At 66.8% G+C, this 113,102-nt stretch carries 111 protein-coding genes, 1 tRNA gene and 1 pseudogene (2 of these 113 running past the window's edge); 51 read left to right on the top strand and 62 right to left on the bottom strand.

Going from position 1 to position 113,102, the window contains the following annotated elements:
- The 6 genes from HNP02_RS32180 to HNP02_RS32205 form a co-directional block, all read right to left on the bottom strand.
- Positions 1-184, bottom strand: partial view of an ABC transporter ATP-binding protein gene (locus tag HNP02_RS32180; RefSeq protein ID WP_184444720.1) — the beginning only. The gene continues 899 nt to the left of window position 1, outside the view; only the first 184 of its 1,083 coding nucleotides appear in the window; it begins with the start codon at positions 182-184; its stop codon lies beyond the left edge, outside the window.
- Between the two features lie 34 nt (positions 185-218).
- Positions 219-1,067 (bottom strand): carbohydrate ABC transporter permease, encoded by an 849-nt coding sequence (locus HNP02_RS32185; protein ID WP_184444825.1) that lies wholly within the window; start codon positions 1,065-1,067, stop codon positions 219-221.
- On the bottom strand, positions 1,067-1,915 hold the full coding sequence (locus HNP02_RS32190; protein WP_255507202.1) for a carbohydrate ABC transporter permease: 849 nt from the start codon (positions 1,913-1,915) through the stop codon (positions 1,067-1,069). The genes HNP02_RS32185 and HNP02_RS32190 overlap by 1 nt, the downstream gene beginning before the upstream one ends.
- 89 nt (positions 1,916-2,004) lie before the next feature.
- Positions 2,005-3,348: a sugar ABC transporter substrate-binding protein gene (locus HNP02_RS32195; protein ID WP_184444826.1), complete on the bottom strand. Its 1,344-nt coding sequence runs from the start codon at positions 3,346-3,348 to the stop codon at positions 2,005-2,007.
- Between the two features lie 489 nt (positions 3,349-3,837).
- Positions 3,838-4,029, bottom strand: a complete 192-nt coding sequence (locus HNP02_RS32200) for a hypothetical protein (RefSeq protein ID WP_184444722.1) — start codon at positions 4,027-4,029, stop codon at positions 3,838-3,840.
- A 311-nt stretch (positions 4,030-4,340) separates the two neighbouring features.
- Positions 4,341-4,988: a TetR/AcrR family transcriptional regulator gene (locus HNP02_RS32205; RefSeq protein ID WP_184444723.1), complete on the bottom strand. Its 648-nt coding sequence runs from the start codon at positions 4,986-4,988 to the stop codon at positions 4,341-4,343.
- Positions 4,989-5,064: 76 nt separating this feature from the next.
- Here HNP02_RS32205 and HNP02_RS32210 point away from each other — a divergent pair, with 76 nt between their 5' ends.
- A complete protein-coding gene (locus tag HNP02_RS32210; RefSeq protein WP_184444724.1) occupies positions 5,065-6,534 on the top strand; it encodes an NAD(P)/FAD-dependent oxidoreductase in 1,470 nt (489 codons plus the stop codon).
- 8 nt (positions 6,535-6,542) lie between these two features.
- Here HNP02_RS32210 and rraA read toward each other — a convergent pair whose 3' ends face one another.
- From rraA to HNP02_RS32255, 9 genes are all read right to left on the bottom strand, one after another.
- On the bottom strand, positions 6,543-7,037 hold the full coding sequence (gene rraA, locus HNP02_RS32215; RefSeq protein WP_184444725.1) for a ribonuclease E activity regulator RraA: 495 nt from the start codon (positions 7,035-7,037) through the stop codon (positions 6,543-6,545).
- Between the two features lie 70 nt (positions 7,038-7,107).
- Complete coding sequence (locus HNP02_RS32220; protein ID WP_184444827.1) at positions 7,108-8,547, bottom strand: RNA-guided endonuclease TnpB family protein; 1,440 nt, start codon at positions 8,545-8,547, stop codon at positions 7,108-7,110.
- A gap of 189 nt (positions 8,548-8,736) precedes the next feature.
- Complete coding sequence (locus HNP02_RS32225; protein ID WP_184444726.1) at positions 8,737-9,504, bottom strand: MerR family transcriptional regulator; 768 nt, start codon at positions 9,502-9,504, stop codon at positions 8,737-8,739.
- 48 nt (positions 9,505-9,552) lie between these two features.
- On the bottom strand, positions 9,553-10,056 hold the full coding sequence (locus HNP02_RS32230) for a hypothetical protein (protein WP_184444727.1): 504 nt from the start codon (positions 10,054-10,056) through the stop codon (positions 9,553-9,555).
- A 56-nt stretch (positions 10,057-10,112) separates the two neighbouring features.
- A complete protein-coding gene (locus HNP02_RS32235) occupies positions 10,113-11,066 on the bottom strand; it encodes a copper resistance D family protein (protein ID WP_184444829.1) in 954 nt (317 codons plus the stop codon).
- Positions 11,042-11,548 (bottom strand): copper resistance protein CopC, encoded by a 507-nt coding sequence (locus HNP02_RS32240; RefSeq protein WP_309241772.1) that lies wholly within the window; start codon positions 11,546-11,548, stop codon positions 11,042-11,044. The genes HNP02_RS32235 and HNP02_RS32240 overlap by 25 nt, the downstream gene beginning before the upstream one ends.
- On the bottom strand, positions 11,548-12,180 hold the full coding sequence (locus HNP02_RS32245; protein ID WP_375373729.1) for a YcnI family protein: 633 nt from the start codon (positions 12,178-12,180) through the stop codon (positions 11,548-11,550). Before HNP02_RS32245 ends, HNP02_RS32240 begins: the two co-directional genes overlap by 1 nt.
- Before the next feature lie 100 nt (positions 12,181-12,280).
- Positions 12,281-12,814 (bottom strand): hypothetical protein, encoded by a 534-nt coding sequence (locus tag HNP02_RS32250; protein WP_184444729.1) that lies wholly within the window; start codon positions 12,812-12,814, stop codon positions 12,281-12,283.
- Positions 12,815-12,818: 4 nt separating this feature from the next.
- Positions 12,819-13,475, bottom strand: coding sequence for a DUF6474 family protein (locus HNP02_RS32255; protein ID WP_184444730.1), 657 nt, complete (start codon positions 13,473-13,475; stop codon positions 12,819-12,821).
- Between the two features lie 223 nt (positions 13,476-13,698).
- On the opposite strand from HNP02_RS32255, the gene HNP02_RS32260 reads away from it, so the two are divergent.
- The 3 genes from HNP02_RS32260 to HNP02_RS32270 all read left to right on the top strand — a co-directional run bounded on the left by HNP02_RS32260 (position 13,699) and on the right by HNP02_RS32270 (position 16,646).
- Complete coding sequence (locus HNP02_RS32260; RefSeq protein WP_184444731.1) at positions 13,699-14,973, top strand: hypothetical protein; 1,275 nt, start codon at positions 13,699-13,701, stop codon at positions 14,971-14,973.
- Between the two features lie 63 nt (positions 14,974-15,036).
- On the top strand, positions 15,037-15,528 hold the full coding sequence (locus HNP02_RS32265; RefSeq protein WP_184444732.1) for an ImmA/IrrE family metallo-endopeptidase: 492 nt from the start codon (positions 15,037-15,039) through the stop codon (positions 15,526-15,528).
- Positions 15,525-16,646 (top strand): hypothetical protein, encoded by a 1,122-nt coding sequence (locus HNP02_RS32270; RefSeq protein ID WP_184444733.1) that lies wholly within the window; start codon positions 15,525-15,527, stop codon positions 16,644-16,646. Before HNP02_RS32265 ends, HNP02_RS32270 begins: the two co-directional genes overlap by 4 nt.
- Before the next feature lie 50 nt (positions 16,647-16,696).
- Here HNP02_RS32270 and HNP02_RS32275 read toward each other — a convergent pair whose 3' ends face one another.
- The 4 genes from HNP02_RS32275 to HNP02_RS32290 all read right to left on the bottom strand — a co-directional run bounded on the left by HNP02_RS32275 (position 16,697) and on the right by HNP02_RS32290 (position 19,506).
- Positions 16,697-17,095, bottom strand: coding sequence for a helix-turn-helix transcriptional regulator (locus tag HNP02_RS32275; RefSeq protein WP_149370335.1), 399 nt, complete (start codon positions 17,093-17,095; stop codon positions 16,697-16,699).
- A 436-nt stretch (positions 17,096-17,531) separates the two neighbouring features.
- Positions 17,532-18,230, bottom strand: a complete 699-nt coding sequence (locus HNP02_RS32280) for a TMEM165/GDT1 family protein (RefSeq protein WP_184444734.1) — start codon at positions 18,228-18,230, stop codon at positions 17,532-17,534.
- A gap of 259 nt (positions 18,231-18,489) precedes the next feature.
- Entirely contained in the window at positions 18,490-19,023 is a 534-nt protein-coding gene (locus HNP02_RS32285) for a peptidase (RefSeq protein ID WP_184444735.1), read from the bottom strand.
- Between the two features lie 156 nt (positions 19,024-19,179).
- The gene (locus HNP02_RS32290; protein ID WP_221318289.1) at positions 19,180-19,506 is read right to left on the bottom strand and encodes a S26 family signal peptidase; all 327 of its coding nucleotides are present in this window, start codon (positions 19,504-19,506) and stop codon (positions 19,180-19,182) included.
- 22 nt (positions 19,507-19,528) lie between these two features.
- Here HNP02_RS32290 and sodN point away from each other — a divergent pair, with 22 nt between their 5' ends.
- Positions 19,529-19,951 (top strand): superoxide dismutase, Ni, encoded by a 423-nt coding sequence (gene sodN / locus HNP02_RS32295; RefSeq protein WP_184444736.1) that lies wholly within the window; start codon positions 19,529-19,531, stop codon positions 19,949-19,951.
- Positions 19,952-20,016: 65 nt separating this feature from the next.
- Here sodN and HNP02_RS32300 read toward each other — a convergent pair whose 3' ends face one another.
- Positions 20,017-20,172 (bottom strand): hypothetical protein, encoded by a 156-nt coding sequence (locus tag HNP02_RS32300; protein WP_184444737.1) that lies wholly within the window; start codon positions 20,170-20,172, stop codon positions 20,017-20,019.
- A gap of 432 nt (positions 20,173-20,604) precedes the next feature.
- Between HNP02_RS32300 and HNP02_RS32305 the strand changes: the two genes are divergently transcribed.
- The 3 genes from HNP02_RS32305 to HNP02_RS32315 are packed head-to-tail and all read left to right on the top strand — an operon-like array spanning position 20,605 to position 22,879.
- Positions 20,605-20,946, top strand: coding sequence for a rhodanese-like domain-containing protein (locus HNP02_RS32305; RefSeq protein WP_184444738.1), 342 nt, complete (start codon positions 20,605-20,607; stop codon positions 20,944-20,946).
- An 18-nt stretch (positions 20,947-20,964) separates the two neighbouring features.
- Positions 20,965-22,044 (top strand): DUF4328 domain-containing protein, encoded by a 1,080-nt coding sequence (locus HNP02_RS32310; protein ID WP_184444739.1) that lies wholly within the window; start codon positions 20,965-20,967, stop codon positions 22,042-22,044.
- 4 nt (positions 22,045-22,048) lie between these two features.
- Entirely contained in the window at positions 22,049-22,879 is an 831-nt protein-coding gene (locus HNP02_RS32315; protein ID WP_184444740.1) for a glycerophosphodiester phosphodiesterase, read from the top strand.
- Here HNP02_RS32315 and HNP02_RS32320 read toward each other — a convergent pair.
- The 4 genes from HNP02_RS32320 to HNP02_RS32335 all read right to left on the bottom strand — a co-directional run bounded on the left by HNP02_RS32320 (position 22,876) and on the right by HNP02_RS32335 (position 26,411).
- Complete coding sequence (locus HNP02_RS32320; RefSeq protein WP_184444741.1) at positions 22,876-23,421, bottom strand: ferritin; 546 nt, start codon at positions 23,419-23,421, stop codon at positions 22,876-22,878. The genes HNP02_RS32315 and HNP02_RS32320 overlap by 4 nt on opposite strands.
- Before the next feature lie 148 nt (positions 23,422-23,569).
- Positions 23,570-24,799: an LCP family protein gene (locus HNP02_RS32325; RefSeq protein WP_375373730.1), complete on the bottom strand. Its 1,230-nt coding sequence runs from the start codon at positions 24,797-24,799 to the stop codon at positions 23,570-23,572.
- A 31-nt stretch (positions 24,800-24,830) separates the two neighbouring features.
- Positions 24,831-25,598 (bottom strand): CPBP family intramembrane glutamic endopeptidase, encoded by a 768-nt coding sequence (locus tag HNP02_RS32330; RefSeq protein ID WP_184444742.1) that lies wholly within the window; start codon positions 25,596-25,598, stop codon positions 24,831-24,833.
- Positions 25,599-25,619: 21 nt separating this feature from the next.
- The gene (locus HNP02_RS32335; RefSeq protein ID WP_184444743.1) at positions 25,620-26,411 is read right to left on the bottom strand and encodes a DUF2470 domain-containing protein; all 792 of its coding nucleotides are present in this window, start codon (positions 26,409-26,411) and stop codon (positions 25,620-25,622) included.
- Between the two features lie 114 nt (positions 26,412-26,525).
- Between HNP02_RS32335 and pheA the strand changes: the two genes are divergently transcribed.
- Both pheA and HNP02_RS32345 read left to right on the top strand, forming a co-directional pair.
- On the top strand, positions 26,526-27,431 hold the full coding sequence (gene pheA / locus HNP02_RS32340) for a prephenate dehydratase (protein ID WP_184444744.1): 906 nt from the start codon (positions 26,526-26,528) through the stop codon (positions 27,429-27,431).
- Positions 27,428-28,114 (top strand): histidine phosphatase family protein, encoded by a 687-nt coding sequence (locus HNP02_RS32345; RefSeq protein WP_184444832.1) that lies wholly within the window; start codon positions 27,428-27,430, stop codon positions 28,112-28,114. Before pheA ends, HNP02_RS32345 begins: the two co-directional genes overlap by 4 nt.
- A 255-nt stretch (positions 28,115-28,369) precedes the next feature.
- On the opposite strand, the gene HNP02_RS32350 is transcribed toward HNP02_RS32345, so the two are convergent.
- The gene (locus tag HNP02_RS32350) at positions 28,370-28,720 is read right to left on the bottom strand and encodes a metallopeptidase family protein (protein ID WP_184444745.1); all 351 of its coding nucleotides are present in this window, start codon (positions 28,718-28,720) and stop codon (positions 28,370-28,372) included.
- Between the two features lie 5 nt (positions 28,721-28,725).
- Entirely contained in the window at positions 28,726-30,180 is a 1,455-nt protein-coding gene (locus HNP02_RS32355) for a septum formation family protein (RefSeq protein WP_184444746.1), read from the bottom strand.
- Positions 30,181-30,282: 102 nt separating this feature from the next.
- Here HNP02_RS32355 and serS point away from each other — a divergent pair, with 102 nt between their 5' ends.
- Together serS and HNP02_RS32365 are read left to right on the top strand one after the other, a co-directional pair.
- Positions 30,283-31,536, top strand: coding sequence for a serine--tRNA ligase (gene serS / locus HNP02_RS32360; RefSeq protein ID WP_184444747.1), 1,254 nt, complete (start codon positions 30,283-30,285; stop codon positions 31,534-31,536).
- 19 nt (positions 31,537-31,555) lie between these two features.
- On the top strand, positions 31,556-32,389 hold the full coding sequence (locus HNP02_RS32365) for a DUF5718 family protein (RefSeq protein WP_375373731.1): 834 nt from the start codon (positions 31,556-31,558) through the stop codon (positions 32,387-32,389).
- On the opposite strand, the gene HNP02_RS32370 is transcribed toward HNP02_RS32365, so the two are convergent.
- Genes HNP02_RS32370 through HNP02_RS32385 form a run of 4 tightly spaced genes read right to left on the bottom strand, consistent with a single transcriptional unit; the run spans position 32,386 to position 35,983 of the window.
- The gene (locus HNP02_RS32370) at positions 32,386-33,387 is read right to left on the bottom strand and encodes an NAD(P)-dependent oxidoreductase (protein WP_184444748.1); all 1,002 of its coding nucleotides are present in this window, start codon (positions 33,385-33,387) and stop codon (positions 32,386-32,388) included. The two genes, HNP02_RS32365 and HNP02_RS32370, sit on opposite strands and share 4 nt — an antisense overlap.
- Entirely contained in the window at positions 33,384-33,719 is a 336-nt protein-coding gene (locus HNP02_RS32375) for a hypothetical protein (RefSeq protein WP_184444749.1), read from the bottom strand. The genes HNP02_RS32370 and HNP02_RS32375 overlap by 4 nt, the downstream gene beginning before the upstream one ends.
- Positions 33,716-35,263, bottom strand: a complete 1,548-nt coding sequence (locus HNP02_RS32380; RefSeq protein WP_184444750.1) for a Rieske 2Fe-2S domain-containing protein — start codon at positions 35,261-35,263, stop codon at positions 33,716-33,718. Before HNP02_RS32380 ends, HNP02_RS32375 begins: the two co-directional genes overlap by 4 nt.
- A gap of 54 nt (positions 35,264-35,317) precedes the next feature.
- Positions 35,318-35,983, bottom strand: a complete 666-nt coding sequence (locus tag HNP02_RS32385) for a phosphotransferase (protein ID WP_184444751.1) — start codon at positions 35,981-35,983, stop codon at positions 35,318-35,320.
- Positions 35,984-36,034: 51 nt separating this feature from the next.
- Here HNP02_RS32385 and HNP02_RS32390 point away from each other — a divergent pair, with 51 nt between their 5' ends.
- From HNP02_RS32390 to HNP02_RS32400, 3 genes are read left to right on the top strand one after another with little or no spacing between them, the layout of a single operon-like run.
- On the top strand, positions 36,035-36,823 hold the full coding sequence (locus HNP02_RS32390) for a 1-acyl-sn-glycerol-3-phosphate acyltransferase (RefSeq protein WP_184444752.1): 789 nt from the start codon (positions 36,035-36,037) through the stop codon (positions 36,821-36,823).
- 7 nt (positions 36,824-36,830) lie between these two features.
- Positions 36,831-37,577 carry a 1-acyl-sn-glycerol-3-phosphate acyltransferase gene (locus HNP02_RS32395; protein ID WP_184444753.1) on the top strand — a complete coding sequence of 249 codons (747 nt, stop codon included), beginning with the start codon at positions 36,831-36,833 and terminating at the stop codon, positions 37,575-37,577.
- Positions 37,577-38,389, top strand: coding sequence for an HAD family hydrolase (locus HNP02_RS32400; protein ID WP_184444754.1), 813 nt, complete (start codon positions 37,577-37,579; stop codon positions 38,387-38,389). The genes HNP02_RS32395 and HNP02_RS32400 overlap by 1 nt, the downstream gene beginning before the upstream one ends.
- Here the strand turns inward: HNP02_RS32400 and HNP02_RS32405 are convergent, their stop codons facing one another.
- Positions 38,390-40,000: an N-acetylmuramoyl-L-alanine amidase gene (locus HNP02_RS32405; protein ID WP_184444755.1), complete on the bottom strand. Its 1,611-nt coding sequence runs from the start codon at positions 39,998-40,000 to the stop codon at positions 38,390-38,392.
- Positions 40,001-40,143: 143 nt separating this feature from the next.
- On the bottom strand, positions 40,144-41,070 hold the full coding sequence (locus tag HNP02_RS32410; RefSeq protein WP_184444756.1) for a hypothetical protein: 927 nt from the start codon (positions 41,068-41,070) through the stop codon (positions 40,144-40,146).
- 240 nt (positions 41,071-41,310) lie between these two features.
- Here HNP02_RS32410 and glf point away from each other — a divergent pair, with 240 nt between their 5' ends.
- The 14 genes from glf to HNP02_RS32480 all read left to right on the top strand — a co-directional run bounded on the left by glf (position 41,311) and on the right by HNP02_RS32480 (position 62,796).
- Positions 41,311-42,576: a UDP-galactopyranose mutase gene (gene glf, locus HNP02_RS32415; RefSeq protein ID WP_184444757.1), complete on the top strand. Its 1,266-nt coding sequence runs from the start codon at positions 41,311-41,313 to the stop codon at positions 42,574-42,576.
- Positions 42,573-44,519 (top strand): glycosyltransferase, encoded by a 1,947-nt coding sequence (locus HNP02_RS32420; protein ID WP_184444758.1) that lies wholly within the window; start codon positions 42,573-42,575, stop codon positions 44,517-44,519. Before glf ends, HNP02_RS32420 begins: the two co-directional genes overlap by 4 nt.
- Positions 44,516-45,058 carry a phosphatase PAP2 family protein gene (locus tag HNP02_RS32425; protein WP_184444759.1) on the top strand — a complete coding sequence of 181 codons (543 nt, stop codon included), beginning with the start codon at positions 44,516-44,518 and terminating at the stop codon, positions 45,056-45,058. The genes HNP02_RS32420 and HNP02_RS32425 overlap by 4 nt, the downstream gene beginning before the upstream one ends.
- Positions 45,055-45,972 (top strand): decaprenyl-phosphate phosphoribosyltransferase, encoded by a 918-nt coding sequence (locus tag HNP02_RS32430; protein ID WP_184444760.1) that lies wholly within the window; start codon positions 45,055-45,057, stop codon positions 45,970-45,972. Before HNP02_RS32425 ends, HNP02_RS32430 begins: the two co-directional genes overlap by 4 nt.
- Positions 45,950-47,977, top strand: a complete 2,028-nt coding sequence (zomB, locus tag HNP02_RS32435; protein WP_309241766.1) for a flagellar motor control protein ZomB — start codon at positions 45,950-45,952, stop codon at positions 47,975-47,977. Before HNP02_RS32430 ends, zomB begins: the two co-directional genes overlap by 23 nt.
- A gap of 213 nt (positions 47,978-48,190) precedes the next feature.
- The gene (locus HNP02_RS32440; protein ID WP_255507219.1) at positions 48,191-49,189 is read left to right on the top strand and encodes an alpha/beta hydrolase family protein; all 999 of its coding nucleotides are present in this window, start codon (positions 48,191-48,193) and stop codon (positions 49,187-49,189) included.
- A 129-nt stretch (positions 49,190-49,318) separates the two neighbouring features.
- Complete coding sequence (locus tag HNP02_RS32445; protein WP_184444761.1) at positions 49,319-50,359, top strand: esterase family protein; 1,041 nt, start codon at positions 49,319-49,321, stop codon at positions 50,357-50,359.
- Between the two features lie 149 nt (positions 50,360-50,508).
- Positions 50,509-51,399, top strand: a complete 891-nt coding sequence (locus tag HNP02_RS32450) for an alpha/beta hydrolase-fold protein (protein WP_184444762.1) — start codon at positions 50,509-50,511, stop codon at positions 51,397-51,399.
- 164 nt (positions 51,400-51,563) lie between these two features.
- Positions 51,564-51,953: a DUF732 domain-containing protein gene (locus HNP02_RS32455; RefSeq protein WP_255507206.1), complete on the top strand. Its 390-nt coding sequence runs from the start codon at positions 51,564-51,566 to the stop codon at positions 51,951-51,953.
- A 9-nt stretch (positions 51,954-51,962) separates the two neighbouring features.
- On the top strand, positions 51,963-52,976 hold the full coding sequence (locus HNP02_RS32460) for a cutinase family protein (protein WP_184444763.1): 1,014 nt from the start codon (positions 51,963-51,965) through the stop codon (positions 52,974-52,976).
- Between the two features lie 249 nt (positions 52,977-53,225).
- Entirely contained in the window at positions 53,226-55,115 is a 1,890-nt protein-coding gene (fadD32, locus tag HNP02_RS32465) for a long-chain-fatty-acid--AMP ligase FadD32 (protein ID WP_184444764.1), read from the top strand.
- A gap of 67 nt (positions 55,116-55,182) precedes the next feature.
- Positions 55,183-60,564 (top strand): polyketide synthase Pks13, encoded by a 5,382-nt coding sequence (gene pks13 / locus HNP02_RS32470; RefSeq protein WP_184444765.1) that lies wholly within the window; start codon positions 55,183-55,185, stop codon positions 60,562-60,564.
- Positions 60,561-62,138, top strand: a complete 1,578-nt coding sequence (locus tag HNP02_RS32475) for an acyl-CoA carboxylase subunit beta (protein WP_184444766.1) — start codon at positions 60,561-60,563, stop codon at positions 62,136-62,138. Before pks13 ends, HNP02_RS32475 begins: the two co-directional genes overlap by 4 nt.
- 52 nt (positions 62,139-62,190) lie before the next feature.
- On the top strand, positions 62,191-62,796 hold the full coding sequence (locus HNP02_RS32480; RefSeq protein ID WP_184444767.1) for a dihydrofolate reductase family protein: 606 nt from the start codon (positions 62,191-62,193) through the stop codon (positions 62,794-62,796).
- A gap of 18 nt (positions 62,797-62,814) precedes the next feature.
- Here the strand turns inward: HNP02_RS32480 and HNP02_RS32485 are convergent, their stop codons facing one another.
- Positions 62,815-64,830: a transposase gene (locus tag HNP02_RS32485; RefSeq protein ID WP_255507207.1), complete on the bottom strand. Its 2,016-nt coding sequence runs from the start codon at positions 64,828-64,830 to the stop codon at positions 62,815-62,817.
- 479 nt (positions 64,831-65,309) lie between these two features.
- Here HNP02_RS32485 and HNP02_RS32490 point away from each other — a divergent pair, with 479 nt between their 5' ends.
- The 4 genes and pseudogenes from HNP02_RS32490 (at position 65,310) to HNP02_RS32500 (ending at position 69,887) form a co-directional block, all read left to right on the top strand.
- Positions 65,310-66,314, top strand: coding sequence for a DUF4331 family protein (locus HNP02_RS32490; RefSeq protein WP_184444769.1), 1,005 nt, complete (start codon positions 65,310-65,312; stop codon positions 66,312-66,314).
- A 631-nt stretch (positions 66,315-66,945) separates the two neighbouring features.
- Positions 66,946-68,202 (top strand): transposase, encoded by a 1,257-nt coding sequence (locus tag HNP02_RS32495; protein WP_255507220.1) that lies wholly within the window; start codon positions 66,946-66,948, stop codon positions 68,200-68,202.
- Positions 68,136-68,384 (top strand): annotated as a pseudogene (locus HNP02_RS44160) (hypothetical protein); the annotation flags it as partial. The gene HNP02_RS32495 and the pseudogene HNP02_RS44160, both read left to right, overlap by 67 nt.
- Positions 68,385-68,456: 72 nt before the next feature.
- The gene (locus HNP02_RS32500) at positions 68,457-69,887 is read left to right on the top strand and encodes a serine/threonine-protein kinase (protein ID WP_184444771.1); all 1,431 of its coding nucleotides are present in this window, start codon (positions 68,457-68,459) and stop codon (positions 69,885-69,887) included.
- A gap of 22 nt (positions 69,888-69,909) precedes the next feature.
- On the opposite strand, the gene HNP02_RS32505 is transcribed toward HNP02_RS32500, so the two are convergent.
- The 13 genes from HNP02_RS32505 to HNP02_RS32565 form a co-directional block, all read right to left on the bottom strand.
- Entirely contained in the window at positions 69,910-70,173 is a 264-nt protein-coding gene (locus tag HNP02_RS32505) for a type II toxin-antitoxin system RelE/ParE family toxin (protein ID WP_184444772.1), read from the bottom strand.
- Positions 70,170-70,436: a type II toxin-antitoxin system Phd/YefM family antitoxin gene (locus HNP02_RS32510; protein WP_184444773.1), complete on the bottom strand. Its 267-nt coding sequence runs from the start codon at positions 70,434-70,436 to the stop codon at positions 70,170-70,172. Before HNP02_RS32510 ends, HNP02_RS32505 begins: the two co-directional genes overlap by 4 nt.
- Positions 70,437-70,506: 70 nt before the next feature.
- Entirely contained in the window at positions 70,507-71,385 is an 879-nt protein-coding gene (locus tag HNP02_RS32515) for an MBL fold metallo-hydrolase (RefSeq protein ID WP_309241767.1), read from the bottom strand.
- The gene (locus tag HNP02_RS32520) at positions 71,382-74,606 is read right to left on the bottom strand and encodes an arabinosyltransferase domain-containing protein (RefSeq protein ID WP_184444774.1); all 3,225 of its coding nucleotides are present in this window, start codon (positions 74,604-74,606) and stop codon (positions 71,382-71,384) included. Before HNP02_RS32520 ends, HNP02_RS32515 begins: the two co-directional genes overlap by 4 nt.
- On the bottom strand, positions 74,603-77,854 hold the full coding sequence (locus HNP02_RS32525; protein ID WP_184444775.1) for an arabinosyltransferase domain-containing protein: 3,252 nt from the start codon (positions 77,852-77,854) through the stop codon (positions 74,603-74,605). The genes HNP02_RS32520 and HNP02_RS32525 overlap by 4 nt, the downstream gene beginning before the upstream one ends.
- Before the next feature lie 53 nt (positions 77,855-77,907).
- A complete protein-coding gene (locus HNP02_RS32530; RefSeq protein WP_184444838.1) occupies positions 77,908-81,099 on the bottom strand; it encodes an arabinosyltransferase domain-containing protein in 3,192 nt (1,063 codons plus the stop codon).
- A 54-nt stretch (positions 81,100-81,153) separates the two neighbouring features.
- Entirely contained in the window at positions 81,154-83,025 is a 1,872-nt protein-coding gene (locus tag HNP02_RS32535) for a galactan 5-O-arabinofuranosyltransferase (RefSeq protein ID WP_184444776.1), read from the bottom strand.
- Positions 83,025-83,804, bottom strand: a complete 780-nt coding sequence (locus tag HNP02_RS32540; protein WP_184444777.1) for a decaprenylphospho-beta-D-erythro-pentofuranosid-2-ulose 2-reductase — start codon at positions 83,802-83,804, stop codon at positions 83,025-83,027. The genes HNP02_RS32535 and HNP02_RS32540 overlap by 1 nt, the downstream gene beginning before the upstream one ends.
- A gap of 33 nt (positions 83,805-83,837) precedes the next feature.
- Entirely contained in the window at positions 83,838-85,250 is a 1,413-nt protein-coding gene (locus HNP02_RS32545; RefSeq protein WP_184444839.1) for an FAD-binding oxidoreductase, read from the bottom strand.
- A gap of 39 nt (positions 85,251-85,289) precedes the next feature.
- Entirely contained in the window at positions 85,290-85,685 is a 396-nt protein-coding gene (locus HNP02_RS32550) for a GtrA family protein (protein WP_184444840.1), read from the bottom strand.
- 24 nt (positions 85,686-85,709) lie between these two features.
- Positions 85,710-85,889, bottom strand: coding sequence for a hypothetical protein (locus HNP02_RS32555; RefSeq protein WP_184444778.1), 180 nt, complete (start codon positions 85,887-85,889; stop codon positions 85,710-85,712).
- A gap of 95 nt (positions 85,890-85,984) precedes the next feature.
- On the bottom strand, positions 85,985-86,716 hold the full coding sequence (locus HNP02_RS32560) for a GAF and ANTAR domain-containing protein (protein ID WP_184444779.1): 732 nt from the start codon (positions 86,714-86,716) through the stop codon (positions 85,985-85,987).
- Between the two features lie 34 nt (positions 86,717-86,750).
- The gene (locus HNP02_RS32565; RefSeq protein WP_184444780.1) at positions 86,751-87,476 is read right to left on the bottom strand and encodes a GAF and ANTAR domain-containing protein; all 726 of its coding nucleotides are present in this window, start codon (positions 87,474-87,476) and stop codon (positions 86,751-86,753) included.
- A gap of 186 nt (positions 87,477-87,662) precedes the next feature.
- On the opposite strand from HNP02_RS32565, the gene HNP02_RS42295 reads away from it, so the two are divergent.
- Both HNP02_RS42295 and HNP02_RS42300 read left to right on the top strand, forming a co-directional pair.
- Entirely contained in the window at positions 87,663-88,730 is a 1,068-nt protein-coding gene (locus tag HNP02_RS42295; protein ID WP_221318293.1) for a TauD/TfdA family dioxygenase, read from the top strand.
- Positions 88,727-89,338 carry an HD domain-containing protein gene (locus HNP02_RS42300; protein WP_221318294.1) on the top strand — a complete coding sequence of 204 codons (612 nt, stop codon included), beginning with the start codon at positions 88,727-88,729 and terminating at the stop codon, positions 89,336-89,338. The genes HNP02_RS42295 and HNP02_RS42300 overlap by 4 nt, the downstream gene beginning before the upstream one ends.
- Here HNP02_RS42300 and HNP02_RS32575 read toward each other — a convergent pair.
- Positions 89,313-90,074 carry a GntR family transcriptional regulator gene (locus tag HNP02_RS32575; RefSeq protein ID WP_184444781.1) on the bottom strand — a complete coding sequence of 254 codons (762 nt, stop codon included), beginning with the start codon at positions 90,072-90,074 and terminating at the stop codon, positions 89,313-89,315. The genes HNP02_RS42300 and HNP02_RS32575 overlap by 26 nt on opposite strands.
- A gap of 198 nt (positions 90,075-90,272) precedes the next feature.
- Between HNP02_RS32575 and HNP02_RS32580 the strand changes: the two genes are divergently transcribed.
- The 4 genes from HNP02_RS32580 to HNP02_RS32595 are packed head-to-tail and all read left to right on the top strand — an operon-like array spanning position 90,273 to position 94,239.
- Entirely contained in the window at positions 90,273-91,427 is a 1,155-nt protein-coding gene (locus HNP02_RS32580; protein WP_184444782.1) for an ABC transporter substrate-binding protein, read from the top strand.
- 9 nt (positions 91,428-91,436) lie between these two features.
- Positions 91,437-92,348, top strand: coding sequence for an ABC transporter permease subunit (locus HNP02_RS32585; RefSeq protein ID WP_184444783.1), 912 nt, complete (start codon positions 91,437-91,439; stop codon positions 92,346-92,348).
- Positions 92,336-93,154: an ABC transporter permease gene (locus HNP02_RS32590; protein ID WP_184444784.1), complete on the top strand. Its 819-nt coding sequence runs from the start codon at positions 92,336-92,338 to the stop codon at positions 93,152-93,154. The genes HNP02_RS32585 and HNP02_RS32590 overlap by 13 nt, the downstream gene beginning before the upstream one ends.
- Positions 93,151-94,239 (top strand): ABC transporter ATP-binding protein, encoded by a 1,089-nt coding sequence (locus HNP02_RS32595; protein WP_184444785.1) that lies wholly within the window; start codon positions 93,151-93,153, stop codon positions 94,237-94,239. The genes HNP02_RS32590 and HNP02_RS32595 overlap by 4 nt, the downstream gene beginning before the upstream one ends.
- On the opposite strand, the gene HNP02_RS32600 is transcribed toward HNP02_RS32595, so the two are convergent.
- Complete coding sequence (locus tag HNP02_RS32600; protein WP_375373736.1) at positions 94,220-95,644, bottom strand: PLP-dependent aminotransferase family protein; 1,425 nt, start codon at positions 95,642-95,644, stop codon at positions 94,220-94,222. The two genes, HNP02_RS32595 and HNP02_RS32600, sit on opposite strands and share 20 nt — an antisense overlap.
- Before the next feature lie 49 nt (positions 95,645-95,693).
- Between HNP02_RS32600 and HNP02_RS32605 the strand changes: the two genes are divergently transcribed.
- Together HNP02_RS32605 and HNP02_RS32610 are read left to right on the top strand one after the other, a co-directional pair.
- A complete protein-coding gene (locus HNP02_RS32605; protein ID WP_184444787.1) occupies positions 95,694-96,164 on the top strand; it encodes a carboxymuconolactone decarboxylase family protein in 471 nt (156 codons plus the stop codon).
- Positions 96,116-96,880, top strand: a complete 765-nt coding sequence (locus tag HNP02_RS32610; RefSeq protein WP_309241768.1) for a phosphotransferase — start codon at positions 96,116-96,118, stop codon at positions 96,878-96,880. The genes HNP02_RS32605 and HNP02_RS32610 overlap by 49 nt, the downstream gene beginning before the upstream one ends.
- Here the strand turns inward: HNP02_RS32610 and HNP02_RS32615 are convergent.
- Positions 96,877-97,335 carry a MerR family transcriptional regulator gene (locus HNP02_RS32615; RefSeq protein ID WP_184444788.1) on the bottom strand — a complete coding sequence of 153 codons (459 nt, stop codon included), beginning with the start codon at positions 97,333-97,335 and terminating at the stop codon, positions 96,877-96,879. The two genes, HNP02_RS32610 and HNP02_RS32615, sit on opposite strands and share 4 nt — an antisense overlap.
- A gap of 139 nt (positions 97,336-97,474) precedes the next feature.
- On the opposite strand from HNP02_RS32615, the gene HNP02_RS32620 reads away from it, so the two are divergent.
- Complete coding sequence (locus HNP02_RS32620) at positions 97,475-97,918, top strand: Hsp20/alpha crystallin family protein (protein WP_304611027.1); 444 nt, start codon at positions 97,475-97,477, stop codon at positions 97,916-97,918.
- A gap of 277 nt (positions 97,919-98,195) precedes the next feature.
- Here HNP02_RS32620 and HNP02_RS43105 read toward each other — a convergent pair whose 3' ends face one another.
- Positions 98,196-98,321, bottom strand: coding sequence for a hypothetical protein (locus HNP02_RS43105; protein WP_255507211.1), 126 nt, complete (start codon positions 98,319-98,321; stop codon positions 98,196-98,198).
- Between the two features lie 300 nt (positions 98,322-98,621).
- Between HNP02_RS43105 and HNP02_RS32625 the strand changes: the two genes are divergently transcribed.
- On the top strand, positions 98,622-99,002 hold the full coding sequence (locus tag HNP02_RS32625; RefSeq protein WP_184444789.1) for a DnaJ domain-containing protein: 381 nt from the start codon (positions 98,622-98,624) through the stop codon (positions 99,000-99,002).
- A gap of 27 nt (positions 99,003-99,029) precedes the next feature.
- Here the strand turns inward: HNP02_RS32625 and HNP02_RS32630 are convergent, their stop codons facing one another.
- From HNP02_RS32630 to HNP02_RS32660, 7 genes are all read right to left on the bottom strand, one after another.
- Positions 99,030-99,644, bottom strand: a complete 615-nt coding sequence (locus HNP02_RS32630; protein WP_184444790.1) for a dihydrofolate reductase family protein — start codon at positions 99,642-99,644, stop codon at positions 99,030-99,032.
- 123 nt (positions 99,645-99,767) lie between these two features.
- Positions 99,768-100,022 carry a zf-TFIIB domain-containing protein gene (locus HNP02_RS32635; protein ID WP_375373732.1) on the bottom strand — a complete coding sequence of 85 codons (255 nt, stop codon included), beginning with the start codon at positions 100,020-100,022 and terminating at the stop codon, positions 99,768-99,770.
- A gap of 144 nt (positions 100,023-100,166) precedes the next feature.
- Entirely contained in the window at positions 100,167-100,997 is an 831-nt protein-coding gene (locus HNP02_RS32640) for an ABC transporter permease (protein WP_184444792.1), read from the bottom strand.
- Positions 100,994-101,941 (bottom strand): glycosyltransferase, encoded by a 948-nt coding sequence (locus HNP02_RS32645; protein ID WP_184444793.1) that lies wholly within the window; start codon positions 101,939-101,941, stop codon positions 100,994-100,996. Before HNP02_RS32645 ends, HNP02_RS32640 begins: the two co-directional genes overlap by 4 nt.
- Entirely contained in the window at positions 101,934-102,749 is an 816-nt protein-coding gene (locus tag HNP02_RS32650; RefSeq protein WP_184444794.1) for an ABC transporter ATP-binding protein, read from the bottom strand. Before HNP02_RS32650 ends, HNP02_RS32645 begins: the two co-directional genes overlap by 8 nt.
- A 2-nt stretch (positions 102,750-102,751) precedes the next feature.
- A complete protein-coding gene (locus HNP02_RS32655) occupies positions 102,752-103,291 on the bottom strand; it encodes a bacterial proteasome activator family protein (protein WP_184444795.1) in 540 nt (179 codons plus the stop codon).
- Positions 103,264-105,216, bottom strand: coding sequence for a DUF6541 family protein (locus HNP02_RS32660; RefSeq protein WP_184444796.1), 1,953 nt, complete (start codon positions 105,214-105,216; stop codon positions 103,264-103,266). Before HNP02_RS32660 ends, HNP02_RS32655 begins: the two co-directional genes overlap by 28 nt.
- Positions 105,217-105,338: 122 nt before the next feature.
- On the opposite strand from HNP02_RS32660, the gene HNP02_RS32665 reads away from it, so the two are divergent.
- Positions 105,339-106,535 carry a cysteine desulfurase-like protein gene (locus HNP02_RS32665; RefSeq protein ID WP_184444797.1) on the top strand — a complete coding sequence of 399 codons (1,197 nt, stop codon included), beginning with the start codon at positions 105,339-105,341 and terminating at the stop codon, positions 106,533-106,535.
- On the opposite strand, the gene HNP02_RS32670 is transcribed toward HNP02_RS32665, so the two are convergent.
- Positions 106,532-107,515 carry an NAD(P)H-quinone oxidoreductase gene (locus HNP02_RS32670; protein ID WP_184444798.1) on the bottom strand — a complete coding sequence of 328 codons (984 nt, stop codon included), beginning with the start codon at positions 107,513-107,515 and terminating at the stop codon, positions 106,532-106,534. The genes HNP02_RS32665 and HNP02_RS32670 overlap by 4 nt on opposite strands.
- A gap of 45 nt (positions 107,516-107,560) precedes the next feature.
- On the opposite strand from HNP02_RS32670, the gene HNP02_RS32675 reads away from it, so the two are divergent.
- The 3 genes from HNP02_RS32675 (at position 107,561) to HNP02_RS32685 (ending at position 108,465) form a co-directional block, all read left to right on the top strand.
- Positions 107,561-108,073: a MarR family winged helix-turn-helix transcriptional regulator gene (locus tag HNP02_RS32675; RefSeq protein WP_184444799.1), complete on the top strand. Its 513-nt coding sequence runs from the start codon at positions 107,561-107,563 to the stop codon at positions 108,071-108,073.
- Positions 108,074-108,112: 39 nt separating this feature from the next.
- Positions 108,113-108,199: transfer RNA gene (locus tag HNP02_RS32680), tRNA-Ser, on the top strand.
- Positions 108,200-108,285: 86 nt separating this feature from the next.
- Positions 108,286-108,465 carry a hypothetical protein gene (locus tag HNP02_RS32685; protein ID WP_309241769.1) on the top strand — a complete coding sequence of 60 codons (180 nt, stop codon included), beginning with the start codon at positions 108,286-108,288 and terminating at the stop codon, positions 108,463-108,465.
- A 71-nt stretch (positions 108,466-108,536) separates the two neighbouring features.
- Here HNP02_RS32685 and HNP02_RS32690 read toward each other — a convergent pair whose 3' ends face one another.
- The gene (locus HNP02_RS32690) at positions 108,537-109,145 is read right to left on the bottom strand and encodes a TetR/AcrR family transcriptional regulator (RefSeq protein ID WP_184444801.1); all 609 of its coding nucleotides are present in this window, start codon (positions 109,143-109,145) and stop codon (positions 108,537-108,539) included.
- Between the two features lie 42 nt (positions 109,146-109,187).
- Between HNP02_RS32690 and HNP02_RS32695 the strand changes: the two genes are divergently transcribed.
- The 4 genes from HNP02_RS32695 to HNP02_RS32710 are packed head-to-tail and all read left to right on the top strand — an operon-like array spanning position 109,188 to position 111,453.
- The gene (locus HNP02_RS32695) at positions 109,188-109,673 is read left to right on the top strand and encodes an ester cyclase (RefSeq protein ID WP_184444802.1); all 486 of its coding nucleotides are present in this window, start codon (positions 109,188-109,190) and stop codon (positions 109,671-109,673) included.
- On the top strand, positions 109,670-110,131 hold the full coding sequence (locus HNP02_RS32700; protein ID WP_184444803.1) for a nuclear transport factor 2 family protein: 462 nt from the start codon (positions 109,670-109,672) through the stop codon (positions 110,129-110,131). Before HNP02_RS32695 ends, HNP02_RS32700 begins: the two co-directional genes overlap by 4 nt.
- Positions 110,128-111,018: an alpha/beta fold hydrolase gene (locus HNP02_RS32705; RefSeq protein ID WP_184444804.1), complete on the top strand. Its 891-nt coding sequence runs from the start codon at positions 110,128-110,130 to the stop codon at positions 111,016-111,018. Before HNP02_RS32700 ends, HNP02_RS32705 begins: the two co-directional genes overlap by 4 nt.
- A gap of 36 nt (positions 111,019-111,054) precedes the next feature.
- Positions 111,055-111,453 (top strand): hypothetical protein, encoded by a 399-nt coding sequence (locus tag HNP02_RS32710; RefSeq protein ID WP_184444805.1) that lies wholly within the window; start codon positions 111,055-111,057, stop codon positions 111,451-111,453.
- On the opposite strand, the gene HNP02_RS32715 is transcribed toward HNP02_RS32710, so the two are convergent.
- The 3 genes in view from HNP02_RS32715 to HNP02_RS32725 are tightly spaced (at most 42 nt apart) and all read right to left on the bottom strand, a layout consistent with a single transcriptional unit that may run on beyond the window.
- Entirely contained in the window at positions 111,440-112,273 is an 834-nt protein-coding gene (locus HNP02_RS32715) for a crotonase/enoyl-CoA hydratase family protein (protein WP_184444806.1), read from the bottom strand. The genes HNP02_RS32710 and HNP02_RS32715 overlap by 14 nt on opposite strands.
- Before the next feature lie 18 nt (positions 112,274-112,291).
- Positions 112,292-112,726: a hypothetical protein gene (locus tag HNP02_RS32720; RefSeq protein ID WP_184444807.1), complete on the bottom strand. Its 435-nt coding sequence runs from the start codon at positions 112,724-112,726 to the stop codon at positions 112,292-112,294.
- A gap of 42 nt (positions 112,727-112,768) precedes the next feature.
- A protein-coding gene (locus HNP02_RS32725) for a DUF4334 domain-containing protein (protein ID WP_184444808.1) crosses the window boundary here: on the bottom strand, positions 112,769-113,102 show its 3' portion. The gene runs 128 nt beyond the window's last position; the window shows 334 of its 462 coding nt (coding positions 129-462); its start codon lies off the right edge, out of view — the gene reads right to left on this strand; the stop codon is at positions 112,769-112,771.

A 113,102-nucleotide genomic window follows, 5' to 3' on the forward strand; every position in this document is an offset into this window, starting at 1 on the left:
TGACGCCATCGTCGACGGTCTCGAGGCCTGCCAGCATCCGCAGCGACGTGGATTTCCCGCAGCCGGAAGGTCCGACGAGGACCAGAAATTCGCCGTCGCCAACGCTGAGGTCCAGCCGGTCGAGCGCGAGCCGACCCGAACCCGGGTACCGCTTGCTCACCTGCTCGAAGGCTACCGATGCCATGAACTGCCTCTCGAATCATTGCGCGCTGTCGCGCTTACCGGCCGCCGAAGCCCGACAGGGCGATGCCGCGGATGAAGGCTCGTTGAGCGACGGCGTAAATGATCACCAGTGGCAACAGGATCAGCATGGACGCGGCCATCAGCACCGGCCACCGCGAAACGTACTGCCCCTGTAGATGCACCAGGCCCAGAGTGAGCGGGGAGATGTTGTCGCGCTGGATCATCAACAGTGGCCATAGGAAGTCGTTCCAAACATTCACCCAGGTGAGCACTGCGAGCACCATGACCGCCGGTTTGGTGTGCGGCAACAGCACCCGCCAATACACCTGCCACGGGGAGCAGCCGTCGAGTGTGGCAGCCTCCTCGAGCTCCTTGGGAAGGGTGCGGAAGAACTGCCGCATCAGATACGTGCCGAATGCGCTGCCGAACAGTCCTGGCACGATCATCGACCACGGTGTGTCCGTCCAGCCGAAGGTCCGCATGAGAATGAACTGCGGGATCACGGTGACCGTGAGAGGCACCATCAGGGTGCCCAGATAGGCGAGGAACAACACATCACGGCCCTTGAATGGCAAGCGGGCGAACGCATATCCGGCCAGTGAACAAAAAAACACCTGTCCAGTCGTAACGCATCCGGCGTAGAACACCGTATTGAGGAACATCCGCCAGAACGGCATCAGTGCAAAGACTTCGGCATAGTTGGACCACTGCGGACGGGGTGGTAACAGCACCGGCGCGGTGACGTCGCGCTCCTTCTTCAGCGAGCCCGACACGGCCCACAGGATCGGAAAGAGGGCGCACCATGCCATGACGGTGAGCGCGGTGTAGAGGGCTATGGCGCGAAGGACGTTGAACTTGATCACACGCTCGGTCAGACTCGACATCATTGCTCCAGCGAGCTCCTGCGCGAGAACCGCAGCTGCAGGACCGTGATGACCAGAAGAATCGCGAACATCACCCAGGCAAGCGCAGATGCGTAGCCGACATCGGTGAACGCAAATGCGTTCTGGAACAGCATGATTCCAAAGACGTACGTGGCACTCTCCGGACCGCCGTGGCCGCCGGTAAGCACATAGACAAGGTCGAACGCCTGGAACGACTTGATTATCGAGATGACGACCACGAACGACGACGCGCTCCGGATCAGCGGCAGGGTAATGGCGAAGAATCGTCGCATTTCCCCTGCGCCGTCGATCTTCGCCGCCTCGTAGAGGTCCTCGGGTACGCCTTGCATGGCGGCGAGCAGGATGACGGTGGCGAACGGGACGCTTTGCCAGATGCTGACCAGGCACAGTGAGACCATCGCCCACGTCGGGTCGACCAACCAGGGCACCGGTCCGATCCCGATCCAGCCGAGCATGATGTTGAGCAGGCCGTTGTTGGTGTCGAAGACGAAGCGCCAAACCACGGCCATCACCACAGCCGAAACGGCCAGCGGCAGGAACAGAATGGTCCGAAAGACGCCGATCCCCTTGATTTTCCGGTTCAGCGTGGCGGCGACGATGAGGCTGATGGCGAGCGTTGGCACCACGGTCCCGACGGTGAAGACCGCGGTGTTGCGCAACGCGATGGCGAAGAGCGGGTCCCCGGTGAACAGCCGATGGAAGTTCGCCCACCCAACAAACTTCGCGGGGTTGAACAGATTCCATTTCTGGAATGCCATGTACAGCGAGAATCCCAGGGGGAACAGCATGAAAACGGCCACCGCGAGCAAGTTCGGCGCGATGAACATTCGCCCCGCCGTAGCTTGTCGCCGCGCCAGCACCGAACGATTCCCCGTCCGCGGGGGCACGGCCGGCGCTGGAGGTTTCTCGCTGACAGTCATTGATTGCGTAAGACCTTGTCGACGTCAGCAGCGAGGTCGGTCTTGAACGAGGTCGCCGATTGGACTCCGCGCAGCACGGGGCCGAAGTTGCGATCCATCAGAGCATCGACCCTTTCCCACGCCGGGGTGACCGGCAGGTGCCTCGAGCGCGCCGGACCGCCCGTGAGGACGTTGAGGTTGTGCACCCGGCTATGCGCTTTGGCGAATCCTGCCGAGTTGATCGCAGACTTCAATGCAGGTACGAATAGGCCGGTTTCGGCGATCACGGCCTGCCCGACGGGGCCGGTCAGGAACTTCACGAACTCCCACGCCTGCTGCTTGCGCGGACTGTCGGCTGCGATGGCAAGACCGGTCGTTCCGACGTCCGACCACGAGCCATGCCCCTTCGGGCCGACAGGCAATACCGTGACGTCGAAATCAAGGCCGCCGGCCTCGGAGAATGTGCTGTAACGCCAGTGCCCTCCCATGGCCATCGCGGCCTGACCCCGCGCGAAGAGGTCCATCGTGGACATCGATTGCTGGTCGGCCGCCTTCGGGGCCACTTGATACTTGTTGGCCAGGTTCGCGTAGAACTGGACACCCTCGATGAACGGGTCGTCATCGAAGTTCATGCGCCGCGGGTTGTTCCACGGGCTGGACCAATTGGCGCCATTGTTCATTCCGAACAGACCCGCAGAGTAATAGGGCACCCATGTGTCGACAAGGCCCCATTGCGTGACCTCGCCCGACGCGTCACGCTTGGTGAGCCTCTTGGCGAAATCGAGGAACTCGGCGAAACTCCAGGCATCCTCCCATCGGCCGGGCGGTCTCAAGTTCGCCTCGGCCAACAGCTTCTCATTGAAATACAGATAGTTCCCCGACCACTGTTCCGGGAAGGCATACTGCCCACCCTTGAACCCGAACGTGTCGTACAAGACTGGGACGCTTTCGGATTTCAGCGCCGAGGCGTAGGTCGGGTCCGCAGCCAGGATCGGGTTCAGATCCAGCAGTACACCCCGATCGGCCAGCCCAGCATAAGTCAGCTCCCAGACCATCAACACATCCGGGCATTTCCCGCCTGCGCAATAGGTCAACAACTGCTGCATCGGGTCGCCCCCTGACAACACCGTCCGTACCTTGATGTCGGGATGTCTGCGCTGAAACTCATCGACGACGCGCATGCGTGCGCCAGCCTCTTCCGGGTTGGCCTGGAAGAAGAACGTCAACGCGTCGTCGTGGTCATCACATCCGAACAGTGTGGCGGCGACGATCGCGGCACCCGCAACGCCGGCGCTGCGCAGCAACGTACGTCGCCCGAGCGGCCCACGGCTTGTCGTGGGATGCCGCTCGTATCCGGGAATGCTCGGAACCTCCCTGTCTTCCGTTCGGGCGGATCATCCTGACGAGTGGATATTTGGGTCACTGAATTACCGCGTCAAAGGGTCGTGTGCTCTCCCGTTGGGAGCGTCATTCAACGCAGCGTAGTTGGTGTCTAAGAGGAGATTCCAGTCTTAGTGACCGTAATCGACCTTGTCTCACAAGCGATTCCAGCCACCGTCACCAGTTGATTACCGCCAGCCCTACTCCCGCGTACCCGCTAGCTGCAAACTCCCGGCGCTCGGCGATGGCCTAGCTTGCTCGCTCGCGAGCTACGGACTGACACCCAAGATGCCCACCACGGCAGCAATTGGCGAAGCCTGCCGGCGGGCCAGCTGCCTTCAGCGCGCGTAGCTGGCCACAATCGCCCCGCGAGCGTGATCGACGCTGCGGCCGCATGAATCCGCAGCCTGCGGATGACCTCCGTGGTCCGGCCAGAAGTGAAGAACTGCAGCAAGTGTCGCAGAGCGTCGTCAATAATCGATGCGCTCGGCGTGCACGACGGTGAACGGTAGGTAGACCCAGTCGTCGTCGATGAGGTTCACGATAGTGGCGAACCGGTCGTTTATGCCGCGCATCTGTTCCAGCGTCTCGGGTGAGGTGTTCGCGCGCAATTGTTGGGGTAGATCGTTGAGATCGCGGGTGAACGCGCTGACGTTGGCCATGATCCGGATTCTTCGACGAATGACACGCTGACGGAATCTGCCGGTGTTGCGCTCGCCGCGCGGACACGTTCGCCCAGATCTCTATACACAAGCTTTTCAAACCCCGGCTCCGACCAACTTGTCCAGCCGGGCGGCCAAGACGTTGGTGGCCACACCCAATGTCGCGCAGCAATGTCGAGTACAGCCTTGGCACGTGAATCGGAAACCCATCGCGCACCACGACGAACTGCCAGCGTGTGGGCGCAGGCGACACGAGGACGGTCTTCGCGCTGCTCAGCGTAGGACAGCTGTTCGCACCGAGGTACGACGAATCAGCGGGCGTTGCCGTAAATGCTGCTGACCCAGACGTGGGCGAGGGTGTCGACGATCCGGTCGTACGGAACCGACGACGTTTCGCCGGCGAAGGTGGCGAACATCGTCCGCTCATTCATCAGGTTCAGGGAGATGGCCAGGTCCTGCGCCGGAATGCCGTCCGGTGCGGCACCCTTGTCCCGCTCGCCCTGGATCGACGCGGTCGTGTAGTCGATCCACTTCTGCATGAACGTCGTCCACGCCGAGTGCACTTCGGGATTGCCTGCGCGCGCCGCGGCACCCGCGAGCGTCACGGTGCGATGTGCACCGAAGGTGTCGAACAGCGCGTTGATCGCTCGCCACACCCCGGCGGGGTCGACGCGCGCGCCGGGCATGCCGCCCAGCGCCGCGTCGGCCTTCTGATCAGCCTCGGTGATCACCCGGTCCATCAACGCGAGCAGCACGGCCTCCTTGGACGGGAAGTAGAAGTAGAACGTCGGCCGGGACAGGCCGGCGCCCTTGGCCAGGTCGTCGACGGAGATGTCGGCGAAGTCCTTGTTCTCCAGCAGCCGCTCGGCGGTCGCGAGGATCGCTGCTTCGCGTTCGTCGCCGGACGGTCGCTTCGAACGACGACCGCGGCCGGATCGGGGTGGGCTGGTGGTGGTCACGACGGTTACTTTACTGTATGTCGAATTGTTCAACACGCTGTTGACCTATTCAACACGGTGTTGATAACGTGGCATCATGAGTGAACATCTCGACGTTCTGATCGTCGGCGCCGGCATCTCGGGCATCAGTGCTGCATGGCACCTGCAGGACCGCTCCCCGTCGAAGACCTACGCCATCCTCGAGCGCCGCGAAGGCATGGGCGGCACCTGGGACCTGTTCAAGTACCCCGGCATTCGATCGGACTCGGACATGTTCACGCTCGGCTTCCGGTTCAAGCCGTGGACGTCGGCGAAGGCCATTGCCGACGGGCCGTCGATCCTGTCCTACATCAAGGAAGCCGCCGCCGAGAACGGCATCGACAAGAACATCCGGTACAACCACCAGGTCACCGCCGCGGAGTGGTCGGACGCCGACAACCGCTGGACGGTCACGGTCGACAGCGGCGGCGAAGAGAAGACGCTGACCTGCTCGTTCCTGTTCGCCACCACCGGCTACTACAACTACGACCAGGGCTACTCGCCCACGTTCCCGGGTTCCGAGGACTTCGCGGGCACCATCGTGCACCCGCAGCATTGGCCCGAGGACCTCGACTACGCAGGCAAGAAGGTCGTCGTCATCGGCAGCGGCGCCACCGCGATCACGTTGATCCCGGCCCTCGTCAACAGCGGCGCCGGTCACGTGACGATGCTGCAGCGCTCGCCGTCCTACATCGGCGCGCTGCCCGACGTCGACCCGATCGCCCAGCAGGTCAACAAGGTGCTGCCCGAGAAGGCCGCTCACGTGGTCAACCGGTGGAAGGCCATCGCCTTCGCCACCGCCCAGTACCAGCTGGCCCGCAAGTTCCCGAAGTACATGCGCAAGACCCTGCTGACCATGGCGCAGCGGCGGCTACCCGAGGGGTACGACGTCGAGAAGCACTTCGGCCCGCGCTACAACCCGTGGGACGAGCGGCTCTGCCTCGCGCCGAACGGCGACCTGTTCAAGACCATTCGCAAGGGCAACGCCGACGTCGTCACCGACACGATCGACACCTTCGTGCCCGAGGGCATCAAGCTCAGCTCCGGTGAGGTGCTCGAGGCCGACATCATCGTCACCGCAACGGGTCTCAACCTCAGGCTGTTCGGTGGTGCGGAGATCCGCCGCAACGGCGAGCCCGTCGACCTGACGCAGTCGATGTCCTACAAGGGCATGATGCTGTCGGGTATGCCGAACATGGCCTTCACCATCGGCTACACCAACGCGTCGTGGACGCTGAAGGCCGATCTGGTCTCCGAGTACGTGTGTCGGATCCTGAACTACATGGACGCCAACGGTTTCGACACCGTGGTGCCCGAGCATCCCGGTGACTCCGTCGAGGAACGCCCTCTGATGGACTTCACGCCGGGTTACGTGCTCCGTGCGCTCGACAGCCTGCCCAAGGCCGGCGCGAAGGCGCCGTGGAAGCTCAAGCAGAACTACTTCCTCGACATTCGGATGATCCGTCAGGGCAAGGTCGACGACGAGGCGCTGCACTTCACCAAACAGCGTGCAGCCCTGAAGGTCTAGCCGCTGACTCAGGCTGGATTGTCGTCTCCGACGACGACGACTATCCCGTCCTCGTCGCAGTAGGCGATCTCGCCGGGAACGAACGTCACACCGCCGAAGGTGACCGCCACGTCGCGGTCACCTTCGCCGGTCTTGGTGCCCTTGCGCGGGTTGGTGCCAAGCGCCTTGATGCCGATGCCGATGGTGCGCAGGGTCGACGCGTCCCGCACCGCACCGTTGACGATCAGCCCGGCCCAACCGCTGTCCGCGGCCAGCCCGGCGATGACGTCGCCGACCAGTGCGGTGTGCAGCGACCCGTCGCCGTCGATCACCAGCACGCCACCGTTGCCGGGCTCGCCGAGGATCGACTTCAGCAGGGCGTTGTCCTGGAAGCAGCGCACCGTGGTGATCGGTCCGGCGAACATCGTCGTGGCACCGTAGTTCTGCAGTTGCAGATCGCAGCTGCGGACGTCGGGGTAGATGTCGTCGACGAGATCGGCGGTTGCGCGCGGTTCGATGGTCACATTTCGATGCTAAAGCGTGTCGAGCAACTCGGGTGAGTGCTCGGCACCGCCCTTCTCGGACGTCGTCGGTTCAGGCCGCTGGTGTGGTGTGAACGTCGGTTCCCGCGTCTTTCGGGCTGGTTTCACCGGCACACGTGGGGTGCTGGTCAGAGCCGTCCCGTCGGCGGGCGTTGGTGGCCCGGCCCCGTTGCTTGGGGGTCCGGGGATCTGGTGAGGCTTCGTGGTGGTGGGCTTGACCCCAGCGGGCCAAGTTCACCGACGCATTGAGGTCACGATCAGCGGTGTGCCCACAGCCACAGACGAAGATGCGGTCGGCCAACGTCATATCGGTGTCGACGGCCCAGCAGACTGGGCACAGCCTGGTTGACGGGTACCAACGATCTGCTTCGACCAACTCCCCACCGCGCCAATCCTGCTTGTAACCCAGGATTCTGGCGAACGCAGTCCATGCGGCGTCAGAGATCGCGCGGGCAACGCGGTGATTGCGTAGCATCCCCGCTACGTTCAGGTTCTCGATGACGATCCGGTCGTGGGTCTTGACCAACTCGTTGGACACCTGGTGCAGGAAATGGCGGCGCACATTGGCGACATGACGGTGATGTCGCGCCAACTTGGCGGCGGCATCACGGCGGTTGTGTGATCCTTTCTGCTTGCGTGACAACGATTTCGACAGCCGTCGCTGCCGGCTGAGGCCCTCGGCCAACGCCTTGGGAGCGTCAGTGATCCGCGTGACCTCGACACCGTCGGCCCGCGCGGCCACTAGGAACACCGACAACCCTCTGTCGACACCGATCCAGCCGCCCCGGTCGTCGTCGGATCGGCGCGGGTGTTGCTGTGCGGGATGCAGATCGGCGGCCTCGACGGTCAGTGAAACCCACCAGCGTCCCGCGCGCGACGTGATCGTGGCGAACAGGATCCTGGCTCGGCCCTTTGCGAGCAGGCGCCGCAGCCGGCGTGTGTCATCGAACACCGCAATCCGCCCGATACCGGGCAAGGTCACTGAGCGAGCTCGGCCGTCATCGCCGACACGGATCGCCGCAGTTTTGCCCTTGCGGTGCTTGTTGCGCAGCCGAAACGACGATTCCGCGCTGGTCTTCTTCTTGAACCGGGGAAAGCCCACAGGTGTGCCTTTGCGTTTACCGGAGCGGGAATCCGACCACGCCTGCAATCCTCGATCGAGGTCGACGGCAGCTTCCTCGAACACCTGTTGGCACACCTCTGCGCGCCAGGCTAGACCCGTCACCACCGTGGTAACGGTGCCCTCGGTGTCGACGGCGAAGACGCGGCCAGCGGCCTCAGTTCCCTTCCACGCGTTAAACCAGTTGATCAGATCAAACCCGGTCCACGGGACACCGAGTGTGGGGTCGGACTTGCGGTGGGTGAGCGCAGTCATCACCGTCCGAAGGCATTGGTTGAACGCAAACCGAGATGCCCCGGTATGTCGAGCCAGCACGTTGTGCTGCTCGACCGTCGGGTTGAGGCAGAACTTGAACGTAGTGTGCCGAGACATCTCACTGACGAGGGTCCCACCCGCTACCGACATGTTGTGACCGCGAGCGTGCCGACGGCCGGATCGACCACTGTAGGCGCTCGGCTGTCACGACGAGACTGCCCGGCAGTACATGACGGATTTCCATACGGCTTGGCCAAATCGGTTTACTGCGCCGCAGACTGGACCGATCACTCTGTTCGATACCCGCTAGCGAGAGGGACCGGCAGATCCGCTCTCGAGGACGATGTCGCGGACGAACTGCGCGAGTCCAGGTTCGACGTCGTCGTAGTACTTGGTGAATCGCTCGTCGGCGACGTACATCTCGACCAGGTTGCGGTGCATGTCGCCCCCGAAGTCGTAGAAGCGTTCGATCTGCGCGCGGTGCCGCGCCACCAGGTCCTCGGCGGCCGGCGAGCCGGGTTGGACGCCGTCCCGCTTGGCCTTCGCCAGCGCGGCGAGCAGCGCGTCACCCTCGGCCTTGACGTCGATCCAGTCCTGCTTGGACATTTGCGCAGCGCGTTGTTGGGACTGCTTCCACGCGTCGGTGTCGCCCCAGCGCTGTTCGGCCTCCTCGGCGTACTCGCCGCCGAACGCGTCCGTGCCGAAGATCTCGACCTGCTCCTGCGCGGTCAGCTGGATGCCGTTGCCGTGTGCGTTCATCAATTCCTCCACTGCCTTGATCGTGTGGGCCAGCCGGTCTGCCTGATCGAGGAGCAGACGGTGCTGGCGACGTAAGTGGGCGGACACGTCGACGTCCGGAACGTCGAGCAGGGTGCGGATCTCGTCGAGTGGGAGGCCCACCGCGCGGTACACCAGCACCAGATGCAGTCGTTCGACGTCGGTGTCGGTGTAGCCGCGGTAGCCCGCCGCCGTCCGCACGCTGGGCACCACGAGACCGATGTGGTCGTAGTGGTGCAGCGTGCGGACCGAGATGCCGGTCAACTCGGCGATGAAGCCGACGGTGTTCGCGTCCACGGAGTCGACTATGGACCCTGACGTCGCGTCAGGGTCAAGTCGATTCCGTCAGTCGTCTTCAGAGCTGCGGCGCGCCAGCAGAACCACAAGGATCGCCAGGATCCCTGCCGCGATGGCCGCCGCCACCGGCAGCCGGGAGGGCACGGGCCCCGGCGCAATGACGGGGATGGTTGCGGCGGCCACGGTCGACTTCGCTTGTGCGGCAGTCTCCTTGGCGGGACTGCTGGCCGGCCGCGAGCCGTTGGTCTCCGCAGCTGCAGGCGCGGGTGCCTCCGCAGCGGGCGGGGTTGCGGGCTGGGGCGGTGGGACGGCGGGCGCCTTCTTGGCGGGTGCCTTCTTCGCCGGTGCAGCCTTCGCCGGAGCAGCCTTCTTGACGGCCTTGGCGGGGGCCTTCTTCGCCACCTTGGCCGGGGCCTTCTTCGCCGCTTTTGCGGGCGCCTTCTTGGCGGCTGTCTTCTTCGCGGGCGGCGGCAGTGTCGGATCCAATGTCGGATCCGGAGTCGACGGCTGTTCGGTGGGCTCGTCGTCCGGTCGACCCTGCTGGTCTGCCATCTGGCTGCTCCTTTGCAGTTCTCGTCCCAGCCATCATGCCAGTTGGGTTTTGGTCGCTATCCCGTGACCGCCAGGGCCGCGGCCAGGGTCAGTGCCACGGTCACGCCCGCCAGCTCGATCCTGGACCGCAGCCGCGATACGTCGGCGCTGGCGCGGTGTGACCGGGCCGCGGGTAGCCACCAGCTGCGATTGCGCCAGGCGAGGACCGTCAACGCTGCCGTCAGCAGAATCTTGGCCGACAGCAGCCGGCCGTACCCCGTCGTGACGAACTCGCCAGGGGAGTGCAGCCGCAACGCCGTCGCCGCGACGCCGCACACCACCAGCGTCACCACGCACAGCAGGGAGACCTGCGAGAAGCGCGGCAACACCCTGGCCCACTGCCCGCGATGCTCGATCACCAGGACCAGAGCGGCCAACGTCCCGCACCACAACGCCGCAGCCAATGCGTGCACGGTGACGGCAAGGCCGCCGGCAGGGCTCTCCGCGAGGTGACCGACCAGGCTGCGCCCAGTCAGCCCGACCGCCGCAACGCCTGCCATCACGACGCCGACCGCCGGTCTCCACTGCCCACGGGACGCCACGACGGCCACGACGCCGACCACGACGGCGGCCACCGCGCACATCAGCCCGGAACGCCCCGTGGTGGTGGCCACCGTGAACTCGACCGTCGTACGCACGCCCACTCGAACCGCGGACGTCCCGACCGCCTGCGCCGCGTCGACCACGATCCGAATCACCTCGGCCACCGCCCACACCGCCGACGCGAGGATCAGCGGTCCGGACGCCCGCTCGGCGACCTCGCGGCGATACCGGTCCGTGTCGAACATCGGGACCACCGCGAGGCCGAGCGTGACCACTGCCGAGCAGTCGGCGACCGCTCGAATCAGCGTGGCGCTCAACGAGTTCTGCGGAGACGCCAGTGCCCACGCCGCCACTGCCGATGCCGTGACGACGAAGACGCCGGCCGCCACGATCCGCAGCCGCGTCACGCCCGTCGTCGGACCGCCCACCACGCGCCTGCACCCACGATCGCGACGGCCGCCGCGATGAACGGCCAGACCGGAACGCCCTCGTCCGCCGGCCCGGTCGCCCCCACCGGCGGACCCGGTGTGCCCGACCCGGCCGTCGTCAGCCGGAACGACCACGAACCCGACACCACGTGACCGTCCGCGGAGGTCACGCGGTAGTTCACCGTGTAGGTGCCGACGGGCCCGAGCGGCCGCAGCCCCACGCTGGCCACAGCGCCCTTGACATCGGTGGGGCCGGTGGACCACAGATTGCCGTCGGGGCCGACCACCGTCATGGCCGCAAAGCTGGTCTGCAGTTGCTCGTTGAACGTCCCGCTGACGCGTTCGGGTCCCTTGTCTACTGCGGAATCAGGTGCGGGATCGGCGGAGATGCGGATCGCGTGGGCGGAGGCCGTCCCGGCGCCGGTGAGCGCCAGGACGGCCATCAGGGCGACGACGAACGCCGCTCCGGTGATCTTCCGGATCACGTACGCCGCCGACCGATCACGGCGACCACCACGGCCACCGCGGCGACGATCAGCGCACCTCCGGCCAGCCAGCGGGCCGTGTCGTCGCCAGCCTTCGGGGCCTCGGCGACGGGTTGCTCGGCCGGTGCCGCGACGGTGGGGGCCGGCGACGGCGACATCTGATGCTCGGGCGCGCGGGTTCCCGACAGATCGAGCTCCGGCACGGGGTACTCGGGTTCGCCGCCGCCGGGGAGCGGCGGTTGATCCCAGCGGACCACCTTTCCGTCCGAGTAGGTCTGCGTCGCGGGGAACGTGACCGACGGTTGGTTGGGCAGCGCCACCGAGACCCGGAACAAGGCGAACTGGTCCGACGAGATCCCGACGGACGGCGCGGCCGTCCAGGTCACCGAACTCACGGTGCCCGCAGCGGTATCTCGGTCGAGGTGACTCGTCCAGCCGGGCATGACCTCGGCGCGCGCCGAGGCCACCTTCGGCAGTGCGACGCTGAACTGCGTTGTCAGAGCGCCTGTTTCAGATTCTCCGGGAACCTGGAACGTCAGTATCGCGGAACCGCCTGGCGCGGCGTCGTCGGCATCGACGTGAACATGGGCCCAGGCCGGCGCGGCGCCGGAGAGCAGGGCGATGGACATGGCCGCACCTGTGGTGGCGGTCGTGATGAGGGCGCGCGAAAACGCCCTTCGGATGGATCGCATTTCGAGTGGTTTCCTTTTGTCGGAATGGGGTGGTCGGTCAGCGAACGGCGCCGACCGGCGGCCCCCGATGCGACATCGACGCGGCGAGTTGGAGCGCGGACCGCAGCGGCTGATCCGCGGCAACGAGTGCGGCCCGGGGCGCGGTGGTCACCGGGGTTGGCGTTGGTGCGACGGCGGTCCGCACCGCCCGAGAGATCGCGGCGCACAGGTATCCCGCGGCCGCGATCAGCGCGGCGCCGCATGCGACCGCGACCGCATGGGCGGCGACCATCGCCGCGGCCGACGGGCCCGCGGCGCTCGCATGGTGGTGGCCAACGGTGCCGAGCAGGACATGGCCGAGCACCTGGCCGGCCGCCATCAGGGCGAGCTGTACCCGGAACCGGTCGGCGCAGGAGATCGTCGCGGAGAGCGCTCCGATCACGACGGCCAGCAGGACGAGCTGAGCCGCCGTAGCCCCGGACGGGGTTCCGCCGCCCGCAGCGGCGTGCGCGGTGGTGGCAAGGGCGACGGTCAACGAGCCGGCAGCCAGGCCCCGCAATGGAATCGCAGGTGAGGCAGAGCCGGCGGGCACGTCGCTAGACCACGCCGAGGCGGGCCATCAAGTCGGCGTCGATGCCGTCCAACTGCTGGGTGATGGCTGCGTGGGCCGCCTTGCGGCGGGTGGTCGGCATGTTCTCGGCGGCGGTCACGGCCGCGGAGAGATCCCTCAATCGGTCGTTGATGGCGGTCACGAACTGCTTGGTCTCGGCGTCCTTGGGCTTCGACTCGGCGACCTGCCGCAGCGACTGCTCAGCGCCGGAGATTCGTGCGGACAGCCCGCCACCCGCGCCGGAGAACTGCCCGAGCTGGCTGAGCGGAACGCCGAGCCGGTCCGCCTTGCGTTGGTCGAGAATGCCCCGCGCGGCGATCGAGGCGCGGTAGACGATCGGCACCAGGACGGGGGCCAACAGCCGCGAAACCGTCATGATCCGGCGAATACGCGAAGTGGATAACAGCTTCCCCTCCTTGGCCGCCTTGAGTTGGGCCTCAGCAACCTTGAGTGCGGTCTTGTCGCTGTCCCGTTGTGCCTTCAAGCCCGCCTTGACGGCGGAGGTTTGGCGCCTGCCGTCGGCCTTGATCTTGCGAGCCTCGTTCTTGGCCGCGAGTCTGGCCTCCAGCTTGGCCTTCGCCTTGATCGCACGGGCCTCGGCCCTGCGGGTTGAGCGGCTCTTACGACGCTTGAACACGCCCATCCCGGCTGCCTCCCAGTCAATTCCGTCGAGATCCCGCGATTCTGGCTGCGCTTGGTGACGCCAACCCTATCGTCGGACTGGCCGCGTGCGGGATTCACCCCTTACAGAATGAGGACGTTCTGCACACCAGCAAACAGTTCAGGATGTTTATGCGACAATTGACGGACATCAAGAAGGCCGAACCGACGATGCCGTGAGGGGTTGGTGACGAGTGGTTCCCCGTATGCGCTTGGCTGCGGCGTCGTGCTTGATGGCATCTGGGCTGCTCGTGGCGGGTACGGGCGCGTCACTGGCGCTTGCGGACCCCGATACCGGCAAGCCCGCTGACACCGGCGGTTCGCAGAACAACAGCGCTCCGCCCGCGACCGGTTCCCCCGAGGCGACCGGGACCTCGGGAGCCTCCGCCCCCGGATCGGCGCCGGGAGGTACCGGCAGTCCATCGAAGCCCAGCTCGCAAGTCGGGGACGGACGCAATGGCGTGCCCGCGGGTGGGACCACCGGTACGGCGACGGCGCACGAGACCACGCACGAATCCACCCACGAGAGTGCCTCCCCGACCGAGACGGCGCCGACCACCGTCACCGAGACCTCCAGCAAACCCACTGAATCCGCATCCACGCCCGCTCCGCAAACTGGATCCGCATCCCCCAGCGAACAATCGACGGGTGTGACGACGCACGTTGTGGTTGCCCCGTCGGTCCCCACCTCGGCCCTTCCGCAGGCGCTGGCGGCGGCGTCCGAAAAGCTGGCGGCAGCCGTCCCCCCCACCGAGACGCCGCCCCCTACCGCGGCTCCCGTCGTGTGGTGGCCGTTCAACTGGTGGAACTGGGCGCTGCCACAAGTGGTGACCCCCAACGGGGGTAGTGACGGCGTGCCAGCTCCGGTCACCTGGCAATCTCCGATCCCACCCGGGATGCAGCTGCCGATCCCGCAGTTCCCGACCATTCCGCGCGATCTGCTCGCCCCGATCAATGGGTTCTCCTTCGACCCGTTCGTCGACGCCGTGAACGGGGTCCTCACGGGGGTCAACAACGTCGTCACCGGGTTGGCCACCGCGGCCTCCCAGCTTCCCTTCGCGCAGATCACGCTGCCCGTCGTGGTGTTCCCCGGCGGTCCGGTGGTCGGCGCCCCCAATGTCAACGGCGGATCGGTCGGCGCCGGACCTGGAGTCGTTCCGCGCCCGGGCATTCCGGCCGCGCCGTCGCCTCCGGTGAACCCGGGCGCCAGCTCCGCACCGCCACCGCCGCCTCCGCCTGCGCAAAAGCAGCAGGCACCGCCTGCGTTCAGCGCGGGCAACCAAGCCTCGGTCGCCCCGTCCTACCGGATGGGCTACATGGAGTACCTGCGGGCGGCCGGGTTCGGCGAGGTCGCGGCCGTCGCCGTACCTGGCTTCACCGGAATCCTGATCCTCACCGGTGCAGGAGGATTGATCGGGTATCGCCAAGCCAGGGCCGGCAGCACCATGCGGACCGGGAACACGGCGCGCTTCATGGGTTGACCCGATCGTTGGTCGCCGAGGAGACCAACGATGTCATAGTGGACCCGTCGAGAGGAGGTTCGTATGCCTGCTAGCCGTCGCGTCACACGCGCCGTCAACGACGTGCTCGACCTCGCTCCCAGACGCGGCGAGGTCTCGCTCGCGCGTCTGGTCGAAGCCGTGGCCGCAGACCGCGGTCGGCCCGTCGAACTCAAGATGGCTGATCTGCCGACCGGGGTGTGTGGTCAGTGGCGCCAATACACCGACCGCGACGTCTTCCTGATCCAGAAGGGTCTGCCCGCAGGCGACCGCACCCTGGCCCACGAGCTCGGCCACCTAGTGATGGGCCATGACGGCATCTCGGTCGTGGAGGCCGCCCGTGACACCACCGAACTCGCCAGCTCGGACCTGATCGGGTACATGCTGAACCAGCGGACCGGTTGCATGGGTCCCAGCGGGGAGGAAGCCGAGCAGGAGGCCGAGGACTTCGCCGCGCTGCTCATCTATCGACTTGGCCGCCTGCCATCCGATCGCTCGTCGATCGTGCAGGTGCGGCTCGGAGAGGCGTTTGGTTGATCGTCTGGGTGATCGCCGGTCTTCTCGGATTGGCGACCGGCCTCCGCATCGGCTGGGCTCTGGTCAACAAGCAATCTCTGGTCAGCGCGGCGATGATTCTCGCGCTGGGCAGCCTCGGTCTGGTGGCGGCTCTGAACTGGCAGCCGCTGACCCTCCTGATCGACACCCTGTTGCGGTGGCCAAACGTGTCGACGGTCTTCAGCCAGGTGGCGCTGATCGCTTGCGCCGCAGGCAGTTGCGTGATGATTACGTCGGCCTCGTCCAGCCGAGGGCCCGCCACCATCCGGCGCATCGCGATCGTTCAGTACGTCGTGGCGGCGGTGATCGCCGTGCTGACTCTGGTGGCCTTCTTCATCGCACCCCAGCAGCCCGAGATGGCACCCGAGGAGTATCTGCGGCGCAACCTGGGCTCGGGGGGCACGTCGTTGTCGTGGCTGCTGCCGTTGCTCTACGTGCTGCTTGCGCTGACGCTGGTCGCGTGGGCGGGGGCTCGGCACTCCAACCGCACCCGCAGGGGCAGGGCGCTGTTCCTGTTCACCATCGGCATCGCGCTCATCGTGCTGGCGAGCGCCTTCTTCCTGCTGCGCGCAGTAGGAAGCACCAAGTTCGTCGGAGTCGGCGCGGCGGCGACGCTCTTGGGCTGCGCGATGCTGGTGGTGGCCAGTGGCTCACTGCTACCCAGCGTCGAGGACTGGTTCGGCGCCCGGCGCGAACTCCGGATCATCCGGCCGCTTCTCGAGGAGTTGAACGGCCGCCACCCCAACATCGGGATCGGGGTGCGTCCGAGGGGGCCGTTGTTGTTCCGCGTCGCCGAGCAGATGTCGCTCATCTCCGACGCGCTGTACCTGGAGGCCACCCGAACACTCGAAGGAGAGGACGACTACCTCGACGACTCCTCCGATCCCGCGACGCACGCGGTGTCACCGGAGGATCAGGCGCGGCGTATCGCGGAGTGGATTCTCGCAGGTCGGGGCGCTGACCGAGACGCCGCAAACTCGCTCTTCCCTGGTCCTAATTGGCTACGTCAGCCATCGTCGTACTCCGATCGCGAGTGGATCCTCGCGATCGCGGATCAGTATCGAATGCTGGACCGCCGGGTCGACGTTGCCGCGGCCTGATCTGATCTTGTATCAGATTTCGCCGACCGCCGCGACGTCGCAACGCGGGGCTAATCGTCGAGGTGTTCCCGGCGACGAAGCTCGTCGGCCTTGTAAACCAGGTCCTGCTTGGCCTCGGGGGACAGCCCGACGGTGCGCGCCGCAATACGGCGGATGCCCTCGTCACGCATGTTGGCCAGCCAGGTCAGTTCCTTGTCGAGCTTCTCGTAGTACTCGTCGTCGGTGAAGTAGGCGGGCTTGATGCGGAAGAAGTTGGCAAGTGCGGCCATGGTCGTCACGGACGGATTCGTCCGGTTGCCTGAGCGCAGCTGCGAGAGGTACGGAGCCGACATCGTGACGCCTTCGGCCTTGAGGGCGGCGATCACTTCAGCGGAGGTATGCGGACCACGTCCTGGCGGGTAGACGGTGTCAAACAGGCGGTTGAGCCTGGCGGCGAAGGTCATGCTCATCGATTAATCCTCCACTTGGCGATATGTGCGGTCATCTTTGCAGTGTATTTGCTGATCATCGTAGCGAGTGATATGCCAGCAGCCAAGTGCAAACCACCGAAAACTCGACACTACCCGTTCGCTGCAACCCCTGCCACGCCGTCTAGCAGCGGTTCTCCACAAAAACGGCACGGTTACTGCACGACATCGCCGGGCAAATAATAACGCTGGGGTTGATTTACATAACCTGCAAGCCTCTGAACGCCCGTCACAGGAGGCTCATAGGCCACTCCCGGCAACCGCTCATCCGTACAGAGAGTGCCGACATCGTCATTTGCTCAGGAAACGAATATTGTCAGCGATGAGTAGCTGCGGGGCTCAACTTCGCGCACGTCGTCGGGCGGGGCGCATTGCGCCCCGTTTTTCGGGAGCCCATCGACGGGTAGTAGCCAGCGTGTTACGCGGCGGTTTCCGGCGACGATTCCCGCGCAGGGGCACGCCGGCGGCTCTTCATGTACCGGACCACGGCGATGATTGCGGCCACGGCGGCTACCCCCGCAGTGGACGCCACGGCCACGGTCGGCCAGCCGAGAGCGCTGTCGAAGAGCATCCAGAGTCCGAACAACAGGAACAGGAGCGCAGCCATCCCGTGCAGGAAGCGTTCGGGCAGCCTGCGGTGCAGGAGCCGGCCCACCACGATTGCCACGCCGTCGGCGAGCACCATCCCCACGGTGGCCCCGATCCACACGCCCGCCCAGTTGTGGTCGCTGGCCAACGCGACGGTGGCGAGCATGGTCTTGTCTCCGAGTTCGGCCAATACGAACGACGAGATGACCGCGAAGATCACGTATCGCGGCTCGCGAACCGGTGCCACGTCGTCATCGTCGCTACGGCGACTGTCGCGCCAAGTCCATGCTGCGAACAGCAGGAACGCGATGGCAGCGGCGAACGCGATCGGGCGCGCAGGCAGGGTGAGGCCGACGAAGTGGCCGATCGTGACCGACAGTCCATGAACCAGGAACGCGGCGATGGCCACCCCGGAGAGCACCACCCACCAACGGTGGCGCAGGGCGTACGTCATGGTCATCAGTTGGGACTTGTCGCCGAGCTCGGCGAGGAAGACGACACCGAGACTGACCAGTGCGGCGGTGAGCATGACGAAACCTTTCGACGTTTCGCCCGGCGTGCGGTGAGTTCACGGCACATTCGGGCATTTCGTCGAAGGTCTCGCCCACCGCGCGATGCGGTTCGTCTGCCGGGCTTGACGCCAGTATGTCGACAGGACGATTGGGGGCTACTCCCCTTCGCTGATAACCCGACGATAGCGGCCCCAGAGCGCCTGCGCCACTTTCATACCCAAGTTCGGGTTCCCGTAATCGTCGTTTCGAGTTTCGAATCTCGAGCTTCGAAAACCCTTATGCCGCAAGCAGCATCGCCAAGATGGCGGTATCGGGGTGACTGATCGGGTCGAGGCCGACGCGGCTCACCATCGAGGTGACCGTGCCGTCCAACTCCGCTTCGACCCATGCCGCGCGGTGCTCCAGACCCAGATGTGGGATCCCCGGCAGCAGTACGCAACCCGAGGCGGCCCCCGAGCATTCGGGCAGCGACGGCATGGTCTCCGACGGCGGGTGCAACATCAGAAGCGCTGGTGGCATTCGGTGCGCGAAATAGCCTGGCGGGATGGCGGATTCACCGACGACCGTGCCCTCGGCGAGCACCAGTCCGACGGTGCCGGGCGCGGGTTCGTCGGGCAGTTCCTCGCGGACCCCGAAAATCGTTGTGGTCGCCAGCAATCCGGGCAACGACGCCACCCGCACCGCGACCATGAGGAGTTGTGCCCATTCCTTCGTCGAATCGGGCCATCGGCCCGAAACCACGAATCCCTTCAACGATCCCCCCGAGTGGAAGGGCGCGACTTCGACGGCTCCGCCGGATCCTGTGTCCATCTCGCCTCCGAAACGTGCTCGTGCGACTAGCGCCCGACACGGCTGTGGGTCGATTCCGTCAGCATGCGGCCTGTGAGGGCAACCGGCAAGCGGGACACGCGCCTAGCGAGTTAGCCGTCGCGCAGTTGTCGCCGTCCGGTGACAACTCCCGGGTCGCTACGCTCCTGCCCTCCGAGCCGTCCACACCACCCGGTACGACCCCGCCGCAGGCACGAAGCCGAACTGTCGCGAGTCGACGACCCCTGGTGCGTGTGGATTGTCGGATCGGGCCTCGAACGTCGCCCCGCGGACCTCGCCGACCCGTTTGACGATCCACCGCGAGGGGAGAGTCGGGTCGGGGAACACGCGTATTTGCCCACGGCGCGGGCGGCCGAAGCGCTCCGCGAGGAGGCCGTCGCCGGGGCTCAACGTGGGCCGCATCGAGTCCTCGACCACCGCGAACCGGCGCAACGGCCAGCGTCGTGGTCGATGATTACGGCCCATGCTCAAAGGGTAGGTTAGGGCCATGCTGCATCGACTCTTCTCAAACGCCACCCCCGCCCATGCCCACTGCGATCTGTACTGCGGGGTCTACGATCCCGCGCAGGCCAAGATCGAGGCGCTCTCCTGCCTCAAGACGCTCCAGAAGTACAACGACTCGGACGACGAGCACTTCCGGACCCGCGCCATCCTCATCAAGGAGCAGCGCGCCGAGGAAGTCAAGCATCACCTGATGGTGCTGTGGGCCGACTTCTTCGCCAAGGACCACTTCGAGCAGTTCCCGAATCTGCACCAGCTGTTCTGGGACGGCGTGCACGGCGCGGGTGAAGTCAAGAAGTCGACCGACGTCGCCGTCGCCGAGAAGCTGCTGAAGACGATCGACGAGATCTCCGACATCTTCTGGCAGACCGAGAAGGCCAAGGGAATGGGCGTCTACCCGCCAGCCTGACAACTACGACCACAACGACGGCCGGCCCGGAGCACACGCTCCGGGCCGGCCGTCATCGTTTTAGTTCAGAGCAAGACGATCAGTACGAGCACGCCAAGCAAGATCAGGGCGATCACACCGGCGCGCACGCACGCAATCCCCTGGCCGCGGGTGTAGATGTGCGCGGAGTTCCACTCCGAGGGCGGCATGGCCGACCCTGGACCTAGTGGTTGTGCTGCCATCACGAACTCCTGACCTGCACGATCAACGTTGCCTCCAGTGAAATTTGTCACAAGGATCGGTTGTGACGCCGATCATAGCCCTTGCTACGGTCACGTGAAAATCGGGCGTCGCGCCGCCTGCGATGTGCGCGTTTGGCCGGTTCACAGCCTGGGTACAGCGGGGAAGCCGAGATGGTTAGACCGCCAAACCTGTTCGCTCCCGGCGCTCATCTCCTGTTGATCGATGCCGTGCGGGCGCCCAGGGTTATCCCCAGTCAATTACAGCGGGGACACAGATTCGGCGGTTCAGGGCGCATTTCCACCGCTGGCAGCCTGTGGATAAACCTGTGGAAACTGTGCATAGCCATCAAATTGCTGCAGCGATTGCTGCGGCGACTCGGGTGCATTGCCAAGGGCGGCGTGCCAGCATGGTCCGCGTGAAGGGATCTTTCAGTGTCTGAGGACGAGGTCGGCGTTGCCGAAGTAACCGCCGTGCCGGTGACGTTCGACGAGTCGGTCGTGCTTCTCGACGTCCGTGAGGACGACGAGTGGCAGCGCGGTCACGCCGCGGGTGCCCAGCACATTCCGATGGGCGACGTGCCTGCTCGCATCGGCGAGATCGACGTCGACGCCACGCTGTACGTGGTGTGTCACGCCGGGGGCCGATCGCTGCGGGTGGCGCAGTACCTGGCCCGCAACGGATATGAACCGATCAACGTCGACGGCGGCATGCTGGCGTGGGCCGGAGCCGGTCGATCCGTCGTCACCGACGACGGCGGCGTTGGCACTGTCTGAGGGCCGTAGGCTGGTCGCGTGATTCAGGTCTGTTCACGGTGCGGAACGCGGTGGAACGTCCGCGACCGCCGGCGGGACTGGTGCCCCCGGTGCCAGGGCACTCTGCTGGCGCCGACGGCTGACGCGCCCGATCAGCGATGGGGGCAGCGGCCCAGCGCGCCGGCGGTGCAGTCGGGCCAAGGCACGCCTCCACGCCTGCCTCAGGGCTACCGCTGGATCGCGGTCCGGCCGGGCGCCGCCCCGCCGCCCCGTCCCGTGCGCCGCCCACTGGGGCCCACTCCCCGCTACGCAGTGACCCCGCGCTGGGGTCTGACGGATCAGCTCGACGGTCAGTACGGCGCGGCCACCGCGCAGGCCGTCGAGGTGCGCTCAGGCCCGTCGGTCGCGATGGTGCGCGGCACCCTGGTGGCCACCATGGTGCTTCTTGGCTTCGCCGCCGTGGTGCACATCGTGCGGTACGCGCTGCTGCTGCTCAACCGCAGCACGTTGTTGAATCCGTGGGTGGCCGGGATTGTGACCTGGGGCGGCGTCGCAGCCAGCGTGCTTGCGCTGTTCGCCGTCGTGGCGAGCGTGGTGGTCCTGGCCAACTGGCTGATCGCGCGGCGGGCGAGGGCGTTCGCGCACCGCGACACCACCGATCCGCGCTCGGCCAGGGAGATGCTGGCCGGCTGTCTGGTGCCGCTCGTCAACCTGTTCTGGGCGCCGGTCTACCTCATCGAGTTGGCCGACGCCGAGGGTCGGCTGAGCCGCCTGCGCGCCACCATCGTCACCTGGTGGTGCGTCTGGATCTTCAGCACGCTGGTGTCGGTGTTCTCGATCGCCACCAGCTTCACTAGCGACGCTCAGGGCATCGCCGACAACACCGTGGCGACCATCGTGGCCTATCTGGTTGCCCTTGCCGCGCTGCTGCTGGTCTACCGCGTGTTGCTCGGATTCGAGCGCACCCCCGTCGACCGGCACGTCAAGCGTTGGGTGATGGTCGCCGACGAGTCACCACGCGTGCGCGACGAGCCGGACCCCAGTGGCACCAAGGACGACACCGAGGAAACCGAAGTGCCGGTAGCGGTTGAAGCCGAACAGCGGGAACCGGCAGCATAGCCTCATGAACTCGGGCGACGGCACGCTCGGCGGCCACCCGTTCGTGGTTGCGCACCGCGGAGCGTCGGCCGATCTCCCGGAACACACCGTCGCCGCGTACGACCTCGCGTTGAGGGAAGGCGCGGACGGCGTGGAGTGCGACGTCAGGTTGACGCGCGACGGCCATCTGGTGTGCGTGCACGACCGCAAGGTGGACCGCACGTCGAACGGCACGGGACTGGTCAGCGAGATGACCCTCGCGCAGTTGCGCGAACTGGATTACGGTGCCTGGCATGCGAGTTGGCGGGCGGACGGCAGCCAGGGCGATACCGGACTGCTCACCCTCGACCAGCTCATAACACTGGTGCTCGACTGGAACCGGCCGGTGAAGATCTTCATCGAGACCAAGCACCCGGTGCGCTACGGCGCGCTGGTGGAGAGCAAGGTGCTGGCCCTGCTGCACCGGTACGGCATCGCCGCGCCCGCGTCGGCGGATCTGTCAAGGGCGGTCGTGATGTCCTTCTCCGCGGCAGCCGTCTGGCGCATCCGCCGGGCCGCGCCGATGCTGCCGACGGTGCTACTCGGGGAGACGTCGCGGTATCTGGGCGGCAGCGCCGCCACCACCGTCGGAGCCACCGCGGTGGGTCCGTCGATCGCGACGCTGCGCGAACACCCGGAACTCGTCGACCGCGCCGCCGCCCACGGACGCGCCCTGTACTGCTGGACCGTCGACCACTACGAGGACGTGCGGTACTGCAGGGACGTGGGCGTCGCCTGGGTGGCCACCAACCATCCGGGACGGACCAAGGACTGGTTGCAGAACGGGCTCACCGAGGCGGGCCAGCCAGACGGTTAGAGGCTTCCGCCCGCCGCCTTCGGCGCGGTGGCATCGGCGCCTGCCGCGCTGATCTCGCGGGCCACGAAGTCCTCGAGGTGGAACAGGTCGGCGCCGGCCCGCTCGCTCACCCGGACCAGGGTGGTGATCAAGGCGACCTCCTCCACCTGCTCCTTGAGGAACCACTGCATGAACTGCTCGCCGAGGTAGTCGGCCTCGTCGCGGGCGACGGCGGCAAGCCGGCTGATCTGCTCGGTGACCGCCCGCTCCTGTTGGAGGGCCAGGCGCAGCGCTTCGGCCGGTGAGACGAAGGTGCTGCGCACCGGGTCGGTGCCGGGGATCTCCACGTCGACGTCGCGATCGATCAGGTACTGCACGATCATCATCGCGTGGTTGCGCTCTTCGATGGCCTGCGCGTAGAAGTGCTTGGCCAGTTGCGGAAGATCGGCGCCGTCGAAGTGGACGGCGATCGCGATGTATTGCTGCGCAGCGGTGAACTCGGTGCGGATCTGGTCTTGAAGAAGGTGGTGAAATTTGGTGTCGAGCGTCGTCGCGTCAGTCATGATCATCACGATAGTGCAGGTCAGATGGCATTGTCATCAAAGGTATGCCTTATTGAGGCAAGGTTGACCTAAGTGCTGTGACGCCGGTAACGACAACGGCGTGACGGCTATGGATGTTTGCTGAGCGACGATGGAAGGTGGGGCTTGGCTACGGTTTGCCGGCGTCCAGCACGTCCGGCGGGACCGCTTCGTCGGATGCCAACGCGGCGAACAGCCGGCCCGCGGCGTCGTGGTTCCACACCACGACCGATCCCGAATCACTGCCCGTGAAGTCGCCGATCGGCACCGTGGTCGTCGTGATGGTGCCGTGCAACGACCACGCGAGCCGGACCAGGTCCCATATGTGCGCACCGTCGTCGACCGTCACCGATCCGGAGGCGGCATGCGTCATCGGGTACCAACGGAACGGATTCGCCCACACCGCCGGGCTCGCGGCACGATGCGTCAACGCCGACATGAACTCGCGTTGGTTGATCATCCGGTCGAGGTCGGCCCGCGGGGTGGCGCGGGTGCGGACGAAGCCCAAGGCGGTGCGGCCGTCCAGCTCCTGACAGCCTGCGGGAAGGTCGATGCCCGCCAGCGGGTCGCTGATCGGTTCGGCCGGGCACATCGTGACACCGCCGACGGCATCGACCATCTGGGCGAAGCCGTCGAATCCGACCTCGGCGTAGTGGTCCAACCGCATGCCCGTGGCCTGCTCGACCGTCTGCACCAACAGCGGCGCACCACCGATGGTGAACGCGGCGTTGATCTTGTCCTCGCCGTGCCCGGGGATCTCGACGTAGGAGTCGCGCGGGATCGACACCATCGTGGTCGGGGCGCTCGATCCGAAGCCGGGCACGTGGATCACCAGCAGTGTGTCGGTCCGCCCGGCGCCGAGGTCGCCGCCGGTCGTGAGATCGGCCTGCTGCTCCGGGGTCAGTCCCTCGCGGCTGTCCGAGCCGACCAGCAGCCAGGTCGTGCCGCGACCCGTCGAGGGTCGCTCTGGGTAGTCGGGCAGCGCCGCGATGCGGTGCAGGTGCCCATCGAGCCAGAACCCCGTGCCGACCAGGGCGGCCGCGGCGATCAGCAGGATGACGAGCGGGTAGAGCAGCAGAATCCGCCCCCAGCGGCGTTTGCGGCGTGGCTTGGCTGCCGTGGGAGGGCGCGGTGGCGGTGGCCGGTGTGGGGGAGGTGGCGGTGGTGGCCTGCGCTGGGGAGGTGGCGGCGGTTGCCGCGGGGGAGGCATGGCCGGCGGTGGCGGCGGCTGTTGGTATCGGGGATCGCGGCGGATCGTCTGCGAGGCTTCCCGCGGCGGGATTGGCCGTCGTGGGATCGGGCGTCGTGGGATCGGGCGCTGCGGGTCCGGCCCCGGTCCGGGCGGCCGGTTTTGGTTCACAGCCAAGAATCTACGGGCTGAGGATCCCGCGTCAGTGCAACCAGCTGAGGTGACCCGTGGCGAGGGCGTACCCGACGAACGCCACGGTGTCGATGAGGCCGTGGGCCACGATCAGCGGCCACAGCCGGCCCGTGCGCTGCCACGCGTAGCCGAACACCAGGCCCATCGCCAGGTTTCCCAGTCCCGCGCCGAAGCCCTGGTACAGGTGGTAGGCGGCGCGCAGCAGGCTGGAGATCACCAGCACCTTGACCGGCGACATCCCGAGCTGGCGTAACCGCGTCATGAGGAACGCCACCACGATGACCTCCTCGGCCCAGCCGTTGGCGAACGCCACCGCGAGGAGCACGGGGATGCGCCACCACGTGTCGCCGAGCTCGGACGGCACCACCGCCACCCCGATGCCCAGCGCCCGGCCCGCCATGTAGAGGCCGAGGCCGGGGATGCCGATCAGGGCCGCCAGGCCGAGTCCGCCGAGGAGGTCGGGGCGCCAGCGAAAACGCCCGAGCCCGATACGGTTGGGCCCGAAACCGCTGCGCCACAACAGGTACAGGCCCAGTAGTCCCCACGCGACGAGCTGGAAGACCGACGCCAGGTTGAGCGCCAGGTTGATCAGGTCGATCGGGGAGAGCTTGCGGTTGAGCGCGACCGTCTGCCCGGAGAGGCCGAGCAGCACCGCCTCGACGAGGCTGACGAACGCGGTGTAGGCCGACAGCCCGAACGTCACCGCCAGGATGACCGCGATCTCGATCCGGATCACCCGCGGCGGCGGCGCGGTCGGGTCTTCCGGCGACTCGGTCACCCGAGCAACGGTAGAGGTGGGCTAGATGCGTCGTGCCCGCAGCCCGTTGAGGAACGGGCAGCCCATCAGCACCCGGATGGCCTGACTGAGGCCCGTGACGTCGTCGACCGGCTTGGCGAACGGCAGTCGCACGTCGTGGTCGCCGTCCTCGTTCTCCACCCGCAACTGCACGCCGTACCGGTCCAGCCCTAGCGGGCGGACGCGGCCATGGCGCAGTGGTGACGGCAGCCGATTGGCCAGCCGGTCGACCACCTCGCGGTGTGCGGATTCGAGATGCTGCAACCAGCAGGACTCCAGTGCGCAGAACGGATCGGGTTGGGCGTCGAGCAGCGTGCTCAGCCCGACCGACTCTGCTCCCGTGGAGTCGGCGACGACCACCGAGTCGACCTCCACGCGCATCAAGGCATAGGCGGTGTCACCGCCGGCAGCCTGCTCGGCGCCGGTGTTCACTTGCAGCAGAGCAGGATTGGGGTTCTGGGTGGCGATCAGGTCGAGCAGTCCCGGTACGTCGTGCACCGGGATGTGCTGCAGGCGACCGCTGATCCACACCAGTGACCGCACGGGTTCGCGTAGCGGCAGCGGGGCGTAGTCCGTCATCTCGAGCACCGCTTGCACCCCAGGCGTACCGGCGGCGACGGCCATGCCTGCCAGCGGGCCGTTGGCGGGCACCGTGATGGCGAAGGAGCCGTCCTCGAGCAGATGGTGGACCGGCGTGGCGGCCGGCTCGACGCCGTCTACTGCGAGCGTCGCGCCACCACCGCGGGCGCATGCGCTGCGGATTCGCTCGGCCGTGCTCGGTGCCAAGACGGTCATCGGACCCCTTCCGGTTAATGAGGTAAGCCTAACTTAACTATGTGTGAGAATCGACGCAAGGCTTTCCGAACCGACTTCCGGGGACGCCGCGGACCGAGCCGATACCCTTGACGAGTGCCACGCGTCGCCTACCTCGGACCCGAGGGGACCTTCACGGAAGCGGCGTTGTTGCAGATGGCCGCCGCGAACATGGTGCCCGTAACCGATTTCGAGCCGTTCGCGACCGGTAGTCCCTCTGCGGCGCTGGAAATGGTTCGCGCCGGCGACGCCGACTACGCGTGCGTGCCGATCGAGAATTCGATCGAGGGATCGGTGTTGCCGACGCTGGACAGCCTCGCCGCTGGTTCCCTTGTCCAGATCTTCGCCGAGTTCACCCTCGACATCGCGTTCACCATCGCAGCGCGTTCAGCCGATGCCGAGCCCGCGTCGATTGCCGCGTATCCGGTGGCGCGTGCCCAGGTGGCGAGGTGGGTTGCGAAGAACATGCCGAATGCCAGATTCCAGGCGGCCGACTCCAATGCCGCAGCAGCCGTCGACGTCGCCGAGGGCCGCGCCGATGCCGCCGTGACCACCGAACTGGCCACGAAGCGGTACGGCCTGACGCCGCTGGCCACCGGTGTCATCGACGAGCCCAACGCGCGCACCCGGTTCGTACTGGCCGGGCAGCCGGGTCCGCCGCCGGATCGCACGGGAGCCGATCGCACCTCGGTGGTGTTGCGTCTCGACAACGTCCCAGGGGCATTGGTGTCGGCGATGACCGAGTTCGCCATCCGCGACATCGACCTCACCCGGATCGAATCTCGGCCGACCCGAATCGAACTCGGCACCTACATCTTCTTCCTGGACTGCGTCGGGCACATCGACGACGATCCGGTGGCTCAGGCACTCAAAGCCCTACACCGACGTTGTACTGACGTGCGATATCTGGGTTCGTGGCCGACGGGCGCCGCAGACGGCGCCGTACCCCCGCCGATGGACGATGCGGCGATGTGGCTGACGTCCCTGCGGGACCCGCGATGACGGGCCGGCTGGTGCTGGTGCGGCACGGCCAGTCGCACGCGAACGTGGACAGACGCCTCGACACCCGGCCGCCCGGCGCGGCACTGACCGATCTCGGCCATCAGCAGGCCCGCGACTTCGCCGCCAACTGGCACCACCCCGTCGCCATGGTGGCCCACTCGGTTGCGCTGCGCGCGACCGAGACCGCGCGCGACATCGGTGAGCACCTCTCGCTGGAGCCGCACCGGCTCGACGGCATTCACGAGGTGCAGGTCGGCGAGCTCGAAGACCGCAACGACGACGCCTCGGTCGAGAAGTTCAACACCATCTACCAGCGCTGGCAGGAGGGCCACCTGGACGAGTCGATGCCGGGCGGCGAGAGCGCTCAGCAGGTGCTCGACCGATACCTCCCGGTGGTGACGCAACTACGCCTGCGCCACCTCGACGACCACGCCTGGCCCGGCGACATCCTTCTGGTGAGCCACGGTGCCGCCATTCGTCTGGTGTCGGCCGTGCTGGCCGGTGTGGACGGTGGCTTCGCACTCGAACACCATCTGGCCAACGCCGAATGCGTCGTGCTGAGCCCGATCACCGACGACCGGTGGAGCTGCGTGCAATGGGGCACCTTGGTGCCGCCGTTCTATCCGGAGACCGACGTGCACCCCGTCGAGGACGCGCTGCAGGGCGCCGATCCGATGGGCTGACCGGCGGTCACGGCCAAGACGGCCTGCACTGCGCCGCTGCGTGCACACGTACATCCGATGGCCACGCAGTCGAGGCTGAACGCGTGCCCGACTTCCGGGCTGGTGCAGTCCGCCTCGGTGCACTCCGGCCGCAACCGGACATGGTGCACCAGGGCGCCATGACAGTGCTGCAGACCGTCTCGGCAGTCCCGGCACCGCGAACTCATGGCCCGTTCATAGCACCAGCCGCCGACGAATCCACATCGGCGCGCGCAGTCAGGCCCACCCCAGTTCGTGCAGTCGGTCGTCGTCGATGCCGAAGTGGTGGGCGATCTCGTGGACGACCGTCACCGTGACCTCTTCGACGACGTCGTCGTCGGTGTCGCAGATGTCGAGCAGCGCGTCGCGGTAGATCGTGATGGCGTCGGGCAGGGAGCCGCCGTACGAGGAATCGCGTTCGGTGAGTGCGATGCCCTCGTAGAGGCCCAGCAGGTCGGGCTCGTCGGGATGGCGGCTCTCGACGAGTATCACGACGTTCTCGAGTGCGGCCGTCAGCTTCGGGGGTATCTGGTCAAGCGCGTCTGACACCAGCTCGTCGAACCGTTGCGGGCTCATCCGCACGGCCATCGCGGCTACTGCCCTGGCGGCGGCAGGATTGGAGCGACGGGCGCCGGTTCTGCCGGGCCTGGCGCAGGTCCCGGCGGCGCGCCAGGTGCCGGGGGAGGCGCGTCACCCGGTGGCGGCGGCCCATCCAGGGGGGGTCCGTCCATCGGCGGTGCAGGCGCTGGCGGAGGACCGTTGAGGAACGTATTGCCCTGCGGCGGCGGGGGCGCACCCGAGGTCGACGGGGTGGTCCCGGTGTTGCCGGTGCCGGTGGGTGCCGTCTGCTGGCCCGGCAGGTGCGCGTTGCCCTGGGGGGTCTGGTTCCCCTGGCTGCTCTGGTCGCTCTGGTCGCTCTGACTGATGTCGATCTGCGACGACGTCTGGCTGGACGTATCGACCGAGGGCGGCATCGGGATCGGCGGCAGGTTCAGCCGCTCGCCGGGGATGTCCGGTGGTGGCACCGGCGACTGACCGTTGATGGCCAGCGGCCCCTTGGCGCTGTTCAGCAGCGTCGACCAGCCGCCGTTGCCCAGCGTGGCGCCGATGCTGCACGACACCTGGTGGCTGCCCGCCGACCAGCTCGGTAGCGCGATGGTGCTGTAGATCAGCGTGAGCGTGGTGCTGCGCAGCTGGATGGGTGCCAGGTACGCATCGGTCATCCGGGTGCATGAATCCTTGACGAACGCATCCTGGTCGGCCTCTGCGGGCAGCGCGTCTGGGAACTTCTCGGCGAGGTTCACCGAGCCGGTCACTTCCATGGCGTGCGGCGCGCCGCAATCGACGGGGATGTCCGTCGGCTGGTTGGTCGCCGGATCGATGCCGAGACACGTACCTGCTGACCACACCTTCGACTGGTCGACGTTGGCGATCTTGCCCCGGAAGACCAGCTGTTGGTTGTTCGGGCCGGGCAGCTGCAGGCCGCACAGCATCCTGCGCTCGCCGGACTGGCGCCAGGCCTTGTCGCCCGACCACAGCAGGCTGACGCTGAACTTGCCATTCGGGTCGTACTTGGCGCCGAGGTACTGGCGCGCCGATGCCTGGCACTGCTCGGAGCTGATCTGCTGGATGCGGGCAGGTGACGGCGGCGCCGCATCGGGTCCGTACTCGCTGCCCGGGAACGTCCGCATGTCGATGGCCTCGGAGACCTCGAAGCGGTGTTCATCCTTGCAATCGACGACCTGCGCGGCATCCGGGGTGCGTTCCGGCCAGTTCAGGCAATCGCCGCTCTTGGCGTGGTCGAACGTGTCGCTGCCACGGGCGCCGATCGAAGTGCCGCCGATCAGGCCGATCGGACTCCTGCCGTCCTCGCCCGCGGGAAGTGCGGTGATGAGACCGGCGATGAGGAGGCCACCTAGGGCCGTGAGCAGCAGACCGCGTCGCGTCGAGGCGGCCTGCAGGCTCTGCCACCAGGGCGTCGAGCCTGATCGTCGATCAGACTCAGCGAGCTGATCCTCGCGATCGGGTGCGTCCAACATCGCGTCCATTGTGACAGGCGCGCCAAGTCCTGTGACAAGAGTTGCAGTTGTAATGTTATGTGGTTGTGCCCCGCGAACTCGCGAGGAAGGGCCGAAAGTAATGTTGCGGCCGTGATCGACCTCAAGCTGCTACGTGACGACCCGGACCGGGTGCGCGCGTCGCAACGGGCTCGCGGCGAGGATCCGTCCCTCGTCGACGCGTTGTTGGACGCCGACGCCAAGCGCCGCGCAGTGATCTCCACCGGTGACGGCCTGCGCGCCGAACAGAAGGTGGCCAGCAAGCGCGTCGGCGCTGCGTCGCCCGACGAGCGGCCCGCCCTGCTGTCGCGGGCCAAGGAACTGGCCGAGCACGTCAAGGCCACCGAAATCGACCAGGCCACCGCCGAGGCCGCGTTCACCGCTGCGCACATGGCGATCGGCAACGTGATCATCGACGGGGTTCCCGCGGGCGGCGAGGACGACTTCGTCGTGCTGGAGACGGTCGGTGAGCCGCCGACGATCGCGGATCCGAAGGACCACCTGGAACTCGGTGAAGCGCTGGGCCTCATCGACATGGAGCGCGGCGCCAAGGTGTCCGGTGCGCGCTTCTCCTTCCTCACCGGGTTCGGCGCGCTGCTGCAACTCGGCATCATGCAGCTCGCGGTCCGGTTGGCGACCGAGAACGGCTTCACGCTGATGATCCCGCCGGTGCTGGTGCGCCCGGAAGTGATGCAGGGCACCGGCTTTCTCGGCGCGCATGCCGAAGAGGTGTACCACCTCGAGGCCGATGACATGTATCTCGTTGGGACGTCCGAGGTTCCGCTGGCCGGCTACCACGCCGACGAGATCCTCGATCTGTCGGAAGGGCCGCGGCGCTACGCGGGCTGGTCGTCGTGCTTTCGTCGCGAAGCGGGCAGCTACGGCAAGGACACTCGCGGGATCATCCGGGTGCATCAGTTCGACAAGGTCGAGGGCTTCGTCTACTGCAAGCCCGAGGACGCCGAGGCCGAGCATCAGCGGCTGCTGGGCTGGGAGCGCGAGATGCTGGCGCTCATCGAGGTGCCGTATCGCGTAATCGACATCGCGGCAGGCGATCTCGGTTCGTCTGCTGCGCGCAAGTTCGACTGCGAGGCGTGGGTCCCGACCCAGGGCACCTATCGGGAGCTGACGTCGACGTCGAACTGCACGACGTTCCAGGCGCGACGACTGTCCACCCGTTACCGCGACGAGAACGGCAAGCCGCAGATCGCGGCGACGCTCAACGGAACGTTGGCGACCACCCGCTGGCTGGTCGCCATCCTGGAGAACCACCAGCAACCCGATGGCAGTGTGCGGGTGCCGGACGCGCTGGTGCCCTACGTCGGAAGGTCGGTGCTGACACCATGAGCGAGCTTGCGAGCGAATCATGAGTAAGAAAGAACTCTCCATGCTGGAACTCGACTTCGATGACCTGCGGACGTGGTTCGGGTTCGGCGTCGCGGGCAACTTCGCGGGCCACCTCGAACAGGCAGGGGAGGCCGCGGACTTCGTCAACGTAACCTCAGAGGGTTCAGCACCGAAGGGCATCTTCCCTTGGTACGCACCGGGTTCCGATGGGTTTCTCGGTGAGTTCCCGCTGTCGCACGACGCCATCTTGCTGCCGGACGCCAACCCCGATGGTGGGCCGCTGAACCTGCAGATCGAGCCCGAGGTCGCTCTGGCGTGCGGGGTGGCGTGGGAGGGCGACACGGTGGTGTCGCTGCGGCCGTTCGCACTCGGGGCGTTCAACGACTGCTCGATCCGGCGGCCTGGTGCACCGAAGATCAGTCACAAGAAGAACTGGGGTCCCGCATCGAAGGGCGTGGCCGCTCAGTTCTTCGATATCGGCGACCTGACCCCGGACGGTCCGACGTCGACCCTGCGGTTGGTCTGCAACCTGCGCACCGCCGCCGGCGAGGAGCACGCCTACGGCGTCGACAGTCCGTTGCTCGGCTATTCGTACTACGGAGAGGTGCTGCTCGACTGGGTCACCGAACGCCTTGCCAACCAGAAGGGCTCACCCGAGACTCCGCTGGAGGACGTCGGCGCGCTCATGGTCGCCAGCGGGCATCCGGAGAACGTCTTGATCGGGATCGGTGCGACCCGCTACACCCCGCTCGGCGAGTCGACCTATCTGAAGGCGGGCGATCAGGCGATCGTCCGGGTGTACGACACCGAATCCGATGCATACTCCGAACTGCGGCAGACGGTTTCGGGTTAGACGTCGGACGAAGCCGGTCGGAACTCGCCCCGGTGATACGAACTTCCCGGGTACTCCTTCGATCCGACCAGGCGTGCCAGTGGGGTGCTGACCCCGCCCGTCGACGCGACGAGCGCTGATATCGCATCGAGATCGAATCGTGGCGCCCACCCGAGCTCGTCGCGGGCCAGGCGATTGACGTAAACGCGGTCGACCCGCGCCGGGAACTGCCAGCCCCGCCGCCGCCATTCTGCGGCCGCCGCTGGCGCTCTTCTGGCGAACACTCCCGCCGCGTCCGCGCGCAACCGAGGCAGGTCGGCGGAAGTGAACGGGGTAGTGGCGGAGACGACGTAGCGTCTGAACCCGACATCCGGAGCGTGCTCGGCCGCCAGAAGGTGGGCGTCGACGACGTCCTCGAGGGCAACCCGGCGAAACGCGTACTCGTCGGCCTTGACGTTGTCGTCGCTGCGTCCGTCTGCCGGATTGGGTGAGTCGTCCGCTTCTGGGAAGAAGCGCGACGTTCGTAGGACGACGCACGGCAGACCATGGTTGCGGCTGGCCAGTCGGCAGAGGTCTTCGGCCGCTGCCTTGGTGACGCCGTAGATGTTCTTGGCGACGGGGACGACGGATTCGTCGATCCACGCTGCGGGTGCGTTGGGTGCCGGGATCAGGGCGTCGCCGAAAACGGTTGTGGAAGAGGTCATCACGAACGACCGCACACCGGCGTTGGCCGCCGATTCCAGCAGGGTGAGGGTGCCGGTGACGTTGACGTCCACGAATGCCTTGGCAGGCAGGAACGCGACCTGCGGCTTGTGCAGCGTCGCGGTGTGCAGCACGGCGTCGACACCGTCGAGGATCGTACGGGTCAGCTCGCCGTCTGTGATCGAACCGACGACGTCGGTCCACTCCGACGGTCGCACGTCAATGCCGACCGCCTCGGTGCCCCGGTCGCGGAGCGTCCGGACGAGCGCTTCGCCTAGATGGCCCGAACTACCGGTGACCAAGACGCGTCGGATCATCGGTTGGCGAGCAGCTCGTCGAGAACGGTGACGAACTCGTTTGCGCGCAAAGGGGTGAACGCCGGACTCGGCCGGGTGCCTGGCACGTCGAGCGTCACCAGCGTCGACTTGATCGGGCGCCACACGTCCAACGGCATCCATCGGCGTGGGTCCGTGCTGCCCCAGATGCGGAATCGCTCGGTGAACAGCCCGAGGGATTCGGCCCTGTAGCCTCGGACGGCCCGCAGCGGGATGACCTTCGAGGTACCCGACGGAAAGTGGTAGCGCCGCAACGTGATCGCCTGCCGGTCCAGTTGAATCTGGCCGTCGTCGTATTGCGGGCTACCGCTCATGTCTTCTTCGACGCCCTCAACTCGTGCCCCTTGGACGTCAGACAGCGCCCATTCGTCAGGTTCCACGACCAGCCGTGCAGATTGCACGTCAACGTCGTGTCATCCACCACGCCGAACTTCGACAGGTCCGCCTTCAGATGCGGGCACCGGCGCTGAATCTCCCAGCCGTCCAACGTGATCGACGCGGAGTCGTCGTGCGTCTCGGCGAACCAGCCGTCGGCGTAGACGATGCGCTCGTCGGTCAGACACTTGAAGAAGGTGTACAGATACTCGTTGTAACCGCCGACCCGCCAGGCGCGGAACCGGGTGGACAGGAAGATGGTGTTGACCCAGTCCGGTTCGTCGTCGCGTAGCACGGTGCGCACCAACTCGGGTGCGATCTCGAAGCCGTATCGGAACTTCTCGTCCGGGATCGGTTCGCGCACCACACGTTTCGGGAAGTCCAGCACGATGGTTTCCGGGCCCAGCCGCAGTTCGACCGGATAACCTATGCCGTCGCAGATCTGGTCGCTCTGGATCATGATCGGCTCGAACCTCGCTCGCAGCGGTTCCAGCAGCGACTCACCGGTGGGCGCTGCCCAGCGCGCCTTCTCCGCGGCCAGTGCCGGCGCCATCCGCTGCGCGTAGGCCTCGATGTAGGCGGCCTTGTCGGTGGTGAAGAGCGACTCCGGGCTAGGCACCGGATGGGTCAGCGAATTCAGTTGCGTACCTGCGAAATCCGCCGTCGACCCGGGGATCATGAGCAGCCCGCGATCGTGGCCGTTGCGGCGCATCTGATCGAGGAACACGACCTGATCGGGGAAGATGTTCGCGGGGTCGCCGTGATCGTCGTTGAGATCGCGCAGTTCCGGATCCAGGAAGCATGGCGGCCCGGCGGATGGCACCACCCAAGTTGCGTCCACCTGCGCGATGTACTGCCTGCAGCGGTCCATCTGGCGCTGCCGCTTCTGGATGCCGAACGCCGACTTGGCGCGCGCGGGCATGTCGTAGACCATCGGGTACCAGATGGCGCCCGAGTACTGCAGCATGTGCACGTCGACGTGGCCGAAGTTCGCCTCGAGCACGTCCAAGTCCACGGGGCGCGCATCGTTCATGTTGAACGCGACGGTCTCACCGTCGGATACCACCAGACCGGAGTCGCCGATCGGGCCGTCGGCCGGTGCGCGCAACGCGATGATCATCACGTCGAGGTCACCCTTGGGCCCGCTGACGCGGTGCTTCACCGAGTCAGTGGTTTCGAAGAACCGGTGGAACCCCAGCTTCTCCAACTCGGTGCGCAGGTCCGGCACCGGGTAGTCGGGGAGCAGCACCACCGCGTCCTTGTTGACGTGGGCACGGAGGTTGACCGGGTCGAAGTGGTCCTTGTGCAGGTGTGAGACGTACAAGTAGTCGACGTCGCCGAGCGCCGCCCAATCCAGCTCGCTGTTGTCGGGAAATGGGAACCATGACGCGAAGTAGGCAGGGTTGACCCACGGGTCGCACAGAATGCTCCCTGCGGCGGTATCGATTCGGAACCCTGCGTGTCCGACGCTCGTGACCTGCACTTATGGCCTTCCCCGCGATGTTTGCGTCGTGTCGATCTTAGCCGGACGGCCGGGCTATGCCTCCCAGCGTGCGCGGTAGTACGCCATCCGCTCTTCGTCGGCGTCGATGCCATACGCGTCGAGGAACTCCGCTTCGAGCCCCGGCTCGAAGTCCGATTCCAGCATCGCGGCCGCGACCGCCAGGTCCGCCCACCGGTCCGCCACCCCGAGGTCAGCGAGGTCGACGTGCCCGCTGCACAGGGCGTCGTCCCCAACGAGGGTGTTGGGCGGGCATGCGTCGCCGTGGCAGACCACCAGAAGGTCGGCCGGGGGTGCGTCCGCAGGAATCCAGGACGGCGTGCCGAACGGGCAGTCGGCGACCGGCAGCGCGTCGTGCAGACGGCGGAGTCCTTCCCCGATCGCCCGAGTGGCGGTACGCGGACGCGCGACCCAGTGCGGATCGACGGCCGAACGCCCCGGTAGCGCTGCGGTGCGCAGCCAGCCAGGGCCGGACGACAGGACCCGCGGCACGGGGTGGAAGTCGACGGCCCACTGCATCCGTTGTGTCTCTCGGACCAGCCGTGTGGCGTGGGCGTCGGGATAGACCTTGACGAATTCCTCACCCCCCAGCGAGAACGTCGTGCCACCGAGTTCGTTGACCCAGACCGCGGTCACGTCGCGGCCTCCTGCCAGGTCGACGACGATGGTGGGCACTGGTATGGCGTCAGCCGGAAAGGTCATTGAACCGACCTTTCCATGAGATGCCCGGAACAACCGCATTAGGCTGAGGTCGTGGAGCCGGTATATGGGACTGTCATTCAAGCCGCTCGCTTGGCGTGGCGGATTCAGGGGCTGAAGTTCACCATCACCGGTGTGGAGAACCTGCCCGTCACCGGCGGCGCCGTGATCGCCATCAACCACACCAGTTATTTCGACTTCACCTTCGCCGGGCTGCCCGCATATCAGCAGCACCGCGGACGCAAGGTGCGGTTCATGGCGAAGAAGGAAGTCTTCGACTCCAAGGTCAGCGGGCCCATCATGCGCAGCCTGCGCCACATCCAGGTGGACCGCGATAGCGGCGCATCGTCGTTCTCCGAGGCCTGCCAGAAGCTGAAGGAGGGCGAGCTGGTCGGTGTGTACCCGGAGGCGACGATCAGCCGCAGCTTCGAGATCAAGGAGTTCAAGTCGGGAGCGGCGCGGATGGCAATCGCCGCCGACGTGCCGATCATCCCGCACGTCATATGGGGCGCCCAGAGGATCTGGACCAAGGGGCACCCGCGGAAGATGTGGCGCCCGAAGGTGCCAATCTCGATCACCGTCGGCGAGCCGATCTACCCGACGTTGCCCGCAGCCGAGCTGACCGCGCTGCTTCATTCCCGCATGCAGCACCTGCTCGAACGCGCACAGGATGCCTACGGCGCCCACCCGCAAGGCGAGTTCTGGGTCCCGCACCGGCTCGGCGGCGGTGCCCCGACGCTGGCGGAGGCCAACCGGATGGACTTCGAGGAGGCCAACCAGAAGGCCCAGGCGAGGGCCGCCCGCGGCGACGAACGATCCGCGCCGGGCGATCCGCCGGAGTAGGGCTGGCATGGAACCGGTCTTCCGCAGTCTCGAGATCGCGGCCAAGACGGTGGTGCGGGTGACGGGGGCTCGGATCACCTACCGCGGTCTGTACAACATTCCGTCCGTCGGCGGTGCCGTCGTGGCGATCAATCACACCAGCTACGTCGACTTCCTTCCGGCGGCCCTGGCCACGATGCAGCGCAAGCGCCGCCTGCGCTACATGATCAAGGCCGAGATGCAGGACGTGAAGGCCGTCGACTTTCTGATCAGGCACACCAAGACCATCCCCGTTGACCGCCACGCAGGCGCCGACGCCTACGCGGTGGCCGTCGGCCGGCTGCGCGAAGGCGAGCTCGTCGGCGTTTATCCGGAGGCGACGATCAGCCGCAGCTTCGAGTTGAAGGCCTTCAAGACCGGCGCGGCGCGGATGGCGCTCGACGCCCACGTGCCGATCATCCCGCTCGTGGTCTGGGGCGCCCAGCGCATCTGGACGAAGGATCATCCGAAGCGCATTGACCGCAGCAAGATTCCGATCACCGTGGCGGTGGAGGCACCGCTGGTGGCATCGGGCACCATCGATGCGGTGATGGCCGAACTACGCGAGGAGATGACCACCCTGCTGCACCGGGTTCAGGAGGACTATCCACACCCCGACGGCGAGTACTGGGTGCCGCGCAGGCTCGGTGGCAGCGCGCCGACGCTGGATGAGGCCACGGTGCTCGACGAGGTGGAGCTCGCGGACCGGGCTCGCAAGCAGACGGGCAGCCACTGATGCTTCCCTTGATGATCGCCACCGACGTCGACGGCACGCTTCTCGACGGCGACGAGCGGGTCACCCCGCGTACCAGGGCCGTGGTGCGGGCCGCCGTCGATGCGGGTGCTCAATTCGTGCTCGCGACGGGCAGGCCGCCGCGGTGGATCGGGCCGGTCGTCGACGCGCTGGGCATTGCTCCGATGTCGGTGTGCGCGAACGGCGCCGTGATCTACGACCCGGCGACGGACCGGATCCTTTCCGCCCGCACGCTGTCGGCGGAACAGCTCGCCGTGCTGGCCGAGATCGCGCTGCGGGTGATCCCCGGCGCCGGGTTGGCAGTGGAACGCGTTGGCCGCAGCGCGCACGACACGGCGACGCCGCAGTTCGTCAGCTCGCCGGGGTACGAGCACGCGTGGCTCAACCCGGACAACACGGAGGTGTCCGTCGAGGATCTGCTCAGTGCGCCCGCGGTGAAGTTGCTGATTCGAAAGGCAGGCGCCCGCAGCGCGGACATGGCCGCGGCGCTGACGGGGCACATCGGCATCGAGGGCGATCTGACGTACTCCACCAACAACGGGCTCATCGAGGTGGTACCGGTCGGGATCAGCAAGGCGACCGGCGTCGAGGAGGTGGCTCGCCCGCTGGAGATCGCCGCCGAGGACATCGTGGCGTTCGGCGACATGCCCAACGACGTGCCGATGCTGCGGTGGGCGGGGCTCGGCGTGGCGATGGGCAATGCCCATCCCGAGGCGATCGAGGCCGCCGACGAGGTCACCGCGCCCAACACCGACGACGGACTGGCGCGCGTGCTGGAGCGCTGGTGGCTCTGACTAGCCCGCGTCGATCGGCGTGAACCGCTCGAGCTGAACGGGCATGCCGGGATTGGCAGGGTTCGGAAGTTCTTGCGGCACACCGTCGATCACGCGCGTGACGGTGCCCTTCAAGCGGTCGAAGTTCAACGTGCCGTGTTGGAAGTTCTGCACGATCCACTGCGGCTCCTGGATCTCCGCGCTGGTGGGCAGCCCAAGCGCCCCGCGCTCGAAGCCCAGTGACGCCCAGGCGTCGTAGATGGCTCCGGTCACCGGCTCGGCGCCGCTCTCCGGGGACCAGTACATGGCTCCCTTGGTGAAGTTCGCGTACCGCGCCGAGCCCTCGCCGGACGCCTCGGGTGACGTCGGTGCACCGAGCGGACTGGTGTCGCCACCGGTCGATGCCCACTTCAGGAAGATCGCACCACCACGCAGCGATTCGGCGAGATCCTGCGGGCCCGGCGGGGCGTTGAACCGGGCGGCGGTCTCGCGCAGCAGCGGCATCGCGGCGTAGGCGGCGTTGCCCGGACATTCGGTGTTGCCGACATCGCGGTGGGTGAAGATCGTCGGCAGCGTCACCACCGTGCCCTTGGGGACGAACGTGAAGTCGCCGCCTGAGGAGGCCAACGCCACGGTGCCCAGCGGGTCGACGTGATCGAGGCCGAGGCGCCAGCCGAGAAGTCTTCCCGTGGTGCGCAGCTGAATCGGTGTCGGCGGCACGGTCTCGAAGTCGCCGATCATCGCGACGCCCCAGGTGTTCGGGTTGAAGCCACCGGTGGCGGCGCCCTCGACGGGGCGGGTCATGCCGCCTGCCCGGCCTTCGAAGACCTGGCCGTACTTGTCGACGAGCGCGTTGTAGGCGATGTCGCACCAGCCGAGCGTGCGGGTGTGGTACTCGTAGATCGATCGGACGATGCCTGCCGAGTCCTCCGGCGCGTAGTCGTTGCTACCCGCGGTGTGGTGCACGACACCTGCGCGAACACCGTTGTCGTACACCGTGTTTCCGCACTTCATGGACTCGTCGGCGCCCCATTGGGCACGTCCGATGACGTTGGGTGGCTGGCCGGGCGTGTCCACTGCGGCCGCCAGTGGCGCCACGTCGACGGGGGACTGCGGAGGGCTGATCAGAACGGCGTTGAGATTCTGCGCGAACGGCTGTTCCACATTGGCGGGCACGTAGCCGAGGTCGGGTTTCTTGCCTTCGGGTGCGGGCACGGTCGGGGCAGCGCCCTCGGGCCGCGTGACGGAGATCTGCACGGCGGTCGTGCGGCCGACGAAGACGGGGTCGGTGCCAGGCGAGCCTCCTGAACCCTCGCCGACGCCGTCGAGTGCCTCGGCCCCGTACCAAGGGCCCCACGAACCATCGGACTGCTTGGCGCGGACGCGTGCCGACATGCCGCTCATGTCGTCCGCGGTGAGCGCCACCATGGAGAACGGCGTCTCCTGATGTACCTCGCGGACGGTCTCACCGCCGCCGATGCCGGTAAGGGGACGTTCGACGATCATGGGTGTGGTGGCCAGTGGCTGCTCGTCGCGAGCGCCCGGCATTCCATCGACTGCCCACGGCAGGATCACCACGCTTGCCGCCACGGCCGAGAACAGCAGCGACGGCACGTTGCGGCGGGACAGCACGGACTGATGTTACGTATGGGTCAGGTGTTACCAGAGTTTCGACACGGTCTTATGTACCCACCAATGTCAAGCCCCAGCCCCGCAACGGCACCGCAGAGCCAGCGAAGGCTTCTGCGGTGCCGTTTCGGTACAGGACTACGGGACTAGGCCGGTGCGGCCGCCGGAACGGCAGCAGCAGCTGCGGCTGCCGGTGCTGCGGCACCCTGCTGGATGGCTCCGGTGATCATCGGCATCACCATGCCCTTGAGCAGATCGATCGCCTGGCCTGCGCCGAGCGTCTGGGCTGCGCTGCCCAGGTCGCCGAGCAAGCCACTACTGCCGCTGCTGGCGGCCGGCGCTCCGAGGCCGAGCGACGGATCGCCGCCGAGGATCGGATAGGTACCCGCCGACGGGTCGAGTCCGACCGGAGAGCCGATCGGGATCTCACCGGGGGCGCCCAAGCCTGTCAAACCGGTTGCGCTCGGAGTGGTCAGGCCTGGCGTCGCGCCGGTCGGACTGGTCAACAGTGGGTTGGTCAGTGCCGGGTTGGTCAGGCTGGTGCCGGTCAGGCCCGGCCCCGTCGCCGAGACCGGGGGAACGCTGAGACCCGGCGCGGTGGCGCCAGGAGCGGTCAGCCCCGGCGTCGTGAGCCCTGGGGTGGTGAGCCCGGGGGTCGTCAGACCAGGCGTCGTCAGGCCCGGCGTGGTGAGACCGCTCGGCGGTGTCAGGCCAGGCGCGGTCAGGCCAGGTGCGGTCAGGCCAGGACTGGTCAAACCGGGCGCGGTCAGGCCGGGGCTGGTCAGGGGCGACGTCAACAACGACGACGATGGTGCGCCGGACCCCGTGAGGAGGCCCGTCGGCATCGGCGGCAGGTTGACCCCGAACTGCGACAGGCCCTGCGACAATGCTCCGAGGAGTTCGCTTGGCAGGTCGGTGACCAGCGACGCCTGCACGAACTCGCGCTGTTGCGGTTCGGCGTTGGTGGTGCTGGACGCGTCGGAAAGTGCGGCTATGGCGACTGGACTGACGACGGCCAGGGCGGCGACTGCGCTCATGGCTGTCGAGAGCTTGCGTCGGCGGCGGTTCGGCACGGAAGTCTCCATTCGAATTACTGGGCTTGGCATCGGCTACATGTGATAGCTGCTGGTTGTGGTCGGTTCGTCGGCAGCGGCGTCCTCGTCTGTTGAGTCCGTCAATACCGACGTGGTCGATGGTACGGATGTGACTACTGAGACTGGAGGGACGATGCGGAATCGTGAGCGAATTGCGACCTGCCGCGGGCCGACGAGGCATTCGGGTGGTGACCCCGGAGTCCGATACCCTTGCTGCCGATGACCTCCACTGATCCCAGGGTCGCTGCTCCCTCTCCGGCAAGCGGGGAAACCCCACCCGTCGGCGGCTATGACCTCTTCATCGTCGGTTCCGGATTCTTCGGTCTGACGATCGCCGAGCGCGTGGCGACACAACTCGGCAAGCGCGTTCTGGTGGTCGACCGCCGACCTCACATCGGCGGCAACGCCTACTCCGAGGACGAGCCGAGCACCGGCATCGAAGTGCACAAGTACGGTGCGCACCTGTTCCACACGTCCAACAAGCGGGTGTGGGACTACGTGCGGCAGTTCACCGACTTCACCGGCTACCAGCACCGCGTCTACGCCATGCACGGCGGGCAGGCCTACCAGTTCCCGATGGGGCTCGGCCTGGTGTCGCAGTTCTTCGGCAAGTACTTCACCCCCGATCAGGCCAGGGCACTGATCAAGGAGCAGGCTGCCGAGTTCAAGACCGAGGACGCGCAGAACCTCGAAGAGAAGGCCATCTCACTGATCGGGCGCCCGCTGTACGAGGCGTTCGTCAAGGCGTACACCGCCAAGCAGTGGCAGACCGACCCGAAGGAACTGCCAGCAGGCAACATCACCCGGCTGCCGGTCCGCTACACCTTCGACAACCGGTACTTCAACGACACCTACGAGGGTCTGCCCGCCGACGGCTACACCGCCTGGTTGAAGAACATGGCCGCCGACGAACGCATCGAGGTGCGGTTGGACACCGATTGGTTCGATGTCCGCCAAGAGCTACGCGCTGGGCATCCGAATGCTCCTGTCGTCTATACCGGCCCGCTGGACCGTTACTTCGACTACGCCGAGGGCCGGTTGGGCTGGCGCACTTTGGACTTCGAGCTCGAGGTGTTGGCGACCGGGGACTTCCAGGGCACTCCCGTGATGAACTACAACGACGCCGACGTGCCCTACACCCGCATCCACGAATTCCGTCACTTCCACCCCGAGCGGGCGTACCCGACGGACAAGACGGTGATCATGCGGGAGTTCTCGCGGTTCGCCGATGACGAAGATGAGCCCTACTATCCGATCAACACCGAAGCCGACCGCACACTGCTCGCGGCCTACCGCGCCAGGGCCAGGTCGGAGACGGCGTCGGCCAAGGTGCTGTTTGGCGGCCGGCTGGGTACCTACCAGTACCTGGACATGCACATGGCGATTGCCAGCGCGCTGAACATGTACGACAACACGCTCGCGCCGCACCTGGTCGATGGTAGTGCGCTGGCGAACTCAGAAAATGGAGAAAGCAGCCCAGCATGAGTGACATTCCGTCCGGCGCGCTGGACGCCGGGCCGACCCGAGCGGTCAGCCTGCTGTCCCGCGTCATCCTGCCGCGCCCCGGCGAACCCCTTGACGTCCGCAAGCTCTACATCGAGGAGTCGACCACCAACGCGCGGCGTGCGCATGCACCCACCCGCACCACGCTGGAGATCGGCACCGAGTCGGAAGTTTCGTTCGCCACCTACTTCAACGCCTTCCCGGCCAGCTACTGGCGGCGCTGGTCGATCGTCGAGTCGGTCGTGTTGCGGGTCGAGCTGACCGGCAGCGCACGGGTGGACGTGTACCGATCGAAGGCGACGGGCGCGCGAATCACGGTGGGCGGCAGCGCCGTTTCCAGTGGCGATTCCGGAAAGCCGGCCGTCGCCGAGTTCGAGATCGGCATCGACCCGTTCGAGGACGGCGGCTGGATCTGGTTCGACATCACCACCAACTCGCCGGTCACGGTGCACAGCGCAGGCTGGTACGCGCCCCAGGCCGCCCCAGGCCGGGCCAACGTCGCGGTGGGCATCCCGACCTTCAACCGGCCAGCCGACTGCGTGAGTGCACTCGCCGCCTTGACGTCGGATCCGTTGGTGGACGAGGTGATCAGTGCGGTCATCGTCACCGACCAGGGCACCAGCAAGGCCAAGGACCATCCCGGGTTCGCCGCCGCCGCCGCCGCACTCGGCAACAGGCTCTCCGTGCACGACCAGCCGAACCTCGGCGGATCCGGCGGCTACAGCCGGGTGATGTACGAGGCGCTGAAGAACACCGACTGCGAACAGATCCTGTTCATGGACGACGACATCCGCATCGAGCCGGACTCGATCCTGCGGGCGCTGGCGTTGAACCGGTTCGCCAAGGTGCCGACGCTGGTCGGCGGACAGATGCTGAATCTTCAAGAGCCATCGCATCTTCACGTGATGGGCGAGATGGTCGACCAAGAGAACTTCATGTGGACCGGTGCGATCAACACCGAGTACGACCACAACTTCGCGAAGTACCCGCTCAACGACGAAGAGGAGTTGCGCAGCAGGCTGCTGCACCGGCGCATCGACGTCGACTACAACGGCTGGTGGATGTGCATGATCCCGCGGTCGGTGGCCGAGGAACTCGGTCAGCCGCTGCCCTTGTTCATCAAGTGGGACGACGCCGACTACGGCCTGCGGGCGGGGGAGCACGGCTATCCGACCGTGACGCTGCCCGGCGCCGCGATCTGGCACATGGCGTGGAGTGACAAGGACGACGCCATCGACTGGCAGGCCTACTTCCACCTGCGCAACCGCTTGGTCGTCGCGGCGATGCACTGGGACGGCAACATCCGTGGCCTGATCGCGAGCCATTTGAAGGCGACGTTGAAACACCTTCTCTGCCTGGAGTATTCGACCGTTGCCATCCAGAACAAGGCGATGGACGACTTCCTGGCCGGGCCCGAGCACATCTTCTCGATCCTCGAGTCGGCACTGCCAGAGGTGCGGGCGATGCGCGCACAGTATCCCGACGCGGTCGTGCTGCCGAGTGCTACCGCGTTACCGACGCCGTCGGACAAGCGGTGGCGCAAGAAGGTGCACATCCCCACCAGCCTGGCTGCGATCGCGTTGCGAGTGAGCCGCGGTGCCGTCCACCAGCTTCGGGCACACGACCCCGAGCACCACGTCCGTCCGCAGATCAACGTTGCTACCCAGGACGCCCGGTGGTTCTCGCTGTGCAATGTCGACGGCGTCACCGTCACCACGGCGGATGGACGCGGGGTCGTCTACCGACAGCGCGACCGCGAGAAGATGCTCGAACTGCTTCGCGAGTCGCTGAAACGTCAAGCGCGCCTTGCCCGCAAGTTCAACCGCATGCGCAAGGTCTACCGCGCCGCGCTGCCGGTGCTGTCGAGCAAGCAGAAGTGGGAGACCGTTCTGCTTCCTGCGGCTGAGGGCGCTCGGCTCGAATGAGCCTCGAGACAGCGGCGCCTGCGCGCGGTGAGGACGCGGTGCTGGTCGCGGTGCAGTCGACACTGGCGGGTCGACCCGGGTTGCTCAGTGGTGCGCGTGCGCTGTCCCACTTCGGGGAGCACAGTGCGGGCTGGGTCGGAGTCGCGGTGCTCGGTGCGGTGCTACAGCCCGCGCGACGCCGGGCCTGGTTGACCGCTGGTGCCGGAGCGTTCCTCGCACACGCCGCGGCAGTCGTGATCAAGCGCATCGTGAAGCGCGAACGACCTTCCCACCCGGCGATCGCCGTCAACGTCGGCACGCCGAGTCGGCTGAGCTTCCCTTCGGCGCACGCCACGTCGACGACGGCCGCGGCGATTCTGCTGGGTCGGGTCACCGGACTTCCGCTACCCGTCGTCTTGGTGCCACCGATGGCGTTGTCCCGCTTGGTTCTTGGCGTGCACTATCCGTCCGACGTCGTCACCGGAGTGGCCGTCGGCGCGGTGGTGGCCAAGGTCGTGAGCCGCCTTGCGGATCGGGTTGAAGGAGAGAGAGCTCGATGAGTGAGGAAGCCCCACCCGTCGGAGGGCCGCCAAAGAACCTAGCAACGGGGATCGTCAAGGCCCTGCGCCCGCGCCAGTGGGTGAAGAACTTGCTGGTCCTCGCTGCTCCTTTGTTCGCCTTCGGCGGGGACATCAAGTACGACTACCGCGAGGTGCTGATCAAGGTCGGCATCGCGTTCGTGGCGTTCAGCCTTGCGGCTTCGTCCATTTATCTCATCAACGACGCCCGCGACGTTGAGGCCGACCGTGAGCACCCGACGAAGAGGTTCCGCCCCATCGCCGCCGGCGTGGTGCCGCAACAGCTCGCCTACGCGCTTGCCGTGGTGCTCGCGGCGATCTCGCTGACCGTCTCCTGGTTCGTCACCCCGAACCTCGCCGTGGTAATCGCGGTCTACATCTGCATCCAGCTGGCGTACTGCTTCGGCCTCAAACATCAAGCCGTGCTGGACATCTGCATCGTGTCATCGGCTTATCTGATCAGAGCGATCGCCGGCGGCGCGGCGGCCGACATTCCGTTGTCGCAGTGGTTCCTGTTGGCGATGGCCTTCGGTTCACTGTTCATGGTGGCCGGAAAGCGCTACGCCGAACTTCAACTCTCGGAACGTACCGGTGCCAAGATCCGCAAGTCGCTGGAGAGTTACACTAGCACCTATCTGCGATTCGTCTGGACGTTGTCGGCGACCGCCGTGGTGGTGTGTTACGGACTGTGGGCGTTCGAGCGTGACCGCATCACCGACGGATCCTGGTTCGCCATCTCGATGATCCCGTTCACCATCGCGATCCTGCGCTACGCCGTCGACGTGGACGGCGGCATGGCAGGTGAGCCCGAGGACATCGTGCTGCGTGACCGCGTGCTGCAGCTGCTGGGCGTGGCGTTGATCGGAACCATTGGTGCGGCCGTCTACTTCAGCTGACCGGCCGAGTTCCGCCGCCGGGCTCCGGTTGGCGCGCTGGCCTGCGTTTCCCTATGACGTCACCGTAAGGGTCAGCCTCTGGCTGAGCGTGCTGGTGATGGCAGGCCTGTTCGGCTGGGGGGCGTGGCAACGGCGCTGGATCGCCGACGACGGCCTGATCGTCCTGCGGACGGTGCGAAACCTGCTGGCGGGCAACGGCCCGGTGTTCAATGCGGGCGAGCGGGTGGAGGCCAACACCTCGACGGCGTGGTCCTACCTCGTCACCTTCGGCGCCTGGATCGGTGGCTCGGCGCAGCTCGAATACGTGGCTCTGACACTGGCATTGGTGCTCAGCGTGCTCGGCATCGTCTTCGCGATGCTCGGCACCGGGCGACTGTACGCGCCGGGTCTGCGAGGTCGAAGGGCCCTGCTGCTGCCCGCAGGCATGCTGGTCTACATCGCGATCCCGCCCGCCCGCGACTTCGCCACCTCGGGGCTCGAAAACGGTTTGGTACTGGCCTATCTCGGGCTGCTCTGGTGGATGATGGTGTGCTGGTCGCAGGCGCTGCGGCTGCCCGCAGCCCCCGCCGGCCCAGGCGAACCGCAGGAGAAGAGCGCGACGAGCCGGGTATTCGACGGGACGCTGGCGTTCGTCGCCGGGCTGAGCGTCCTTGTCCGGCCAGAGCTGGCGCTGATCGGCGGGCTGGCGCTGGTGATGATGCTCGTCGCCGCCCGTGGTTGGCAGCGGCGGCTACTGATCGTGATCGCGGGCGGCTTGTTGCCCGTCACCTATCAAGTGTTCCGGATGGGGTACTACGGCCTGCTGGTACCCGGCACCGCGATCGCGAAGGACGCGACCGGGTCCAAGTGGCAGCAGGGCTTCCTGTACCTGACCAACTTCAACAAGCCCTACATGTTGTGGGCGCCGGTGATGCTGCTCGCGGCCATCGGGCTGGTGCTCTACGCGTCGAGAACGATGCCGTGGTGGGCCAGGCACCAGATCCCGCCCGGCTACGGGCGACTCGCGCGGTCGATCCAAAGTCCGCCTGCGGTAGTGCTTTTCATGCTCATCAGCGGGCTGGTACAGGCGGTCTACTGGATTCGGCAGGGTGGCGACTTCATGCACGGCAGGGTGCTGCTGACCCCGCTCTTCTGTCTTCTGTTGCCCGTCGCGGTCATCCCCGTCGTGCTGCCGGGCGGCACCAGGATCGGCAGGGCGACCGGCTACCTGCTTGCCGGGGCCACCAGCGCGATCTGGTTGGCCGTCGTGGGCTGGTCGGCGTGGGCGGCGACGTCGCCGGGGATGGGTGCCGACGCCACCAGGGTCACCTACTCGGGGATCGTCGACGAGCGCCGCTTCTACGCACAGGCCACCGGTCACGCGCACCCGCTCACCGCCGCCGACTACCTGGACTACCCGCGAATGCGTGCGGTGCTCAGCGCAATCGACAACACGCCGGACGGTGCGCTGCTGCTGCCTTCTGGCAACTACGACCAGTGGGACGTGGTGCCTGCCATCCCGCCGCCGCCCCCGCCACCCGGCTCGCCTCCAGTGAAGAAGCAGATCGGGCCGCACACGGTGTTCTTCACCAACCTCGGGATGCTCGGCATGAACGTCGGCCTCGACGTTCGGGTGATCGACCAGATCGGGTTGGCCAACCCGATCGCGGCGCACACCGCGCGGATCGAGGACGGCCGCATCGGCCACGACAAGAACCTGTTCCCGGACTGGGCGGTCGCCGAGGGCCCATTCCTCAAGGAGTATCCGTTCATCCCGCCGTACCTCAACGAGGACTGGGTGGCCCAGGCCGAGGTCGCGCTGGCCTGCCCGGCCACCGACGCCATGCTCAACTCGGTGCGTGCACCCATGGGGCCGCGACGGTTCCTGTCGAATCTGCTCCACGCATCCGAGTTCACCCGGTACCGGATCAATCGCGTGCCGCGTTATGAGCTGGAACGATGCGGCCTGGAACCACCGGCGCCGAAGGTCGCGCCGTACACCGGCCTCCCTGCGACGGGGCCGTGACGAACGTCTCCTTGATTTGTTCGTCGGCTCGCTCTTCTGCTTTGGTTGCGCCCTGGGTAACGCTCCAGCCATGTTGAGGCGATAAGCAGTCAGTTGATTCATCGCTTGCCATGAGCTGTGCCACGGACACCGCCGCTGCACGCGGCGCCGGACATACGAAATTGGATGGTAAGAGCTGCAATGGGTACATCTATGCGCTTCGGCGCCCTGCGGATGGCGGTCCGACGCGCGTCGGTCGTGCTTGCGGGGGTGTTACGGGCTGCCGCGGTGTTGGCGCTTCCCGCGCTGACGGTGCTCGGTGGGACGCCGGTGGCCTCCGCCTTCTCAAGAGAAGGTCTGCCGGTCGAGTACCTCGACGTCTACTCGACGGCGATGGGCAGGAACGTGCACGTGCAGTTCCAAGACGGAGGCGCTCCGGCGCCGACATTCAACAGGGGCGGACACAAAGCCGTCTACCTATTGGACGGTCTGCGCGCCCAGGACGACTTCAACGGCTGGGACATCAACACGGCCGCATTCGAGTGGTTCTTCGAGTCGGGCGTCTCGGTGGTCATGCCCGTCGGCGGGCAGTCGAGCTTCTACTCCGACTGGTACTCACCATCGAGTTTCAACAACCAGCCCTATACCTATAAGTGGGAAACGTTCCTCACCAATGAGTTACCGCAGTGGTTGGCCGCCAACAAGCAGGTGTCGGCGACCGGCAACGGTGTGGTCGGCTTGTCGATGGCTGGCGGTGCTGCGCTGATCCTGTCGGCGTACCACCCCGCGCAGTTCAGCTACGCGGCGTCGCTGTCGGGTTTCCTCAACCCGTCGACGCTCTTCATGAAGCAGGCCATCCGCGTCGCGATGCTCGATGCCGGTGGCTACAACGTCGACAACATGTGGGGCCCACCGTGGGACCCCGCGTGGAGACGCAATGACCCGCTCCTGCAGGTCGCCCGCATCGTGGGCAACGGCACGCGGCTGTGGGTCTACTGCGCGCCTGGCGGCGGCCCGGCCGACGAGAACGTCGACCCCGGATTGACGGTCGGCGCAAGCAGCCTGGAATCACTTGCCATTGGCAGCAACCTGCGATTCCAGGAGAAGTACGTCGCGGCGGGTGGCACCAACGCCACCTTCCAGTTCCCACCCGCTGGGAACCATTCTTGGGCTTATTGGGGCACGCAATTGCAGGCCCTCAAGCCCGACCTGATCACCACACTCAACGGCTGAGCGGTGACCAGGAGTGCAGCTGCAGGAGATGAGGGATGCCACATAGGTGTGGTTCACTACACGGGCGTCGCGGAGTGGTCCTATGACCCAGGCCGGGCGCGGCATACGACAGATTGGATATGTAGAAGCATGAGTTTCGTTGGAAAGATGGCGCGCCGCTTTGCGGTCGCGGCCCTGGCAGCGGTAGCGCTGCCCGGACTGGTTGGCGTCGTCGGCGGCGCGGCGACTGCTGGCGCATTCTCCCGACCGGGTCTGCCGGTCGAGTACCTCGAGGTCCCGTCGGCTGGCATGGGGCACGACATCAAGATCCAGTTCCAGAGCGGTGGCCCGAACTCGCCTGCCGTGTATCTGCTGGACGGCCTTCGCGCTCAGGACGATTTCAACGGCTGGGACATCAACACCCCCGCCTTCGAGTGGTACTACCAGTCCGGCCTCTCCGTTGTGATGCCCGTCGGTGGACAGTCCAGCTTCTACAGCGACTGGTACTCACCGGCTTGCAGTAAGACCGGTGCATGCCAGACCTACAAGTGGGAAACGTTCCTCACCCAGGAGCTGCCCGCCTACCTGGCGGCGCAGAAGCAGGTGAAGCCGACCGGTAGCGCAGCAGTCGGTCTGTCGATGGCCGGTTCGGCCGCGCTGACCCTGGCGATCTACCACCCGGACCAGTTCCCGTACGCGGCATCGCTTTCGGGCTTCCTCAACCTCTCCGAGGGCTGGTGGCCCATGCTGGTCGGCACCTCGATGGGTGACGCGGGCGGCTTCAAGTCCAAGGACATGTGGGGCGAGTCGAGCGATCCCGCGTGGAAGCGCAACGACCCGATGGTCAACCTGAGCTCGCTGGTCGCCAACAACACCCGCATGTGGATCTACTGCGGTGACGGCACCCCGTCGGACCTCGACGCGGGCACCAACGGGTTCAACCTGTTCAACGCGAAGTTCCTCGAGGGGTTCACGCTGCGGACGAACAAGACCTTCCAGACGAACTACATCGCTGCGGGCGGCAAGAACGCCGTGTTCAACTTCCCGCAGAACGGCACGCACAGCTGGGGCTACTGGGGCTCCCAGTTGCAGCAGATGAAGCCGGACATCCAGCGGGTGCTTGGCGCGACGCCGGGTGACCCCAGCGCGGTGCCCGCCACTCAGCAGGCGGCTGCCACCTCTGGCGGCTAGGAACGGCTAGATCGAACGCCGACGGCGGCGACCCCAGCGGGTCGTCGCCGTCGTTCGTTTATCGTGCCGCCCGTCGTCGTGATGTGATTCACTACAACGGGCCTGCGGGGGACCCATAGGCGATACGTGGCGACCAAACAGAGGTGGGTATGAGGCTGCTCTCGGTGCTGTTTCGAGCGATGTGCGTGGTGGCGCTGGCCACGGGGCTGTGGGCGGTGAGTCCGACCCTCGCGAAGGCTGCAGCCGTCGAGTACCTGATGGTGCCCTCGGCCGCGATGGGACGCGACATCCCGGTGGCGTTCCAGGCAGGCGGGCCGCACGCGGTCGTCCTGCTCGATGCGTTCAACGCCGCCCCCGACGTCAGCAACTGGGTGACGGCGGGCAACGCGATGAACACGCTCGCAGGAAAGGGTGTCTCCGTTGCCGCTCCCGCCAGCGGCGCGTGGAGCCTCTATACAGACTGGGAGCAGGACGGCGGTCGGCAGTGGGAGACCTTCCTGTCCAGTGAGCTGCCGGACTGGCTGGCTGCCAACAAGGGCCTTGCGCCCGGCGGGCACGGCATCGTCGGCGCCGCCCAGGGTGGTACCGGCGCCCTGATGATGGCCGCGTTCCACCCCGACCGGTACCGGTATGCCGGCTCGCTGTCGGGCTTCCTCACCCCGTCGCAGACTGCGCTGAATGGCGCCATCACTGCGGGCCTTGCTCAGTTCGGTGGCGTGGACACCCGCAACATGTGGGGTTTGCCACAGCTGGGCCGGTGGAAGTGGCACGACCCCGACGTGCACGTCCAGCTGTTGTCGGACAACAACACCCGGCTGTGGGTGTTCAGCCCGGCGACCCTGACGTGCAGCGACCCGGCTGCGATGATCGGATACTGCGATCAGGCATCCGGCAGCAACCGCACGTTCTACTCGCACTACCGCTCCGTGGGCGGCCACAACGGGCACTTCGACTTCCCGACCGGCGGTCAGCACGACTGGGGTACATGGGGTCCGCAGCTGGCGGCGATGTCAGGCGACCTCTCCGCGGCGATCAAGTAGTCGACCGCTCCGGCAAACACCGCGAACGGGCCGCTCCGGCCAGCCGGTACCTTGGAGGCGTGCAACACACGCCTGCGCCGGTAACCGGTCTAGCAAAGGGGCAACCCCGTTCGCGCGCGCTGGGCACCGTCGCCTGCGCCGCGTTGCTGGTAAGTGGCTGCGGTATGACCGATGGGGTGATTGCCACGATGGGAATGCCGACCTCGGAGACCGCTCCTGCGGGTTCGGGGGCGCTGATCGTCGCGCAGCAGCCCGAACAGGACGGCGGAATGTCCGGTGCCGTGCAGGAGACGCCCAAGCAGCGGGCGTACCTCGAAGCGCTCACCGCGGCAGGCGTGCATCCGTCCAGCGAACTGGTGGCATTGAGCATCGGCTCGTACGTGTGCCAGGCCCGCGCGGCCAACCACAGCGACCAAGCGGTGTGGGACTTCGTGATGCCGATGGTGCGCAGCGACGTCCGCGATTCGCACCTCAGTGCGCAAGCGCCCCCCGCCGGTCAGGTCAACTCGGTCACCGCCGACTACATTCGCATCGCAACCGAACGACTCTGCTAGCAGGAGAACATGCCCACCACCCGACGCAAGCGTCACCGCATCCTTGCCCTGGCCGCAGCCGGGGCCGTTGCCGTGCTGGTCGCCGTCGTCGTCGCCGCAGTGGTGGTCTGGCTGCGCCAGCCCGACACCCCGCCGACTGCGTTGCCGCCCAGCAGCGGCGCCATCCCGCCGACCGGGGTTCCTCCGACGTCGTCCAAGCCGCGGCCGGAGTCCCAGGACGCCAGCTGCCCCGACGTCCAGCTGCTGTCGATCCCAGGGACGTGGGAGTCGTCGCCGCAACTCGATCCGCTGAACCCGACGCAGTTCCCGATTGCGCTGCTGCTCAACGTGACCAACCCGATTCGGGGTGCGTTCGGCGCCGACCGCGTCGGCGAGTACACGGTTCCGTACACCGCGCAGTTCCACAATCCGTTCTCGGCGGACAAGCAGATGTCCTACAACGACAGCCGCGCCGAGGGCATGCGTGCCGCCCTCGCTGCGCTGACCAAGATGAACGCCGACTGCCCGCTGACCAGTTACGTGATCGTCGGCTTCTCGCAGGGTGCGGTGATCGCCGGGGACATCGCCAGCGACATCGGCAACGGCCGCGGGCCCGTCGACGCCGACCTGGTGCTCGGTGTGACGCTGATCGCCGACGGCCGCAGGCAGGACACCGTCGGCCAGGACATCGGCCCCAACCCCAAGGGACAGGGCGCCGAGATCACGCTGGCCGAGGTGCCGGTGCTGTCGTCGCTGGGACTGACCATGACCGGTGCGCGGCCCGGCGGCTTCGGCACGTTGAACGATCGCACCAACCAGATCTGCGGGGCGGGTGACTTGATCTGCGCCGCACCCGAGTCGGCGTTCTCCATCGTGAACCTCCCGCAGACGCTCGAGGTGCTCAGCGGTGGCGCCGGCCAGCCGGTCCACGCGCTGTACAACACCCCGGAGTTCTGGAGCCTGGACGGCAAGACCTCCACCCAGTGGACGCTGGGGTGGGCTCAGGGGCTGATCGACAACGCACCGCACCCGAAACACGGTTGAGTAAAGATCCCGCCAACGATTTGGCCCAGGCCCTGAGCTCGCCTAACATTAAGAGAAACGTAAGAGTAGGGTTCGGGCATCGACGCGAGGACACTCGAACAGGCGTCCCGTGGCCAGCGCCAACACCCCGGTACGATTCTCGGGGTTTGACGTACCGGCGGACGGCCGACGACGCGTCGGCCCGGACACCCCGTGCGCAAGAAGCCCGGTGGCGAACGGGCCTCGAAACAGCTTTGACAGGAGAATGAAATGGGATTCCACAACCCGTTCCTGAAGGACGGTCAGATCCGGTTTCCCGACAACGGCAGCGTGGTGCGACACGTCGAGAAGTGGGCCAAGGTCCGCGGCGACAACCTCGCCTACCGTTTCATCGACTTCTCCACCGAGCGCGACGGCGTCGAGCGCGATCTGAAGTGGGCGCAGTTCAGCCTCAGGAACAAGGCGCTGGCCGCACGTCTGCAGCAGGTCACGCAGCCTGGCGATCGCGTTGCGATCCTGTGCCCGCAGAATCTCGAATACCTCATCGCGTTCTTCGGCACGCTGTACGCAGGCAGGATCGCGGTCCCGCTGTTCGACCCGGCCGAGCCCGGCCACGTCGGTCGTCTGCACTCCGTCCTGGATGACTGCAAGCCGTCCGCGATCCTGACCACCACGGCATCCGCCGAGGGCGTGCGGAAGTTCTTCCGCAGCAGGCCCGCCAACGAACGTCCCCGCGTCATCGCCGTCGACGCGGTGCCCGACGAGGTCGCCGTCACCTGGGAGCAGGTCGACGTCGACTTCGACACGATCGCCTACCTGCAGTACACGTCGGGCTCGACGCGCACCCCGACCGGCGTGCAGATCACCCACCTGAACCTGGCCACCAACGTGGTGCAGGTGATCGAGGCGATCGGCGGCGAAGAAGGCGACCGCGGCGTGTCCTGGCTGCCGTTCTTCCACGACATGGGTCTGATCACCGCCATGGTGTCGCCGATGATCGGCCACTACGTGGTGTTCATGACCCCGGCCGCCTTCGTCCGCAGGCCCGGTCGCTGGATCCGGGAGATGGCGCGCAAGGAAGGCGAAACCGGCGGAGTCATCTCGGTGGCGCCGAACTTCGCCTTCGACCACGCCGCGGCGCGCGGTCTGCCCAAGGAGGGCGAGCCGCCGCTGGACCTGTCGAACGTGAAGGCCGTCCTCAACGGCAGCGAGCCGATCTCGGCCGCGACGGTACGCAGGTTCAACGAGGCGTTCGCGGAGTACGGGTTCAAGCCCGAGGCGATCAAGCCGTCCTACGGTCTGGCCGAGGCGACCCTCTTCGTGTCGGCCACCCCAGTCGACGAGCCACCGAAGATCGTCTACGTCGACCGCAACGCGCTCAACAAGCACCAGTTCGTCGAGGTGGCGGAGGACTCGCCATCTGCCGTCGCCCAGGCGTCCGCGGGCCGGGTCGGCGTCGCCGTCTGGGTCACCATCGTCGACAACGAGACGGCCACCGAGCTGCCCGACGGCCAGATCGGCGAGATCTGGATGAACGGCCAGAACATGGGCACCGGGTACTACGGCAAGCCCGACGAGACGGCGGCGACCTTCCAGAACATCCTGAAGTCGCGGATCGAGACGTCGCACGCCGAAGGCGTTCCCGACGACGGTCTGTGGGTGCGCACCGGCGACTACGGCGCCTTCCACGACGGCGATCTGTACATCACCGGCCGCGTCAAGGACCTGGTGATCATCGACGGACGCAACCACTATCCCCAGGACCTGGAGTACTCCGCGCAGGAGGCCAGCAAGGCACTGCGCGTCGGCTACGTCGCCGCGTTCTCGGTGCCTGCCAACCAGCTGCCGCGCGAGGTCTTCGAGAGTGCGCACTCGGGCTTGAAGTTCGACCCGGACGACACCTCCGAGCAGCTGGTCATCGTCGGCGAGCGCGCCGCCGGTGCACACAAGCTCGATCAGCAACCGATCACCGACGACATCCGGGCCGCGATCGCCGTGCGACACGGTGTCACCGTGCGCGACGTGCTCCTCACCTCTGCAGGGGCGATCCCGCGGACCTCCAGCGGCAAGATCGGCCGCAGTGCCTGCCGCGCCGGCTACCTCGACGGCAGCCTGCGCAGCGGCAAGGTGTCCAACGACTACCCCGATCAGACCGACTGATCGCGCAATACCCGGCCCGTTGTCCAGGCCGGCTTGGCGGCGAAGATGAACAGTGAGCACGGTGAACATGACTGACGCACAAGACAATTCGCAATCGCCCGCCGAGGATCGGCCGGAGCCGCGTACCCACGTCTCGGTGCCCGAGCTGCGTGAGTGGATGCGCAACTGGGTCGCCAACGCGACGAATACGTCGCCGGACTCCGTCAACGAGTCCGCGCCGCTGATCGAGCTGGGCATGGCCTCCCGTGACGCCGTGGCGATGGCCAGCGACATCGAGGACTACACCGGGGTCGTCGTGACGGCGACCATGGCTTTCCGGCACCCGACCATCGAGTCGCTCGCGACCGTGATCGTCGAGGGCGAGCCCGAACGAGAGGACGCCGGCGACGAGGACTGGTCGCGCCAGGTCGACGAGGGCCGCGCCAACATCGCGATCATCGGCGTCGGCACCCGCTTCCCCGGCGACATGAACACGCCCGACGAGATGTGGCAGGCGCTGCTCGAGGGCCGCGACGCCATCACCGACCTGCCAGAGGGCCGGTGGTCGGAGTTCACCAGCGAACCGCGCATCGCCGAGCGCGTCGCCAAGGCGCGCACTCGCGGCGGCTACCTGACGGACATCAAGGGCTTCGACGCCGAGTTCTTCGCGCTGTCGAAGATGGAAGCCGACAACATCGATCCGCAGCAGCGGATGGCACTCGAGCTTTCTTGGGAAGCGTTGGAGCACGCCAGGATTCCCGCATCGAGCCTGCGCGGTGAGAACGTCGGTGTGTTCATCGGCAGCTCCGTCAACGACTACATGTTCATGTCGGTTGCCGACCCGTCGGTCGCCCACCCCTATGCCATCACCGGCAACTCGAGCGCAGTCATCGCCAACCGGGTGTCGTACTTCTTCGACTTCCGCGGACCGTCGATGGCCATCGACACCGCGTGCTCGTCGTCGCTGGTGGCCGTCAACGAGGGCATCAAGGCACTGCGCGCCGGCGATGCCGACGTCGTGCTGGCCGGCGGCGTCAACGCGCTGATCACGCCGCTGGTGACGCTCGGCTTCGACGAGGTCGGCGGAGTGCTTGCACCCGATGGCCGGATCAAGTCGTTCTCGCAGGACGCCGACGGCTACGCCCGCTCGGAGGGCGGCGGCATGGTGGTGCTCAAGCGCCTCGAAGACGCCCGCCGCGACGGCGACGACATTCTGGCCGTCATCGCGGGAGGTGCGGTCAACCACGACGGCCGCTCCAACGGCATGCTCGCGCCGAACCCCGATGCGCAGGCCGAGGTGCTTCGCAAGGCATACAAGGACGCCGGTATCGATCCGAAGTCCGTCGACTACGTCGAGGCGCACGGCACCGGCACCATCCTCGGTGACCCGATCGAGGCCGACGCGCTGGGCCGGGTGATCGGCCGCGGTCGTAGCGAAGACAAGCCGGCGCTGTTGGGCGCGGTGAAATCCAATGTGGGCCACCTGGAATCGGCAGCCGGCGCGGCGAGCCTGGCCAAGGTGGCACTCGCACTCAAGTACGACAAGCTGCCGCCGTCGATCAACTACACCGGGCCCAACCCGTACATCGACTTCGAGAGGGAACACCTCAAGGTCAACGACACGGTCTCCGAATGGCCGCGCTACAGCGGTTACGCGATCGCCGGTGTCTCGGGATTCGGCTTCGGCGGCGCGAACGCGCACCTCGTGCTGCGTCAGGTGCTGCCGACCGATCTGATCGAGCCGGACCCGAAGGTCGAAGCCGTTGCCGAGCAGGCGAAGTCGGATGCCGGCGCCGTCTACGTCGGTGGCGTACGGATGGACGAGTACGGCGAGTTCGTCGATGAGCCGCTTGCGCGAAGAGAATCAGGCTTCGATGATGACGACGATGACGATGTTCTCGACGTGCCTGCCTCCGCGGTGGACGCGGAGCCGGAGCTGCCGGGGCTGACCGACGAGGCGTTGCGGCTCCTGGAGGTCGCGCGCGAGGAGTTCGCGGCCGCGGAAGCCGCTGAACCCACCAAACCGATCGTGCCGCTTGCGGTGTCGGGCTTCCTCACGTCGCGCAAGCGCGCGACGGCCACTGAACTCGCCGACTGGATCGAGAGCCCGGCTGGTCAGGGTACGTCGCTAGAGGCCATCGGCCGCTCGCTGTCGCGCCGCAACCACGGCCGTTCGCGCGCAGTGGTTCTCGCGCACGACCACGCGGAGGCGGTCAAGGGTCTGCGCGCCATCGCGGACGGCAAGCCGAACCCGATCGTCATCTCCGCCGATGGCCCCGTCACCAATGGACCCGTCTGGGTGCTGGCCGGTTTCGGTGCCCAGCACCGCAAGATGGGCAAGAGTCTGTACCTGCGGGACGCGACGTTCGCCGAGTGGATCAACAAGGTGGACGCCCACATCCAGGACGAGCGCGGCTACTCCGTCGTCGAGCTCATCCTCGATGACGCGATCGATTACACCAACGAGACCTGCGAATACCCCATCGAGGTCGTCCAGACGGTGATCTTTGCCCTGCAGATCGCACTCGGTGAGCTGCTCAAGGCGCACGGCGCGAAACCCGGTGCGCTGGTTGGACAGTCGCTCGGTGAGGCCGCCGCGGCGTACTTCTCCGGCGGCCTCTCGCTGGAGGACGCGACCCGGGCCATCTGCTCGCGCGCCCACCTCATGGGTGAGGGCGAGGCGATGCTGTTCGGCGAGTACATCCGCCTCATGGCGCTCGTCGAGTACTCGGCCGAGGAGATCAGAGAAGTGTTCTCGGACTTCCCGGATCTCGAGGTCTGCGTCTACGCGGCACCTACCCAGACAGTCATCGGCGGCCCGCCCGATCAGGTCGATGCGATCATCGCGCGCGCAGAATCCGAGGGCCGGTTCGCCCGCAAGATGCAGACCAAGGGAGCCAGCCACACCCAGCAGATGGACCCGCTACTCGGTGAACTCGCTGCCGAGATACAGGGCATCGAGGCGCGCCCGCTGCAGACGCCCTACTTCTCCACCGTCCACGAGGGCGGCTACATCCGCCCCGGCGGCGAGCCGATCCACGACGTCGACTATTGGAAGAAGGGTCTGCGGCACAGCGTGTACTTCACGCACGGCATCCGCAACGCCGTCGACAACGGGCACACCACGTTTCTCGAGTTGGCGCCGAATCCAGTGGCGCTCATGCAGGTTGGCCTGACGACGGCGTCCGCGGGTCTGCACGACGCGCAGCTCATCGCGACGCTGGCCCGCAAGCAGGACGAGGTCGACTCGATGACGACGGCCATGGCGACGCTGTTCGTCCACGGTCACGATCTCGACTTCCGGACCCTCTTCGTACGCGGCGACTACGCGTCGATCCCGCCCACGCGGTTCAAGCGCAAGCCGCACTGGCTCGACGTGAACTTCGCCGGAGACAGTGCCGCGGTGCTGCCCGGCGGTCGTGTCGCGACGCCGGACGGCAGGCACGTCTGGGAGTACGCGCCGCGAGGCGCGACCGATCTGGCGACCCTGGTGAGAGCCGCTGCGACACAGGTGCTTCCGGACGCCAAGCTGACGGCGTTCGAGCAGCGTGCAGTCCCCGCCGACAATGCGAGGTTGGTGACCACGCTGACCCGCCACCCCGGCGGCGCGACGGTCCAGGTGCACGCCCGCATCGACGAGTCCTTCACGCTGGTGTACGACGCGATCGTGACGCGCGCTGGTCAAGCAAGCACGCTGCCGACGGCCGTCGGTGCCGGCGCGGCCGTGACCGAAGTGGGGTCGGTCGCGCTGGCGCCCGAGCCCGCCGAGGAAGATGACGCCGCCATTTTGAGCGACAACCTCACCGCCGGTGCGGGTCTCGCAGCCGGCTTCGCCAAGTGGTCGCCCGACGGCGGGGAGACCATCGGACAGCGGCTCGGCACGATCGTCGGTGGCGCCATGGGCTACGAGCCCGAGGACCTGCCGTGGGAGGTGCCACTCATCGAGCTGGGCCTCGACTCGCTGATGGCGGTGCGGATCAAGAACCGGGTCGAGTACGACTTCGACCTGCCGCCGATCCAGCTGACCGCCGTGCGCGACGCCAACCTGTACGCGGTCGAGAAGCTGATCACCTACGCCATCGAGCACCGCGACGAGGTCGATCAGCTCGCCGAGGTCCAGAAGACGCAGACCGACGAGGAGATCGCCGCCGCGCAGGCCGAGTTGATGGGCGGGGCCACGACGGTGGCCGAACTCGAGGAGATGCTCGCGCAGAAGTCGGCCGAGACGGCCGAGTCGGCCGAGCCTGCTGAATCAGTCGAGTCTCCTGCAGCCGATCTGGAGATCCCGCCGCCGCCGACGAACCCGGCCGGTCCCAAGGCCAGCGCGGCGGGTGCGGTGGCTGGGGTGCTCAATCAGCAAGCCGTCGCCGACGCGCTCAAGTCCGACGTTCCGCCGCGTGACGCCGCCGAGCGGGTGACGTTCGCGACGTGGGCCATCGTCACCGGCAAGTCGCCTGGCGGCATCTTCAACTCGCTGCCGGCACTCGACGACGCGGCCGTGCAGAAGATGGCACAGCGGCTCACCGAGCGCGCCGAGGGCACCATCACGGTCGATGACGTCAAGAAGGCGCAGACCATCGAGGAATTGGCCACCACGGTGCGCGAGTTCCTCGAGGCCGGTGAGCTCGACGGCTTCGTGCGGACCATCCGCAAGGCGGAGTTGGACGACCAGATCCCGGTGTACGTGTTTCACGCCGCAGGCGGATCGACCGTCGTCTACGAACCGTTGCTCAAGCGGCTGCCCGCCGCCACGCCGATGATCGGTCTGGAGCGGGTCGAGGGCTCCATCGAGGAGCGGGCCGCGGTGTATGTGCCGAAGCTGCTGGAGCTCAACGGCTGGACCGACGGGAAGAAGGGCAAGCCGTTCATCCTCGCGGGCTGGTCGCTGGGCGGTGCGCTGTCCTACGCGTGCGCGATCGGACTCAAGGCCGCAGGTGCCGACGTGTCGTTCGTCGGGCTGATCGACTGCGTGCGCCCCGGCGAACCGATCCTGCACACCAAGGAGGAGACCAGGAAGCGCTGGGATCGCTACGCGAAGTTCGCCGAGAAGACGTTCAACGTCGACATCCCGGAGATCCCGTACGACCATCTCGAAACGCTCGACGACGCCGGGCAGGTGCAGTTCGTGCTCGACATGGTCAGCCAGAGCGGCGTGCAGATCCCCGGCGGCATCGTCGAGCATCAGCGCACGTCGTACCTGGACAACCGGGCCTTGGACACCGTCGACATCAAGCCGTACGACGGGCACGTGGTGCTCTACATGGCCGATCGGTATCACGACGACGCGATCACGTTCGAGCCCGCGTACGCCACCCGCAAGCCCGACGGCGGCTGGGGCGAATTCGCGAAGGACCTCGAGGTGGTGCCCATCGGGGGCGAGCACATCCAGGCCATCGACGAGCCGTACATTGCCAAGGTCGGCGCACACATGAGCGAAGCGATCAACCGGATCGAACAGGAGATGAAATGACCGCTGGAACATCTCCCGCCCACCACGCGTCCACCACTGCAGAGAAGCTCGCCGAACTCCGCGAGAAGCTGGAGCTGGCCAAGGATCCCGGTGACGAGAAGGCCAAGGCCCGTCGCGACAAGAAGGGCATCCCGAGCGCCCGCGCGCGCATCTACGAACTGCTCGATCCGGGTAGCTTCCTCGAGATTGGCGCGCTGGCCCGCACGCCAGGTGATCCCAACGCGTTCTTCGGCGACGGCGTGGTGACCGGCCACGGCACCATCGACGGGCGCCCAGTCGGTGTGTTCAGCCACGACCAGACGGTGTTCCAGGGTTCGGTCGGGGAGATGTTCGGACGCAAGGTCGCCCGCCTGATGGAGTGGGTGGCCATGGTCGGCTGCCCGATCATCGGCATCAACGACTCCGGTGGCGCCCGCATCCAGGATGCGGCGACGTCGCTTGCCTGGTACGCCGAGCTCGGCAGGCGCCACGAAATGTTGCGCGGCTTGGTCCCGGAGATCTCGTTGGTCTTCGGCAAGTGCGCTGGCGGAGCGGTGTATTCGCCGATCCAGACCGACCTGATCGTCGCGGTGCGCGATCAGGGCTACATGTTCATCACGGGACCCGACGTGATCAAGGACGTCACCGGTGAGGACGTCAGCTTCGATGAGCTGGGCGGCGCCGACGTGCAGGCGCAGCGTGGCAACATCCACAAGGTGGTCGAGTCCGAGGCTGCGGCCTACCAGTACGTGCGCGAATACCTGAGCTTCTTGCCCTCCAACCACTTCGACGCCGTGCCGATCGTCAATCCCGGCCTCGAGCCCGAGATCACCCCATCCGATCTCGAGCTCGACTCGATCGTGCCGGACTCGGACAACCAGGCCTACGACATGCACGAGATCCTGCTGCGGATCTTCGACGACGGTGACGTCTTCGAGATAGCCGAGCAGCGAAGCCCGTCCATGATCACCGCGTTCGCCAGGGTTGACGGCCATCCGGTCGGGGTGATCGCCAACCAGCCGATGAACATGTCCGGCGCCGTTGGCAACGAGGCCTCCGACAAGGCAGCCGGTTTCATTCGGTTCTGCGACTCGTTCAACCTGCCGCTGGTCTTCGTCGTCGACACCCCGGGCGCGATGCCGGGTCTTGACGAGGAGAAGGGCGGCATCATCAAGCGCGGCGGGCGGTTCTTCAACGCCATCGTGGAAGCGGACGTGCCGAAGGTGACCTTCGTCGTGCGCAAGGCCTACGGCGGCGGTTACGCGGTCATGGGTTCCAAGCAGTTGTCCGCGGACTTGAACTTCGCGTGGCCCACCGCGCGCATCGCGGTGATCGGCGCCGAGGGTGCAGCCCAGCTACTGGTGAAACGCTTCCCCGATCCGACGGCGCCCGAGGTGCAGAAGATCCGCGCCGACTTCATCGAGGGGTACAACCTCAACCTGGCGACACCGTGGATCGCCGCCGAGCGCGGCTACATCGATGGCGTCATCGAACCGCACGAGACGCGGCTGCTACTGCGTAAGTCGCTGAATTTGTTGCGGGACAAGCAGAATCCCCACAAGGTGCTGCGCAAGCACGGCCTGACTCCACTCTAGATCCCGCCTGCGGCCCGCGATGAGTTCTCCTGGTTCGCGCAGTCTGTATGCCATGAGGAAAATCACCGCAGGCATGTTCGTTTCGCTCGACGGGGTCGTCGAGGCGCCCGACCAGTGGCACTTCCCGTACTTCAACGACGAGATGGGCGCAGCCGTCGACGCGCAGCTCGGTGCGGCCGACACGATCCTGCTGGGTCGTGAGACCTACGACAGCTTCGCAGGCGCGTGGCCGGACCGCGAGGCCGACGGCGGCGAGGATGCCGAGTTCGCGAAGAAGCTCGGCGATGCACGCAAGATCGTGGTGTCGCGCCAACGGCTCGAATTCGATTGGCGAAACTCCGAACAGCTCACCGGCGACCTCGTCGACGCCGTGAGTGCGCTGAAGAGCGAGCCGGGTGGCGATATCGCGATGAGCGGTTCGGTTTCGGTGGTCCGCCAGCTGCTGGCCGCAGGCCTGCTCGACGAACTGCACCTGTTCGTGCATCCGATCGCCGTCCGCACCGGCGCGCGGCTCTTCGACGACGGCGAAACCATCCCGCTGCGGTTGTTGAGCTCGCAGGCCTTCAAGACCGGAGTGCTGTATCTCGTCTACGCCCGCGACGACGTCGAGCGGACGGGGACCTACGAGGACGCCAAACTGCACCTGCCGCAGGACTAAGAGTTGACCCGTTGTGGGTCATGCAGCGCCAATCAGCTTGGGGGCTGGTTGTTTGCGGCTGGTTCCGTGACGTCCAGGCTTTTGGGCTGGTCTGTTCGGGGGTGTGCCGGGTGCTGCTTGTTCAGCAGAGGCCACCGCCTGGTGGTGGCTGCCGGTCCTGGCCGATCCGTCATCGGGTGATGGTGGTGGCTGGTGCCGGTTGACTGAACCCTCCCACTCTTGCTGGGAGGCCAGCCCATCGCGCAGGGCGTGGGCAAGTCGGTAGTCGACCCGCGCGGTGCGCGGATCATCGGGGTTGGCGAGTTCGACGCAGGCCGCCAATACCGCGGAGACGATGTCGCGGTCGGCGCGCAGCCCGCAATGTGGGCACACGTGGGTGCGCTGTTTCAACGCTTTAGACACCCGTGTCCCGCACAGGCAGTGCTGCGACATCGCGGTGCCATGAGTGCCGGCACGATACAACCGCCCGCCAGTGGCATGGCATTCATGCCCGAGTGCGGCCACGAGCATGCCGGGGCTGAACAACGCGATCCGTTTGCCCCACAACCGCGCCCAGGCAGAGATGCGGCAGTCCTCCACGGTGACGATGTTGCCGTGGGCGGCCACGATCGCTGCGGCGACCTCGGTAGCGCGGGCCTGTTTGGCTTGACTGGTGCGTCGCGATTCGGCGGAGTGATCACACCGTGTGCGCTGATAACGCCGGGAGAGTGCGTCGTGGCGGTACGCCCGCAGTGGAACACCATCGGTGCGGGCGTGCCGCGCCCCACCCGGAGTGGCGATCTGCTTGGCGGGCAATCCTTCCGCGGCTCGCCGCTGGGCACGTTGGTGTTGCCGCGCCGACGGACCGTATTGGGCTGCGTTGGTGTTGCGCCGCGAGCGATCCAACGCCTTCTGCCGCGCCCGAGCCCGCTGCGCGGCCCGCATCGCGGTCTTCTGCTGCTCCTTGGTGCAGTCGATCCGATCGACGAGCAGTCCCTGCTCGGGCTGCGCGGTGGCGAATGAGGCGATCGCCAGGTTGGACACGTTGGCATCCACCCCGGCCCGCCGACCTGTGGGAATCCGGTCACGGCGTGCGATCGTCGACGGCGACTGAAACCCACCGGCATGGATGAGCAGGTGTGCGTAGTAGCGCCAGCCGCCGGGGGCTTTGCGGTCACGCACCCGTACCAGGTCGATCTTGTGCCAGAAAGCCGGGTCGGCCAGGAAATGGGTTAGGTGTGGCCAGTGGCCCGCCCCGGACGCCAGTCGCACCGGCAGCACGAGGTCACCGGCGGGTAGGCCGGTGAACACCACCGCCAGCGCCCCGTCGTGATGCCACCACGACTTACTCGCCGGCCGTACGGGCGTCTGCAGTCGGGCTGGCTGGGCCAGGATCGAGGTGCCGACCGCCCGGGTGGCTGCCTGCTGGGCGGTGCGCACCCCTGCGGGCAGTTGCGGGTGGCGGTAGGTGGTCAGGTGTCCGTCCAAGGTGCCCACCAGGCGGTAGGTCTCCCACGTCGGCTGGTCTTTGGTGTGCGACCGTGCGCGCCCGGGAATGCGGGTGAAATCCCACCACGACCCGACCCGCGGCGGCCCGTACCGGCGCCCCGAGGAATCGCTGAACAGATACCGGTCGATCGTCTCCCACACCTCATCGGCCACGTGCAAACCCACCGCTTTGGTGAGGTGATCACGCATCCACCCACTGGCCTCGATGTGCGTCTTCGCGGCGGCTTCAATGCCCTTGCGGGTCAACCCCAACCGCGCCCGCAACGCTTTCGGATCGGCTGCCCGTTCGTGGTGGGCGGCCCAATACGCCGCGCACCGGGCCGCGGCGTCACGCTGCACCGCCCGCCGCAACCGAAACACCGCCGCCCACTGCCGTTGCAGCCGCCGCCGCACGAGGTCATCGGTGGCGTCCAGTTCCAGGCGGATTACCGCTACCGGCCCGTCGTAGGTGAAGTTCGGGGCCTTGGACTTACCGCGCCGACGCGGCCCACCCACGACCGCATCACCGCTGGTCGCGGCAATGAAGGCGGTAGGCACGCTTGCCATGAAAAGCATGCAACCACACACCACCGACACCGAGCCGCCGCGCCGATACCGAACCTGGCCGGCGCACACCGGATCAACCGAACACCAGTTCCGCACTGTTGAGCACCAGCCGATCCGCCCGTGGACCGGATCATCCACCACCTGGTGGCCGGTGCTGGCCAACGTAGGGCGACTCGACGCCAACGGGGCGGGCCAGCCGTCGATCATCGATGACACCCTGAACCTCCTGCACAACCAGTCGATCACCCGCGATCGGCAAGAACTACTGGCGCAGCGTGAACACCCACGTCTTCACCGGCGCGCGATGCCGCACGGTGACCGTCGTCGCCCGCTGCGCGGCCCGGTCACCGCAACGAGCCCCCCACACCGTCGCCGGACTCTGCAACCTCAAAGACCCGCGGGCAGTTACGGGTCAACTCTTAGGTTTAGTTGTCTCGAACTACTAGGAACGCGGACCGAAGTCGGGTTGAATTCGTTTCGTGTCCAACCACTTCACCGGCCTGAGTCTCGGCCCACCACTCGGCGATCAGCGGCTCGACCTCTGCGATCTGTACGCCTTCGAGTCACCTGCCGACCCCACCAAGACGGTGCTGATCCTCAATGCCAACCCGCAGGCGGACTTCCTGCACCCGGACGCGATCTACCGCCTCGCCGTCGACAACGACGGCGACCTGCGCAACGACATCGCGTTCAGCTTCGTGTTCTCCGAACCCGCGGATGGACGTCAGACCGTCGACGTGTACCTGGCCGTCGACGACGAGGCCGAGGAACCCGAAGCCGTCGGATCGAAGATCTTCGACGCGGTCGAGGTGTCCTTCGGCAAGACGCCGAACATCGCCACCTCCGGCAGCTTCACGTTCTTCGCGGGCGCCCGCAGCGATGCGTTCTTCTTCGACTTCGACGGTGTCAAGAGTCTGTTCGACACGTCGGGCACTAGGAACTTCACCTCGTACAATCAGCCGCGTCCCGAAACACCTTGGACGGGAGTCGATTCCAACACCCAAGCCAATGTGTGCTCGATGGTGATCGAGATGCCGACGAGCGCACTCGGCCCGGCTCCCGACATCCGGGTGTGGGGCCGCTGCAGCCTGCATCGCGACGGCGAGCTGCTGCACGTCGACCGGGCGGGACACCCGTCGGTGAGCAGCTTCTTCAACACCGACGACACCAAGGAGGAGTACAACGCCTCCGAACCGATCCGGGATCGCGAGCGGTGGATCGACATGTTCATCCACCTGATGGGCCACACCGGCGGTTACTCGCGGGATGAGGCGATCGCTGCGATCGACGAGGAGGGCACCCTGCCCGACATGCTCACCTACGACCCGTCGAAGCCCGCGAAGTACCCGAACGGCCGTGTGTTCACCGACGACGTGATCGACTACCGGCTCGGTTTCCTGACCAAGGGTGAGTGCCCACCGAGCGGGCTCAGCCCGCACGCCGACTCGCTCGGTGAGTTCCCGTATCTCGGGACGCCGCACTGACCGTCACCTGGTGAGACTCGCCTGGCGAGACAGAGCCCTTGGGTTTGCTGAATACAAACCCAAGGGCCGTCCCTGCGGAGCGTCCCCTCGTTGCTCCGCACCCCTCGATGTTGACCACCCTGCGGTTGGCGCGCGCCTTCTCACCAGTGGCCATCTCAACCGCTTCAGTCGATTCGACGGACCTTGCTGTCACTGCCTGCGACGTTAGCGACGTATTGACAGAAGATTCACGGATTCGACAAAACAAAAGGATATTTCTGCAGGTTGTACCAGGCATTGATTGATCTACGAGTAGTGACAACGTGGCTCGGCAAGGATCGGTTGGTGACATCAAGATCATTTGCTAAAAAATCAACTCCCGCGACAATGTAGAGGTTCTCATCGATCACGATCCGTGCGGTGGGCGGGGGCCCGTTGCCTGCGCGCCGGTGGGCATCCGGTTGGCGACATGTTCATCGGGGCGGTTGGCGCCGTGGCGTTGCTCGCCCGACGTCGCTCGGCGCGCCGCACTTGCGGCCTGCCCCGCCAGTTAAGGGTGTCGAACAGCCGACTGTGTTCGACTACTCGCGCCGTGGCACGCCGATCGCTGCTGGTCAGGGTGTTGTCGGTGTGCTGTGCGATCCTCGCGGTGATGTCTCGGCACACCGCTTTCCGGTTCTGTCTCGACCCCACCGTCGAGCAGAGCGAGGTGCTGGCCCGGCATGCAGGAGCGGCCCGGTTCGCATACAACCAGTGCCTACGGATCGTGAAAACCGCTCTCACGCAACGCAAGTTCGATCCCTCCATCGAGGTGCCGTGGACCGGGTTCGATCTGATCAACACGTTCAACGCCTGGAAGAAGACCGAAGACGCTGGCCGGGTCTTCACCGTCGGCACCGACGGCACCATCGGTGTGCTGGTAACGGGCCTGGCCTGGCGGGCCGAGGTGTGTCAGCAGGTGTTCGAGGAAGCAGCGGTAGACCTCGGCGCAGGGCTCAAAGGCTGGTCGGATTCCCGCTGCGGCAAGCGCAACGGCAAGCGCGTCGGTTTTCCCCGGTTCAAGAAGAAAGCCGGTGCGCTGCCGTCGTTTCGGCTGCGCAACAGACACCGCAAGGGCAAGCCAGCGGCGATCCGCGTCGGGGAGAAGAACAGGCCACGCTCGATCACCCTGCCCGGCATCGGGCTGATCGGGGTGCATGACGACACCCGCCGGTTGCGCCGCATGCTCGCCAAGGGTCGGGCGACGATCCTGTTCGCCACCATCAGCCACCACGCCGGGCGCTGGTCGGTGTCGCTGAATGTCGAAGCCGCCGACCTACACCAAGCCCATCAGCACCCAGCCCGTCATCCCGGCGACGACGGGGGCTGGGTCGGCATCGACCGGGGTTTGTCGGCGTTCCTCGTCGCATCCACCAGCGACGGCCAACAAGTCGGCCGCATCGATGATCCGCCCAAGGCCTTGGCCGCCGGAATGGCCAAGCAAAAGCGGTTGGCGAAATCGTTGTCCCGCAAGAAGAAAGGATCACACAACCGTCGTGACGCCGCCGCCAAACTGGCCCGTCACCACCATCACGTCGCCAATGTGCGCCGCCATTTCCTGCATCAGGTCACGGGCGCGCTGGTCAAGACCCACGACCGGCTCGTCATCGAAGATCTGAACATCGGGGGGATGCTGACCAACCATCGCCTGGCGCGCGCGATCTCAGATGCTGGGTGGGCAGAATTCGCCCGCCTGCTGCACTACAAACAGGCCTGGCGCGATGGTCAAGTGGTCATCGCTGACCCTGGTATCCATCCAGCAAGCGGTGCGGGCAATGCGGCACCGTCCGCAACGACCTCACCCTTGCTGACCGCGTGTTCACTTGTGCTTGCGGACATTGCATGGACCGCGACCGCAACGCCGCGATGAATCTGGCCCGCTGGGGCCAGACCCATCAGCACGAAGCCTCACCAGATCCCCGGACCCCCAAGCAACGGGGCCGGGCCACCAACGCCCGCCGACGGGACGGCTCTGACCAGCACCCCACGTGTGCTGGCGAAACCAGCCCGGTTGACGCAGGAACTGACATTCACGCCGCACCAGCGGCCTGAACCGACGACGCCCGAGAAGGGCGGTGTCGAACACTCACCCGAGTTTGTTCGACACGCTTTAGAATTCCGCCCATGCCGCTGGCCGAAGGTGAGGTAATCGACGGCTACACCATCGTGCGGTCGATAGGTGCCGGGGGCATGGGCGAGGTCTACCTGGCGCAGCATCCCCGCCTGCCGCGGCGCGACGCACTCAAGGTGCTGGCCGCGACGGTGTGCGCCGACAGCGAGTACCGGCAGCGCTTCGAGCGCGAGGCCGACATCGCCGCGACGTTGTGGCACCCGCACATCGTCGAGGTGCACGACCGCGGTGACGTCGACGGTCGACTCTGGATCGCGATGGATTACGTCGAGGGCACGGACGCAGGCGAGCTGCTCACCGAGCGCTACCCCAAGGGCATGCCGCCCGACGAGGTAGTTCGGATCGTGACGGCCATCGGTGACGCGCTGGACTACGCACACCAGCGCGGTCTTCTGCACCGCGACGTGAAGCCCGCCAACATCCTGATCGCCAACGCTGGCGCGCAGGATGAGCGAATCATGTTGGCCGACTTCGGCATCGCCAGGCGTACCGGCGAGACGAGCAACCTGACCGGAACCAACATGACGGTCGGCACGGTGGCCTATGCGGCGCCAGAGCAATTGACCGGCGGCGACGTCGACGGCCGCGCCGACCAGTACGCGCTTGCTGCAACGGCGTATCAGTTGCTGACCGGATTTCCTCCGTTCCACAACGTCAATCCCGCGGTGGTGATCAGCCAGCACCTCACCGCGAAACCGCCGCCGATCGGGAAGCATCGACCCGAGTTGTCCAGCCTGGGAACGGTCTTCGACAAGGCTCTGGCCAAGGCGCCTGGCGATCGCTACGGCAGGTGCATCGACTTCGCGCGGGCGCTAGGGAGTCGCATCGGCGCGCCAGGCGCACTACCGGACGATTCCGAGGCGACGAGGTTGGCGCCGGTGGCGTCCGGACCCATCGGGGTGTCGGGCCCGAGGCACTCCAAGCCGCAAGCAATACGGTCGTCGCCGAAGCGCAAGTTCCTGGTGCCCGCCGCCGTCGCGCTGGCCGTCATCGCGATCGCCGCGGTGGCCTTCGTCGTGGTCGAGCGTGGGCGCAGTCACCCGCCCGCGGCAGCCAAGCCCCCGCAGACGTCATCCGCATCGCCTGCGGCGGGAAATGCGTTGCCGGTCATCGTCGTTGGCGCCAACTGTGCGACCCTCGGCGCCGCTGGCGTCACTGCGACCGGCGGGCCTGCCTATTGCGCGCATCTGCCGACGGTCGACAAGGCGATCTGGTCGCTGTACCCGGGCGAGGTCTCCAGTCCGACGGTGACGCCAGGCCCGAACGACGAGGTCTACCCGTCGGAGACCGAGGCGCCGGTACTGGTCTGCATGGAGCAGACCGGCCAGAGCAGGCTCGACTGCCACGACGACATCCTGCAGAGCAACAACGGCAGTAGTTCCGCGAGTGCGTCACCGACGGCGACCACCAGTCCGTCGCCCTGATGCGGCGCTCGACGGGGCGATGTCAAGAGTCGCGATAGACCTCACGTCGGTGCCCAGCTCGAATCACCAGGACGGTCAGCACGCCATCGTCGATTTCATAGAGGATTCGGCAGTCGCCTGTGCGAACCCGCCAGCGGTTGCGCTGGCCTACCAGTTTCGTCGCCTTTGGCGGTCTCGGGTTCTCCGCCAGTAGTGCAATGACACCTTCGATGCGCAGGCGATCGCGCTTCTCGATCGCGTCGATCTCGCGTTGGACGCGGCGTGTCTTCCGAACCTCGTAGTTCACGCGATGCCGAGGTCCCTCTTCACCACCTCCCAGGGGATCGTGTCGTGATCTTCAGCGGCGTCGTATTCGGCCAGCGCCCGGTAGTCGTCCGCATCATCGAAATCGTCAAGGAGTGCCTCGAACGCCTGATAGCCCATGAGCACGGCGACGGGCTGACCGTGTCGGGTCAGCTTGATGGCCTTGCCATGGGTTGCGAGTTCGTCGACCACAGCCGCCAATTGCTCTCGCAACTCCGACACCGGAATGCTGCCTGAAGACGCCATGACTGGATTGTACAACCGTGTACGTAGAGATTGTACGGACGATTTGTACAGGTCGGCGCGACGGCCTCAGCTAGATCTCGGGCAGCGCCAACCAGCCATCGACCTCGAACCGGTCGCCACGCGCCACGATCGTCGCGCCGCCGTGGCCCGGGTAGTGCGCCGGGATCACCATCGCGCGGGCCCGCGACGCCTCGGTGAACACCCGCTTGCGGGTCACCACCGCTGCCTCGGCATCGACGTCGAAGGCGCACGGATCCTGCGGCCGGGAGATTTGGATCGGGCAGTGCGTCAGATCGCCGACGAAGACTGCCGACTGGCCCGCTTCGAGCCACAACACCGATGCCCCAGGGGTGTGCCCAGGCGCGGGCCGTAGCCGCAGCGACTCACTGATCTGTAGATCGTCAGACCACAACTCCGTCTGATCCTGCACCGGAAAGATGCTGTCGTCGAACAGGATTCGCCTGGCTTCATCGGCGCCCTCGCCATCGGGGCCGAAGAATCGGAAGTCCGCCTCCGGCATCAGATAGCGCGCGTTCGGGAACGTCGGCACCCAGGCCCCGTCGAGCAGGTGGGTGTTCCAGCCCACGTGGTCGATGTGCAGGTGCGTGTTGACCACCACGTCGACGTCGGCGGGGTCGACGCCGGCGGCGTGCAGCGCATCCATGAAGTCGGTGTTCAGCTGGTGCATCGGCGGCATGTTCGGGCGATCGCGGCCGTTCCCCACCCCGGTGTCCACCACCACCGTGAGGCCGTCGACCTCGACGACCCAGGTCTGCATCGCGATCTTCCACTGATCGGCCTCGCGGTCCCAGAACGTGGGGTCGAGAAGTTCCGCGTCGTCCTGCCACGCTTCGACTGGCGTCGCGGCGAACAGCGAGGTCCGCATCTCCACCCGCGTCTCCACCACGCGCGTCACCGTCGCGCGTCCGATGCGGGCGGTATCGGTCACGGCTTGATCCGGATCCGTCCTGGGCTGTACAGCCCGCTGCGGGTCGCGGTGCCGAGCTCGATCTGGGCGGGCGTTGCGTCGACGACGGTGTCGAACTGGCGCAGCGAGCCCCAGTCACGGCCCCAGTCGTGCGACAGGTACGTCGACATCAGGTGCGCGCGCAGCAGCAGGTCGGTGATGCCGAGCAGACCGCCGTTGAGGCCGTCCTCCCAGCTGTCGGTGTCCAGCTTCTTGGCGTTGTAGTCCGGCGTGATGCGGAACTTCGGCACCTCGGTGACGCCGTTGGCGTGCAGCATCGGCTGCTGGCACGGGAAGGCCAGCCCCACCGCCCAGTCCAGCAGCACCGGCTGGTCGGAACCGATGTACTCCTGCACCGTGCGCAGTTCCGGAACCCGGGGCGGTGTCACCGCGATCCAGTCGCCGGGCGTCAGCGACAAGTCCTCGGCGATCACCCGTACCGCCGTTGCGTCGGCCGGAATCTCGGATCGGTCGTAGCGCAGGTTGCGCCACGACGGAATGGGTCCGATGTCGTAGGGCTCGACGCGGCCGGCTGGCACCAGTGCACCGTCGGGGCCGGGTCGCGCGTACTCCAACGCCACCGTTTGGCCCGTGGTGTGACCGTTGAACACGCTGTTGCCGGTGATGTTGCCCGCGGCGGTCACGACCACCAGCGGATGCGCGGCATCGGGAGCAGGCAGCTGATACCAGGCCGACGCAAGGCGGCTCTCCTGTTGCGCCCCTTGGATATACGTCCCAGCGAGTGGCACCCGCTTGGGGTCAAGTCCGTAGGGCAGTGGCACCGTGGATCCGTTGATCCCTGGCGAGGTGAGCTTGACCGGCGCATCCCAGTCGTAGTCGGTGCCAGGCGCGGGGTTGGTCAGCCGGATCGCCTCGGCGACGATGTGATCCGGCACGCCGCTCGGAGTGAACCCGACGGGGTTCGCCCCGCCGAGTGGTCCGAGCGGACCGTAATTGCCGGGAAGGGGTTGCAGGAAACCGTCATTGGAGTCCGGCTCGGCCAGAACGTAGTCGGCGAGGCCGCAACCCCCCGCGAACGCGCGCAGGTTCGACGAGGCGTTGGTGTAGGTCGGGTACTGGCGCACCACCCCGACGAACATCGATCCGACGAACACCACCACCATGACGGCGGCGGTGACAGGAATGGGTGCAGCCGTCACCCATCGCGAGACCTTGCCCTCGGGTCTGTCGCGGGGCGCGAAGTGCAGCCAGAACGCCCACAGTGCGGCGATTGCGAACAGTACGAAGAAGATCGTGCTGACCGTCATCCCGGCGATCTTGGGCATTGCGTTGTTGAACGGCACGCCGTAACTGGACACGTACCACCAACCGTTGGTGGTGGCGAAGCACAGCGCCAGCAGGAACAGCACGGCGGCTGTGAACGCCATCCGGTTGCGCGCCGAACGCAACACCACCCGGGACACCAGCACGGTGGCCAGCGCGGCCATCGCCGCGCCCACCGCGGCGAACAACCCGAAGTGGTGCACCCATTTGGTCGGGGTGAACATCAGGAAGAACATCGTGCCGAAGATGACGCCCATCAGCCGCCACGCCGGCCCGCGGGCCACGCCGGCAACCCGCTTGCGCCGCAACATGATGAACAGTGACGCGAAGAGGCTCAGCGCGGTGATGAAGAAACCGAACCGGCGCGATAGCGAGCCGTCGACGGTCGGCAGGAACAGATAGTAGTAGCGCAAATTCTCGGTGTACCACGGCTGGCTCGGGCCGATGGCGGTGCGCAGCCTGGTGGCCTCCATCACCGTTGCCAGGGTCTGGTCGGCGAACACCACGGCGAGGATGACGGTGCCCGCGGCGAGCAGCGGCAGCACCAGAGGCCATGTGCCAACCACGCGGTGGCGCCGTACCAGGATGCGCAGCAGCGGACGGCCACCGGCCAGCAGTGCGGCGACGGCGATCAGGCCGGTCGGCTGGATGCCGAGCGTGAACGCCGCCGTCGTGATCGCCAGCGCCGCAGGGGTGAGCCGACCGGAGATGATGGCCCGCTCGATCAGCACGTAGGTGATCAACGCCCCGGCGGCGATCTGCCCCTCTGGCCGAAGGCCGTTGTTGAACGGCATCCACGCGGCCAGCAGTACCAGGCCCGCCGCCCACAGCGCGGGGCGACTGGTCGACACTGCGGGCCCGAGGCGGGGTAGTACCTCGCGGGATAGCAGCAGCCAGCAGACCAGCGCACAGATCAAGTCCGGCAACCGCATCCAAATGCTGGCGTCGCTGACGTGCGTCATCAAGGCCAGCAGGTTGTAGAACCAGCCGAACGGATCCTCGGGGCTGCCGAACCAGCGGAAGTAGTTCGACATGTAGCCGGCATGGTCGGCGATCCTGGCCATCTGCAGGATGTAGCCGTCGTCGGACGAGTTGGCGCCGAGCACGTGCCAGAGCAGGAAGCCGCCGACCACGACGACGTCGACCGCGGTGAACGTCCGCCAGCGCGACGGGATCACCCTTTGCATCCGTCTGCCGTCGAGCTGGTCGAGGCGCCACACGGCGACCAGCGCGACGATGGTCGCGATGATGGCAAGCACCATCGCGGTCAGCTTCAGCGCGGTCGGCGTCGTGGTGTACCTGCTGTCGATGGTCGCCGACAGTGAAAGTCCCTGCGGCGCAGCACCGGTCAGGTCGGTGAACACGCCGACGATCGCCGGTCGCAGGTTCGGATCCGCGAAGCCGCTGCGCAGCGGCTGCCCCGCGGTCGGCCCCGAGGTGTACGTCAGCCCGACGAACGTGGCGAACGTGCCTGCCTCCGACGAGGTGATCTCGATGCGCTGGCAAGACGGATCGACGACCCGCGCCCTCGGCACGCTGGAGACCACCACGTTGCGGTCGGTGACGTCGACCCGGGTGCTGCTGACGTTGACGAACAGCCCGTTGAGCGCGGCCTGCTTGCCGTCGGCGGGCGCGGTGCCGAAGACCATGCCGCCCGCAGGCGGCATCTGCCGGATGACGTCGCACGGCACCGTCGCCGACATGGTGACCGGCGTGAAGGTGATCAGCGGCGCGGTGACGCTGTTCAGTTGCCCGGCCTGCGGCCAGTTCAGAGTCGCCGTGGTCTGCACCACCGGCAGCAGTGGGGTGAGTACTGCGCAGACGAAGCCGATCAGGCCTGCGATCATCGCGACCCATCGGGTCACCCTGACGTCGCCGGTCCTGACGTCGGCTGCCCCGGTCGTCGTTGCCCCGGTCATGGCAGTGCTCTGATCGGGCCGGAGCGACTCCAGCCGAACACTCGTTCCGTGCCCTGGTCGATGACGGCGTTGGGTGCGTCCTGCTCGGGCACCACCCGTTCGTAGCGCTCGATCGAGCCCCAGTCGCGGTACGGGTCGTCACGTAGGTAGCTCGGTACCGACGTGGTGCGCAACAGCGCCTGAATGAACAGGAACGGGCCGCCGTTCTCAGCCGACTGCCACATGTTCGACGAGATCACCACCTGCTTGAAGTTCGGAAGGACCCGGTAGTCCGGCAGTTCGGCGACGCCGAGGTGCTCGGTGAACGGCCGCTGGCACGGGAAGTTGGCCGTGGTGGCGATGTCCATCAGCACCGGCGTCTGCGAGCCGAGCAGCTGCTGTGCGGTCTCGGTCACGGGCACGCGCGGCGGGGTGAAGGCGAACCACTGGTCCGTGCTCAGGTTTGGGTCGTCGGCGACGATGCGCGCCACGTTGGCCTCCGGCGGCGCCCATGCCAGCGGGAAGCGCAGGTTGCGCCAGGCGTTGCCCGGCGTGATGTCGATCGGCTGCACCTGGCCGAGCGCGTCGAAACCGCCGTCGGGTTTGGCGACGCCCCACTGCAACTTGAGCGACTGGCCGTAGTGGAAGCTGCCGTCCTCCTCGTAGGACCAGATGGCGCCTGCGGCGGCGACGGTCACTAGTGGGCGGTCGGGGGTGCGCGGTGGCAGCTGGTACCAGGCGGACGTGGCCTTGGCGGCGGCCGTGTTCTCGTTGAAGCTGCCCATCACGGGGGTGCGCGCCGGGTCGAGTCCGAACGGCAGGAACACCCGCGAGCCGTTCACCCCGACGGGGCCGTAACCACCGCCGGTGCCCGCGGCGAAGCCGATGCCGACACTCGGCTTGTTCGGGGAGCCGTCGGAGTTGACGGTGCCGGGGTTGGCGACGACCGGTTCGGGTGGTTCCAGGCTGTCGCTGACGCCGTTCGGTGTGAAGCCCGCCGGGTCGGTCCCGCCCAACGGGCCGTCGGGGCCGAAGGACTGGCCGGGCACCGGCTGCAGCATGCCCGCGTTCGTATCGGGTTCGACGAGCACGTCGTCGGCCATCGCGCAGCTGTCCGTCGACAACCCGGACGCCAAGGCTTCGGCGTTGGCCTTGGCCGTGGTGTACGCGGGGTAGCGACCCGCCGCACCCTTGGCCATCGATCCGACCTCGAGCAGCACCATCAGGGTCGCCACCACCAACAGCGGGGTGGACGCCAGCACGCGGTTGCGCCGGGTGTTGCGCACCTCGGTCTGCCCGGTGTAGTCCATCCGGAAGTGCAGCCAGCCGGCCAGCATGCCCGTCATGATGGCCAGAGCCAGGAACATGTTGGTCACCGGCTGCCCTGCGATCACCGGCTGCTTGTCGAACCAGGGCACGCCGTAGTTGCCGACGTAGAAGTAGGCGTTGAGGCCCGAGGTCGCCCAGGCAAGGGCGAACAGCAGCGCGGTGACGTACAGCGCGAGGTTGCGGCGGCTGTGCAGCCCGACGCGGGAGAACGTGAACGCGGTGACTGCACCGAGCGCACCGCCGATGCCTGCGAACACGCCGAACTGCACCGCCCACTTGGTCGGCGTGAACGTGAGCAGCAGCAGGCCGACGGCGCAGGCGCCGATCAGCCGCCACACCGGTCCGCTGGCCATACCGGGCAGGCTGCCGCGGCGCAGCAGTACCGCGACCATGCCGAACAGGCACAACAGCAGTATCAGCACGGCGAAGCGCCGACTCAGCGTTCCGTCCGAGCTCTTCTCGACCGTGAGGAAGTAGTAGCGCAGGAAGTCCTGATACCAGGGGATGGTCGGGCCGACGGCGTACTTGATCCTGGCGGCTTCTGCGACGGTGGCGAGCGTCTGGTCGCGGAACACGATCACGAAGATCAGTGCCACCGAGGACGCCAGAGCCGCCAGCGGCGCCAGAATCCCGTCCTCGGCGCGGCGACGCTGGATGATCCTGGCGACGGCCCTGGCTCCGACGAGTAGCGGGGCCAGCGCGATCAGGCCCTGCGGCGCCAGCGTCACGGTGAACATCGCCACGACGATCGCCGCGCAGGCGGGCCACACCCGTCGGGCGCCGATGGCGTACTCCACCAGCATCCAGGTGAACAGTGCGCCGAACGCGATCAACGGTTCGGGGCGAAGGCCGTTGTTGAACGGCAGCCAGCTGGCCAGGAACACCGCGCCTGCGGTCCAGACCGCGATCCGGTTCACCGCAAGCCTGCGGCCGAGGCGCGGAATGACCCAGCGGGACAGCAGAAGCCAGGTGGCGATGCCAGCGAGCGTGGCGGGCAGCCGCATCCACACGCCCGCCGTGCTGATCGCGGCGAGGTGGGCCAGCACCGACTGGTACCAGTCGAACGGAGCCTCGGAGACGCCGAAGTAGCGGTAGTAGTTCGCGACGTAGCCCGCGTCGCCCGACACCCGTGCCATCGCGAGGTTGTAGCCGTCGTCGGACGAGGTGGCGCCGATGACGTGCCACAGCACGAGGGTGCCGACGACGGCGCCGTCGGCGAGCCACGTCGCAAGCCCGACCCGCCAGAACCGGCGCCACGCGTGGGCCACCCGCCGGCCTGCCCGCCGGTCCAGCATCGCCAGTGCCACGATCGAGGCCAGCGTCGCCAGCACGCCGAGCGTCATCAGTGCGGTCTTGAGCGCCGTCGGGACGGTGATGAAGCGGGTGTCGATGTCGATGCGCGCGCCGAGACCCTGCTGGGCGGCCACCTTCAGGTCGGTGAACACGCCGGCGATCTGCGGCTTCTTCTCGATCGAGACGGTGCCCGTCGCGCCGGGGATGCCGACGAAGTCTGCGCCGACGCTGCCCGCGTTGGCCCAGAGGTGCAGCGTGCTGCACGCGCCGGACTGAACGGCCTGGCGGGGTGCGACGGCGGCCACCGAGTCACGGAACGCGACGACGACGGTGTCGGCGTTGGCCCTGACGAACAGGCCGTTGCGGCTGGAGTCGATGCCTGCGGGCGGGATGGTGGAGAACACCAGGCCGCCGGTCTGGGGCAGGGTCGTGACCGCCTGGCAGGGGATCGAGGCGTCCAGGGCGAGTGGTGCGCCGGACACCAGCGGTGCGGTGATGTCGGTGACGAGGCCGTTGGATCCGATGGCTTGCGGCCACAGGATGGTCGCGGTGGTCTGGCGGACCGGCAGCAGCGGGGTGAGTGCGCAGAGCAACAACCCGGAGAGGCCCGCGATGATCGCAATGAGTCGAGCAGTCCGGGCGGGCACGACGCTCAAGGGTATGCGACGGCCTCGTGCGAGTTGCGTAGCCCCGCGGCGCGTCAGCTGAGTCTCAGCGGACCCGGAGTCCACAGTCCGCTGCGCGTTGCGGTGCCGAGATCGAGCCGGGCGGGTGCAGCGTTCGGGTACCAGGGCGTCAGCTGCTGGAGCGCCCCCCAGTCGCGGAACCAGTCGTCGCGCAGATAGGTCGGCACTGGCGTGGCCCGCAACAGCAGCTCGGTGATGCCGAGGGGACCGCCGCCCAGGTAGTCCATCACCGGGGAGTTGGCCTCGGCGCCGAATCGGTCGGGCAGGATCCGCCACTTCGGCACCTCGGTGACGCCGTTCTGATGGCCGAACGGCCGCTGGCAGGGGAATGCCAGGCCGACGAGCCAGTCCAGCAGCACGGGATCGGTCGAGCCGACGACGTCTTGCAGGGTCTTCAGCTGCGGGATGCGCGGCGGCGTCACCGCGATCCAGTGCTGGGCAGCGAGGTCGTCGTCGGTGGCGATCAGCCGGATCTGCGTGGCCTCCGACGGGATGGCCGTCATGGGCGCGCGCAGATTGCGCCACGCCGGGGCCGCGCCGACGTCGGCGAACCCGACGGCGCCGCCAGGTTGATTCCTCGCGGCCTGATCGTCGGTCGCCCACTGCACGACGACCTCGCCGGGGTCGAACCGTCCCGCGGCGGCCACGACCAACAGCGGGCCGCGCTCACCGCGGGGCGGCAGCCGGTACCAGCCCGACCGCAACGCCGCTGGCTGCTGTGCGCCAGCGCGCCAGCTGCCCATCACGGGGGTGCGCGCCGGGTCGAGGTTGTACGGCAACCGGGCCCGCGATCCGTTCACGCCTGCCGCCGCGGTGGTGCCGCCCTCCGTGCCGGGTTCGCTGCCGGACACCACGGAGCCGTCGGTGTCGGCGAAGTTGCCGCTGCCCTGCGGCTCCATCACGGGGTCAGCGGAGACGTCGGCGGGAATCCCGTTGGGGTTGAAGCCTTGTGCGGTCACCGCGCCGAGGGCGACGCCGACGGGTAGGTCGACGGGGGTCAGCAGGCCCGCGTTGGGATCCTGCTCGACCATCACGTCGCTGGCCAGGCCGCACGTCTTGCCGGTCAACGCGTCGAGGTTCGACCGGCCGACGGACCAGGCGGGGTACTGGGCGGTCATCGCCAGGGTCAGTGAAAGCACCTCGAACACGACGAGAAGCCAGGACGCAACGGCCAACGGCGCCTGCACGATTCGAGTCAATCGCCGGTCGGCGGTACCGGGAGGCGACGAGTCGCGACCGGTGAAGTGGAACCACGTCGCAACGAGCAGGACCAGAACGGACAGCCCGATCAGGTAGGTGGCGAAGGCGAATCTCCACTCCGGGAATGAATTCGACCACGGCACACCGAAGTTCGACACGTACCACCAGCCGTTCACGGTGGCGAACGACAGCGCCATCACGAACAGCACGGCTGCCGCGAACAGGGTTCGGTTGCGGCGCGAGCGCATCGCCGCGGCGGTGACTGCGACGGCGGCCAGCGCGCCGAGGCATCCGGCCAACCCGGCGAACACGCCGAAGTGGTGCGTCCACTTGGTCGGGGTGAACATCATCGCGAGGAACGAGATGATGGTCATGCCGATGATGCGCCGGCTGGGACCGGAGGCGGTGCCGGGAATGCGGCCCTTGCGCAACGCCGTCGCCACCGATATCGCCAATGCCAACAGCAGGGTGAGCACCGCGAACCGCCGTGCGACCGAGCCGTCAGGGCTGGTGGTGAACAGCCGCTCGTAGCGGATGTGTTCGTCGAACCAGCTCAGGCTCGGGCCCACAGCCGACTTGAACGTATTGGCCTGCAGTTCGCCGATCAGCGTCTGGTCGCGGAAGATCAGGATCGCCGTCACGGTGCCCGCGGCCAGGATCGGAGCCAGCAGCGCGAGGTAACCGAACCGCGAAGTATGGGCTGCGACAATGGTTTTCAGCGGTCCGACGGCGACCAGCAGCGCGCCGATCGCCGCGACGCCGGTGGGTCCGGAGAACAGCGTCAGCGCGCCGATGATGACCGCGATCGCGACCGGCAGCAGCCTGCTGGTTGCCACTCCGCGCTCGACCGAGCACCAGGTCAGCAGGATGCCGAGGGCGATGATGGGTTCGGGGCGCAGCCCGTTGTTCAGGGGCAGCCAGAACGCGAGGAACATCCCTGCGGCGGTCCACGCCGCGGCGCGGTTGACCTTGACCGCGTGCCCGAGTCGCGGAATCACCTCGCGGCTGATCACCCACCAACACACCAACCCCATGAGCAGCGTTGGCAGTCGCATCCAGACGCTGGCCGTGGTGACGTGCGCCCAGAGCGCCAAGAGGTCGTAGTACCAGCCGAACGGGGACTCGGGGGTGCCGAACCATCGGTAGTAGTTGGCCATGTAGCCGGCGTGCTCGGAGAGCCGGGCCATGGTGAGGATGTAGCCGTCGTCGGAGGTGTTGGCACCGACGAAGTGCCACCACACCAGCATGGCGGCGACCAGCCCGTCGAGCGGCTTCACCGACCACCAGCGCGGGGGTAGGAAGCGCCGGTGCCGCATACCGTCGGCGGTGTCGAGCACGTGCAGGGCACCGAGGGCGACGATCGTCATCGCCACGCCGATGATCATCGCGAGCGTCTTGAGCAACGTCGGCGAACTGCTGTAGCGGGAGTCGATGGTGGCCGAGAACGTCATCTCCGGCGGCGCGGGCCCGGCCAGGTCGGTGAACACGCCGACGATCTGCGGCCGGAAGTCGTAACCACTGCGCTCACCGCGCAACGGCTTGCCGGGATCATCGGAGTCTGGACCCGACACCAGCCCGACGAACTCGCCGACCACCTTGTCGGCGTGCGCGGTGAACGTCAGCCGCTGGCAGGCCGGGCTCAGTACCTGGCTCAGCGGAGCGCTGACCACCGGCGTGTTGCGGACGATGACCAGAAGGTCGTTGCCGACCCGCTCGATCAGCAGCCCGCGGTCGACGGCCTTGGGTGCCTGCTTCGGGACGGTGGACAGCAGCACGTTGCGCGGACCGGCCAGCCCCGCCGCCGCGCTACAGGGGATGGTGATCTGGAGATCGGTGGCGACGTATCCGATCAGGGGGGCGTCGACGCTCTGCAGCACGTCGTTCTGTGGCCAGTTGAGCTGGGCGGTGGTCTGCGTGACCGGCAGCAGGGGAGTGGCCATGGCCAGCAGTGCGCCGAGAAGCCCCGCAACGATGGCGACGAGGCGGGCGGTCCGGTGGTTGGTCATCACCACCGCCGTGTCTTGGACCACGGGCGTAGATGTTAGTGGCAGGGCACGCCCTTACTTGCGGATGGCCAGCACGAACGGTCCGATGTCGGATACGTCCCAGCGGGGGTCGTCGAACAGGGCCGCGTCCAGCGCCACCTGATAGCGGCGCACGTTGGGCTGGTTCGGGTAGACGTCGGTGGCCAGTCGCAGCGTGTAGGTGTCGTTGGCGCCGTGGCGCATCAGGAAGACCGTCGGCGGCTGCCACGGCAACCCGTCAAGGGACGCGATGAGCTGGTCGGGCCCTGTCAGCGTGGCCCAGCCCTCGATGGCGGCCGAGCGTTCCTTGAACTGGGCAAGCGGGTTGGCGTAGTGCGATGTCAGCCCCTGGAAGCCGTAGTACGGGAGATAGGAAAGGAAGCTGTAGTCGGCGGTCAGGACCACGGTCTGGTTGCGTGGCCTGCCGGTGACGTGGCCGATCTTGGCGTCGATTTCCGCGTAGTACTTCTCGGCGCCGGGCGGCCGACGGTCGGCGCGCTGGCCGCTGCCGTCGGTGTCGGTGTAGGCCACGGCGATGTCGGGGCGCAGCACGTCGGGGATGTCCTGGCTGAAGGTGACCGCCCCGATGGCGCCGACCACGGCGGCGGCCGCCACGATGCGTCTGCCGGTGTCTTCGGCCCTGCGCGCCGCGATGGCCCGCGCCGTCTCGATGAACCCGAACGTGCCCGCGGCCGTCAACAGCACGGTCAGAGTGGGTTGCAGGCGGAACGACAGCAGGGTGGTGCCAGCCAGCGTGGTCACCATCGACAGCAGCGACCAGGCGTAGACCGCAAGCACGGCGACGGTCAGCGCGCCTGCGCGGGTGGACGTGCGCACGCAGACCACCAGCCACAGCGTGCCGAGCATGCACAGCAGGCCGAGCAGCGTGAAGCGCAGCATCGGGAACTCCAGCGATGCGCCCGCCGCGGGAAGGTAGTGCTGGGCGGTACCGGTGTCGGCGGGCACGCCCTTGAACGAGGCCAGCAGATAGGGCGCCCATCCGATCAGCGCGATGGCGCCGGATATGGCGGAGATGACGACCAGCCGCAGTACTGGGTCGAGCCTGGCCCGTCCCGAGCGTGCGATGACCAGCGCCAACCCCATGAGCGTCAGAGTGAAGGCGCAGAAGAGGAACAACAGTGTGTAGAGCAGCGCGGCGAACCCGAGGAAGAGACCGGTGGCGACGACGGCGGCCCAGCCGCCATTACGCGTCTTGCCCCTGAGTCCTGACCACGCCAGCACGAACACCGGCGGCAGCAGCACCGTGATGATGGCCGCATAGGGCTCGGTCGATTGATACGCCAGCGTCGCGGCGACGGTGGCGGTCGAGACCGCGAGGGCGAGCTCGAAGCGAATCATCGCCGCCCACAACACCAGTGCGACCACGGCCGCCGCGGTGATCGAGATGATCGCCCACGGCTTGAACATCTCCCAGGCAGGCATGCCCGTCAGGTCGGCCAGCCGTCCGCCGAGCCAGAACCAGCCGGGCGGGTAGTACGGCGGCAGACCGATGTAGGTCATGTCGTGCGGGGTGGCTGTGTCGGCGAGGCGGGTCAGGTACTCCGTGCGGAACTGCTGGTCGACGGAGATGCCGAACAGGTAGAGCTTGGTGGCGCCGAGCGGCATGGCGACGGTGACGACGGAGAACGCCGAAAGGAACACCACGGCCGCGATCCTGGCGAGCCATTGGCGGCCCCTTCGCCAGATCCACCCCGCACCGAACAGCCCTGCCAGGCACGCGAACTGGCCGACCGTGGTCAGCGCATGCAGCTGGTTACTCGAGTTGAAGGCAGGCCACTCGACGCGCGAGATCGCCACGAGGCCGACGGCGGAGATCAGCGTCGCCACCACCACGGCCGCCACCATCTGGCCGACGACCCGCGCAGGGCCGGCCAGCACGTGTCCCATCAGATGGGGAGCTTGCGGAAGATCGGTCGCGGGATGTGCCGCATCACGGCCATCAGGTAGCGCACCGGCCCTGGCGCCCAGACCAGGTCCTTGCCCTTGGCGGCGGAGGCGACCGCCAACGCGGCGACGTCCTCCTTGTTCACCGTGAACGGGGCCTCCTTGGCGCCGGTGGCCTTCCAATGCTCAAGGGTGGTGGTGGTCCGCACCTGGCCGGGCCGGATGACCAGCACGTGAACCCCGAACTCGCGCAACGCCTCTCCGAGACCGAGGTAGAACCCATCGAGCCCGGCCTTGGTGGAGCCGTACACGAAGTTGGAGCGGCGCACCCGTTCGCCCGCTACCGAGGACATCGCGATGATCTGCCCGAAGCCCTGTGCCCGCATCTTCTCGCCGACCAGCACGCCGACCGAGACGGCCGCGGTGTAGTTGACCTGTGCGACCAGGACCGCCTTGGCCTGGTTCTGCCACAGCTCCTCGGCGTCGCCGAGCAGCCCGAAGGCGACGATCGCGACGTCCACATCGCCGTTGGCCCAGGCGGATTCGATGAGGGCGGGGTGGCTCTTGGTGTCGACGGCGTCGAAATCCAAGAACTCCACGGACTTCGCCCCGGCTGACTCCAGCTGCGCGATCGCCGCTTCGCGGCCCGGCGCGTTGGGCAGGTCGGCGAGGATCACCCTGGCGTTGGCGTTTTGCAGGTACCGCTCGCAGATGGCAAGGCCGATCTCCGAGGTGCCGCCAAGAAGCAGGATGGTCTGCGGGTTTCCGGTGGCGTCGATCATGTGTGGGGTTGAGCCCTTTCTTGAAGGTTCGAGCTAAAGCAGTTCGAGTCGGCGGGCCATGTCCGAGGCGAACACGCCGTTGGGATCCGCCTTGCGGCGCACCGCAATCCATTCGTCGATACGCGGATACATATTGTGGAACTTCTCGGCGTTCACTCGGGAGTCCTTGGCGGTGTACACCCGTCCACCGAACTCCATGGCGCGGTCGTCGAGCTCGTTGAGGAACTCGTTGACGCCGGGCTTGTTGGGGAAGTCCATGGCCACGTTCCACCCGGCCATCGGAAAGCTCAGCGGCGCACGGTTACCCGGACCGAACAGCTTGAAGACGTTCAGTGCCGAGTACTGACCGCTACTCTGGATCCACCGGATGATCGCCTTGAACTCGTCGAGCGCGTCCGGCGGCACCAGGAACTGATGCTGCGCGAAACCTGTTGGCCCGTAGGCATATTGCCACCCCGTTGTCAGGTCCAGCATGTGGTAGAACTGCGTCAGGTTGACGATCTTGTTCTGGTAATTGCCGCTCATCCGGTAGAAGGCCTCGCCGACCAAGCTGAGAGACAACTTGTTCATGACGCTGATCGGGAAGAGGTTCGGTACCCCCGGTAGTTGGGGCGCGGCGAACTGCAGCGGGTTCTTGGCCAGCTTCGGCGGCAACTGGTCGAGCTTCGCCAAGCTGCCGCGGCTGACCGCGGCGCGACCCAGTTTCGGTGGCGGGCTGATCGAGTCGAACCAGGCACTGGAGTAGGTGTAGTTGTCCTCGCTGCCGTCCTGGTGTACCGCGACGGTCTCGTCCAGATCGGCGGTGGCGACACCGTCCGCGATGAAGTAGGCGGTCTCGGTGCGCGTCATGGCGATGCGGGCGCGAATCACGATGCCGGTCAAGCCGTTTCCGCCGACGGTGGCCCAGAACAGCTCGCTGTCGGGACCGTCGGGGGTGATGGTGCGCACTTCGCCGTCGGCCATCAGAAGATCCAGCGACAGCACGTGGTTGCCGAAGCTGCCCGCACTGTGGTGGTTCTTGCCGTGGATGTCGGAGCCGATGGCGCCGCCGATGGTGACCTGCCGGGTGCCGGGCAGCACCGGCACCCACAGTCCGAACGGCAGCGCGGCCTTCATCAGCTGGTCCAGGCTGACACCGGCGTCCACGTCGGCGACCGCGGTATCGGAGGAGATGGAGTGCACGGCGTTCAGTGCGGTCATGTCGACGACGATGCCGCCACCGTTGCAGGAGTGGTCGCCGTACGAGCGGCCGAGGCCGCGCGCCACGATGCCGCGGCGCAGGTATGAGGGGCTGCTCGAGCTGGCGTCGGCCACCCGACGGACGGCCGTCGCGATCAGCTCGACATCGGGTGTGGAGAGCACGTGCGCCACGGTGGGCGAGGTACGGCCGAACCCGGTGAGGGCGCGCGGCACGAGGGGGAGGTCGGCGTCGGGCTGGGTAGACATATCAGTCACAGAGGGTACCGGGCGGGCTGCCGGCCCCATTTACTTCAACCGAAAGATCACCGCACGCTGCACGACGAAGTTGATCACCGTGGCCGTGCCCTGGGCGATGACGAAGGCGACGGGCACCCGCCACGGCTTGTCGTCCCACAGCGTGTAGAAGAGGTAATTGATGCCGACCTGAACGAGGTAGGTGACGGCGTAGAGGGCGCAGACCGCGACGAAGCGTGCCCTGCTTGGGGGCGCCTGGAACGTCCACCGTCGGTTGATCAGATAGGCGGTCGTCGTGCCCGCGATGAAGCTCAACGTCTTGGCGACGTTGACCTGCAGGCCGAGCCGCAGGAACAGCACGTAGAGGCCGAAGTCGACGATCGCAGACAGGCCCCCGGTGACGACGAACCGCCACACCTGCGTGGTCAGGCTCAGGTTGGGCGACATGGGGGGCTCGGCCACCCGGGCAGCTTACGGGCTGTGGCCGTTCGTGCTCTCCCAGTACCATTCGGTGAGCTCGGTAATGCTGACCAGGAGCAGCGGGCCGGATTCGCGCACCAGCAGCGTGGGCGAGACCTTCGTCCGTATCACGTAGTCGTTGGCATGGTTCCAGAGCACGATCGGTCGGCTGTCGTTGTCGCCGTCGTTCATGCACTGTCGAAATCCGCCTCTGTCAGACCCGATGACGACGCCACCGGGAGTCTGGAGTGACGGTTCCGTCAGGTTAGCGTTCCTTGGGGACTTCGTCAGGCCGGCGTGTTGCCGGCCGGGAATGCGCCGCTTGAGTTTTCGATGACGCTGCGCGCGGTTTCGCTGAGGTGCCGGTTGGTGCTTCGCGCCATCGTCCGCAACTCGACGAATGCCTGCTCCATGTCGAGCCCTTGTCGCTCGGCCAGCACGCCCTTGGCCTGCTCGATCACGATCCGGCTGTTCAATGCGGTCTGCAACTGGCTGTTGACCACGGCGCCGCGGGTCAGCACCCGTTGGTGCAGGATGCCGATCGTTGCGACGTCGGCCAGCGCCTGGGCGACTAGGAGGTCTGAGTCGGTCATCGTGCCCGGTTCCTTGCGGAACAGGTTGAGCGCGCCGATGCGCTCATTGCGCAACCGCAGGGGAATCGCGACCACTGCGCCGAACCCCTCGGCTCTGGCGCGTTCGGCGAACTCAGGCCACCCGCTGGTCTCGGAGCGTAGATCGTCGATGCGAACCTGCTGACCCGTGCGGTAGGCCTGCATGCACGGTCCGGCGTCGGATTGGATCTGCAGCAGTTCGAGCAGCCGCGTTTGCTCGCTGGTGGAGGCCAGCACCTGTAGGCCGCCACGCAGGTCGGCGAGCAGCAGTCCGGCGGAGTCGGCATCGAGCAATGACACGCAGTCCTCGACCAACTCCTGAGCGAACTCCACTACGTCGTAGTCGTCGACCAGGGTGTCCGCCAACGCGACGAAAGCCTCCACCAGTGGGCGTTCTCGACCGTCCATCACGATCTCCTCGTCTCCTTCATCACCATCATCGTCAATCCGCAAGTTCCGGCAAGGGTTCTTCGTCGGGTTCGAAGCGCAACCGCCGCTCGATCACGTCGCGGGCCACCTCCGTTAGTGGTCTGTCGTGGGCGAACGCGTACGCCCGTAGACGCAGATATGCGACGCGGGGGGGCACGGCGAGCTGAGCGATGACCATGCCGGTGGCCTGGTGGATCTCGCTCGACGACGGCGACGGAGTCCACCACGCGTCGGTCGCGTTCGTGTCGACGTCCTGCGGTGGCGGCCGGGACATCAGCACCATGGTGACGATGTCGGCGACGGCCAGCATCGCCGTCAATTCGTCGGGTTCGATGGGCACCGGTTCGTTGCGATAGAGATCGAGAACGCCGACCGCGATCGCCCCGATCTGTAGCGGGAACGCGAACATCGCGCCGTGCGCGTCGGGACCGAGGGCCGATCTGAAACCTGGCCACCGATCGAACTGCGTCGATAGATCGCCGACAAGGACGGGGCCACCGCGCTCTGCCGCGTCGATGGCCGGACCCTCGCCTGCGACGGCCTGGTGCGCCTCGATGCGCGCCGCGGTCTCGTCGGTCGCGCCCAGCGGCTCCCACGTCGTCGATGCGGTGCCGATGGTGAGCGCTGCCCCGTCCACCGGCAGCACCTTCACGCAGGAGACACATAGTTCTTGCGGACCGAGCGTCCCGTCCGGGTATTCGGCCAATGCGGCCATGAATTGCTGTGCCGTCGACGTCACGCCGAACCGCTGTCCATCTACATCACTGGCCTCGATCGAGCACGACGCTGCGAGGACCGTGGCGAGGTGCTCACTCAGTATCGCATCGAGGACCCCAGAAGCGAGACCGCGAGTTCACCTGCATGTCACCTCATCGCCAACATGTACAGTTATGTTCGATCTTGGCTATACAAGTAAAGGGAATCGATGATGCTAGACGCGCCGGCCATCTGGTTGCGTGACAACTGTTCGTGTGCCGACTGCAGGCACCCGGGCAACGGGCAGAAGCTGTTCAACATCGGCGATATCGCCGAAGGCATCCGGGTGGACGACGTGCGCGAGGACAACGGGAAGGTGCACGTGCGGTTCGCGCCGGACGGGCACGCCGCGGTGTTCGACGGCGAGTGGCTGCGCACGTGGTCGCTGGCGGAGGGCCAGGCGCCACCGGACCTTCGCACCGAGGACGCCAAGCGGATATGGGACGCGACCGACGTCGGTCCACTACCCGACGCCGATTGGGTGGCATACCAGAACGATCCGGCGGTGAAGGCGGCCGCGTTGGATGCCGTTGTGCGCCTCGGCTTCGTCGTGCTTCGGGGCGTCGAGACCACCGAGCGCCGCGTGCTGGACGTCGCCGAGAGCTTCGGTTTCATCCGGGACACGAACTACGGCGAACTGTTCGACGTGCGGATCGAGCCGAATCCGGTGAACCTCGCGTTCACGGGGCTGCCGATCACGCCGCACACCGACAACCCGTACCGCGACCCGGTGCCGACGCTGCAGATCCTGCACTGCCTGCGCAACGCGACTCAGGGCGGGGACTCCGGCTTCGTCGACGGCTTCAAGGCCGCTGCGCTGCTACGCGAGGAGAACCCGGAGGCGTTCGACATCCTCAGCCGTATCGAGGTGACGTTCGAGTTCTCGTCGGCGGATGCCGAACTGAGCGCGACCCGGCCGATGATCGGTCTTGATCCGTACGGGCGGGTCCGCGAAATCCGGTTCAACAACCGGTCGATGCAGCCGGTTCGGTTGCGCGCGGCCGAGTCCGAGCGGTTCTATGCCGCGTACCGGGCGTTCGCGGAGGTGATCAACCGCCCGCAACTGCAGATCGTGTTCCGCATGCGACCGGGCGACTGCGTCATCTTCGACAACATCCGACTTCTGCACGCGCGCACCGGATTCGAAGGTGAGGCGGGGGAGCGGCACCTGCAGGGCTGCTACGCCGATCTGGACGGACTGGAGAGCACGCTGGCGGTACTGCGGAGGGCCCGATGACCGAACCGATTTCCCGTCGCTTCGCTCGCCCCGAACCGATTTCCGGTCGCTTCGCTCGCCCCGAGTTGATAGCACTAATGCGCGAGATGTTCGAGGGCGAGGGGCTGCGCGACTACCTCGGCGAAGACGTCAGCATGGCGCAGCACATGCTGCAGGCCGCCGGATTGGCGCGCGCGGCAGGCGCCGCGGATCACCTGGTGGTCGCGGCGCTCGTGCACGACATCGGTCACTTCACCGGTGTGATCTCCGGCCGAGAACTGATGGCGGGCAAGGAGAATCATCACGACGACGCCGGTGCCGACTGGCTGACTCACTGGTTCGGTCCTGAGGTGACAGAACCGGTGCGCCTGCACGTCGCCGCCAAGCGCTACCTGTGCGCCGTCGACCCTGCCTACATCGGCGAGCTTTCCGACGCGTCGGTGTACACACTGGGGTTGCAGGGCGGGCCGATGAGCGGTGCCGAGCAGGAGGCGTTCGAGGGGTCGCCGTACTTCTCCGATGCGGTCGCACTGCGGCGATGGGACGACATGGCCAAGGATGCGAACGCACCTACGCCTGCGTTCGACGAGTTCGTACCTGCGGTCAGTGCGCTCGCGGCGACTGCTTGAGCAGATTGCTCACGTCACGCGAGTTGCGCACCGTGAACGCGACGGCGTCACCGCGGTAGCGGTCGTCGGACCATTCGATCGGCACACCGCTCGGATCCGTGGTGCGCCTGCGCTCGCGAAGCAACGGCGTCCGGGGCCGCACGTCGAGCAACCGCGCGTCGGCTGCGGTCGCCGGGATGGAATCGATGGTGTGCACGGCGGCGTGCAGCACCACACCGAGTTCGTCGAGGCGATCGGTGATCGATTCGGTGTCCAGCTGGATTCCTGGCAGCACCGCGCCGACGCGTTCGATGTAAGCGGTGCGTTCGATCATCACCGGTTCGGAGTTGAGCAGCCGAATCCTGGTCAGGTGGTAGACCTTTGCGCCGTCGGCGAGTTCTAGCTGGTCGCGTTCGTCCTCGGTGGCCTGGCGCAACTCCAGCGCGACCGTACGGCTGGTGGGGATTTCACCTGCCGCGCGAGCCCACCTCGAGAAACTCGTCAACTCCACGAAGCTCTGGATCCGAGGCGTCGCCAGTACGGTTCGGCGGGCTCCGCGCCGCGACGAGACCACACCGTCGGCACGCAGTTGTGCGAAGGCCTGCCTGATCGTTCCCCGCGACACGTCGTAGTGGGCGGCCAGTTCGCTTTCTGATGGCAGCGACGCCCCGTCCCCGTATGCCTCAGCAGCTATCTGATCCACGAGATCGGCGGCGATTTGCCGATACCGTGCGGCCGGCTCGGCTGACTGGCTCACGCGGTCAGCGTACCAACGCGCAAACCCGCGACTCGGTAACACTTTGCCACGACCGGAGAGTGGCGAAACCGGCTCTACTGTTCGGGGTTTCAGCGCGAATACGTAATGCCGATTTAGCCTCCCGTACACGTGACTCGGGCTTACTATTCCCCGACTTGTCCAGCCAAGTTGGACCCAGCCGAGCGACCAGGAGACGTAGTGTTCGCATCCCGAACCCGTGTTGCAGCATTCACCACCACAGCCGCACTGGCCTGCGCCTTATTGGCCGCCTGCGGCTCGGCCCCGCAGAGCTCCACCGGTTCGGCAGGGGGCGCCGACGCCAAGACCGCGACCTCCGTCGCCGACTTCGGCGGGCTGGACAAGCTCGTCGAGGCAGCCAAGAAGGAAGGCACGCTGCACACGATCGCGCTGCCGCCGGACTGGGCCAACTACGCCGAGATCATCAAGACGTTCCAGGACAAGTACGGCATCAAGATCGAGAACGAGAACCCGGACGGGTCCAGCTCCGATGAGATCAACGCGGTGAAGACGCGCAAGGGTCAGGACCGCGCACCAGACGTCCTCGACCTCGGGCAGTCCTTCGCCGCCAGCGGCGCCCAGGAGGGCTTGTACGCGCCATACAAGGTCGCGACGTGGGACAGCATCCCCGCCGAGCAGAAGGACCCGGACGGCAAGTGGATCAACGACTACGGCGGGTACGTGTCGATCGGTTGCGACGCCGCCAAGGTCAAGGTGTGCCCGCAGACGTTCGCGGATCTGCTCAAGCCCGAGTACAAGGGCCAGGTCGCCCTGAACGGCAACCCGACCAAGTCCGGTTCCGCCTACGCAGGCGTCTACGCTGCCGCGCTGGCCAACGGTGGCTCGTTCGACGACATCGCGCCGGGCATCGAGTTCTTCGGCAAGCTCAAGGCCTCTGGCAACTTCAACCCGGTCGAGTCGACGCCTGCGACCGTCGAAAAGGGCGAGACGCCGATCAGCATCGACTGGGACTACCTCAACGTCGGCTACGCCGACGAGTTCAAGGGCAAGGGCGTCGACTGGAAGGTCGCCGTCCCCGCCGACGGAATCTTCGCGCAGTACTACTCGCAGGCCATCAACAAGGACGCGCCGCATCCGGCCGCCGCGCGGTTGTGGCAGGAGTTCCTGTTCAGCACCGACGGCCAGAACCTCTGGCTGAAGGGCTATGCGCGACCGGCCGCGCTCACTGCGATGACCGCCGCGGGCACCGTCGACGCCGCCGCGGCGGCCAAGCTGCCCAAGGTCGAGGGCACGCCCAAGTTCCCAAGCGAGGCACAGGCGGCCAAGGCCAAGGAGGCCCTTGCCAACGGCTGGGCCGCCGCCATGGCCGGGTGACCTGACCCGATGGCAATAGCCACACCCACGATTGCGCCCGGCCCGGACAAGACCGCCGGGCCGGCGCGCAAGCGGACCGGGCAGGCGTCCCGGTCCTGGCTGGCGGCGCTGCCGCTGCTGCTGTTCCTTGCGTTGGCGTTCGGCATCCCCGCGATCGCCGTGCTGATTGGGGCGTTCACCGTCGAGGACCCGGTCAACAACACCTCGCGTCTCGGTCTCGAGAACATGACCGACAGCCTGCAGGGCGCATACCGGACCGCATTGTGGGCGAGCGTGAAACTCTCCGCGTTCGTCGCCGTCGTCGGGGGCGTGCTCGGCACGTTCCTCGCTCAGGCAGTCGTCGCGTCGAAGGGAACATTCCTTCGTGAGGCAGTGCTGACGGCGTCCGGCGTGCTGGCCAACTTCGGTGGCGTTCCGCTCGCCTTCGCCTGGATTGCCACTCTCGGCAACGCGGGACTGCTCACCACGATGTTCGGACTCGCCGACACGGGGTTCAGCCTCTATACGTTCTGGGGACTGGCCATCGTCTACCTGTACTTCTCCATCCCGCTGATGGTGGTCGTCATGACGCCCGCGCTGGACGGCCTTCGCCCGCAGTGGCGGGAGGCCGCCCTCAACAACGGCGCCAGCGGTTGGCAGTACTGGCGCCACGTCGGCGTCCCCGTGCTGACGCCGTCCCTGATCGGCGGCATGGTGTTGCTGTTCGGTGGCTCGTTCGCCGCCTACGCCACCGCGGCGGCCATGGTGGGTGCCACCGTTCCGCTCGTCACCCTGCAGATCGCCGACGCGCTGTCTGGCAACGTCCTCGTCGGGCACGAGAACCTGGCGCTGGCGCTGAGCCTCGACATGGTCGTCGTCGCCGGGATCGTGATGGCGATCTACCTGCCACTGCGGAACAGGAGCTCCCGATGGCTGCAATGACGACCGCGATCCAGCGGCCCGGCCTCGGCCGCGCAGGCGTACTCGCCATTGCGGCGGTGTACTTCCTGGTTCCGCTGGCCGCGTCGTTCTGGTTCACCATCCACAACGACGCCACCGGATTCTCGTTCTCGACCTATGGCGACATCCTCACCGCCGATGGATTCACCCAATCACTGTTCATGTCACTGGGATTGGGCGTCACGACCATCATCGTGGTGCTGGCCTTGATGTTGCCCGCCATGCTGGCGGTCCGGCTAGGCGCGCCCAGGCTCGGTCAGGTGCTCGAGGTGGTCTGCACGCTGCCGCTGGTGGTGCCGCCCATCACCTTCGTCGCGGGTATCAGCACCGTATTGCGTTGGGCGCCTGATCAACTGGCGTCGACGCCGTTCTGGGCGACGCTGATCGCGATTCAGAAACCGAGCTTCCCGATCGTTCTGGTATTGGCCTACGTCGTGCTGGCCACGCCGTTCGCCTATCGCTCGCTGGATGCCGGTCTTCGTGCCATCGACGTGAAGACGCTGGTTGAGGCCAGCCGCAATCTCGGCGCAGGCTGGGTCACCGTGATGTTCCGGACCATCCTGCCCAATCTGCGCACGTCCATCGCGAGCGCCGCATTCCTCACCATGGCGCTGGTATTGGGCGAGTACACCGTCGCCGTACTGCTTGGCTTTCGGCCGTTCGCGGTGTGGATCGTCACGATCTCCGGCGCGAATGCACAACTGTCGGTTGCAGTCTCGCTGCTCAGCTTGATCCTCACCTGGGCATTGCTACTCGTCGTATCCGGCGTGGGAAGGAAACGCACATGACCTCGCGAGTGGAGCTGCGGAAACTCCGCCGTGCCTTCGGTGACGCCTTGGCACTCGACGACCTCGACCTGACCATCGAGGCGGGTGAGCTCGTCGCCCTGCTCGGACCCTCGGGTTGCGGCAAGACCACGGCGCTGCGCTGCGTCGCCGGCTTCGAACGTCCCGACAGCGGCGCCGTCATCGTCAACGACAAGGACATCACCAAGGTGCCCGCCAACAAGCGCGATGCCGGCATGGTGTTCCAGGCCTACAGCCTCTTCCCGCACCTCTCCGCACGCGACAACGTTGCGTTCGGCATGCGCATGCGCAAAGTCGCTGCCGCCAAACGGAATGCCCGCGCAAGCGAGCTTCTCGACCTCGTCGGCCTGCCCATGGTCGGCGATCGCTACCCGCACCAGATGTCGGGCGGCCAGCAGCAACGCGTCGCGCTGGCCCGTGCGCTCGCCATGGAGCCCAGCGTGCTCCTGCTCGACGAGCCGCTGTCGGCTCTCGACGCCAAGGTGCGGGTGAGCCTTCGTGAAGAGATCCGCCGGCTGCAGATCGAACTGGGCGTCACGACGCTGTTCGTCACGCACGACCAGGAGGAGGCGCTGTCGATGGCCGACCGGGTCGCCGTGCTGCGGGCTGGCCGCGTCGAACAGGTGGGTACCCCCGATCGCATCTACGAGCGGCCCGCCACCCCGTTCGTCGCGGAGTTCATCGGCTCGATGAACCACCTGCCAGGCGTCGTCGAGGGTGACCGGGTTGCCGTCCTCGGGCAGCACCTGCCGATCGACGGCGACGTGCCCGCCGCCACCGACCACGACGTTCTCGTCCGCCCCGAAGCGGTTCGGTTGCAAGCCGCGCCGGATGGTGCAGGCCTGGTCACTCGATCCTCGTTCCGCGGTGCCACCGCCCGCCTGCACGTCGAGCTGAACGGCCTTGAGATCCAGGCCGACGTCCCCGGCCGTGACGCAACCGCGCTGGCTCCTGGTGCGCGGGTTGATGTTTCGCTGGACGAGCGGCCCGCCCTCGTCATCGCACGCGGGGCAACGGCTGCTGCGGTCCCTGCCGCAGCCGAAGAGGTCAAGACTGCCGCCGTCTGACGCTGGCTTCGAGGACGTTGCACAACGCGTCGACCGCTGGGGCGAAGGCATGGTCGGCGGGCGCCCCGAAGTTGACCACCAGTCCGTCCGCCGCGGGGACGTCCGACCCCGCAAGCGGATGGCGCAGCCCCAGCAATCCCGACAGCGCGATGCCCGCTTCGCCGGCGCGCCGCAGCACCTCGTGTTCGGTGTCGTCGGGCAGTAGCAGCAGCAGGTGCAGGCCCGCTGACAGCCCGGTGATGACGACGTCGAACTCCTCGAGCCGCCGAACCAGGGTGTCGCGGCGCTTGCGGTAGTTGTTGCGCATGCGGCGAATGTGCTTGTCGTACCGGCCGCAGGTGATGAAGTCGGCCATGGTCAGCTGCTCGATGGCGTTGACGTAGAACTGCTGTCCACCGGCGGCAGCGATGACGGGTTCGACGAGGTCGTCGGGCAGCGCCATCCAGCCGAGGCGCAGCGCGGGCGACAGGCTCTTGCTGGCCGACCCGAGGTAGGCAACCCGCTGCGGATCCAGGCCCTGTACCGCGCCGACCGGCTGGCGGTCGTAGCGGAACTCGCCGTCGTAGTCGTCTTCGAGGACGTACCGGCCGCTGCGCCTGGCCCAGTCGATCACCGCGGTCCGCCTGGCGGGGTGCAGTGGCACACCGTGGGGAAAGAAGTGGGCGGGCGTCAGCAGTGCGGCCGCCGCGTCGGAGCCGTCGAGTTCGTCGACCTTGGCGCCATCCTCGTCGAATCCGATCGGCGTGGTTGGCACCCCCATCGCGGCGATGGCTTCGCGAAAGATGAAGAGGCCGTAGGCTTCCACCGCGATCGGACCCCGGTCGGAGAACGCCCTGGCCAGCAATTCGACGGCGTTGCGGGTGCCCGCGCAGATGACGACATTGTCCGGCGAGATGCGCACACCCCGTGCGCGGCCGAGGTATTCGGCCAACGCCTCCCGCAGTTCGGGTCGACCGCGCGGGTCGCCGTTGCGCAGCGCTTCGTTCGGCGCGGCGGTCAGCGCCCGGCGCGCGGAGGTCAGCCACGCCGCGCGGGGGAACGCCGCGACGTCGGGCGAGCCGGGCATCAGGTTGTGCGTCGGCTGGCCTGGGGTGCCGCGCGAGCGGTGCGGCGAAAGGACGTCGCGGGTGTTCACCACCCAGGTGCCCGCGCCCTGGCGGGACGCCAGCCAGCCCTCGGCGACCAGGTCGGCGTACGCCTCCGAGACCGTGTTCCGGGCCAATCCGAGGTCGCCGGCCAATGACCGCGACGGCGGCAGCATCGTTCCGGTGGCCAGCTGACCCGATCGCACGGCGTCGCGCAGGGCATTGACCAGCAGCTCCCTTGCGCCCCGCGTCCCAGGGCGAATGGCCTGCCCGAGGTTCAGGTGCAGATCGACGCTATCCGGATTGGCCCATGAAACCACCATCAGATTGAACCATGGACGCGGTGCTTTGTTGGCTAGCGTTGTAGTCATGACGCAGACACTGGAAACCAAGACCGCCACCCGCCGCCTCAACATCTACAAGATCTCACCCGGCCTCTACGACGCGATGATGAGCCTGAGCACCGCGGCCGCCAAGGACGTCGATCCCACCATCGGCGAATTGATCAAGATCCGCGCATCGCAGATCAACCACTGCGCGTTCTGCCTCGACATGCACACCGCCGACGCCCGCAAGCAGGGCGAGACCGAGCAGCGCCTTGCCCTCATCGCCGCATGGCAGGAGGCAGGCGACCTGTTCACCGAGCAGGAGCAGGCCGCGCTGGAGCTGACCGAGTCGATCACCGAACTGCACCACGGTCACGTCCCCGACGAGGTGTACGCCCGCGCCGCCGCCGTGTTCTCCGAGCGAGAACTTGGACAGGTGATCGCGATGGCCGTCACCATCAATGCGTGGAACCGGATCAACGTCGCAGCACGGGTGCCGGCACCGCGCCGCTGACCACCCCGTCCGGCGCCACCGTCACCGTCGACGATGACGTCGTCACCAAGCTGCACCGGCCGGGCACCGACCCTCAGGCACTGAGACAACGCCTGCGGGTCGCGGCCCGGTCGGACTGCTTGCTGTCCCCGCTGAACCTCGAGCCGGAAGCCGTCGTCCAGCAGTGGCGCACCCGTTGGCCCAAGGTCGACGTCGTGCCGCCCGACCCAGGAGCCGTGCCGTGGGCGGAGGCGGGACGGCTGCTGGCGCGTCTGCACGCCGAGCCGATCGGCGACATCGCGCTGCCGCAGGGCGGCCCTGCGCGGCTGGCCCGAGCGCTGGCCCGGGGACCCAAGGCCGACGTCATCCGCGGAGCAGCTGCGGGCCTGCCCGCGCCGGTGTCTGGGCGGCCAGTCACCTTGGTGCACGGCGACTTTCACCTCGGTCAATTGGGCTGGTGCCGCGGTGCCTTGGTGCTGATCGACGTAGACGACCTCGGGGTCGGTGATCCCGCGGCCGACCTGGCCCGGCCCGCCGGGTTCTGGGCGGCCGGCCTCCTGCCCGACGATGCCTGGCACGCGCTCGTCGACGGCTACCGCGGCGGCGGTAGTCCCGGCTTGCCACCCGGCGATCCGTGGCCGGTGCTCGAACCGTTCGCCCGCGCTGCCGTCGTCGCTGCGGCCGCCAATCACCCCGACGACGGCTTGCTGGTCGCCGCCTGCGAGCGGATGCGTTAGCGCGACGCGGCGTCCTCGGCGGGAGGTGTCACGGTGCGCGATTGGTCGATCAGGTCGGCCTCGGGGACATCGCCTGGTGGGGTGTCGTCGTCCAATTCGTCATGATCGTTCCGCTCCCTGACTTGGTCTTCTCGTGGTGCTCCGGTTCCGCGGTGAGCCGAAGTCAGTCGGACGTTGGCGGATTTCAGTGCGGAGATGTCGGATTGCAGTTGGGTGTTGCGGTCTTGCAGGTCCAGGATCTGGCCGATGCCTGCCACGTTCACCCCGGCGGCAAGCAGCTCGGTGATGCGCTGCAGGCGTGTGAGGTCGTCGTCGCTGTAGCGGCGGGTGCCGCCTGCGGTGCGGGCGGGAGTGATCAATCTGCGCTGCTCGTACAGCCGCAGAGACTGCTCGCCGATCCCGGACAACCCGGCGGCGACCGAGATGCCGTACACCCCGCGCCCTGAACGGTCCATCGAATCCTCGCTCACCAACCCCGTCCCATCTGTTTGCAACTTTTTTCTTGTCCATTGTTGCCCGAATCTGGTCCCGATGCTATAACTAAATCTGTGTCAGATCGCATAGATGATCTGGTGTCAGATACAGGAGGTGGAGATGATGTTGATGCGTACCGATCCGTTCCGTGATGTCGACCGCTGGGCGCAGCAGGTGCTGGGCACCGCGGCCCGGCCGGCGGTCATGCCGATGGATGCCTGGCGCGAAGGAGACGCGTTCATCGTCGAGTTCGACCTGCCCGGGGTGAATGCCGATTCGGTGAACTTGGACGTCGAACGCAACGTGCTGACCGTGCACGCTGAGCGGCCAGGTCTGCGTCAGGACCGGGAGATGGTGTCCTCGGAACGTCCGCGGGGGGTGTTCAGTCGCCAACTGTTCCTTGGCGAGACCCTCGACACCGACCAGATCCAGGCCAGTTACCAGGACGGGGTGCTGCGGCTGAGCATTCCGGTGGCGGAGAAGGCCAAACCGCGGCGCATCACGATCAACAACAGTCACAACACGATCAACAACAGTCACGAAAAGGAAGCCATCAACGCCTAATGGGAGTCGATCAGCGTGTCCTTGACGGGGATCTAACCCCGAAGGCCGGGCGGCGGCGAGCATCCCGTCGAGGAGGTGAGCAAGGTGATCACAGACGCGCCGACCGAAACCGTGATCGAGGAGTCGGTGATCGAGAATGCGGAGGCGATCGTGCGCGCCGAATGGATGCGCCTGCATCACGACAGTGCCCCGCGTGAGCAGGCACGCCGTGCAGCCTGCTCCGAGATGCCCGCCGCCCGACCTTGCCCCGCCACGGTCGCCACGTTGTCCGCGATCGTCAAACGATCACGGCCGTCGCCGCCGACACCGCGGACGGGGTTGCCGCGCAGAGGTGGACCGCAAGGGCGAGTCTGGCCGACACAGCGGTCGCCCCCGCAGCACCGGAGGGCTTGCCGAACAGCATTGAGCAAGGGGAGGTGATGCCCTGAACGACGACCACGAGTGGGCAGTGACCCGCACGTCGCCCGCACCCGCCCAATCACTGTGCAACCGCGCCAAACGCAGCACCCGCGACGTTGACTTGCGTGCGCACCGCCACCGACAGTGGCACCTCTGACGCGGACCGCGTGCGACGTCACTGCACGGCCGGGCCTCGCCGCCGATATTCAGTACCGGCGGCGAGGCGTCTGGTCGCCGCTTTCGGGAGGTCTCGCTCTCCGCAACGCAGCCGTCTGTCCGTTCACCGCGTCGGGTTTGGATTGCCATGACCGAAGATCACGATCCCTACGCCGTGCCGGGGGTGACTCCCGTCGCGACCCCGGCAGAGATCAACCATGCGTTTCGCATCAAGTCGCGGGACCTTCACCCCGATACGCGTCACCCCCGTGCGGGCGGCGCGACCGGCGACATTCAGCTGGAGCAGCTCATCGCCGCATATCACCTGCTGCGTGATCCCGAGAGCCGCGCACTACACGACCGCAATGCCACCGCGCAGCGCCGGCAGCAGCCGCCGAGTCCCTCGCAATCGCGCAGTGTCTCTGCCAATCCTGCTGGGCCACTGACGATCCCGGTCACCCATCACCGCAGCCAATCGCCTGCCGCAAGGTACCCGATATGGGCCGGTCCGGTGCACTGCCACCGGTGACCTTTCGGCGGAAGGCGCATTCGGGCTTCACCGGATGACGCGGTAGCGCAGGTGGGCCACGCCTGGGGCTTCGAGCACGCGGACGAGCTCGAGTGTTGGGTTGCCCGCGTCGAAGCCATCGAGTAGCCGCTCACCGGATCCGAGAATGACCGGGTTCACTTGGAGGTCGATCTCGTCGACGAGCCCAGCCTTGATGGCCTGCCGGCCGCAAGAGGCTCCTCCCGCGATGGAGATGGCCCGGTCACCCGCAGCCCTCTCGGCTTGGGCGTGCGCGGACTCGATCCCGTCGGTGACGAAGTGAAATGTAGTCCCACCCTGCATCTGAATCGGGTCGTGCGCGTGGTGGGTCAGGACGAAGACCGGGCAATGGTACGGCGGGACGTCTCCCCACCATCCCCGCCAATCCGAGTCACCCCACTCGCCGCGAATCGGGCCGAACATGTTGCGGCCCATGATCGTTGCCCCCATGTCGTCCATCATGTCGGCGATTACTTGTCGGTTCACCGGATGGTCCTTGGCGGGGCCGAGGTGCCAGTCGTGAAGCACTATGCCGCCGACACCGAGCGGGTGCTCCTGGCACTGGTTGGGCCCCGCGACGTAGCCGTCGGCAGAGATCGACATCGAAAGATTGGTTCTGGACACAGGGCCTCCGGTGGGACGGGCGATTCCGTTGGGTACGTCTACAGAGACTGCGCCGGTCGGCGGAACTCACCGGCATCGCGGCCAAACTGTCGACGGAGTCACCGCTCCGACCGGCGCCACCTCTCAGCTCGAGAAGAACAGCCTGCCGAAACCCTGCTTGCGGTAGTGCTTGTTGCCGCGATGGCGCCAGCCCGGGCCCTGCCCGTAACCCTGCTGGTCGTAACCCTGTTGGCCGTAGCCCTGCTGAACGGGTGGCGCGGACTGCACGAACCGATTCTCCAGCTGAGTGAGGGACTCGAGCTCGCCGAAGTCGAGGAAGATCCCGCGGCACGTATCGCACTGTTCGAGGTGGATGCCGCCCCGCTCGTAGGTCTTCATGACCCCCGCGCACTTGGGACACAACAGCGTGTTCCCAATCCCAGGTGTCGACGACGGAGGCTTCGGTGGCTCGTATGGCGGAATGCTCATATGCGCACAACGCACCAGAATCCTGGGAAGTGCCTGGGAACGAAAACGGTCTGCTCAGACCCAGTAGGCCACGCGCGCGCGGTACTGCCGCATGGCGAACGCCGTCACGGTCCAGCCGACGATCGTCAACACGATGACCACGACCCAGTGCCGCAGCTCCTGGTCGGCGCCGAGCAGCGGGGCGCGCACGATGTCGACGTAGTGCAGCAGCGGGTTGAACTCGATGATCTTGGCCCACCCGCCAGCGCCCTGGTCGCGCAGCGTCTGGTCGTTCCAGATGATCGGCGTCATGTAGAAGAGCAACTGCACCAGGCTGAACAACAGCGGGCTGATGTCGCGATACCGGGTGGACAGGATGCCGAAGCAGAGCGCGACCCAGACGCAGTTCAGCACGATCAATGCCAGTGCCGGAATGAACGCCAGATCGGTCCACTTCCAGGGCTGCGGGAAGATGATCGCGATGACCACGAAGATGACGATGTTGTGCGCGAACAGGATCACCTGCCGCCAGACCAGCCGGTACACGTGCACCGACAGCGGTGTGGGCAGCTGCTTGATCAGGCCCTCGTTGGCGATGAACACGTCGGCGCCCTCGAGGATCGACGCGTTGATCAGGTTCCAGATGATCAGCCCGAGCGTGACGTAGGGCAGGTGTTCGGCGAGCGGGAGATGAAACAGCGTGGAGTACAAGCCCCCCAAGGCCACCGCCATCGTGCCGGTGGCGATGGTGATCCAGATCGGCCCGAGCACCGAGCGGCGGTAGCGCTGCTTGATGTCCTGCCAGCCCAGGTGCAGCCACAGTTCGCGCTTGGCGAAGCCGGCCGTCAGATCGCCCCACGCGCGGCCGAACGTCCTCGACTGGGCTGCCGCGTCAGTGAACGTCATGGTGCATCCCTCCTGTCTGTCCCGTCGCTTCGCTCGCCCTTGAAGAATCTTTCGCGTCTCCCCAACCGTCGCAACCGAATCCACTCGATGAACCCCGCGGGGTCGTTCCTGCTCACCAGGAAGAACCACCCGAACCGCAACCACTCCTGCGGGATCAACCGCCGCATGCCCGGCTGGGACTGCAGGTAGCCCCGGTTGCGATAGGTGTAGTAGCGCTTGGTGGTGTCCCCGGGGTACTGGGTGTGCATCCGGCCGCCGAGGATCGGCTTGAATTCATCGGAGCCCTGCGGGTGCAGGTAGACCGCGTCCAGGCAGGTGCCGAACGGCAGGCCGGAGCGCACCAGCCTGCGGTGCAGCTCCACCTCGTCGCCGCGAACGAACAACCGGATGTCCGGCACGCCAACGGCTTCCACAGTCGACGCCCGAAACAGCGCGCCGTTGAACAGTGACGCGATACCGGGCAGCAGATCCTGTCCCGACCCGTCCGTGCGCAGTTCGTCGACCCGCCGGCGCCACACCAGGCCGCGTCGTAGCGGGAACGCCAGCCGCTGCGGGTCGTCCAGATCGCACACCATCGGCGACACCTCGGCCAGCGAATGCCGTTCGGCGCACTCGAGAAGTGTGCCGAGCACCGAGGCGTCGGCGGGCCTGCCGTCGTCGTCGGCCAGCCATACCCAGTCCGCGCCCATGGTCAGCGCCTGCAACATGCCGAACGCGAATCCACCTGCGCCGCCGAGGTTTCGGAGCGATCCGACGTAGGTGGTCGGCACGGGTTGACCGGCGACCAGATCGCGAACCCGCGGGTCTTGCCCTTCCGAGAAGTCGTTGTCGACGACGATGAGGTGGTCGGGCACCCGGGTCTGGCTGGTGACCGCGGCCAGCGACTTCGCGAGTTCGTCGGGGCGCCGGTGGGTGACCACGACGGCGCACACCCGTTCAGTCATGAACGTCCTCGCGGGCGTTCTCCTCCAGGATCTGACGCACGTGGCGGGCGGCGTCGTCGCCCTCGTAGGCGCGCACCACGTCCTCGATGCCGCCGGTCATCTTGATGGTGCCGTGGTCGACCCACATCGCCGTCTTGCACAGCTGGGCCAGGAACTCGTTGGAGTGGCTGGCGAAGACGAGGATCCCGGAGCGCTCCACCAGCTTCTGCAGCCGGGTCCTTGCCTTCTTCATGAACTCGGCGTCCACGGCGCCGATGCCCTCGTCCAGCAGCAGGATCTCTGGGTCGATGCTGGTGACCACGCCCATCGCCAGACGCACCCGCATGCCGGTCGAATAGGTGCGCAGCGGCATCGACAGGTACTCGCCGAGTTCGGTGAAGTCGGCGATCTCGTCGACCTTGGCCAGCATCTGCTTGCGCGTCTGACCGAGGAACAACCCCCGGATGATGATGTTCTCGAAACCCGAGATCTCGGGATCCATGCCGACGCCGAGGTCGAACACCGGAGCCACCCGGCCGGTGACGGTGGCCGATCCGCGGGTCGGTTCGTAGATGCCGGACAGCAGGCGCAGCAGCGTCGACTTGCCTGCGCCGTTGTGCCCGACCAAACCCACCCGGTCACCGTTCTCCAGGGACAGGGTGATGTCCCTGAGCGCCTCGATCACCACGACGTTGGACGTGTTGCGCCCGATGGTGCCGCCCGCCTTGCCGAGGAATGCCTTCTTCAGCGACCGCGACTTGGCGTCGAAGATGGGGAACTCGACCCATGCATTGCGGGTCGAGACGTGGGGGGCAGAAGGCGTAGTCACTGCTACAGGTACTGGCCGGTCCCGCTCGGGGAGTGCCCCGGGCCACCGTGCTGGCCAGGGATGCCTGCGCCAGGGGGGAGCGCGCCCTGGCGCATCTGCTCGAGCTGGGCCCGCGCCGAGATCTGCTGAGCGAACAGCGCGGTCTGAATGCCGTGGAAGAGGCCCTCGAGCCACCCGACGAGCTGTGCCTGCGCGATCCGAAGCTCGGCGTCCGACGGAACCTTGTCATCGGTGAACGGCAGCGTCAGGCGCTCCAACTCGTCGCGGAGTTCGGGGGCAAGCCCCTCCTCGAGCTCGTGGATGCTGGCCTGGTGGATGTCGCGGAGCCGGTTGCGGCTGGCGTCGTCGAGCGGCGCCGCACGGACCTCCTCAAGCAGCTGCTTGATCATGGTGCCGATCCGCATGACCTTCGCGGGCTGCTCGACGAGGTCGGTCAGCGCCTTGCCGTCGGACTCGTCGTCCACGCTGGACACGTCGCCGGCGATGATCTCGATGTCGTTGTCATCGGGGTTGCTCACGGTTTCCCTGTTCCTCCGCGCCACTCGTATATGCGGGTCTCGCCGTTGTCATAGAGCTTGGCCCACGACTTCGACTTGTCCAGTGACAGTAGTCCGTCGGGCATCGCGAACTTGAGCACCACCGGGGTGCTGGTCACCACGTACCGGATGTTGAGCGCCTTGACCGCCTCCGCGACGCGCGGATCGGTGTCTGCGTCATCGGCGTAGGCCCAGATGATGAACCGGTTGTAGCCGGGGCCCTGCTGCACGGGGAAGTCGTAGTGCGTCCACAGCGGGTGCAGTCCGGCGATGGCGTACACCCAGGCCGTTCCGTCGGTGTTGGCGTTGCCGATCATCGTGTCCTTCGCACCGGGCAGCGTGGCCAGATACGCGAACGCGTCGAGATCCTTCTGGTCGATCATGATCGAGTCGTACTTCTCGCCGAACAGATACCGGTGGCGCGGGAAGTAGTGCCAGGCGCTTCCGATCGTCACGGCGATGAGGACGGCGGCCGTCACTGCGTGCCAGACCTTCTGCGACGACGGCCACCTGCCCCGGCAGCGGTCGACGACCCAGGCGGTGAGCATGAAGAGCCCGATGCCCGCCATCGGGGCCAGCAGCATCGTCACCACGGCCGAGAGCCGCCGCGGGTCGCTGTAGAACAGGTCACTGAACTTGCCGGTGATCACCCCGATCGGGCCCCCGAACGGCACGGCCGAATGGACGATCGACACCATCAGCAGCAGCCACACCGCGGCAGGCCACCAGACGCGTCGGATCAGCAGGATCAGCCCGCCGATCACCGCGAGCCCGATGATGAAGTTCTGGATCGGGTAGTCGTTGAGGTGGCGGGTGTGCTGGGTGACCGCCTCGAAGAGCACCCGTTTCCGGGTCTGATGGGTGGCGAACTCATGGCCGACGATGATCTCGGCCTGTTGCAGAACCCCGACGAACTGCGGCAGAAGCAACACCACCGTCGGCGCCGCGGTGAGCGCCAGGCTGATGAAGTCTGTGAGCCGGCCGCGCACCGGGTGCCAGAGACCGTCCAGCAGCCACCAGGCGACGACGAACAGCACCGTCACCACTCCGCCGGTGATGTGCACGGAGAACACCCCGACGAGCGCCAGCACCGCCAGCGGAATGCGGTCGCGGTGCCGCAGCGTCGAGACGATCAGCGCAAAAGTCGGCACGGCCAACCCGTAGGCCACCAGGTTGGGCATCGATGCGGTGTCGAACTCCACGTAGGGCACCGCGGTGAACGACGCCGACAACGCCGCCGCAGCCGCCGCGGAACCGGCGGCCCACCACTGCGTCGTCCGGCCGCGCAGGAGCTGCCAGGTGAGTGCGGCGGCGCTGACGGGGAACAACCAGATCGACGCGGTCAGCGAGCTGATCGTGTACGCCGACGTGGGTGCCGCGCCACTCAACTGACTGAAGATCGCGCCGAGGGCATGAAAGGTCGATGGGTAGTAGAGCGCGTCGTGCGTCTCGACGTTGCGCAACTCGCCCATGTGGGTCGGCGACGCCTGCCCGGTCTCCAGGATGAATCGGATGGTGTTCGCGTGCCAGACCGAGTCCCAGTTGCTCGGAATCGATTGCCAGTGGGGCAGCCCGCGAATTGCTGCGAACCCGATCAGCACGGCCCCGAGGACGACGCCGACGGCGACGACGAGGGCGGGTCCCACCGACATCGCCAGCGCCTCGGCGTCGCGGTCCCGCCACCGGCCAAGCGCGAAATGCAAACCCACGACGACGGCCACGACGAGCAACAGGGCAACCAGTGCTGTCCACCCATTCCACGGCACACCGATCGCGCCCATCGGAATGATCGCCAGCGCAACCACGCCGTACGTCAGCGCGGGGCCCACCGCGACGGCCACCGGCCAGGTTAGCTGCGCCGCCCGCCCGACGATTGCCCCAGGAATGACCAACAACAGCAGGGCCACTAGCACCCCGGACGTCAAGCTCACTGGACTAGTATGGCCGTTCAGGTGACCCGGTCCGATCGCGGCTCGGGCGTCGAAAGGCGCCGTCGGGCACCGACCGACAGCGCTACGGGTCACGCAATCGCGGATGCTCGAAGGTGGTTGGCATGGCATACGACGTCGCCCGGGTGCGAGGTCTGCACCCGTCACTGGGCGACGGGTGGGTGCATTTCGACGCCCAGCAGGGCATGCTGCTGCCCGATTCCGTGGCCACCACCGTCTCCACCGCATTCCGTGGCTCGATGACGACGTCCGTCGGTCCGCACCCGTCCGCTCGACGCAGCGCCGCGGTGCTCTCCGCAGCCCGGTTGGCCATCGCCGATCTGGTCGGTGCCGACCCCAGCGGCGTCGTGCTCGGCGCCGACCGGGCAATCCTGCTGACTTCGCTGGCCGATGCGTCGTCGTCGCGGGTCGGCCTCGGCTACGAGGTGGTCGTCACGCGCCTCGACGACGAGGCCAACATCGCACCGTGGGTGCGCGCGGCCAATCGCTATGGAGCCAAGGTCAAGTGGGCCGAGGTCGACATCGAGACCGGTGAACTGCCTCCCTGGCAGTGGGAGAGCCTGATCACCAAGCCCACCCGGCTGGTCGCGATCACGTCGGCATCGTCGGCGCTTGGCACCCTTACCGACCTGCGACCGGTGACCAAGCTGGTGCACGAGAACGGCGGCCTCGTCGTGGTCGACCATTCGGCGGCCGCGCCCTACCGGCTCATCGACATCGACGAGATCGAGGCGGACGTCGTCGCGCTCAATGCCGTCGCGTGGGGTGGACCGCCGATCGGTGCGCTGGTCTTCCGCGATCCGTCGGCCATCGACTCGTTCGCCTCGGTGTCGCTTGACCCGTTCGCGTCGGGGGTGGCGCGCCTCGAGGTCGGCACGCATCAGTACGGCATGCTCGCCGGCGTTGTCGCCAGCGTCGAGTACCTGGCGTCGCTCGACGAGACGGCCTCCGGGACGCGTCGCGAAAGGCTTTCCGTCTCAATGCAATCGGCGGCGACATACATGGGTCGCCTTTTCGACTACCTGCTTGCGTCGCTGCGGTCGCTGCCGTTGGTGATGGTGATCGGCCAGCCAGAGGACCGGATACCGGTGCTGAGCCTTGCGGTGCACGGCGTGCCTGCCGAACGAGTGATTCAGCGGCTTGCCGACAACGGCGTGCTCGCGGTCTCGAACACCACGTCGCGCGTGCTCGACGTGATCGGCGTCAACGACATCGGCGGCGCGGTCACCCTGAGCCTGGCGCACTACTCGACGATGGCCGAGGTCGATCAGCTGGTTCGCGCGTTGGCGTCGCTGGGCTAATCGCGTACGCGCAGAAGCACTTTCCCGTGGGCCTCGCCGGAGGTCAGCAGTCGGTGTGCCTCGGCCGCCTGCTCGATGGGCAGCTCGGCACCGATGATCGGGCGCACCCGGCCGTCAGCGATCATGGGCCAGACGTTGGCGGCCGTCTCGGTGACGACGGCCGCCTTGCTCGACGGCCCGTCGACCGGCCGTGACCGCAGCGCGGTGGAGATCACCCCGGCGCGCTTGGACATCAACTTGGCGAGGTTCAGCTCCGCCTTGATGCCGCCCTGGAAGCCGATGATGACGAGCCGCCCGTCGGGTGCCAGCGCGTCGACGTTGCGGTCGAGGTAGGACGCTCCCATGAGGTCGAGGATCACGTCGGCGCCCAACCCGTCGGTCTCCGCCCTGACCCGTTCGACGAAGTCCTCGTCGCGATAGTTGATCAGGACGTCGGCACCGAGTTCGCGGCAGATCGCCAGCTTCGCAGCCGAGCCCGCCGTCACCGCAACGCGGCAGCCGAGGGCGTGGGCGACCTGGATGGCATGGGTGCCGATACCGCTGCCTCCGCCGTGCAGCAGGACCAGCTGGCCCGGCGACAGGTGCGCCGTCATCATCAGGTTCGACCAGACCGTGCACGCGACCTCGGGCAGCGCGGCGGCCTCGTGTAGCGCGACGCCCTCGGGAACGGGCATCACCTGCCCGGCGGGTACGGCCACCTTTTCGGCGTAACCACCGCCTGCCAGCAAAGCGCACACCGGTTGTCCGATCGACCAGGAGGTGACCCCGTCGCCCAGCTCTGCGATGCGCCCGGCGACCTCGAGACCCAGAATCGGACTGGCGCCCGGCGGGGGCGGATAGTTTCCTGCGGCCTGAAGCACGTCGGCTCGATTGACGCCAGCGCTAATTATGTCTATCACTACCTCGCCCGTTTGAGCTGCAACGGCAGGGATTTCCTGCCAAACGAGGCGGGATGAATCTTCCACAACGATGGCGCGCATTTCAATAACGCTACTACCCGGGGAAAAGCGTCCTAACATAACGCCATGGAGGGGATCATCGCGGGACGCACGGCCAGTGCAATGCCGGGTCTTGACATCGCCGAGCAACGATCTTGGCAAAACTTTCTCGACTCTGCGCTGCGGTTGTACGCGACCCTGAACAAGGCGTTGGTGGAGGAGCACCACCTGACGCTCAACGACGTCCGTCTACTGGACGTCCTCGATAGGTCCGCGACCGGATCGGCCAGGATGGGCGACCTGGCCGACGACCTGATGTCGTTGCCGAGCCGGGTAACCCGCCAGATTCACCGGCTGGAGGCGCAGAACCTGGTGCGCCGGTGTTCGAGCCCGGACGACGGCCGCGGTGTGCTCGCCTTCGTCACCGAGGACGGCAGGACGCGGCTGCACGACGCGATGGCGACGTACGGCGACGGCGTGCGTGCGCACTTCCTCGGCAGACTGTCGCGCGCGCAGGTGGCGGCGATGGGGGAGAACTGCCGCCGGATCGGGGTCGCGCTGAAGTCGGAGCCGGCGCCCGCGAGGCTCGGCCGCGTCTAGATTTTTGGGCTCCTCGAGCCAGGCCTTACGCTTGTCGGCGGTGGCGTGGCAGAGCGGCCTAATGCACTCGCCTTGAAAGCGAGAGACGGCTAACACCGTCCGGGGGTTCAAATCCCTCCGCCACCGCCCACGTGGTCAGTCGGCCGTGCCCGCGAGGTCTGAAGTTTTCGGGACGGCGGGTGACAACGATCCGTATGTCGGATTCTGAATTCGTGCATTCTGAAGCCCAGGTGTCCGCCGCGTTCTCCTACGCCGGGCTGACCATCCCGCCGGATCGGATTGCGGCGAATTACGAAACCTACTCAGCGACGCTCGCGCTGATTCGTAGGGCCTCGCCGCCGGGCCTTGGCGAGACCGTCCCTGCCGTCGCCTTCAAGGCTTCCTGGACCTGAGCGGCAGGCACACCGCGATGGAACTGTACGAACTTTCCATGACCGAGGTCTCCGAGAAGAGTGCCGACCAGTCAGCGGACCAGGAGTCCGTTGGCGACGACATCGGTCGCAGTGCGTAGTAATCCACGAATCTCGGATTCGGTTCTGCGCAGGCTGTCGGGCCGCCACCCGAGGCTGATCACGCCATTCCAAGCCGCCCACAGGATAGTGGCTACGTCCTCGGGTATGAGCGGACGGACAACGCCGGCCTCGACTCCACGCCGTAGGGCCTCGACCATTCGGTGGTTCTGCGCGTCGACGGCTCGGGCCAATTGTTCGGACAGTTCGCGCCCTGCGGCGTACTGGCCTGGATCACCCGGATTGGCCAGCATCCGAAAGTAGTCCGGATGCGCAAGGTAGAACTCCAGGTACTCGTCGGAGGCGGCGTACAGCTGCTCGATTCCGCTGCGATCGGCCGTGTATGCGCGGTCCATGTACGCGCGGTCGACTTCCAGTGCGCGTTGCACGACGGCCGCATGCAAACCGGCCTTGGACCCGAAGTGGTTGTAGATCGAACCAACGGCCACGCGGGCCCGCTCCGCGATCTCCTCGACGGTCACGTCGTTCATCGGTCGCTCACTGAAGATCTCTTCCGCGGCTCGCACCAGTGAATCGATGGTGCGTTGCGTACGTGGGTTCACTCCATCCTTTCTTGCAATCGTTGTATGAGCGCGCTAGCTTGATTGAACAAGTTCATGCAATGGTTGCATGAACTGCGCCGTCGAGGAAGGGGAACGATGCCGAGTTGCCAAGCCGATCTGCAGGGGTTCGTAGAGGAATATGGGCTCAGGTGGGACTCCCACGATCTCGACGGCATCATGGCCTTGCACACTTCAGACACCACGTTCCGTTTCCACGTGCTGGACGCGCCGGAGATCGTTGGATCCGAGGCGGTCCGAAGTGCGTTCGCCGGTCTCCTGACAACGTGGTCGGACATGCGATCCACCACCGAGCGGCTGACATTGGGCAATGGCCACTTCGTCACTCAATACACCATCAGGGCGACCCTGGCCGCGCCCTTCCCTCTCGGCGCAAGCGTCGTCCAGCCGACCGGCAAAGCCATCCAGTTCGACGCGATCGATATCTTCACGATGGACGGAAACTTGGTGCTGCGCAAGGAAACCTATCTTGACATCGCAGCGGCGCTGCACCAGCTGGAGGCGATGTGACCACGGACTGGCCGGCCGTTCATCGCGAGGTTGTGGACACGTTCGCCAAGAGCTGGGCAAATCCGGGGCCGGATGCTTGGGGCGAGATTCTCACAGACGACGTCGAACTGAATCAGCCGATGCTACCCCGCGCCCACGGACGGAAGATGTGGGAGAAGGAAGGCGCTCGGCTGCTCGCTCTTCTACCCGATATGCGTGGTGAAGTGCTCAGCTGGGCCGGCCGGGAAGACATGCTGTTCATCGAATTGGAGTTGTCAGGCACGCTGGGCGGAAGGCCCTTGGCCTTCCGGGCGGTGGACAAGATCTGGATCACCCCGTCGGCCCAAATCGCCCGGCGGGACTCATTTTTCGATTCGACTCCCATCGCCCAGGAGATGCTGCGCCGGCCGACCGGGTGGCTGCCCTGGTGGCGTTCGGGGCTCGGACCGTTCCTCGGCAGACGGCGCTTCGTGGGATGAGCTGGCGCGATTCTCGGCTGGGGGAGCCCCACGACGTGCGGCTCCCCTCTGGGACGATTCGCTATCACGAACGCGGCTCTGGGCCAGTAGTCGTTTTCGTGCACGGGTACCTGGTGAACGCGAACATCTGGCGCAAGCTGGTAGCGGTACTGGCGGAGGACTTCCGTTGTGTCACACCGGATTGGCCGCTGGGGTCGCACGACATCCCGATGGATCACGACGCTAACCTGACGCCCACGGGTATTGCCCGGCTGATCGCAGATCTGATCCAGGCGCTCGATCTTCACGACGTGACACTGGTCGGCAATGACTCCGGCGGTGCATACAGTCAGATCGCAGCCGCCGAGTTTCCGCAGTTGGTCGGTCGGCTGGTGCTGGCGTCGTGTGAGACGCCGTACTGCACCTGGCCACCGACTCCTGGCGGGTTCGGCCTGCTGAAGGCCACTGCCGCGAATCCGGCGACCTATCGTGGGCTCTACCAGATACTCCGTTGGCAACGAAGTTGGCGGTGGCACAACACTTATGGCTGGTTGGCGAAGCATCCGATCGGTGTATCAGCGATGGACAGCTACGTTCGGCCAGTCCTGGACCGGCGCGAGATTCGGTTCGACGGACGCAAGGCCATCGGCAGCGTGGGAGCCCGCCACAGCAGAGCCGCCGCGCATCGATTGGCCAGGGAATTCCGCAATCCTGTCCTACTCCTCTGGGCAGCCGAGGATCGCGTGTTCCCCTTGGACCACGCCCGGAGTTACGCCCAGATGCTGGGCGCGGAACTGCGCACCATCGACGACTCGTACACCTACCTGTCCGAGGACCAGCCCGAACGCTTCGCCGCTTGTCTCCGCACTTGGCCGGCTTTGCGACCTCCGTACCGTGGCCTGACCTAGTCTGCGGCCACGGACATTCGGTTCAAGTCCCGCGTCGTGGTGGCCGTGCTGGTGATCTACGGTGTCTACTCGACGGTGGGCGGCCTGGTGATGCTGTTCGCACCGGGCTTCATGTTCGAGAACATCGGCGGCTTCGGAGTCTTCAACGGCCACTACATCTTCGACCTCGCCAGCTTCGAACTGCCGCTCGGTCTGATGTACCTCGCCGCCATCAGATGGCCGGGCTGGCGCGTGCCGACCCTGGCGTTCGCCACGGCGCACTACGCGCTGCACGCCATCAGTCATCTGATCGACATCGGCAATGCCACACCACCTTGGGTGGGCACCTTCGACTTCGTCATGATCGCGGTCGGCCTGCTGGTCCACGCGATCGCCTGGTGGTTCAGCGCCGACGTGGCGCGGGCGATGACTTCCAGCCGGGTTACTCGCCCTTGAACTCCGGTGCGCGCTTGGCGAACGTCGCGGTGATGCCCTCGGTGAGATCTTGGGACGGCAGGAACGCCGAGTTCCACGCCGCGACATAGCGCAGGCTCGCCGACACCTGGGCGGTGCGCTGCTCGTCGAGCACGTCCTTCACGCCCTGCACCACCAGCGGCGGGTTGGCCGCGATCTCCTTGGCGGTGGCGTGCGCTGCGGCCAGCGACGCCTCGGCATCGTCGTAGACGTCGTTGACCAGACCGATCTTCTCGGCGCGGGAGGCGTCGATGTCCTTGCCCGTCAACGCCAATTCCCGCAGGTGCCCGTCTGACAGGATCTGCGGCAGTCGCGCCAGGCTGCCCATGTCGGCGACGATGGCGAGCTTGACCTCGCGCACCGAGAACTTCGCGTCGGCGCTGGCATAGCGGATGTCGACTGCGGCGATCAGGTCGACTCCGCCACCGATGCACCATCCCTGGATCGACGCGATCACCGGTGTGCGGCAGTCCGCCACCGCGGTGATCGCGTGCTGCATCTTGCGCACCGTTGCATGGAACTCGGTACGGGGCCGGGCCAGTGCACCCTCGGCCAACACGGGCGCCAGCGTGCCGCCCATCGCGGGCAGGTCGAGGCCGTAGCTGAAGTTCTTGCCGGACCCGGTCAGGACGATGGCCCTGACGTCGGGTTCGGCGTCGAGCGCGGCGAACGCCAGGGGCAACTCCGCCCAGAACGCGGGCCCCATGGCGTTGCCCTTGCCGGGGCCGAGCAGGGTCACCTGCGCGACGTGGCCGTCGACGTCGACGGCGAGGGATTCCAGGTTCTCGAGGGGTGCACCCATGCCCGGAAGGCTAGCGGGCTACCGGGGCGGCCCACCGAGGAGGAGCTGGCTCACGGTGCTGTCGGGGATGAACTGGCACATGGCGTCGGCGAGCGTCTTGGCGATCTCGATGTTCTGCTGGCCGATAACCGAACCCTGCTGCGAAACGATCTGCTGGACGACGGCCAACTGGGTGTCCGCGTCGAGACCGTTGTACTCCTTGCACTTCATGGTGAGGGAGTTCGACGGTGGTGGCACGTTGGATGAGGTGTGGGGCGTCGACGGAAGGCCCGGAATGCCCGGAAGGCCCGGAAAGCTCGGCAGAGTCGGACGCGACGTCGAGCGCGGCGACGTCGAAAGGCTGGCGCCGGGCTCGGTGGTCATCGCCACGGTGCCGGGCGTCGTGCGCTCGCAGGCGGTGATGGCGGCGGCGAGCAGGATTGACGCCCCGGCGACCAAAACTCGCGTCCTCATCTGGGCAACGATAGGCGTACGCGCGAGCCTGGCCGGTAGCCGCTAGACGCGACGCAGGTAGAAGTAGCCGTAGGTGCCGGTGCGCAACGCGTGCTTGCCGTTCATGATCCCCATCACGGTGTCGTCGTCGACCACCTTGAAGTGGTCGTGCAGGGGCTGGCCGTCGTAGACCATCGTCGCGACCAGCTCGCCGCGGAACTCCTCGACCCACAGCGTGGCCTCGCCCTTGCCGAGTTCGACGTTGGAGAACTTGTTGCCGTCCTCGTCGAGACAGATCAGCGGCTTCACGTCGTCGGGCGAGGTGAACGTCTTGCCGAACCAGCGCGCCTCCTCGAGCGAATTGACCAAGCGGTGGCCGGTGTCGAGCGCTCCACCG

Origin of the sequence: Mycobacterium sp. AZCC_0083 (assembly GCF_014202335.1) — a bacterium.
Lineage (GTDB): Bacteria > Actinomycetota > Actinomycetes > Mycobacteriales > Mycobacteriaceae > Mycobacterium.

Excerpts from the sequence above, each read along its gene's own strand:
- HNP02_RS32185 (WP_184444825.1), bottom strand. The coding sequence starts at position 1,067 with ATGTCGAGTCTGACCGAGCGTGTGATCAAGTTCAACGTCCTTCGCGCC.
- HNP02_RS32190 (WP_255507202.1), bottom strand. The coding sequence starts at position 1,915 with ATGTTCATCGCGCCGAACTTGCTCGCGGTGGCCGTTTTCATGCTGTTC.
- HNP02_RS32200 (WP_184444722.1), bottom strand. The coding sequence starts at position 4,029 with ATGGCCAACGTCAGCGCGTTCACCCGCGATCTCAACGATCTACCCCAA.
- HNP02_RS32210 (WP_184444724.1), top strand. The coding sequence starts at position 5,065 with ATGAGTGAACATCTCGACGTTCTGATCGTCGGCGCCGGCATCTCGGGC.
- HNP02_RS32220 (WP_184444827.1), bottom strand. The coding sequence starts at position 8,547 with ATGTCTCGGCACACTACGTTCAAGTTCTGCCTCAACCCGACGGTCGAG.
- HNP02_RS32230 (WP_184444727.1), bottom strand. The coding sequence starts at position 10,056 with ATGGCAGACCAGCAGGGTCGACCGGACGACGAGCCCACCGAACAGCCG.
- HNP02_RS32245 (WP_375373729.1), bottom strand. The coding sequence starts at position 12,180 with ATGTCCATCGCCCTGCTCTCCGGCGCCGCGCCGGCCTGGGCCCATGTT.
- HNP02_RS32255 (WP_184444730.1), bottom strand. The coding sequence starts at position 13,475 with ATGGGCGTGTTCAAGCGTCGTAAGAGCCGCTCAACCCGCAGGGCCGAG.
- HNP02_RS32260 (WP_184444731.1), top strand. The coding sequence starts at position 13,699 with ATGCGCTTGGCTGCGGCGTCGTGCTTGATGGCATCTGGGCTGCTCGTG.
- HNP02_RS32265 (WP_184444732.1), top strand. The coding sequence starts at position 15,037 with ATGCCTGCTAGCCGTCGCGTCACACGCGCCGTCAACGACGTGCTCGAC.
- HNP02_RS32275 (WP_149370335.1), bottom strand. The coding sequence starts at position 17,095 with ATGAGCATGACCTTCGCCGCCAGGCTCAACCGCCTGTTTGACACCGTC.
- HNP02_RS32280 (WP_184444734.1), bottom strand. The coding sequence starts at position 18,230 with ATGCTCACCGCCGCACTGGTCAGTCTCGGTGTCGTCTTCCTCGCCGAG.
- HNP02_RS32285 (WP_184444735.1), bottom strand. The coding sequence starts at position 19,023 with ATGGACACAGGATCCGGCGGAGCCGTCGAAGTCGCGCCCTTCCACTCG.
- HNP02_RS32290 (WP_221318289.1), bottom strand. The coding sequence starts at position 19,506 with ATGGGCCGTAATCATCGACCACGACGCTGGCCGTTGCGCCGGTTCGCG.
- sodN (WP_184444736.1), top strand. The coding sequence starts at position 19,529 with ATGCTGCATCGACTCTTCTCAAACGCCACCCCCGCCCATGCCCACTGC.
- HNP02_RS32300 (WP_184444737.1), bottom strand. The coding sequence starts at position 20,172 with ATGGCAGCACAACCACTAGGTCCAGGGTCGGCCATGCCGCCCTCGGAG.
- HNP02_RS32315 (WP_184444740.1), top strand. The coding sequence starts at position 22,049 with ATGAACTCGGGCGACGGCACGCTCGGCGGCCACCCGTTCGTGGTTGCG.
- HNP02_RS32320 (WP_184444741.1), bottom strand. The coding sequence starts at position 23,421 with ATGACTGACGCGACGACGCTCGACACCAAATTTCACCACCTTCTTCAA.
- HNP02_RS32335 (WP_184444743.1), bottom strand. The coding sequence starts at position 26,411 with ATGACCGTCTTGGCACCGAGCACGGCCGAGCGAATCCGCAGCGCATGC.
- HNP02_RS32345 (WP_184444832.1), top strand. The coding sequence starts at position 27,428 with ATGACGGGCCGGCTGGTGCTGGTGCGGCACGGCCAGTCGCACGCGAAC.
- HNP02_RS32350 (WP_184444745.1), bottom strand. The coding sequence starts at position 28,720 with ATGGCCGTGCGGATGAGCCCGCAACGGTTCGACGAGCTGGTGTCAGAC.
- HNP02_RS32355 (WP_184444746.1), bottom strand. The coding sequence starts at position 30,180 with ATGGACGCGATGTTGGACGCACCCGATCGCGAGGATCAGCTCGCTGAG.
- HNP02_RS32365 (WP_375373731.1), top strand. The coding sequence starts at position 31,556 with ATGAGTAAGAAAGAACTCTCCATGCTGGAACTCGACTTCGATGACCTG.
- HNP02_RS32370 (WP_184444748.1), bottom strand. The coding sequence starts at position 33,387 with ATGATCCGACGCGTCTTGGTCACCGGTAGTTCGGGCCATCTAGGCGAA.
- HNP02_RS32375 (WP_184444749.1), bottom strand. The coding sequence starts at position 33,719 with ATGAGCGGTAGCCCGCAATACGACGACGGCCAGATTCAACTGGACCGG.
- HNP02_RS32385 (WP_184444751.1), bottom strand. The coding sequence starts at position 35,983 with ATGACCTTTCCGGCTGACGCCATACCAGTGCCCACCATCGTCGTCGAC.
- HNP02_RS32395 (WP_184444753.1), top strand. The coding sequence starts at position 36,831 with ATGGAACCGGTCTTCCGCAGTCTCGAGATCGCGGCCAAGACGGTGGTG.
- HNP02_RS32400 (WP_184444754.1), top strand. The coding sequence starts at position 37,577 with ATGCTTCCCTTGATGATCGCCACCGACGTCGACGGCACGCTTCTCGAC.
- glf (WP_184444757.1), top strand. The coding sequence starts at position 41,311 with ATGACCTCCACTGATCCCAGGGTCGCTGCTCCCTCTCCGGCAAGCGGG.
- HNP02_RS32420 (WP_184444758.1), top strand. The coding sequence starts at position 42,573 with ATGAGTGACATTCCGTCCGGCGCGCTGGACGCCGGGCCGACCCGAGCG.
- HNP02_RS32425 (WP_184444759.1), top strand. The coding sequence starts at position 44,516 with ATGAGCCTCGAGACAGCGGCGCCTGCGCGCGGTGAGGACGCGGTGCTG.
- HNP02_RS32430 (WP_184444760.1), top strand. The coding sequence starts at position 45,055 with ATGAGTGAGGAAGCCCCACCCGTCGGAGGGCCGCCAAAGAACCTAGCA.
- HNP02_RS32440 (WP_255507219.1), top strand. The coding sequence starts at position 48,191 with ATGGCGGTCCGACGCGCGTCGGTCGTGCTTGCGGGGGTGTTACGGGCT.
- HNP02_RS32445 (WP_184444761.1), top strand. The coding sequence starts at position 49,319 with ATGAGTTTCGTTGGAAAGATGGCGCGCCGCTTTGCGGTCGCGGCCCTG.
- HNP02_RS32450 (WP_184444762.1), top strand. The coding sequence starts at position 50,509 with ATGAGGCTGCTCTCGGTGCTGTTTCGAGCGATGTGCGTGGTGGCGCTG.
- HNP02_RS32455 (WP_255507206.1), top strand. The coding sequence starts at position 51,564 with ATGACCGATGGGGTGATTGCCACGATGGGAATGCCGACCTCGGAGACC.
- HNP02_RS32460 (WP_184444763.1), top strand. The coding sequence starts at position 51,963 with ATGCCCACCACCCGACGCAAGCGTCACCGCATCCTTGCCCTGGCCGCA.
- fadD32 (WP_184444764.1), top strand. The coding sequence starts at position 53,226 with ATGGGATTCCACAACCCGTTCCTGAAGGACGGTCAGATCCGGTTTCCC.
- pks13 (WP_184444765.1), top strand. The coding sequence starts at position 55,183 with ATGACTGACGCACAAGACAATTCGCAATCGCCCGCCGAGGATCGGCCG.
- HNP02_RS32475 (WP_184444766.1), top strand. The coding sequence starts at position 60,561 with ATGACCGCTGGAACATCTCCCGCCCACCACGCGTCCACCACTGCAGAG.
- HNP02_RS32480 (WP_184444767.1), top strand. The coding sequence starts at position 62,191 with ATGAGGAAAATCACCGCAGGCATGTTCGTTTCGCTCGACGGGGTCGTC.
- HNP02_RS32485 (WP_255507207.1), bottom strand. The coding sequence starts at position 64,830 with ATGGCAAGCGTGCCTACCGCCTTCATTGCCGCGACCAGCGGTGATGCG.
- HNP02_RS32495 (WP_255507220.1), top strand. The coding sequence starts at position 66,946 with ATGTCTCGGCACACCGCTTTCCGGTTCTGTCTCGACCCCACCGTCGAG.
- HNP02_RS32500 (WP_184444771.1), top strand. The coding sequence starts at position 68,457 with ATGCCGCTGGCCGAAGGTGAGGTAATCGACGGCTACACCATCGTGCGG.
- HNP02_RS32510 (WP_184444773.1), bottom strand. The coding sequence starts at position 70,436 with ATGGCGTCTTCAGGCAGCATTCCGGTGTCGGAGTTGCGAGAGCAATTG.
- HNP02_RS32520 (WP_184444774.1), bottom strand. The coding sequence starts at position 74,606 with ATGACCGGGGCAACGACGACCGGGGCAGCCGACGTCAGGACCGGCGAC.
- HNP02_RS32530 (WP_184444838.1), bottom strand. The coding sequence starts at position 81,099 with ATGACCAACCACCGGACCGCCCGCCTCGTCGCCATCGTTGCGGGGCTT.
- HNP02_RS32535 (WP_184444776.1), bottom strand. The coding sequence starts at position 83,025 with ATGGGACACGTGCTGGCCGGCCCTGCGCGGGTCGTCGGCCAGATGGTG.
- HNP02_RS32540 (WP_184444777.1), bottom strand. The coding sequence starts at position 83,804 with ATGATCGACGCCACCGGAAACCCGCAGACCATCCTGCTTCTTGGCGGC.
- HNP02_RS32545 (WP_184444839.1), bottom strand. The coding sequence starts at position 85,250 with ATGTCTACCCAGCCCGACGCCGACCTCCCCCTCGTGCCGCGCGCCCTC.
- HNP02_RS32550 (WP_184444840.1), bottom strand. The coding sequence starts at position 85,685 with ATGTCGCCCAACCTGAGCCTGACCACGCAGGTGTGGCGGTTCGTCGTC.
- HNP02_RS32555 (WP_184444778.1), bottom strand. The coding sequence starts at position 85,889 with ATGAACGACGGCGACAACGACAGCCGACCGATCGTGCTCTGGAACCAT.
- HNP02_RS32560 (WP_184444779.1), bottom strand. The coding sequence starts at position 86,716 with ATGGACGGTCGAGAACGCCCACTGGTGGAGGCTTTCGTCGCGTTGGCG.
- HNP02_RS42295 (WP_221318293.1), top strand. The coding sequence starts at position 87,663 with ATGATGCTAGACGCGCCGGCCATCTGGTTGCGTGACAACTGTTCGTGT.
- HNP02_RS42300 (WP_221318294.1), top strand. The coding sequence starts at position 88,727 with ATGACCGAACCGATTTCCCGTCGCTTCGCTCGCCCCGAACCGATTTCC.
- HNP02_RS32585 (WP_184444783.1), top strand. The coding sequence starts at position 91,437 with ATGGCAATAGCCACACCCACGATTGCGCCCGGCCCGGACAAGACCGCC.
- HNP02_RS32590 (WP_184444784.1), top strand. The coding sequence starts at position 92,336 with ATGGCTGCAATGACGACCGCGATCCAGCGGCCCGGCCTCGGCCGCGCA.
- HNP02_RS32595 (WP_184444785.1), top strand. The coding sequence starts at position 93,151 with ATGACCTCGCGAGTGGAGCTGCGGAAACTCCGCCGTGCCTTCGGTGAC.
- HNP02_RS32605 (WP_184444787.1), top strand. The coding sequence starts at position 95,694 with ATGACGCAGACACTGGAAACCAAGACCGCCACCCGCCGCCTCAACATC.
- HNP02_RS32615 (WP_184444788.1), bottom strand. The coding sequence starts at position 97,335 with ATGGACCGTTCAGGGCGCGGGGTGTACGGCATCTCGGTCGCCGCCGGG.
- HNP02_RS32620 (WP_304611027.1), top strand. The coding sequence starts at position 97,475 with ATGATGTTGATGCGTACCGATCCGTTCCGTGATGTCGACCGCTGGGCG.
- HNP02_RS43105 (WP_255507211.1), bottom strand. The coding sequence starts at position 98,321 with ATGCTGTTCGGCAAGCCCTCCGGTGCTGCGGGGGCGACCGCTGTGTCG.
- HNP02_RS32625 (WP_184444789.1), top strand. The coding sequence starts at position 98,622 with ATGACCGAAGATCACGATCCCTACGCCGTGCCGGGGGTGACTCCCGTC.
- HNP02_RS32635 (WP_375373732.1), bottom strand. The coding sequence starts at position 100,022 with ATGAAGACCTACGAGCGGGGCGGCATCCACCTCGAACAGTGCGATACG.
- HNP02_RS32640 (WP_184444792.1), bottom strand. The coding sequence starts at position 100,997 with ATGACGTTCACTGACGCGGCAGCCCAGTCGAGGACGTTCGGCCGCGCG.
- HNP02_RS32645 (WP_184444793.1), bottom strand. The coding sequence starts at position 101,941 with ATGACTGAACGGGTGTGCGCCGTCGTGGTCACCCACCGGCGCCCCGAC.
- HNP02_RS32665 (WP_184444797.1), top strand. The coding sequence starts at position 105,339 with ATGGCATACGACGTCGCCCGGGTGCGAGGTCTGCACCCGTCACTGGGC.
- HNP02_RS32670 (WP_184444798.1), bottom strand. The coding sequence starts at position 107,515 with ATGCGCGCCATCGTTGTGGAAGATTCATCCCGCCTCGTTTGGCAGGAA.
- HNP02_RS32675 (WP_184444799.1), top strand. The coding sequence starts at position 107,561 with ATGGAGGGGATCATCGCGGGACGCACGGCCAGTGCAATGCCGGGTCTT.
- HNP02_RS32705 (WP_184444804.1), top strand. The coding sequence starts at position 110,128 with ATGAGCTGGCGCGATTCTCGGCTGGGGGAGCCCCACGACGTGCGGCTC.
- HNP02_RS32715 (WP_184444806.1), bottom strand. The coding sequence starts at position 112,273 with ATGGGTGCACCCCTCGAGAACCTGGAATCCCTCGCCGTCGACGTCGAC.
- HNP02_RS32720 (WP_184444807.1), bottom strand. The coding sequence starts at position 112,726 with ATGAGGACGCGAGTTTTGGTCGCCGGGGCGTCAATCCTGCTCGCCGCC.